This is a genomic window from Bacillus sp. ISL-77, from assembly GCF_018613105.1.
Map to the genome: position 1 here is coordinate 1 of NZ_JAGGQY010000043.1, position 115,343 is coordinate 115,343.

A 115,343-nucleotide genomic window follows, 5' to 3' on the forward strand; every position below is an offset into this window, starting at 1 on the left:
CCCCTCTACGTGACCTGAAGGCTTCTTTTTCTTCGAGTTCGGTCACGTAGAACCTCTTTACGTGACCTGAAGGCTTCTTTTTCTTCGAGTTCGGTCGATTAGAGACTTTATTGGCGACACTTTGATGCTTTTTTAGCCCCTTTTTGTCTCCAATAATCTCTATAACGGGGACTGCCCCCCTCGATATTACTTCAATAAATCGCCAACAAATTTAGGCAGTACGAATGCTGCTTTGTGAAGTTCTTTTGTGTAGTATTTTGTTTCGATTTCGTGGAAGCGGTCTTCGCTTACTTCTAATGGATCGTATTTCTTTGATCCGATCGTGAAGGCCCATAAGCCGCTTGGGTATGTTGGGATATTTGCAACATATAGACGTGTAATTGGGAAGATTTCACGAACATCGCGCTGTACGTTGCGAATTAAATCCGCTTTAAACCACGGATTATCAGACTGAGCCACAAAGATTCCGTCTTCTTTCAACGCCTTCGAAATTCCTGCATAGAATCCTTTTGTAAATAGGTTAACCGCTGGTCCGACTGGTTCGGTTGAGTCAACCATAATAACGTCATACTCATTTTCGCTGTTGGCAATGTGCATGAATCCGTCGTCGACTTGGACATCCACGCGCGGGTCATCAAGCATCCCGGCAATCTCCGGAAGGAATTTCTTTGAGTACTCAATTACTTTGCCATCAATATCAACAAGCGTTGCTTTCTTCACGCTTGGGTGCTTTAACACTTCACGAATCACACCGCCATCACCGCCGCCGACAACAAGAACGTTCTCAGGGTTCGGGTGTGTAAATAAAGGAACGTGTGCCACCATTTCATGGTAAACAAACTCATCGCGGACAGAAGTCATCACCATGTCGTCTAATAACAGCATGTTGCCCCACTCTTCTGTTTCAATCATATCGAGCTTTTGAAATTCCGTTTGTTCTGTATGTAAGGTTTTATTTACTTTCATGGTGATTCCAAAGTTTTCGGTTTGCTTTTCTGTAAACCAAATTGACATGTTCATCTTCCTTTCACTTCATTCTATTTAAACCTCTAGTTAATTACAAAGTAATCACTTCAATTTTATAGTACCCAAACTATTGAATTACAATCACACCAAAAAGTCTAGCAAAATTTAAATAAATCCTACATTAAATGTTTAAAATGACTCTATTTTTTCAATACTATTACTATCTATTTTTTTAAAATCTGGAAATATGGTGGTGAGATATAGTGGAAATCATGACTGATCAAGGGTTTCGGAAGACGATTAAATATTTGCGGGCAGCTATTATCATCAGTTTGATAGGCATGATTTGTATGCTAATTCTCTTCCTTGGGATTCTGGCCTATGCAAAAATCCTCGGTGCACCGCCGCTCGCCGTGCCGCAATCGACACTTTTCTTCGCGGATGACGGGACATTGATTGGTGAAAGTAATAGTGGCCAAAAACGGTATTGGGCCCGGTTAGAGGATATTTCACCGGATATTGTCGCGGCAACGATCTCGATTGAGGATAAAAATTTTTACGAGCACCATGGCTTCGATTTTAAGCGTATTGGGGGTGCTGTCCTAGCCGATATTCAAGCCTTCGCAAAGGTACAGGGGGCAAGCACAATTACCCAGCAATATGCCCGAAATCTATTTCTCGAACACGATAAAACGTGGACACGGAAGCTGCACGAGGCTTTTTATACGATCCGCATTGAGATGAATTATTCAAAAAAGGAAATTCTCGAAGGCTATTTAAATACGATTTATTATGGCAACGGTGCCTATGGTGTACAGGCGGCCAGCCAATATTATTTTGGAAAAGATGCAGCTGACTTAAACCTCGCGGAAGCGAGCATGCTCGCTGGAATTCCAAAGGGGCCGGGAATCTACTCTCCGCTTGCCTCGATGGAACATGCGAAAAAGCGCCAGACGATTATTTTGAAAAGCATGGTGACGAATCATTACATCAAGAAAAAGGAAGCAATAGATGCTGCCATGCAGCCGCTGACAATTGTCGGCGCTCATAACACACAAAAAGTGAAGGTAGCTCCTTATTTTCAGGATGCTGTCAGAAATGCCTTAAAAAATCAATTACATTTAGATGACCGCACGATTGCCCTTGGCGGATTAAAAGTCTATACCACGCTTAATCGCAAACAGCAGGAGGCAGCTGAAAATCAGGTTCATAAAAATGTCGCGAATCTCTCGGAAATTCAAGTGGGACTCGTGGCAATGGATCCAAAAAACGGTTATGTGAAAGCGATGGTCGGCGGCAGGGATTATGAAAAGAGCCCATTTAACCGCGCTGTTCAGGCGATCAGGCAGCCAGGCTCCACGATCAAGCCGCTGCTTTATTACGCAGCCCTTGAGCAGGGGTTCACTCCATCCTCGACGATGCGCAGTGAGTTTACGACCTTCCATTTTGACGATGGCCAGGCTGATTATACCCCGCATAACTTTAACAATAAGTATGCCGACGGAGAAATCACCCTCGCCCAAGCGCTCGCTGTTTCTGATAATATTTTTGCCGTCAAAACGCATTTATTTTTAGGAGAAGAGACCTTAATTGAAACGGCTAGGAAATTTGGCCTTTCATCAAAAATGGCTCGTGTTCCCTCACTCGCATTGGGGACTTCAGGAGTACGGGTTATTGAAATGGCGAATGCCTATAGTCTATTGGCAAACGGTGGGAAAAAGGTGAATCCAACCTTAATTACCAGAGTGGAAGACTACAATGGCAATGTCATTTTTGAAAAAGAAAATGAGACGGAAAAGGTCTTGGACCCAGCAAAGGCCTTTGTAATGACGCAGATGTTGACGGGGATTTTTGATCCGAAGTTAAATGGCTATGCCAAGGTAACCGGCAGCACGGTCATTAAGGATATTTCGCGCCCCTATGCAGGTAAATCAGGCTCAACGGAAACGGATAGCTGGATGATCGGCTACTCGCCGCAGCTGGTTACCGCCGTTTGGGCCGGCTACGATATGGGAAAACCGATTGAGCTGGTCGCAGAAAAAACATACGCCAAGAATATCTGGGCAAATTTTATGGAAGAAGCCTTAAAAGGGAAGCCCGTGAAGGCGTTTAAAGCGCCGAAAGAAGGTGTCAAAGGGGTGTATGCCAATCCAGAAAATGGCAAACTGGCGACAAAGGATTGTCCAGTGCGCCGCTTTACCTATTTTGTCGCTGGAACGGAGCCAACCGAATACTGCACGGAGCATCTCAACCATCATGAATCCGCGCCTGCAAATCATAAGGACTCTAACAAGAAAGTGCCATGGTATAAAAAAATCATGCCATGGAGTTAAACAAATCTAAATATAGAAAAGCTCCGGAAAATTTTTCCGGAGCTTTTCTTGTCCTAGTTTTAAAGCGTTTTTACACTGCTTATAATACTATACCTTTTGAAAAAACTACAAGCATTTATTTTTTATTCGGCCAATAAACCACGTTTTAGCTCATCCGTCGAGTTGTTCCACAAGACCTCATTGTGACTGCGTAAGAAATCGGCTAACACCTTTTTCGAATTCGCATCCATGTCGTCCACAATGATATGGCGTTTCAAAGACTTATCCATGCGGTTCACGTGTTCAGGCAAGGATTTGTAGCCGCGCCGAATCTCCCGGTCAACCGTCATAAAGCAGGCCGTCACACCGGCGTAGTACGGACCTTCTTGCTTGCGGTCAATCGTTACCCACACAAGCCAATACGGTTTCCCGTTCGGAACCTCTTCTTGCGTTTTCAAAAATTTAATTCCCTTTTCCACGACGCTGCGTGCATGCATCGCACCGACATCAATCTCAGCTTCACCTGCATCGACATCAATGATAACCGGCGACACATTATCAAGGCTCAAAGCACCTTTTCCATAGCCTTTATGGCCATCCGTCGGGTCACTTTTTATAATATTAAAACCAAGCTTCTTCTTTTTTTCATCCATTAAAACGCAAGCCTCCTAAAAAAACAACATACTAAAGAAATTACTTAACCCATCCCACACCCAAGGGATGACCACCCCAAAAATAGGCTCAATTGTAAATTTATCAAGGGGTGTAAAAACTAAAATTAAGAAGATCAACGCACCGTACTGTTCATACTGGGTCATTTTTGCCCGAACATGGGTGGGGGCTAAATCCTCAACAATCCGGTAACCATCGAGCGGTGGAAAGGGTAACAGGTTAAAAATAAATAGAACAATATTAAGCCGGATAAATATTTCGAGGAAATCATAGAAACTATCTGGTGCGATGACCCCGGATCGGTTTAATCCAAACGCAACAATGAAGCCTAACGAAGCTAAAATAAGATTGCTGAGCGGCCCTGCAATGGAAACGAGAATTCCTGCCAGGCGAGGCTTTTTAAAGAAAAAGCGATTAACCGGAACCGGACGAGCCCAGCCAAAGCCGGCAATGAAAATTAAAATCGTTCCAATCGGATCCAGGTGCTTGAGTGGATTCAGCGTCAAGCGTCCTTGGTTTTTTGCCGTCATGTCCCCGAATTTATAGGCAACAAACGCGTGAGCAAATTCGTGAAACGTAAAGGCAATCATCAGAGTTATTGCCAAATAGGGAATCATGCTAAGTGGATAGGCAAGAAAATTTTCCAACGCGTATCTCCTTCCATCTCTAACGGATGGCACACTTTGTATGGTGCACAAACTCCGTTTTTCTATCTAAACTATATTCCTTTTAGTATACATGAAACCGTTTATAAAAAGAAAATCAAAAGCGTCATCTATTATTGCACTTTTCGTCGAATTATGGAAAACTAAAATAGAAAAGCGAAAGCGTTATATAGGAGGAAAAAAACATGCCATATGTTACCGTAAAAATGCTTGAAGGACGTACCGATGAACAGAAGCGTGAACTTGTTTCAAGAGTAACTGACGCAGTCAGCGAAACAACAGGCGCACCCAAAGAAGCCATCCACGTAATGATCGATGAAATGAGCAAAAGCAATCTTGGAATTGCCGGCGTCAGAAAAAGCGACCAATAAAGATAGCGGTGTCAGGCACCATGTGAAAATCTCACATGGTGCCTGACACCTTTTTGGTTCGGACCGGTGACGATGGACAAAACCTCAAAAGTGAACAGGTGAAATGTCCTTCGTAAGGTTCTTCCGAAGGACTCAAAAAACACCCCCCGGACCCCCGTGCACGCAGCTGTCCAAGCGTTGTTTAACATAACTTATTGAATTTTACCTTTTAAGGATTCGATATATTGATAGGCCTCATCGATTTCCGCTTCCGTATAGCGCTGACTTGCTTTTAATGTAAACACCTTGTTCGATACTTCTTCTTTTGAAAGATTATCAAAATATAAAATCGTGGAAACTAACTCCAAGAATCTAGCATTCTGCTCATTCATATCCACCAGGCAATCCTGCAAAAACGGCATCTCAACCTCATTCACACTTAAAAATTCTTTTCCCGGCTCCGTCAATGTATAGCGATACTGAAAATAACCGCCCTTTTTCTCCTTCACCTCATTGAGAAATCCCATATTACATAGCTCTTCGACCCGTAACGTCAATTCCTCTGAGTAGGGGCCATAAAAATGAAACTGGAACCGCTCATGAAAAGGGAATGCCACCTTTTTGGCAATATATATCATCTTTTGCAGCTTTTTTCGTCCGATAATTTCACCGGAAACCATAACCGCCTGCATCAGCTTCGCGTGATCATTTAACAACGTTCGTCATCTCCTACTCCATCTCAACAGATCAATATTGGGTGTCAGGCACCAATCGTTCTATAGCTCTAAAAGGGCACGGATTTGCTTTTTGACATTCTTTTTGGACGAGTCATCCTCTAGGAAATCAGCCGGGTAATAGAGCTTGTGATCCGTTCTTCTTTTCCCCGAGATCGCATCAACGATCTCTGACTCTCTAGAAAGCTCCTTCAGTTCCCCATTATGCATCAACAAATGAATCGGCAGCCGTTCCTCTTCCTCTCCAGGACGGTAGAAATCATACGGCAAATCCGACGAGGAATCGACAACTAAATAGTATTCAGGATCAATCCCTGCCTTTTTGAATAAGGAACCTAATTCGGCGAGCTTTTTGTATTCTTTCGCAGGATCAAATTCGGCATACTTAAATAGATTGCGATTCACAAACCGCCGGCAGAGGTCACTTATAATTGGGTCAGTTTCCTCTTGCCAAATTTGAAAATAATATAAAATCACGGATTCATCTAATTTTAAATAGTCTTCTAAGGTTACTTTTTCATTGAAGATCGAAGTAAAGTGGATCGGTTCATATTTAAAAGAATAGTTTTCTTCAAATAATTGCTTGGCGCGGTGGAGAATTTTTGTCAAAATAACCTCCGCACTGCGCGACACCGGATGAAAATAGACCTGCCAATACATCTGGTAGCGGCTCATTATATAATCTTCCACTGCATGCATCCCGCTTTTTTTGATCACCACTTGATCCTCGCGCGGCCTCATCACCCGCAGGATCCGTTCCATATCAAACTGACCATAGCTGACACCCGTAAAATAGGCATCTCGCTGCAAATAATCCATCCGGTCGGCATCAATTTGACTGGAAATAAGGCTGACCACTAGCTTTTTCTCTGAAGTTTTCGCGATCACTTCTGCTACTTTTTCAGGAAAATCTTTACCAATCTTCAACAGTACCTTATTCACTTCGGTATCTCCTAAAATAATCTTCCGGGTGAACTCCTCATGATCGAAATCAAACACTTTTTCAAAGGAATGAGAAAACGGTCCGTGGCCGAGGTCATGGAGCAGGGCCGCGCATAGGGTCAACAGGCGTTCGTCATCGTTCCATTCCGGCCTTCCCGCAAACACATCATCAATGATACGGCGGACAATTTCATAGACACCTAGTGAATGGTTGAAGCGGCTGTGCTCTGCGCCGTGAAAGGTTAAAAAAGTGGTTCCGAGCTGTTTGATGCGCCGCAAGCGCTGAAACTCTTTTGTGCCAATTAAATCCCAGATGGCCAGGTCACGTACATGGACGTAGCGGTGGACGGGGTCTTTAAATACTTTTTCTTCACTTAGCTTTTCCGCCGAATATGCCATAGACTTCCCTCTTCCTCGTATACTAGTTCCTGGCGCGTAGGGCTTCCAGAGCCCTTCGCCTATATATTTCCTATTATATCCCAAAAACCACCCAGTTTTCAGCAAAATTCTACAGGATTTTTCGACATTGATGAGAAAAAAAATCACCTAAGTTTATTTGACAAAGGTGACTATTTTATCTTTTTATTCACTTTTTCCATTAATTCCTCTTCCGTTAATGCGGCAACCGGGCGGTTATTAACGAAGGCAAAGGTCTTTTTCCGGCCTGGTCCGCAATAGGATTGGCAGCCAATTTTCACTTCAGCATCCGGATCCAGTTCTTTCAACCGAGGGATTAATGTCTTCAAATTCACGGCCTGACAATCATCACAAACGCGAAATTCATTGGACATTTGTTACAACCCTTTCTTTTGTCACTCTCTATCTATATTTTATCCAGTATGGATTACTTAAAACAACCGATTAACTCCTATGGTATTTTACATTTTCTTGTTTTCGATTGCAAGTTGCAATCTTTACTAAACTCGCGAAAAAAATCTACTATCCTTGCAACCATTTTGGTATAAAGGCTCATAAACTTGTCCATCCTAAGACTAGAACTTTTAAAAACTCGTCAAGATACATTGGCGGGTTCATCAAAAAAACTATAATAGGGAGTTGAAAATATGAAAGTTCGTCAAGATGCATGGACAGATGAGAATGATTTGCTTTTAGCCGAGACTGTCCTTAGGCATGTAAGAGAAGGAAGTACCCAGCTGAACGCTTTTGAAGAAGTGGGCGATAAACTGAATCGTACTTCTGCCGCGTGTGGGTTCAGATGGAACGCTGTCGTCCGTCACCGCTATGAAAAGGCATTGCAGTTAGCCAAAAAGCAACGGAAACAAAGACAACGAGTTTTAGGAAAAGATCAGGGCGGCAAGAAGAAGCTGCTGTATAGTCCGCCGCTCACGGGAACACCGGAGTTTGAAACGATGCCAATGGAAGTTGAAATGCCGCTCGAAACTTCGTTTGAACTGCCAGATATGACGGCAGAAATGGCAGAAGAAACTTATGTAAAGCCTGCTGCTTCCGTCCAAACACAAGCGCCAGTTCAAGCACAGGCACCCGTTCAACCATCCGTCCAAACGTACCGGCAGGCAAATACCACAGGGCTTTCGCTTGATTCCGTCATTACTTATTTGCAAAACTTTCATCATGCCAATCTGCAAAATGAAGCATTAAAAAGTGAGAATGAAAGATTGAAAAGAGAGCTGGCTGAGGTAAGGCGTCACAATGAAGAAATGTCAGCAAAAATCGCGGGGCTTGAGCAGAATACCGAAACAATTCAGGAAGATTACGAGACCTTAATGAAGATTATGAACCGCGCCCGCAAGCTTGTTTTATTTGAAGAAGAAGAAAGACCAGCGACTAAATTCAAAATGGACCGTAACGGGAATCTTGAAAAAGTAGCAGAATAAATAGAGAATAGGGAGAAGAGCAAACGCGCAACATCTCTTTGAAAAAAAGCCGCAATTCCACTCGGGTGGGATTTGCGGCTTTTTACATGGCGGCGATTTTTTCATTACGATCAATGACCCTTTGATAATAACCGGGAAATAACGCCAGCTCATAGTCATTCAATGGCCCAGCATATAAAAATTCACTATTTTCCTTTAACTGGTTTAATAGACGGAGCATTACATCGCCGATAGTCAAATCGGTCCCGAGCAATTCCGCAAGTGATGCCATGACAGAAGGGACAATTTCCGGATAGGCAAATTTTGTTTCTTCCTCTTGTTTTGCTAGTTTGTAAAATTGCCTGACCAGCTCGGCCCGTTTTTGGCCGCTGCCATTCACACAAAGATAGATCTGAACGGCAACCCCTTTTTTAAGGCGGCGCTGAGAGATACCGGCAAACTTTTTCCCATCGATACTCAGGTCGTAACTTCCTGGGCAATATGAGCCGATAATTTCCCTGGCCTCAATCTGGTGCGGGAAGTCCGCAAACATGTTTTGAATGAGCTGCCACATCGTCTCATAGCCGCGATTAATATCAATCCCTTTTTCCGCCTCTGGAAAAATTAACGAGATATTGAGGACGCCTTCATCCAGGACGACAGCGAGGCCGCCGGAATTTCTAACAATTGATTGATAGCCTTGCTCCTGTATAAATTGAATGCCTGCTTGTAAAAATGGCAATTTGGTATCCTGGATACCGAGGACGATGGTATTGTGGTGGACCCATGTCCGTGCGGTTGCCGGTGCCTGCCCCGATCCGACCGATGCACACAGGGTATCATCCGTTCCAAATGATTGTAATGCTTGAAAATGAATGCCAACAGCGGATTGATCGATGATTCGCCATTGCGGTTGACGTAGTAACCCTTCCATATGAGTAACTCCTTACTGATTTGATAGACTTATTTTAACAAAAAGAAGCAAAATAAAACAGATTGGACCTCGTTCGGTCACTAAAGCGGCTTTTCATTTACCGTTAGAGCTATTTTTTTCTCCTTTCGGTAAATGTAACCCTTTTTCATTTACCGTTAACGCTCTTTTTTTCTCTCTTCGGTAAATGTAACCCTCTTTCATTTACCGTTAACGCTCTTTTTTTCTCTCTTCGGTAAATGTAACCCTTTTTCATTTACCGTTAACGCTCTTTTTCACTCTCTTCGGTAAATGTAACCCTCTTTCATTTACCGTTAACGCTCTTTTTTTCTCTCTTCGGTAAATGTAACCCTTTTTCATTTACCGTTAACGCTCTTTTTCACTCTTTTCGGTAAATGCAGCGCTCTTCTTTTATCAATAAAGTATTTACAATCACTAAAAAAAGCCAGCCCACCACCCGTGGACAAGCCCTTCTCAAACCTCTTATAATCCTTGCGCCGCTGTAATTAACGCCAGTTTGTAGACGTCTTCTTCATTACAACCGCGTGATAGATCGTTTACTGGTGCATTTAAGCCCTGTAAAATCGGTCCGACCGCTTCAAAGCCGCCTAAGCGCTGTGCAATTTTATAGCCAATATTTCCTGCTTCAAGGCTAGGGAAAATGAACACATTCGCATCCCCTTGCAGCGGTGAATTCGGTGCCTTACTTTTTGCAACAGACGGAACAAACGCTGCATCAAACTGAAATTCTCCGTCCAAGACAAGTGATGGGTCACGACGCTTGGCTTCTTCTACTGCCGCTGCCACTCGTTCCGTTTCCGGTGATTTTGCTGAACCCTTCGTCGAAAAACTGAGCATCGCAATGCGCGGTTCGATATCAAACATATTGGCTGTCTTCGAGCTTTCAATCGCAATTTCAGCTAAATCATTGCTGTCTGGTGCAATATTAATTGCACAATCGGCGAACACATACTTTTCATCCTCACGAACCATGATGAACACACCCGACGTTTTCTTGACGCCTTCTTTTGTCTTGATAATCTGTAACGCAGGGCGCACCGTATCCGCTGTGGAGTGGGCCGCACCGCTGACAAGGCCGTGTGCTTTATTTAAATAAACAAGCATCGTGCCGAAATAGTTTCCATCGAGCAAAATTTTCCGGGCATTCTCTTCGGTTACTTTCCCTTTGCGGCGGTCCACAAACGCAGCCACCAACTCGTCCATGCCCGCATAGCTCGCAGGGTCATAAATTTCCGCATCGTCGAGCGATACGCCAACCTCTGCCGCTTTGGCCTGAACCTGTTCGATGTTGCCAATCAAGATCGGTGTCATTAATTTTTCTGAAGCCAAACGACCTGCAGCTCTGACAATCCGTTCGTCTAATCCTTCTGGAAAAACGATTCTCAAATCACGTCCAGAAACTTTTTGCTTTAATCCTTCAAATAAATCACTCACGACTAAAATCCTCCCTTAATAAACCTACCTAATTAGCATACTTAACCTTTTTTAAATTTCAAGGATATCACTCACACCAGCTAAAAGTTTATCTTTTCAAAAAATTACACTCTAGGTTTTAGAATTTACTTTTTCCCATAAAAATATCCATTTGCCTATTTAGAAAGGTTTATTCGCGCGTCACTGGGTCAAACTATGATATAGTAATGAATGTAAATAAGAAGAATGATTATTTAGGAGTGATTATAATGAGTGAAGCAGCAGTAACGCTTGATGGCTGGTATTGCCTCCATGATTTCCGTACCGTTGATTGGACAACTTGGAAAATGCTCCCTAGTGATGAGCGCCAGGCAGCGATCCACGAGTTTTTAAGTCTCGTTGAGAAGTGGAATGCTACACAGGAACGTAAAGAAGGCAGCCATGCTTTATATACAATTGTTGGTCAAAAGGCAGATTTTATGATGATGATTCTGCGTCCAACAATGGAAGAACTAAACCAAATTGAAACCGAATTCAATAAAACAAGATTGGCTGAATTCACGATGCCTGCACATTCTTATGTTTCAGTGGTCGAGTTAAGTAACTATTTACCTGCTGGTGAGGATCCATATCAAAACCCGCAAATTTTAGCCCGTCTGTACCCGACGCTGCCTAAGACCAAATATGTCTGCTTCTATCCAATGGATAAGAAACGCGAGGGCAACGATAACTGGTACATGCTGCCGATGGAAGAGCGCAAAAGTTTAATGCGCAGCCACGGAATGATTGGTCGTACATACGCTGGTAAAGTAAAGCAAATTATCACTGGTTCCGTTGGTTTTGATGATTATGAATGGGGCGTTACTTTGTTTGCGGAGGATGTCCTTCAATTTAAAAAGCTTGTCTATGAAATGCGTTTTGATGAAGTAAGTGCTCGATACGGAGAATTCGGCTCGTTCTTTGTTGGTAACCTGCTAGAAGAAGAACGCGTGGCAAATTTCTTACATGTGTAATATATAAAAGTCCTCAGCTTCGGCTGGGGACCTTTTTGCTGTTTCCCCCTCATTAGCTAGTCATATTTCGCCCTGTGTGCTCATACTATTTAAACAGCGAGTCTAAGAAAGAACACCACTAATCTCAAGGGGAAAAAAGTTTATTTTCCCCCGTTGGCACATATGTGGGATTAAGGGAGTATTAATAGGATGTTGGGCCACTTGTTTTATTCACTTTTTAGGAGGGAAAAAGATGAATCAATACTACAATCCACAGGGATATCAGCCTTTTACTGGAGCTGCAGGGCAACAACAGGGAGCTCAAGGGATGCCGGGGGGCGGGCAAAGCTTTTATCCCGCACCTGGTGCACAAGGATTCCCACAATTTCCACCCGCCGGGGCAGGAGCAGGAGCAGGGGCACCATCTGCACCGCCATCGCAAGCACCAGGCATGCTGCCAATTGAGCAGTCGTACATCGAAAATATTTTACGCTTAAATAAAGGGAAATTGGTAACTGTCTTTGCCACATTCGAGGGGAACAATCAATGGAATGCTAAGGAATTTAAAGGGATTATTGAAGCGGCAGGAAGAGACCATGTTATCTTAAGTGACCCACAAACCGGGGCCCGTTACCTTATCCCAATGGTAGCCGTCGATTACGTCCAATTTTCTGAGGAAATCGAGTATGAATATCCATACGGCAGCGCTCCGCCATTAGCTACTTACCCGCCAAGATAAATCATTTCAAACAAACACCAATTGACCCACAATTGGTGTTTTATTTTTCCAGACAAAAAAAGTCATTGGGAGCGTTGCCCAATGACTTACTTTCTATTACAGATGTTTTACCGCACCGATTACCATGAGGATCCAGGCTGCTAAGAAGCATACTCCTCCAATGGGTGTGATCGCCCCTAGGACGCCAATCTTCGTTAAGCTTAAAACATACAAACTGCCGCTAAAAAAGATAATACCGACCAGCATTAACCATCCTGACCAGGTGAATTGCGGACTGGCGGCAGCTACTTTACCAATCAGCAGCCCGATCATTAATATACCTATCGCGTGGAACATTTGATAGGTGACCCCTGTTTTCCAAATATCTAAATAATGTGCATCCAGTTTGTCTTTTAACCCATGGGCACCAAAGGCACCCAAAGCAACCGCTATAAAGGCGTTGATGGCTCCTACTATAATAAATACTTTCATCTATAAATCTCCCCCTTTGTTAAAAATCAAATAACGAATCCCCGTTTGCTTCGTCTTCCATGTCAAGTTTTTTCGGTTGCTGTAATGTTGGTGCTTGTTGAACGATTGGTTGGTTCATTACAGGCTGTTGGTAAGCCTGGAACGAGATGGCAGGTTGAACTGCAGGCATTGGGGCCGCAGGAATCTCGCTTGTCAGTGACGGTTTTTCGTCTAGCAGCAACTCGCATAATATTTTAATAGAGTAAACTTTTTCCCGCAAGCTTTCTTCCTTCGTGCTGGTTTTCGCCAGCTTCAATTCTGCTTCTATTTTCGTTAATAGTTTTTGGACGGATATATTCACTTATCAAGCACCTCAAATTTCAGTCTCGTTTCTATTCTACATGAGTATGACCTTTTTTTCGAAAAATTAGCCCGCTGAATTGGCAGAAACTTCGACATGATCTCCATTGTTTCACGTGAAACACCTCGAATGTTGACAAAGAAAAACCCGTACCACTAAAGGTACAGGTCATAGCTTATCCTAAGATCCGCTGGTAAATCGATTTGGCATGGGTCAAATCCTTTGTCCCGTGAATAAGGGCACGGCAATCTTGAAAAATAACCATCCGTTCTTCGCCCATTTCAACCGACACCAAATAGGGGTTTCCCTTCACCACATAACCAAGTGTACTAAGTTGTCCAGCAAGGCGCTCCAACGATATCTCCCCTTTGGTCGAAGGGCGGATTTGCACCGTATCACGGCCGCACAGTACCGTAGTTTTCGTCATATTTTCACGATCAAGATATGGATACGTCCGTTCCTCGCCGCACGACAAGCAGCCGGCAAACTTTGCCTTAGACATCTTTAAGCTTGTATATTGATTTCTCCATAAATCAAAGCTGACAAACGAAGTCCGCACCGCATCCCAATCATCGACTAGCATCTTCAGCGCTTCCGCTGTCTGATGGGCGATTACCATTTGCACGGCAGGAGAAATAATCCCGCCCGTATCGCAGGTCATCCCCTGAAGCGGAACCTGGCGCAACAGACAATTTAAGCACGGCGTTTTTCCTGGGATCATTGAAAACGTCATTCCAAAGCTGCCGACGCAGGCCCCATAGATCCACGGGACCTTGTATTTTTGTGAGACATCATTCATCGCCATCCGGGTTTCGAAATTATCCGTCGCATCGATCATCACATCGACACCAAGGATAAGTTCCTCCAGCAATTCAGGGGTGGCATCACCGATGATCGAAACCACTTCCACATCGGAGTTAATCGCCCGCAAGCGTTTTTCCGCCGCTGCAGCTTTCGGAAGTTTCTCGGCGACATCTTCTTCGGTATAGAGCTGCTGGCGCTGCAGATTGCTGGCCTCAACATAATCTCGGTCAATTATCGTAATCTTGCCAACGCCGGCCCGGGTCAACACCTCAGCACTTCCTGACCCTAAGGCCCCTGCGCCGATGATCAGTATATGCTTGCGGCTAATCTTAGCTTGTCCTTCTTTACCAATCCCAGGAAAGAGGAACTGCCGTGAATACCGTTCGTTCATGATTTTCCCCTTTCTAAAAGAAAACCCGCCAATCAGCGAGCTATTTACGAATTTCCCCTTTTTATTTGCGCATTGAAAGGTTTTATTTGCGGATTGAGGAGCTTTATTTGCGGATTGAAAGGTTTTATTTGCGCATCAAAGGGTTTTATTTGCGCATTCAAAAATCAACCCTCAAATTGATGCTCATCCCCCGCTTACTGGCGGAATAAAGGCAATTTCATCACCATCTCTAATGACTTCATCGTTCGAGGCAAATTCTTCATTGACCGCAGTCATCACGGTGTCCATTTTCGGCAGGTTATATTTAGCCGATAACTCCGCTTTTAATTCTGCCACCGTTTTTCCACTGGCATCGACGGAAAGAAACTCTTCGCCGACTGCGTCACGTAAATGGGCAAAAAATAGTACCTTATTCATTTAAGTCACTCTCCTCAGGCTTGCCGCTTGGGTAGGCGACGGTTTCCAGCTGATTGCCCATCCATGCTTCGCCTTCTTCCCAATGCTCTTTCTTCCAGATCGGGACGATTTCCTTGATCCGTTCAATTGCATAGCGGTTGGCTTCATAGGCATCAGCACGGTGCGGCGTCGAGACGGCAATGACCACCGCTACATCGGTTATATCTAAACGGCCGACCCGGTGGGTGATTGCAACGCATGAACCTTCCCAGCGCTGTTCAATTTCCTGGCCAATCTGCTCGAGCTTCTTCACAGCCATCGCTTCGTACGCTTCATAGATTAAAAACAACGTTTTTTTACCCTTCGTTAATTCCCGAACGGTACCGATAAACGTCGTAATCGCACCAGCTTCGCGCTGGACCACCTTATCAATTACTGCTTGAATATCGATTGGTTCCTTTGATATTTGATACATCATCCTGATTACACCTCTACACCCAAGCACTTAAGCTCTGCATTTTCGACCACTTGGTAACCGCCAATTTTTTCGACTTGTTCTTTAAACGCATTCGATTGGATTATTGCCATTAGCAGCTTGCCGCTTTCGCTCTCATAAAAGCCTCTCGTCATCAGCAAATCATATTCTTCATCAGCAACAGGCACAAAATCTAGGTCCATAGCTTTTGCAGCAGGATAAATCCCGAGACCTGCCCCGTGCGCATCACCGTTCACTTCCGCTGCTACCGCTAAATGAGAAAACATTTCCCGGTCATAACCGGTAATATCTTCTGGTGTCAGGCACCCTTCCTCGAGTAAAAGATCAAAGAGGATTCGGGTTCCCGCTCCTTTTTGACGGTTGACGTAATTCGCATTCACACGGGCTAAGTCAGCCGCTGATTCAATGCCAAGCGGATTGCCCTTTGGAAGGATCCAGCCTTGCTTTCTTTTTAAAAATGGATACAGAACGACGTCTTGACCGGCTAATAGTTTGTTTATATAGGAGATATTATATTCTTTTGTACTTGGGTCAAGCAAATGAATACCGGCTACATGGGCCTCTCCTTTTCGAATCGCCATGATGCCTGCCATACTGCCGACATGGGAAGAGACAATTTTCATGTCGGTCCGCACCTGTTTTAAGCGTGACGACAACAGGTCAATCGTCAAATCATGGCTGCCGCAAAACACAATCGCCTGTTTGATTTCCTCAAGCGGACGCATAAGTTCTACTTCGGCTAGATCCCCTTGTTCGTAACCAATAATGTTAGCTGGGACGATTAACAGGCCATCTGCCCTGACATACGACATGGCCACTCCTGCCGCTCTTGTCAGCGGATTGGCAACGAACTGTCCATTCACATAGCCGATATTCATTCGTACGAAGTCCTCCGCACCCATGGACGAAACGATGCGGCGCCCTAGCTTGACGGTCACGGTCTGCCTTTTGGGTTCAGGGATTTGCAGGTACTTGCAGATAAGCGGTCTGACAAACCACTCGAGCGCCAAATAAGCCGAGACTGGATAGCCCGGAACTCCGACAACGATCTTCCCATTTATTTTTCCTAAAATGACAGGTTTGCCTGGCCGTGCGGCGACCCCATGGGTAAAGACTTCGCCGATTTCGCCAATAATGTGGACCGTGTAGTCCTTCGAGCCTGCTGATGAACCCGCATTAATGACGATGATATCAGAGGTCTCAGCTGCTTCTAAAAGTACTTCTTTAATTTTTTCCGGTTCGTCCTTCACAATCGGAAGGAGGTTCGGTTCTCCGCCCCAATCCTTAATGAAGCCAGCAAATACAGAGCCATTAAATTCAATGATCTGTCCAGGTGCTAACTCTGCATTGGCTTCAACCAGTTCATTCCCGGTCGGAATAATCGTCACGACAGGCTTTTTTGCAACAGGAATGACGGTTTGCTGTCCTGCTAATAGGACACCTAAATCAGCTGGCCTGATGATATGCCCTTGTGGAAAAAGCATTTCCTCTTGAACCACGTCTTCGCCAATCGGACGAATATGCTGCCAAGGGGTTGCTGGCTCGATAATTTCAATCGTTTCCTCATCAAGACAATCGACATGCTCAATCATAATGACGGCGTTAAACGGTGAAGGGATCGCGTTCCCCGTATCAACATAACAAAATTCTTCGCCCCGTTTCAGACGAAGTGGATTTTGCTCATGGGCTGTATAGGTATTTTCAGCCATGACCGCAATTCCATCCATTGCGCTGGCATGGTAATGCGGCATCGAGACCCGTGCAAAAATGGGTTCAGCTGTCACACGGCCCAACGCGTTAATCGTTGAGATTTCTTCCTTTTCAGGGGTCAGGACATGAGCTGCGAGAATTTCCTCTCTAGCTTGTGCTCGGGGTTTATCTTCTAAATATATTTTTCGTTTAAAGTTTTTATAATTCACTGCTTAGCCCCCCTTATCGTGAGACAAACACAGGTACGTATTCCCCCTGTGAAATTCCCTCTTTTTCTGAACTAATCTCAACAATTCCATCGCTTTTGACCAAGGTTGTAATTAAACCGGACTTGCCAATAATCGGCTCAGCCCACCATTCCCCTTCTTTTTCAAATAAACGGACCCGAATATAATCAGACCGTCCTGGTGAGGAAGGAATATTTTTTGTGATTCTAGCAAAAATACGCTCCGGTTTCCGCCGCGAGTCCTCGCCCTTTAATTTTCGTAAAATTTGCTCGCCAAACAGCTTAAAGATAATCATCGCAGAGGCCGGATGACCTGGCAGTCCTATCACTGGTTTCCCATTAGCCATTGCCAGAATCGTCGGTTTCCCCGGCTTAATCGAAATACCGTGGACAAAAACTCCCGGGTCGCCTAAAGACTGGATGACATCCGTGGTATAATCCTTTGCGCCGACCGAGCTTCCGCCGGAAAGGATTAAACAATCTACCTGATGATAGAGTTCACGGGCCTTTTGTTTAAACTCCTCAAAATCATCACGGACAATGCCTCCATATAAGACATCCACATTCCATTCGCTCGAAGATCCTGAAATCGTCAAATAGTTGATATCGCGAATTTGCCCTTCTACTAGTTTTTTTGTTTGATAGGGAACAATTTCATCACCCGACGAAAGGTAACCGACTTTTACTTTGCGGTAGACCGTTACAGTCGTAACCCCTAAAGAAGCGAGTGCCCCTAGCTCCTGCGGACGAAGTTTCGTGCCTGCCGTAAGAAGCGTTTCGCCTTCTTTAATATCTTCCCCAGCCCGAATCACGTTTTCTCCGGGTGCAATCTGCTTGTATGTATTTAATAGTGTATCGACCTCTTCACAATGCTCAATCATGATAACGCTGTCACTTCCGATCGGAAGCATCCCGCCCGTTGGCACATAGACCGCTTTACCTGGGCCGGCTTGTGCAGTTGGAACCTCACCCATTTTCACTTCCCCTGTAACCGTAAGGAAGCCTGGCATGGATTCGGAAGAACCATACGTATCCTTGGCACGAACAGCATATCCATCCACCGTTGAACGATCAAAACTCGGCACATTTTCCTGTGCAATCACTGGTTCAGCGAGGATATAGTGAAGCGCCTCTTCGAGCACCCGTACTTCGGTTTGCTTGGTTGCCGGTATTTTTTCCTCGATTAAGGCAAATGTTTCTTCCACTGTTTTTACTTTGAAAAATTGCATGGTTCCCTTTTTCCCCCTTATACTTCCTTGTTCTGCCCGTTAAAGCGGGGAAAATCCGCTTCAGCCCACTTTTTGGCGTCTTCATACTCGTTTGGGTGATTCATATTAAAAAAGACTCGTTCTAAGTCAATACTGTTTGAGTGAAGGTCTTTTTCTGTTACATATAAAACGTTTAAGTGATCGAGCAAATGCTTCATCCGGAGACGGTCCGCTTCGATCCTATCTGCAACCTCATCTGCCACCCTCTTTTGGAAGACGGCAAATAAAGGGTGCTGGATTCCATTAATAACGGGGATAACCGCATCATAATCGCCGCATTTTTGAACGAGCACCTCTGCAAGTTCTCCTGAAACAAATGGCATATCACAAGCTACAATAAAATTCGTATCATAATTGGAAGACAGCAAGCCGGCATGAACCCCTGCAAGCGGTCCTTTATCTGGATAATAATCCGAGACCATCTTCAATCCTAAAAATTGATAGTCTTCAGGATGATTGGTTACAAGAATTATATCATTAAAGGACAACTTTAGCGTATCGGCAATTCTCTCAATGCTGGTTTTTTCGTTTATTTTTAAAAGCGCTTTATTGGTGCCCATCCTGCTTGATTTTCCACCTGATAAAATAATAGCCGCTGCCTTCATCATTCGAGCACCCTCTTAATTCAAATCTTTCTTCTCGCCCACCGCATGATAGCCATTTTCCTGTGCAACATAATCCAAGTGGATCGAGTTTAAATCTAGTAAGGCTGCTGATGGTTTTTCAATATATTGTCGTATATCAATAATTTTAATATAGCCATTACATTTTTCGCAAACTTGAATTTGCGATACCGCATCGCCTTCAGAAAACAAATATCCATAGGTCCAATCGTCTAGGTTGTATTTTGTCAGTTGAAAAACAGCGATTTCGTAGACGTTAATAAGCAAGGAAATAGGATATTCATCGGGACAACCTTTATGGTTCATTGTTTTCTCTCCTCTTCAGGAAATACTTCATAAAATGACATTGACATAACGTTTATTCCTATCGTACTTCTGACCTAGTTTTTCAGAAGTAACAATTGTCACTCTAAATCCGTGTAAATAGTACAAAGGAGGCACTTGTCATTTTATTGTCAACTATTGCTTCCAAATCGATTTACCTAGTCTTGTCCTCGCGTGAATTCTGTTAAATTTATAAAATTGTTCTATACTAAGTAAGAGGTTTTAGTTAAGAAGGAGGACTACATATGACGATCAAAAAAGTAATGACGATTGCGGGCTCTGATACCAGCGGCGGCGCAGGAATTCAAGCAGACTTAAAAACATTTCAGGAGCTTGGCGTCTATGGAATGACGGCGCTGACATCGATTGTAACGATGGATCCGAAAAACAATTGGCACCATAACGTGTTTCCGATTGCGGTTGATACCCTTGAGACTCAACTAGAAACGATTCTTTCGGTTGGCATTGATGCAATGAAAACGGGCATGCTTGGTACGGTTGAAATTATCGAATTAGCGGCGCGAAAAATGGATGAAAATAAACTGGAGCGTGTCGTCATTGATCCGGTTATGGTTTGCAAAGGGGAAGATGAGGTCTTAAATCCAGAAACGACTGATGCGATGCGCGAGTTTCTCTTACCACGCGCGCTAGTGGTTACTCCCAATTTGTTTGAAGCCGGACAGCTTGCAGGAATGAAGACTCCGCGTACTGTTGCGGAAATGAAGGAAGCAGCGGTAAAAATCCACGAGCAAGGGGCAAAATTCGTGTTGATTAAGGGCGGCGGTAAACTCCAATCAGAAGAAAAAGCAATTGACCTGCTTTATGATGGAAAGGACTTTATGCTGTATGAGTCTGAAAAGTTTGCAACTACCTACACGCACGGAGCAGGCTGTACCTACTCATCAGCGATTACTGCTGAATTAGCCAAAGGGAAATCCGTTTATGATGCTGTCGATGTCGCGAAAGAGTTTATTACAGCCGCCATCCAGCAAGGCTTCAAGCTAAACCAATATGTCGGTCCAACCTGGCATGGTGCCTACCGCAGTGGACTTTCAAAAACAGAGTACTGTGAAGATTGTGTTGAATAACCATAGAGAAAAGAGCCGGTCGATTGATCGGCTCTTTCTTTTGATGTCATCTTTTGGTGTCAGGCACCGAGCATTGATTTCGCATTTTTTTCCTGATTCTAGTATGATAGTTACATTATTAACTAAAATAGACATTAGACTTAATCATTCTATTTATGAAGGGAAAGGAGGTTGCACTTTGGAACCTATTGATATGAAAGGCGTACAGGCTGCGATTACGAGCTTTGCCAATAAAGATGTCTACATTCACCTTGAAACGACAAACGGTGCCTATGCATCACATAACGACCAATCATTTTTTTCCGCTGGTGCATTCATCCGCAATGCGCTTGTCCGTTATGAATTAGGAAAAATAACAGGGAATGGCCCGTTTCGGGTTGGTTTGAAGATCAACCTTGGCTGGATTTATGCAGAAGGGATTACACATTACGAAATAGACGAAGACAATCACCTCCTGTTAGCCGGTCATGATAATGCAGGAAAACTGGCGGTTGCCTTGGAGATTTCCAGCACCCCCTTTGAATAATGAGGCAAGGCCCGAAAGGAGAATGATTTATGGAAAAAGAACGTCACCTCTTGGTCGTTTTTCCGCACCCTGATGATGAGGCATTTGGTGTGTCCGGGACGATTGCGACCCATGTACAGAATGGCACTCCTGTCACCTATGCGTGTTTAACCTTAGGAGAAATGGGACGAAACATGGGGAATCCCCCGTTTACCAATCGTGAAAACCTGCCGAAAATTAGGAAAGAGGAATTGAAGGAAGCGGCTCGGGTGTTGGGCATTCAAGACCTGCGCATGCTTGGATTCCGTGATAAAACGATTGAATTCGAAGACGAAGAGAAACTCGCCAACAAAATGTTAGCTTTGATTGAGGAAGTCAACCCTTCCCTTATTATTACCTTTTATCCAGGCTATTCCGTTCATCCTGACCACGATGCCACCGGTGCGGCGGTTGTTCGGGCAGTTGGGAAGATGCCTGCTGCCGTGCGGCCAACCTTACACTGTGTCGCCTTTTCGAATAATTGTGTAGACGAAATTGGGGAACCAGACATCGTCAATGATATTAGCCCCGTCGCAGAAACAAAACTGGCTGCCATCCAAGCTCACCGGTCGCAAACCGAGCAGATGTTTATTGGTATGGAAGAGAAGTTGAAAAATCAAGACCCGCAAATGATGAAGTGGATCAACAACGAACGATTCTGGACGTACAAATTTGATTAGCAAATGAAAAGCCCTTCATAGCGAAGGGCTTTTTTCAATGTTAATATTCCCGGTGCAGCAGTGTACAAAGCGTGCACCAATCCCGGATAATAATCTTCCTAGACTTCATATCAATAATCCCATCTTTTTTTAGCTTGGAAAAAACACGGCTTACGCTTTCTCTCGTCGTGCCAACGACGGTTGCAAACTCTTGAATCGTCAAGGGAATATCAATATCCCATCTGTTTAGACCATTATTAAATTTATTTCCCAGGCGCTCTAATGTCTTCACTGTCTTCGCATAAACATCGAGCAAGGCAACATCTCGTAATTGTGAGGTCATTTCCCGTAAGGCATCGCTCATATAACTGATCATTTGCATCGACAGCTCTGGGTGATTGAATAAATCCCGTTCTAATTCCAACTTATCCAAAAAGAAGATCTTTCCATCCTGGAGCATAGTCGCTGTCGCTGGATAAAACTCTGTCCGCTTTGTAAACAAACAGGCCTCTGCAAACACATCCCCTTTTTGCTTCACACAGACAATAATTTCATTGCCATTCTCATCCTGTTTTGTCAGCTTAACAGCACCTGAATGAACAAAATACACCCCCTTGGCCACCTCCGCCTCAGAAATGATCTGTTCCCCTTTTTTCAACTCCAGCGTTTGAATCCTCTTTTCAATAATCGAAAGCGACTTTTGTGATAGATCCTTAAAAATAACAATTTTTCGAAGTAAATCCGTTTGTATTACTTCTTGATAGACTCCTAGATGCGGATCTTTTAAACAATCGACTCGATTCATCCTTCTCACCACCCCTTTATAGAACTCTACTTTTGATAAATACTTACCATCTATTGTAAACAACTCCATCCGCTGATGTAGTGACGAAATTCACAAAATGTTCATTGTTATAAACCCAATTGAAACAATCGGTTTCACATAACGTTCAAAATCTACTAAAAAGGTGTGAGGTAGGTCACATTTTTCTCCCTCTTGAGCGATTAGGATGAAGGTGTTCATTTTATATAAAAAGGGAGGGAAAAAAGTGAATAAAGCCATTATTAGTTTTGTAGTCTGTGCATTACTTGGCTTTGGACTTGGCTACTTAGTGTTTGGCGTGATCATGGGGGATTCCGAAAAACAACCTCAGGTGGCACAAACAGAAACTACAGAAACTGCTGCTGCCAAAGAAGAAAGTACGGATGCAAAGGAAGCAACAACCGTTTCAGCTAATGAGGATAACATCCTTAACAAGAAGGGCTGTCTTGGCTGTCACAGTGTTGAAGCATTAAATATTAAGGGCGGTGCCGTAGGACCCGACCTTTCCCAAGCGTTTGCTAACGTGGAAGGGAAACATGGAAAGCCGATTGAAGAATTCCTGAAGGAGCCTACTTCTGCCGTTATGTCAGGCGTTATTGGCAAAAATCCATTATCAGATGAAGAACGCAAGCAAGTGTTAGAACTACTTAAACAAGCTTCTGAAAAATAATAAGGTGGTGTAATTAGATGAAAAAATGGATTCCGATTGCATCGGGTCTCTTAGCCGGGTTTGTAGCAGCAACGATCTCTTTTGCCGATTTCTCAGCAAAGACGAATACTGAAGCTTCTTCAAGCACTAAGAGCGATGCAGAAAAGGTGTATGTGCCATTCGGTCAAAAGGATGATTATTACCTATTTGCCTCTGGCGGTCACTCCGGCCAAATGTTTATTTATGGGGTTCCGTCGATGCGAAAAATTAGAACGATTCCTGTATTCTCCCAAGATTCCGCAACAGGTTACGGTTTCGATGAGCATTCCAAAAAAATGATGGGCGACTATACATGGGGCGACCTTCACCATCCAGCCTTTTCAGAAACAAAGGGCGACTATGATGGAAAATATATGTTTGCTACTGATGTAGGAAACAGCCGTGCCGCTGTTGTAGACCTTAAAACATTTACGACGAAAGATATCATTCAAGTTCCGAACACTGCCGGCCCACACTGTGCAGCATTCGTGACAGAAAATACAGAGTACATGTTCCTGCCAACACGTTTCGCCGTTCCGCTTGGCCAGAAGTATGAATCTCTAGATGACTTCAGCACACAATACCGCGGTGTTATGTCTGCTGTAACCTTTAATGAAAAGAATCAAAAACTAGGTATTGCTTATCAAGTGGCTCTTCCGCCATGGTCCTATGACCTATCTGATGCTGGTAAAAAAGAATCAGCAGATTGGGCGGTAATGACAACTTATAATACCGAAGAAGCGACTACTAATCTTGAAATTAATGCATCACAAGCTGACCGTGACTATATTGTTCTTTTTAACTGGAAAGAGCTTGCTAAAATGGTCAAGGAAGGCAAGTACGAAAATGTTGGCGGTCAAAAAATGATTTTCCCTGAAAAACAAAAAGGCGGAATTTATTTAATTCCTGTCGCTAAATCACCACATGGTGTCGACGTCACACCAGATGGAAAGCAGTTCATCGCTTCAGGAAAATTAGCACCGACAATGACTGTCTTCTCGTTTGAAAAAGCGTTTAAAGCGGTCGAAAACAAAGACTTCGCTGGTGAACGGAACGGGATTCCAGTTCTTAATTACAAATCAGTAATGGAAAGAGAAGTAAACCCTGAAAATGCTTTAGGACCGCTTCACACTCAATTTGATGACAAAGGCATGGCCTATACAACGATGTTCATTTCTTCTGAAATCGTGAAATGGGATCCAAATACAGGTGAAACATTAGACCGTGTGCCTGTTCAATATTCCCCGGGACACTCTGTTGCCGCAGAGGGTGATACCGTTGCACCAGATGGAAAATGGATTATTGCTTTAAACAAGATTGCTAAAGACAGCTACTTGTCTGTTGGACCTTCCCATCCTGAGTCGATGCAATTGATTGATATCAGCGGTAAGATGAAGGTCATCCAATCTTCACCAGTAGACCCTGAACCGCACTATGCCCAAATGATTAAAGCAGATAAGATTAAAACGATTAATGTATATCCTAAGGATGTCAAGAATAAGGAAGCCGTTTACAAGCAGAGTGATACGAAAATCGTCCGCAATGGCAACAAAGTTGACGTATACGGTATTGCGATGCGTTCGAAATTCATCTTTGATGCAAAAGCAAAACGACCAGACGTCATTGAAGTGAATGAAGGAGATCACGTCACCATCCATCTGACGAATATTGATTTCGATGAGGATATTACACACGGATTTGCCATCAACAGCTATAACTTAAACATGGAAGTTCAGCCTGGACAAACCAACACAATGGAATTTGTCGCGAATAAAGCGGGAACCTACCCACTTTATTGTACAAACTTCTGTTCTGCGCTCCACCAAGAAATGAACGGTTACTTCCTTGTAAAACCTAAGAAATAATATATTGGAGATGGGTATCAATTAAAGAGATTGATACCCATCCCTGTTTACAAATCTTATTATCGATAAAATCTAGTTGCAGCGCCTAGCCCCTCGAGGTCATAAGTCAATCCCTTAAGAAGGCAAAAAACGCCTTCTTGAAGGGCTTGCCTTATGCTTGTCGGGGCTGAGCAAGGCGCTTCCACTTTATAATAAAGGCGATGTTAACATGAAGGGTGAAACTAAGAAATTATCAGTAGTTTCTTCATTATTAATAACTGCTTCAACTATTTTAATTATCCTCTCATTGTTTTTCCCATGGTGGAAAATGGTCTTTGTTGCACCGCAATATCCCGAAGGGTTGAATATCATTGTTTACCCAAATAAGCTTGAGGGCGAAATCGATATTGTCAATGGTCTTAACCACTATATCGGTATGGCGAACTTCAGCGAAAAAAACTTCCCTGAATTATCGTATTTACCCTATTTGGTAGGAGGATTGGCTGCACTAACACTAATAACAGCCCTTCTACGAAAAAAATCTGTTCTATATGGCTTAATCAGCCTATTTGTGATTGGCGGCGGGTTAGGAGTCTATGACCTTCAACATGCGCTGAAAAAGTTTGGCACCAATTTAAGTCCTGATGCACCAATAAAAATGGATCCATTTGTACCGCCTATATTAGGGCATAATACAGTGGCGAATTTTCAAACCAACAGCCTGCTTGGCCTTGGAACATATTTGGTGATAGCAGCGTTTATCCTATTATTAATTCCGTTATGGAAGGAACGAAGGTAAATGAAAAAACTTGCGCTCTTATCTTTCATTTTTTCTCTATTTCTACTGATGAGCCCTGAGAAAAAGCTGGCCGCCGAAAATTTACAAGCAACCATCGACAGCCTGAAAGATGGGGCGGTATTACAGCTTGAAAACAAAACATATCAGGGCAATATTGTCATCAACAAAGCAATGACGATTATTGGCTCACCTAAAACCGTCATTAAGGGCGACGGAACGGGAAATGTCATTTCTATTAAAGCTCCCCATGTGAAGCTGAGCCATCTAACAGTAATGCACGGAAGTATGAACCGGAACTCTGCTGAAGAATACGCCGCCATCAAGATTTATACAAACAGCAACGTTGTCGAACATATCAACATCCGCGACTCCTTTCACGGCATATATTTAAGCCAGGCTCACGATAATACGATTCGTGCAAACCATATTAAGGGAATGGGCAAGGGCAAAGTCGCCGAGCAGGGAAATGGAATTCACGTTTATTATGCAAATAATAATCTGCTTGAAAAGAATACGATTGAAGGCACCCGGGACGGGATGTTCTTTGAATATGCCAACAACAATCACAGCTATGAAAATAATATTAGCCACACAAGATATGGACTGCATTACATGTATTCCGACGAAAACATTTTTAAGAAAAATACCTTCACGATGAATACCGGCGGCGCAGCCATTATGAACTCCAATCATTTGAAGCTCGAGGATAATCAATTTATCGTTAACTACGGCAACCAATCATTTGGCCTATTACTCCTCCAAGCCAATGATAATTTTATCGCCAATAATACCTTTTACATGAACCAGCGTGGTTTGTATATCGATCAAGCGACAAGAAACGAATTTCGTCACAATAAAATTGTTCAAAACCAAATCGGGATTGAACTATGGGCGAGTTCAAATGATCAAGTATTTACATTAAACCAAATTTCCGAAAATACGATTCCTGCGGTAACTCTTGGCGGCAATAGTGAGAATAATTCCTGGAGCAAGGATGGCAAAGGGAATGACTGGGGCAGCGCGTTCCCGATCACTGATTTAAACCAAGACCGCATTGGGGATTTTCCAATAACCTATCGTTCCTCTTTATATCAATTAATGGAGGACCAAGAATTATCCTATTTATTTTTAAAAAGTCCGGCCCTGAAGATATATGAAAAAATGAATGCCGCACTTACAAACGAAGCCATTATGTTTAATGACCCACACCCATTAACAGCGTCAAATGGAACACATACGAAAGTTATTTTCCTTATTGTCGGCTTACTAATTGTGGGGATTTTAATAAAGGGGAGACACCTACTATGCATTACACTTGGAAGGAATGGAAGGAAAATATAAGAGGAAAAGGACTTTGGCTAAGTCTAAGCATTATTGTTCTCATTTCAATTGCGATTTTATTTCGTTCCTCAGCCCTTTCATTTGATAAAGGCTTTTATGTGCTCTTAATCAACTTGTTTGATACGATTATCTATTTTATTCCGATTCTATGCCTATTTATCGGGGCCTTCTCGATTTTTCAAGAAAAGGAACAAAAAACATTGATCATGCTGCTGACAAAGACAGACTCTTTCGGAAGCTTCCTAATTAAAAAAGCCTTGGGCTTTATGCAATCGTCCTTGTCCCGCTGATTACGTGGTTTTTCATCTATTTGTTCCTATTAAAATTTAATTTCCAACTCGATATAAAGGGCTATTTTATCTTTGTGGCAGCAATCGTTTGTATGAGTCTCGTCTTCCTACAAATAGGTGCGGCCATCGGTAGTTTTAGCCGCTCGCGGATGCAGATTTTAGGGTTTACGATCTTCGTCTGGTTTTACTTTTTCTTCTTACATGATTTTATTTTGCTGTCGTTCTTACCTGATGTCACCCATGAAAATGTGAAACTATTTTCTTCCGTCTACTTTTTAAATCCGCTTCAAGCGATTCGAATGTTTCTAGAAACAGGCACGGGGGTATATTCCTTTGGCCATATGTCAAGGCTCTTACAAGCATTTATGTGGACAAAACCTGCATTCTTCCTGCTCGGAAATCTGTTGTTCTGGCTTATCACTTCGTTTTTAACAGCGATTGTTTTCAACCGTAAGGAGGGGTACGAATGATCAAAGTAACGAATTTAAACCAATCGTTTGGAAAAAAAAATGTCTTAGATTCCATCAATCTAGACATTAACCCAAACGAAATATGTGCCCTTGTTGGCCGAAATGGGGCCGGAAAATCAACGTTCATCAATAGTCTGCTTGGGTTACTGCCAGTGAAGCAAGGGGAAATTTTGATTAACGGGACTGCTGTTAACAAGAAAAATGATGAATGGAAAAAGACGATTGCTTATTTGCCGGAAAAATTCATGCTATATCCGATGCTGACCGGTCTTGAAAATATCACCTTCTTTGCAGAAGCTGTGACAAAGACGGCCAACCAGGAACGGATCGAGCAGGTGCTTCGCTCGGTCAGCTTGTGGGATGACCGTGATGTTCAAGTGAAGAAATATTCCAAAGGGATGCTGCAGCGCCTTGGTTTAGCAATCACCCTTTATCAGGATTCAAGCCTGCTCATTCTGGATGAACCGACGAGCGGCATCGACCCGCTCGGAAGAAAAGAAATTTTGGAGGTCCTTGGTTCCCTTCATGATAAAACGATTCTGCTGTCCTCCCACCATCTCGATGAAATCAAGCAGATTTGCACCTCTGTCGCCTATTTGGACAATGGAAAAATGGAAAAGTTTACAGTAGATGAATTTTTACAAACTCATAATTTAGGAGGAATCAGTTCATGAAGACACGGATCATCTTTGGCTTCCTTCTGCTGATTGCCTTAATCACGGGATGCAGTTCCGCCCCTGACTATAAGGTAACTGTCACGAAGGACCTTTATTTCGTCAAGGACACAGCGATGCCATTTGAAATAAAAGTAACCGAAAACAACAAGGCCGTGAAAGGGCTGGAGGTCGCCGCACAATTATCGATGACCAATATGGACCATGGCAGCTATGATGTTAAGCTTGTGGAAGGCAAAAGTGGGACCTACTCCGGCAAAGTGAATCTGCCGATGGGCGGTAAATATGAGGCCGCGTTTACATTAGAAAAAGACGGCAAAAAGGCAGAGAAAGTCATCGATCTACATGTGACCAAGCCAAAAGGTGTCGCCATCATCAACGGCGAATGGATTACCAATGAAGATGTCAGCTTCTATAAGTTGATTAACCAGTTACAGCTGGAAATCAACCGTGAGAGCGCGCAGAAAGAATACACGGGTAAACAGTTAGAGGAAGAATTGGCTTATTTAGATACTCAGGAAAAAACACTTGAGGATCAAAATCAATTATTAACGCAAATTATTCGCCTCCGTGCGATGGCCTTACTGGCGGATGAAAAGGGCCATAAAGCAGCTGAGACGGAAGTGGATGCAGCCCTCCTCAAAGCGCGCGAACAATATAATCAGTTCGAATCCGCTGAAAAGCTAATCAATGAGTACGGCGCAGATAAATTTTGGGCGACGGAAAAACAGCAATATCGAATGATTGTCATGTCGCAGAAGGTACAAAAGGACTTAATTGATAAAGTCAAAAAAGAAAACCCAAAAGCCGGCGAACAAGAAATCTACTACCAAGCCCAAAAAGAATACGAAGAACTCCTCGTTTCTCAGGTGAATTCACTAAAGATTGAGATACTCTAGAAAAAGAAGGGTGTCAGGCACCATGTGAATTCTTCACATGGTGCCTGACACCCTTTTCCTTTTCGGTTTATAAATCTCGTAATAGCACACGATATAGTTTATCGTCTTTTTCGTCCGGATTTCCTCTGCCGTCGGTGTTGTTGCTGACAAAGTATAGGTAGTCGCCGTCGACATACAGGTCACGAATTCGCCCCAGACTTGTAATGACGGGTTTGGTAATCTTCTGACGCAATCCAAATTCGCGGACGGCATTGCCTCTTAATGTTGCTGCAAAAAGCTTCCCATTCGCCGCAGCCAGCCCGGACGGTGCCCACGTTTCATCACCGGACTGATACAATGGGGTTACCATCCCCGCTTGCTGTTCCGCGCCTTGAATTACCGGCCAGCCATAATTCTCCCCTGGGGTAATCCGATTGATTTCATCATGAGCGGATGGCCCATGCTCACTAGCATATAAAGTCCCGCCAACCCACACTAATCCCTGCGGATTGCGATGGCCATAACTGTAGACATATGAGTTTGGAAAAGGATTGCCCGCTGGAATCGTTCCATCTAACTTCATTCGTAAAATTTTCCCATTTAACGTTTTCAAGTTCTGAGCCGTTTCCGGAGTGGTCGCATCACCTGTGGTGATGTACAGCATCCCATCCGGACCGATTTTCAGCCTGCCGCCGTGATGATAGGCAGCACTCGGAATCCGATCAAGCAGGATTTTCTCCTCGGACCACACAGAACCGTTCGTCCTTAGGACAATCATCCGATTAAATTGCCCCTTGCCATCATCACTATAGGTATAATAGGCGTAAGCCTTGTGATTATCTAGAAACTGAGGATCAAGAACAAAGCCTAGCAGCCCCGCTTCAGCCGCCTTGGCAAGCGGCTTTTCTAAACGAACTGGCTGGCGTTCTATTTTACCATTTTCAATCTTAACGATATTTCCGGTTCGTTCACTGATGTATAAAGATTGATTCACCCGATCAATTGACCAAGGCACTTGCAATTTTTCAGCCAAAACTTCTATATTTGGCTGATTCACAACGACCTCTTCCTCTTGGATCCTGTCGTCCTTTTTTTCAAAAAGAGAACAGCCCGAAAACATGACAACCATCATTAGTAAAATAGAACACGCTTTATTCATTTACTCCTACCTTTCTTAAATTACCTCAAGAATTGCCTTCCCTACGCCACTTTCTTCATTCGTAACCGTAATCACATCACAAAGAGACTTTATGTAATAATCGGCATTCCCCATTGCGACCGATCTTCCTGCTTTTTCAAGCATGGAAACATCATTATAATTATCGCCAATCGCCATGGTTTCCGCTAAATCAATCCCTTTTAATTTCACAAACGACTCCAGGGCAATCCCCTTTTGAGCCTGTGTATTGGTAATTTCTAAATTATCATGGCCAGACGTTGAAACGACGATTCCTTCTAGCTCTGAAATGGACTCGTTTGCTGACTCCAGTCGGTCTGCATCAAAGGAGAAGGCAAGTAATTTATAGATTTGGTAGTTTTCATCGGCAAATAAAAGTTCATAATCTTCGATCTTATGTATTAGGCCATCACGCAATCTAGCCCCAGCAGCCTCTGTAATCTCTTCTCGATTTACTTCGGGATTGGCACTCATAATGATGTCAACGAGAATGGATATCGCCTTGTCGGCATCCATCGTGAAGGCACCTTTGTTTGTGTATACTTCGAAATAAACATCCTTTTCCCTTAGCCTTGCCGCTACCTCTCTTGCCATTTGTTTGCTAATTGGTGTGGCTGAAAGAACGACTCCTTCCTTGGAGCGTACCTCTGCGCCATTCGCACATATAACCGGGCAAGTTATGCCAGCTTGAGCTAGGACGTAAGTTGCTTCTTGATACGATCTTCCCGTTGCGACCACAAATTCAATTCCTTGCGCTTGTGCTTTTACGATCGCTTCCTTATTTTCCTCGCTGATTAATTGACTCGAATTCAATAATGTTCCATCCATGTCTGATGCAATACATTTAATCATGTTGTCCACCCTCTATCCATTTTCATTATTGCCATTTTAACATGATTACCAAAACATTATCTCCCTTATGCTCATGCTAAATACTTACTTCCTTCGCGAACACTTAACGGTGCTAACTTTGTTCCTTCAATAAATCCCTTTACAGAGGCGGGATTTGTCTTCGAATATTCCCGTAACACCCAGCCAATTGCCTTTTGGATAAAAAATTCCTTACTGTCCGCATTTTGCTGTATGTATTGATAAAGCAATTCTTCATTCGTTTTTCCCTTATATTTTAATTGAAAAAGCAGTGCCGCTCTTCGCAGCCATAGATTATCATCAATGGCCCAGCCATTAATTGTTTCAGCCACCACTTCAGGGAATTTCTCGGCAATTTTTCCAACCGGCTTGGGAGCAATCGTATCAACCGTATCCCACCAAGACTTGGTTGTAATCAGTTCCTCCATAAATGGCAAATCCGTTTTCTCGAGCTTATTCAACGACTTTTCCATATAAACCAATGCTGTATATTGGTATTCTCGTTCTTCCTTCTCCCAAAGTTCTCGAATCAAATCTTGGTTAAACGGCTCTTTTAAGATCCCTGTCTCTTGAAAAAATTGCTTTTCCTGCACACTGCGCTGTGGTTTCTTGATGCCCAAGAAGGGGAAATGATCTTTCATATATTTCTTCATCGGTTCGGCATTTGCTTCATTGCGATTTTCTTCAAATAGTTGTGTTAACACCGCAATATTTGGCGACATCCAATTCCACCCTTTCAAAAAAAATACCCATTAAATCAATAGTAATTCTCTTACCTCCCAATATTTCCTTTATTTTTTTCGAATAAACCACTTTCCTGAAACCAAACTAAACCATAGTAGAAAAGGAGGGATATTACCATGACCAAGAAATACAACAAGGGCAGCAACAATCAAAACTCCCCGCAAGCAGGGAATGCGGAGGCTGAATTTGCCAGCGAGTTTGTGAGCGGTGATAACAGTAAGGGCAATAAACGTAACAAGGGGCAAAAAAGCAAAACGAATCCAAACCCATAAAAAAATAAATGCACCCGAAACATCTTCAGAAGACCGTTCATTTGAATGGCACCAAAAGAAAGAACTGCCCCATTTCAGGACAGTTCTTTCTTACTTAGTGACAACTAAATGAACGGATTCTGTTTAAATCCATTCCGTAATATTCCCAGTGGTATCCGCGCCAGCGATACCCGGCGATCGAGGTTCTGCCTACATAGGTTGGATAATACCAGAAGCTTCTTCCATTATTCAACCAAACATAGGTATAACGGTACAGACAGTGCCTAATTCCACCTGGGTCAACCGCATATAATCCAGCTGTTTCATGAGGGATGTAGGTTGGCGGCGGTGCAGTCGGGGCACCTCCATAATGCGGGCCACCTCCAAATGGTGGATGATGTCCTCCCCCGTGCGGCGGCGGGTGGTGCCCTCCACCGTGCGGCGGTGGATGATGTCCTCCTCCATGCGGCGGTGGTTGATGCCCTCCACCGTGCGACGGTGGATGATGTCCTCCTCCATGCGGCGGTGGTTGATGCCCTCCACCGTGCGGCGGTGGTTGATGCCCTCCACCGTGCGACGGTGGTTGATGCCCTCCACCATGCGACGGCGGTTGATGTCCTCCACCATGCGACGGCGGTTGATATCCTCCACCATGCGACGGCGGTTGATGTCCTCCACCATGCGGCGGTGATTGCCGCAGGTTGTTTTCATAAGAAAAATTAGGCATAATACCGTGACCCTGAGGGTAATTGAAGTGATCCAAGGCTTTAGTCCCCTTCTATTTATATTCCCTCTAATGTATGCGCCCCGCCTAATTTGGTGAAAAGCTATTAATATATATTAGTGATATTCGAACGTTTGGTTATTCTACCTTGCTCGCTGCTAACTCCCTGATTTCCTCCGCAATTTTACCCTGGATCCGTTCGACGACTGAAAAATCCATGGCGGCAATATAAATTTCCTCTAACTCATCATGAAGTTCCTTTGCCTTGGCCAAATAAGAAGTAGCCTCAAGCATTTTATTTTTGTAATTGGTCGAGATTTTAGTGATGATATCTGCAAAAATTTCATCAGTCCCGGATGCAATCAGTAATTCATACATATCAATGATTTCATCCCCATCTCTGCTTGGGAAATATTCATGTGGTGCGGTACTATCAAAGATAGCAATGCCCAGTTCCCTGAAAATCACCATATCAAGGCTGTGCGGGTCAAATCCGCAATGATAGACTTCTACATCGACCCCTCTTACTTCGGCCGCTGCGGCAAGCTTCTTCAGCATCGTTGATTTCCCAGAACCCGGACGCCCTTTAATGAAATAACGTTTTGGAATTTCTTCGGTTAGATTCGGGACATAGTCTACCGGCCCTTTTGGCGTAGCAGCACCTAAAAAGCGGTGGCGGATATCAGATTTTTTACTGAGCTTCATTTTTCCAAAAAAGGTGTCAATTAATTTATTGGTTAATTGATCGGCTTTCTTAAAATCCATGCTGTTGATATAAATATTTTCCCAATCATCGTGGATATCCAGCGCTTCTTTATAGGTATCATACGCCTTATGAAAGGACTGACTAATCTGATTGGTTAACTTCAGGATCGTATTTTTATGGATGGCCAGCGCACGGGCATCCCAGGCTTCACCAAGGTTAATGTATTCGTCAACCGCTCCAGGTGCTTTCGGTTCAATCACATGCGGAGCGGTACCATCGACAATTCCCACCTTTAACGCTGGGATCAACACTCCATCAATGGAATTGTTATCAGAAGAACAATGTAAAAATTCAATATCATAGCCCTTTTCAAACCACTCATTACCGATTTTTTTCATTAATGAGGATTTACCTGTTCCTGGACCGCCTTTTAAAATAAATAACCGGTCGAGACCTTGAAGATTGGAGTCATATAAATTATGAAAGCCTCTCGCTGTATTCCCGCCTGCAAAGTAATTTTTGATTTTCCCTGCCACTCATCAACACTCCCTTTTATAGTGACAATCGTAAGATAAATTCAATTTCACCCTATCTTATGCGATTGTCTTTTATAGGTGAGTGCCTAGGGAAAAAATCTTACTTAATGATGGGGACAATGTCAGCTTTTGTGACCTCTTGCAATAGAACAGGGTCTAATACGATTTGAACCCCAATTTTCCCGCCACTTACAATGATTGAATCGATCGACCTACAGCTTTCATCCATAAAGGTCTTATATTCTTTTTTCATGCCAATCGGTGAGCAGCCGCCGCGGATATAACCAGTCCATTTCTGAATATCCTTTACCGGAAGCATTTCAATATTCTTTTCACCAGCGGCTTTGGCAGCCTTTTTTAAATCCAATTCCTCAGCCACGGGAATGACGAAAACATATACGTTCTTACTCGCGCCCTGTGAAACCAGCGTCTTATAGACTTCCTTTGGGTCCTTGCCTATTTTCTCAGCAACAGACACACCATCGATTTTCCCGTCTTTATTATCGTATGTATGCATTTCATAGCGAACTTTTTTTGCATCAAGAATGCGCATTGCATTGGTTTTTACTTGTGCCATTATAACCATCCTTTAAAACAATTTTTATAAAGGCATTATATCAAAAAACTAGGTCTAAACGGATTAGCAAATAAACTAGCAAAAGTAAGAAGGAGAGCCTGTTAAAAGGCTCTCCCTACTAATAAAAAATTACTGAAACCATGCCTGGTAGTATCGGGTGGTCGCAACAGCATAATCACCTCTAGTTACTTTCTTATTTGGCTCAAAACTAGCTTCAACAGTTGGTACTAGATCATATGGTCCTTGTTTTACTGCAAAATTAGCATTAAGAATATTGAGGTCAAGTGCTAATTGGACATATCCTTTAAGCGAAGCCGGAATAGAGCCACTATCCTTAACTGAAATCCGCTCATCTTTATACTGAACGGTTACATCTTCAGTAATCTCCTGTACCTGCTTCTCTAGACCAAGCGCTTGAATTAGCGAGTAGGCTAGCTCCGCGCGGCTCACCTCACCGTTTGGATTAAAATTACCGGAGGAATTGAGCTGCATAACGCCGCTGTAAGTCTGGAACCCATCGCGGATAGCAGCACCTTTTGATAACACTGCTTTGGCAAATGGCAGGTCTACTGCCTGAACATCCTTCACCGTAGGGGCCTGACTTTGGCGAATTCCTGCCCCCATGACTAAATAGTGGGCTAATTCTTTACGTAATAAATATTGATTAGGCTTAAAATTACCATCAGAATAGCCGTCAACAAGCTTTTCACCTACAGCCATTTGAATAGCTGATGCTGCTGGATTTCCTGCAATATCATTTAGGCCTGAAAAACCGCTAACCTTTGAAAAGGAGAGAGTCCCATCAATCGTTTCAGGTAATCCAATACCGACTGGATTTGCTTTATTATAGTGAAGGCCATCGATTTTAACCTGCCATGTCCCAGCCTTAGGTGAATTGACGGTTGCAGTTCGATCAGGGTAAAGTGTGAACAATAAACTAATCCCTGAACTGTATTCCGTGCCGTCTGGAGCAACTAATATAAGGTTTAATGGATTTCCTGTTTGACTCAGTAAGCCATAAGCATTAATTCTCGCTGACAATTGGGATACTCCATCTGGTACTTTAAAAGAGTAACTGTTTGAAGATGAAAGCAATGGATTATAGTCTACATGAAAGGAGGAACGTTCGACTGTTGAATTGACATTGCTATTAAATTTTTGATTAGCGTTTACTGTCTTTCCGTATGTGTTTCCAAACAGGACAGCATCTAATGCATCATAGGCATTAACATAGCCTGTTCCAACTTCCCATGTCTCGTAACCAGGCATATTTGTAGCCGTATCCTGTAAAACCTTCTTGATTTCATCAGGTGTTAGCGTTGGCTTGGCTTCAAGTAGAAGAGCCACAATCCCGGCAACATGCGGTGTTGCCATTGATGTACCGCTCATCGTTGTATAAAACGGCAGGTAGGCCGGTTCAATCAGTTCAGCATCACTAGTTGCACCGAGGCTAGAAACTGGCGCAAGTACGCGTGTTGAGATAATATCGACACCTGGAGCCGTAACGCTTGGTTCATCCTTCCATGTCCACGTCGTACCATCTATTTCAAATGTGCCGCCGACCCCTTTTGTTCCTCTTGAAGAGAAATCTGCCAGCGAGCCATTCTTTTCACCGGCAGCGACTGAGATGACCCAAGGAGCTTTGGCGTATGGATTGTGGGTGTTTTCGCCAGGGCCTTCATTTCCAGCAGCAAATAGAACCGTGATACCGCGGTCATAGGCTGCTTTACTTGCTAGATTAATAGGATCGTTCGGGTCAAAATCACCTGAAGAACCCCAGGAGTTTGTAATGACACGAATATTATATTGAGCTTGGTGGGTAATCGCATAATCAAAGCCGCCAATTCCGTCGAGAACAAACAGGGCCGCACCGGAACCATAGCCGATTAGGTCAGCACCAGGAGCAACTCCTTCATATTTTCCGTTTGACATTGCGCCTGTGCCGCCAACAATACCGGCGACATGGGTGCCGTGTCCGGAATTAGAATCGGTATTAGGAACGTTTTCCATGTAAGTAACCGGCAGTAGGCTTGGCTCCAGTGCGTTTAAATTTAAACTCGCTGAGACATTTTGAACGAGGTGGGTGCCATACTGGATGTCCTTATGCGTTCCGTCAACCCCGCTATCATTAATAACGACACCAACCCCTTTGCCTGTTATCGGCAAGCCGCCATTTGCCTTTTGCATTTCTGCATCGGTGCGCGCCTTGTCCACGCCCGTTACATTAGTAGCATCCGCATTATAATATTCCAGCTTCTGATTTAAATAAATCGATTTGACTCCGGGAGAGGCGGCAAGCTTATTAATTTGCTCCTTTGTTGCGAGAACGCCTGCAATCGGTAATGCTTTCATCGTAATTCCTTTGGAAATTCCTAAGCCCTTTAACAAATTCAAATTGTCTTTTGTAGGAGCGCCTTGACCATCAAAGCTTACGATGATCTGTAATGGCTCAACAGATTTCTCTAGTGCTTTGACCAATTGACTATCAAGGACAGCAGATGTGACCTCTGCGTTTGCTTTTGATAGACCTGGTATAACGAGCGAATATATTAAAACTAGTGCAAGAAAGCCTGATAACCACCTTTTCACATTCCATTCCCCTTTTCTATTAGCATTTGAACTACTTGTGATCGACTTTTAACACCAAGCTTCTTAAATAAATTACTAACATGGATTTTTACTGTTTTGTCACTTATAAACAGGCTTTGAGCAATTTCTTTGTTATCCCTTTTCCATAGAATCCAAGCATCGACATCAATAAATTCTGGTAGATTATTAGCAAGAAAGGTTAACCAATCTGGCGAAGCAATTCTTTTATTTAATTCCGAAGATATGCTAAAAAGGGCCTTTAATTTGGACTTCTCCTTCTTTAGATTTGCAATGATTGAACTCAATAATGGCAAAACAGGAAACACTGCTTTGTTAATTAAATTTGCCATAAAGAAGCTGACAATTAGCAGTGCAGGGTTAAAAAATACAATACGGAGAGGACGTCTTTTAAAAAGATTAATAGCAGCAACAAGCAGTAATATCCATCGGTTCTTCCCAACATACCAATATTATAATTTTCTGTTAATTATTATTAGTTTAATGGATATTAATTAACTGCACAACCGAGAGAGTTATTCCTGATAACGTAAAACTATAAAATTTTCCCAATCTTATCTACAGCAAAAATTAAAAACCCAGACCGGTCCAATGAGCTACACTGACCGATTCTGGGGCAAACCGTATTCGGTTTGTAATAATATTATTTCATAAACACCTAATTTTCCTATTTGCTAAAAGGATTATTCTGCTTTACTACCTTTGTATTAAAAGCAATTACACAAAATCACCCAAATTCTGTCACCCGTTTGTCACTCTATTAAACCATTATTATAGTACACTAAAATTAACAAGATTAAATTACATACATTCCCAAAATAGATAATATCTTCATTATTACTATTCAGAAATTGCTTATGTGAAATTCCTCACAAATATTGTATTGAAATAAGTATCATACATAGAGAGAGAAGTTGCTCATCCAAACTAATCTACTTGAGGTGGAATCAATGAAATACGATTTAGTGCTTTTGCATGCACCAAGTGTTTATGAATTTCGAAAAAACTCCCTGCTAGCCGGCCCCATCAGTGATGTTGTGCCATCATCACCTGTTTTTGAAATGTACCCCATCGGAATCACTAGTATTGCAGAATACCTTGAAAGGTACGGTCTTCGGGTCAAGATCATTAATATCGCTAATCGGATGCTGATGAGTAATAAGTTTGATGTGGAAGCAAAGTTAAGGAATATTAACACCAAGGCTTTCGGCATTGATCTTCATTGGCTTCCGCATGCACACGGCAGTATCGAGCTGGCGAAAATTATAAAAAATCTTCATCCCGATATTCCAGTGATTTTTGGCGGACTATCTGCCACTTATTATCATAAGGAGTTAATTGAATATCCTTGCATTGACTTTGTTATGCGCGGCGATTCAACCGAAAAGCTGATGCTGATATTGATGAATAAAATTGAACAAGGGAATACCCACTATGCGGACATTCCCAATTTAACCTGGAAAAAAGGGAGCGACATTGGCTGCAATCCGCTTACTTATGTACCAAAGGATTTGGATGACCTTGACGTTCCAGGTTATCGTTATGCGATCCGTTCTGTTTTTAAATATCGGAATTTCCTTGACCCGCTTCCGTACAATGGCTGGCTGCAATATCCAAATACCGCTTTACTGACAGCGAGAGGCTGCTCACAAAACTGTCTCATCTGCGGCGGTTCTAAGGATGCCTATGATCAAAACTGTAACCGAAGCTCCCTTGCCTTACGGTCGCCCGAAAAACTAGTTGAGGACATTAAATTCATTTCACGCTTTAGCCGGGCACCAATTTTTATCCTTCATGACCTGCGCCAGGGTGGACGTGAATACGTGAAGGAATTTTTTAGCCGGCTGAAGGAACTTCATCTTAAAAATGAGGTCGTCTTTGAGTTATTCCAGTATGCAGACGAAGAGTTCTTTCAACAGATGAATGATAGCGTTCCGAAATATAGTATTGAAATTACCCTGGAAACACACGATGAAAAAATCAGACGCTACAACGGGAAATTTAACTGTACGAACCCTAAAGTAATCGATACGCTTAATTTTGCCTTAAAGCATAGCTGTAAAAAAATCGATTTATTCTTCATGGTTGGGATTCCAGGACAGACCTATGACAGCGTGTTAGAAAACATTGATTTCTGTGAAAAAATCCATCTTGCCTGCAATCAAGACAAACGGATATTCTACTTCGTCGCACCACTTGCACCGTTCCTAGATCCTGCAAGCCCAGCGTTTGAAAATCCAGAACTCCATGGCTATAAAAAGTTCTGCCACACACTTGAGGACCACCGCAAGGCGATTACCCAGCCTTCGTGGAAACATATGCTTAGCTATGAAACAAAGGATATGACACGAGATGACATTGTAAATTCAACCTATGAATCGGCACAACTACTAAATGATTTCAAATTAAAATACGGCCTGATTGATGAAGAAGGTTATCTAGAAATCAAATGGAAAATAGAGAAATCGATGGATTATATTGAAAAAATTGATTATGTTCTCTCTCTTCCAGCAGAGCAGCAACTTGGTGAACTAGCAAAGATTCGTGAAGAAATTGAAGAGTTAAATAAATATAGTATTTGTGGAAAGAACGAGTTAAAGTGGGAAGTTCAAAAGAATTACGCTAACTTCTTTTCACTCACATTAGTCGGACTCGAACAGCTCTATGAAGATTATGCGAACAAAATTAGACATCTATTAAGTCCGAAAAGACGACAGCAATTCCAGCTAGATACCGAACAGAGAAAAGTGAAATATTAAAAGGAGTTGGGGGATTCCCAACTCCTCTTTTATAGCCAAGGCTTAGTGACCGCCTAAATAAGCATTTCTAATTTGATCGCTTTGATTTAGCTCTTCAGCTGTACCTGAAGCAACAATTTTTCCGGTCTCAATGACATAGGCACGATCGGCAATCGATAACGCCATATTAGCATTTTGCTCTACCAATAAAATGGTTGTCCCAGTTTTATTGATTTCCTCAATAATCTTGAAAATAGTTTTTACTAATATCGGCGCAAGACCCATGGAAGGCTCATCTAATAGTAATAGGCGCGGTCTAGCCATTAATGCGCGGCCCATGGCGAGCATTTGCTGCTCTCCCCCTGAAAGGGTACCAGATAACTGCTTTCGGCGCTCCAGCAAGCGAGGGAATAGCTGATAGATCTTTTCAAAATCTTCTTGAATGCCTTTTTTATCTTTCCGTAAATACGCACCTAATTCTAGATTTTCCTCAACCGACATGTTTGAGAAAACACGGCGGCCTTCTGGTACTTGTGAAATCCCTCGTTTAACAATTAATTGAGGAACCTTGCCCTCCACATGTTCATCTTCAAACAATACTTCACCATTTTTCGGTTTTAGTAAACCAGATATGGTTTGTAAAAGTGTACTTTTCCCAGCACCATTGGCGCCAATCAGTGTGACAATTTCTCCTTGATTGATCTCGAGAGAAACTCCCTTCAATGCATGGATATTTCCATAATAAACATTAATATCATTTACTTTTAGCATTAGGAGACCTCCTCTCCAAGATAAGCTTCGATGACTTTTGGATTATTTCTAATTTGTTCAGGTGTACCATTGGCAATTAATTGACCATGGTCAAGCACATAAATTCGCTCACAGACCCCCATAACGAGAAGCATGTCGTGTTCAATTAATAGGATCGTTAACGAAAATCTCTCACGAATTAACGCGATTAAATTCATCAGTTCTTCTGTTTCCTGTGGATTCATGCCGGCAGCCGGTTCATCCAGAAGCAATAATTTAGGATTAGCAGCTAATGCCCGGGCAATTTCAAGGCGACGCTGCTGACCATATGGTAAGTTTTTTGCTTTTTCATGCATCACATTTTCGAGCTTAAAGATTTTTAAGAATTCAATCGCCTTTTCTTCCATTTCCTTCTCACCGGAAAAGTGGGAAGGGAGGCGTAAAATAGAGCTCAGCATCGAATGCTTGGCCAGCGAATGATAGGCTACCTTTACATTATCGAGAACCGACAGTTCACTAAACAAACGAATGTTTTGAAATGTCCGGCTGATTCCTTTTTTGGTAATTTTATACGGCGCTAAGCCATTTAGTTTTTCGCCATCTAGCGAAATGCTTCCCTCGGTTGGAACGTAGACACCTGTAAGCAAGTTAAAAAACGTCGTTTTCCCGGCACCATTTGGGCCAATTAAACCGACAAGTTCACCCTGATTTAATTCCAGGTTTACATCCGAAACAGCCTTTAAGCCGCCAAAACGGATCCCGGTATTTTCTACTTTAAGCAACTTTGTTTTTTCGTTCATTTTTGCACTCCTCCTTTAGCGGCTTTACCAGCTTTAAAGAATGAGGTAATCTCTCTCGTTCCTAGCAATCCTTGTGGTCGGAAAAGCATCATTGCAATTAAGACAAGACTGTAAACAACCATCCGAACCTCTGGATAACTGGAAAGGTAGGTCGAAATAATTGTTAATAGGACCGCTGCAATAACCGCTCCAGACATACTTCCAAGCCCGCCTAATACAACAAAAATTAAAATATCAAATGATTTCAAAAAGCCAAAGTTAGTCGGCTGAATGATATAAAAGTTATGCGCATATAAGGCACCGGCAATTCCGGCAAAAAAGGCACCGATGGCAAAAGCTGTAACCTTATAAAAGGTTGTATTGATCCCCATTGCATCTGCAGCTATTTCATTTTCTCTAATTGAAACACAAGCTCGTCCATGTGTCGAGTTGGTAAAGTTCACAATCACAATGATGGTTAGCAATACACAAGCAACCAGCCATGGCCACGTTGTTAAGTGGGAGACTGTCATCCCGCTTGCCCCACCGACATATTCAATATTTAAAAAGACTATTCTTACAATCTCTCCAAAGCCAAGCGTGGCAATGGCAAGATAATCTCCTTTTAATCTTAGTGTCGGAATCCCTATAATGAGCCCCGCCACTGCGGCTGCCAATCCGCCAACAAGGATGGCCACTGGAAAGGGCAGGCCCAATTTCATGGTCATGATCGCTGAAGCGTAAGCTCCAACGGCTAGGAAACCAGCATGTCCAATTGAAAATTGCCCTGTAATCCCAATAATTAAATGGAGACTTGCGGCAAGGATAATATTAATTCCGATAAAAAATAGTGTGTTTACATAAAACTGGTTCAATGACCCGCCAGTTATTAAAAATTGCATGACGATTGAAAATATAACGGCTAGAACGATTGAGGTCCAGAAAAACTTCGCTTGTTTTAAAATTGCCATCGCTAAAAGACCCCCTTAAACCTTTTCCCTGATATTTTTACCAAATAAACCTGCTGGACGGAAGATTAAGATTAAGATAAGAACGACAAATGCTACGGCGTCACGCCATAGGGAGTAGCCTGCTGCACTAACAAGTGACTCGATTACACCCAAAACTAAACCGCCAGTCATCGCCCCAGGAATACTCCCGATTCCGCCTAAAACTGCGGCAACAAACGCTTTAAGTCCTGGGATAATTCCCATCAAAGGCTCAATTTTTGTATAGTAGACACCAAAAATAACTCCGGCTGCACCAGCAAGGGCAGAACCAATCGCAAAAGTTGCTGAAATCGTGTTATTCACATTGATTCCCATTAATCTTGCGGCATCCATATCGTGTGATACGGCTCGCATGGCTTTACCAATTTTTGTTTTATGAACGATAAATTGTAGTAAAATCATTAAAATTAACGAAGTTCCTAAGATAAGTAAGGACTGACCGCTAATTTTTACCCCAAAAAGCTCTAAGCTCTTTATTGGAACGATTCCATCCGGATAGGCTTCCGGCTGGGCACCACGAATATAAATGGTACCATACTCAATAAACAACGAAACCCCAATTGCGGTAATAAGGGCCGCAATTCTAGTTGCATTTCTAAGAGGCTTATAAGCAATCCTCTCGATTAAAACACCAAAGATGGCACAGGCCACCATGGAAATAAGTAATGCTGGGAAAAATCCTAAATCTAAAATAGTAATGGAATAAAACCCTATAAATGCACCAACCATGAATACATCTCCATGGGCGAAGTTAATCAGTTTTACAATACCATAAACCATTGTATACCCTAGAGCAATTAATGCATAAATACTGCCCAAGGATATTCCATTTACAAGCTGCTGTATTAATTCCATCTGTCTTACACTCCTTTGGACCGACTTCACGTATCTTTTTTTAAATACAATTAAACAAAGTTTGCATGTTGGGAAACTTGCATTTCTTTTATAAAGTGGAATAGGGAGACATCACGCTCCCTATCCCTCTGGCAAACTATAAAATTTTGCTAGCTAAAGTGCCTAGACAAGGCGCTTCCGCTTTTCTTTAAGGATTGATCTTTGTCTTAAATTGTTGTTCTCCGTTTTTGTACTCAAGGATAACAGCGGCTTTGATTGGATCATGGTTTTTATCAAGCTTCACTTTTCCAGAAACAAGTTCTAATCCATCTGTTTCAGCGAGTGCCTTCTGAATTTTGTTAGAATCACTGCTTCCAGCACGTTTAATCGCATCCGCAAGGAAGTATACTGTGTCATAACCTAGAGCTGTAAAGGCATCCGGAGATTTACCGTCGTATTTTGCTTTGAACGCTGCAACAAAGTCTTGAACCTTCTTTTCACTATCACCTGATGAATAGTGGTTTGTAATAAATGTGTTATTCAGTGTATTTGCTCCAGCGATTTCTACTAGTTTAGGAGAGTCCCAACCGTCACCACCCATGATTGGCACATTTAAGCCAAGCTCACGAGCTTGTTTGATAATTAAACCTACTTCTTCATAAAAGCCAGGAACGAATATATATTCTGGTTTTGCTGATTTTATATTTGTTAAGGTTGCACGGAAATCTGTATCCTTCGCCACATAGGCTTCTTCTTTAACAATTTTTCCGCCATTTGCCTCAAAATTCTTTTTAAAAGACGCAGCAAGACCTTTAGAGTAATCGCTTGAACTATCAATCAGAACAGCCGCACTCTTAACCTTTAAATCATTGGAAGCGAAATTTGCTGCAACTGTACCTTGGAATGGGTCAATGAAGCATGTACGGAAGACAAAATCATTTACCTTTCCATCTTTATTTGTGATCGTTGCGTTTGTTGCCGTTGGTGTAATTAATGGAATTTTATTATCTTGAGCAATCTGCACTTGTGCTAATGTGTTTGTACTTGTTGCCGCACCGATCATCGCAACAACTTTATCCTGAGTGGCAAGTTTTAGAGCACCATTTGTAGCCTCTGCTGCATCTGACTTATTGTCAACTGTCACTAATTCTAATTTTTTGCCATTAATACCTTTTTTGTTGATTTCTTCGATTGCTAACTCAATACCTTCTTTGGCAGATTGGCCATAAGAAGCTACTCCACCCGATAGTTCTAGGTTCGCACCAATCTTAATTGTGCCTCCTTTTTCCCCATCGCTACTAGCACTTGAATTACATCCTGCCAACACACCTGCCGCAACCATAAACGACATAAAGATACCAGCCAATTTCTTTTTCCTCATGATTTACCCCCTGTTTTTTGAAAAAATTTTCCCAATCGCCTTTGTCTAACTGTTTTAAAAAAAGATAATATTCTGAAAACATTGTACAAAATATTTGGGGGTTCGTCTAGTGGTATTATACATTATTTTAAGATAATTTGCAATATAGCAAATATATGGATTTTACCCACTCAAAAGACTTTATTGCACTAAAGTTAAAAAGGATTTATATGAAAAGGGAAAATAAATTTTTTTTTAAAAATATTTTGGTTAAATATGATTCAATGTTCTATATATAAAAAAAGAGACTCCGCTATAAAGAATCTCTTTAGACTATTTATTATGCTAGTTCTGTATTTTTTGTTTCTTTTCCCAATACGAAAACGGCGATTGCTCCAATTAAGACAGAAATACAGAAGATCATAAAGATGGTTGAAATCGATACTTGCTGTGCGACAAGATTACCGACTAATAAGGGTCCTAACACGCCGCCAACTCTTCCAATCGCTGCTGCCATACCAGAGCCTGTACCACGCATGATGGTTGGATATTGTTCAGGGGTATAAGCGTAAAGACCTCCCCAAGCACCTAGGTTAAAAAATGATAATAGAATTCCTGAAGTCATCAACAGAGCAGTCGATTCTGCTGCCCCAAAGAAATAGGCACTCACTGCTGTACCAATTAAATAGACAACTAAAACGAACTTACGGCCGAATTTTTCAATAAACCAGGCAGCTGTAAAATAACCGGGGAGCTGCGCTAACGTCATAATTAGCACATATTCAAAGCTTTTAATTAAGCTGAATCCTTTCATAATCATTACACTTGGAAGCCATAAAAACATTCCATAATAGGAGAAAACTACACAAAACCATAAGATCCAAAGCATCGTTGTTTGGCGCCTGTAATCCTTTGAAAATAAATTCCTCATGCTTTGGAAGACTGAAATTTTTTCCTTGTCCTTTACTGCCGTAAAACGGGGTGAATCCGGCAGCCCCATGCGTAGGTATAATGCATATAAAGCTGGAATGGCACTAATAAGTAATGCCACTTGCCAGCCAAACTTTGGAATAATGAAATAAGAGATAACTGCAGCAACTAGCCAGCCTCCTGCCCAAAAGCTCTCAAGCAGAACCACAATCCTGCCGCGCTTTTCGGCGGGGACACTTTCTGATACGAGTGTGGAGGCAACAGGAAGCTCTCCTCCTAAACCAGCGCCGATGAAGAATCTAAACACTAAAAAGGCGGTTAATGTGGTGGTCATTGCGGAAAGCCCGCTCCCAATGGAAAATAATAATAACGTGATGATAAATACATTTTTGCGTCCAACTTTATCTGCCATTAAGCCAAAAATAAGTGCACCAACGGCCATCCCAATGGAATTGACACTTCCAATCCAACCCATCTGCCCAGGAGTCAGCTCCCATTCTACTTTTAAGGCTGCAATGATAAAAGAAAGCATGCCGACATCCATGGCATCAAACATCCAGCCCATCCCGGCAATGCCAAGCAATCTTCGGCCTGAAATTTCCTTTTTGTTTTTCATGTGGATCCCCCTAAGTTGTAGCTATTTTTTTACATTATTCCCTAATTTTCTTTACTTTAGGTATGAGAATAATCGATTAACCATAAGTATTCTAGCAGGTGTCTTTACAGTTGTCATTAATAATTTACTTTATTTTGGTAGAGGGGGGCGTCCTTTGCTAGAAGAGTACATTGAGGTCGTTAGATAACGTTATAGCAAGTTTCCATTTACCCTAAAGCATAAAAAGGCGCTCCCTCGGTAAATGAATGAACGCCCATCAACCATATGTATTGACTAAAAGAAGAGACTGAACCTCCCCAGTCTCTCCTTCAATACCTAGCCATCCAAACCCGTTTCCACATTTTTGAACTGATTAAAAAACATATTGTAATATTTGCCTTGCTGCCTCATTAATGTATCGTGGTTTCCAGTCTCGATAATTTCCCCATGGTCAATGACCATGATGGTGTCAGCATCGCGAATTGTATTGAGGCGGTGGGCAATGATAAAGCTGGTTCGGTTCTCCATCAATGTGAGCAGGGCTTCTTGAATATGGAGCTCAGTCCTGGTGTCAATGCTGCTCGTCGCTTCATCTAGGATCAGCAGGGCGGGCTTAGCTAAAATGACTCTCGCAATCGCCAGCAGCTGCCGCTGTCCTTGGCTTAGATTGCCGCCATTTTCAGACAAGACCGTTTCATATTGGTTAGGAAGCCGTTTGATAAAACTATCGGCATTGGCCATCTTCGCCGCGCGTTCCACCTCATTGTCCGTTGCCTTCGTATTTCCATACTTAATATTTTCCTTGATCGTCCCTGAGAATAAATAGGTATCCTGGAGGACAAATCCAAAGCATCTTCTTAAGCTGTCCCTTGTGTATTCCCGAATATCATGGCCATCAAGGAGAATTCTTCCGTCTGTCACGTCATAAAATCTTGTCAGGAGATTTACAATCGTCGTTTTTCCAGCGCCGGTTGGTCCGACGAAGGCCGTACTGCTGCCGATATCCGCTTCAAAGCTGACATTTTTTAGAATCGGCACTTCCGGACGGTAACCAAAACTTACATTCTCAAATATGACATGTCCTTTTGGGTTTTCTAAGGCGATTGCCTCTGGCAGATCTTCTGGCTCCTCTTGTTCATCGATGATTTCAAAGACACGTTCGGCCCCAGCAACGCCAGACTGAAGAATATTGAAAATATTCGCCAGGTCATTAAGCGGCCTGACAAATTGCCTGGAGTAGGTGATGAAGCTGGCAATTGCCCCAATCGTGATGATGCTTTTGACCGCAAGGATTCCTCCAACCACCGCGACCACTGCAAAGCCAAGGTTATTAATGACGTTCATGATCGGCATCAAAAATCCGGACCAAATTTGCGCCTTGAGGCCGACCTCACGCAGCCTCGTATTGACCACTTCAAATTCTTCGATGACCTTTTCCTCGTGATTAAAGGCTTTGACAATTTCAATTCCAGAGATTGTTTCCTCAATATGGCCATTTAATATTCCCAGCTCCACTTGCTGGTTTTTAAACAGGACACTCGTCCGTTTGGCAATCGTTTTTGTGAGTAAAAAGACAAGCGGTACGGTTATTAAGCTTGCTAATGTCAAGATAGGGCTCAATAGTAACATCATCATTAATGACCCGGTAATGATGACCACCCCGGACATTAATTGCGTCGTTGATTGCGAGATTGTATTACTAATATTATCGACATCGTTTGATAGCCTGCTCATTAACTCACCGTGTGAACGAGAATCAAAAAAGGATACGGGCAGCTTTTGTAATTTTTTAAAAAGGGCATCCCTTAAGCTTTTGACAATTCGCTGGGAAACGCCGGCCATCAGCCATCCTTGTAAAAAGGTTAACAGGCTGTCAGTCAGATACGCTGCGACCAAGATCCAGATCATCATCTCAAGAAATCCAAAATCTACTTTTCCACCATTCATTCGCATCGCATCTATCGCTTTTCCAATCAGTAAGGGGGCAAGCAGCATCAGGGCTGCGTCCATTACAATAAAAATAAAAATAACCGTGAGCATTTTTCGTTCTTTGCCGAAATATTGCCAAAGTCTTTGCAATGTCCCTTTAAAGTTCTTAGGCTTGACAACAGGCCCACGGCGTTGGGCTCCGCCAAAACCGCCTGGTCTCATCGGCGGCGGGGCAGGGGGAGTATTCCCAGTCTGTACGTTTCCCTTTGACACTACGGATGCACCTCCTTGCCGACTTGAGATTGGTAGATTTCCTGATAAACACGGCAATCCTTCAATAGTCCCTGATGTGTACCAACCCCAACAACTTCGCCGCGGTCGAGGACGACGATTTTATCGGCATCGATAATCGAGGTGATCCGCTGGGCAATCAATAAACAGGTAAGCCCTTTAGCATATTTCTTCAAGGCCTCCTTGATTTTCGCCTCGGTTGCGACGTCAACGGCACTTGTACTATCATCTAATATCAAAATTTCTGGTTTCTTTACTAAGGCTCTAGCAATGGAAATCCGTTGCTTTTGTCCGCCGGAAAAATTGACGCCCCCTTGGCCAATCCTTGTTTGGTAGGCTTCCGGTGACCTCTCAATAAAATCATGTGCCCCGGCCATTGTCGCGGCCGTAACCACTTCTGCATCGGTTGCCTCTTCATTACCCCAGCGAATATTTTCCGCGACACTCCCCGTAAACAAAATATTCTTCTGGGGCACGATCGCAATTTTCTCACGTAATTTCTTCGGACTGACCTGTTTACTATCAACACCGTCTACTTTAATCGTACCGCCCACCGTATCGTAGAAACGGGGGATGAGTCCGACAAGCGTGCTTTTCCCTGATCCTGTTGAGCCGACGATTCCTACTGTCTCTCCAGGCAGGATGGTAAGATTAATATTTTTTAAGATTGGCTCGCCTGTTGCTTGTTCATAGGAAAAAGAAACATTTTCAAAGTCGATTCGGCCTTTTTCAATAGAATTTAACCTAAGTTCCTCATTCCAAGAAACGTTATCCGCTTGAGAAAATACCTCATCGATTCTCCCTGCCGAGGCCTTTGCTCTGACAAACATCGTAAAAACCATCGAGATCATCATCAATGAAAATAGTATTTGCGTCATATAGTTGATAAAGGCAATAATATGGCCGACCTGAATACCGCCCGTATTCACACCATTGCCGCCGATCCAAAGGACAACAACAATCCCAAGATTAACGGTGAGCATAATGGCTGGACTGAAAGAGGACATCAGTCGATTTGCTGAAATGGCTTGATTTTTATATTGGTCATTTACCTTCGTAAACTTACCAACCTCGACATCAAAGCGATTAAACGCTTTCACAACTCGGACCCCGGATAGGTACTCCCGCATGACACTATTCACCCGGTCCAATCCATTTTGAACACGGGAAAAGAGGGGAAAGCCCAATCTCATATTAAAGATGATTAATAGCGCAACAATTGGAACCACAACCGCCAGGACCACGGAAAGCTGCAGGTTTAACCGTGTGGCCATAATCAAACCGCCAATGGCTAGCAACGGGGCTTTGACAAAAACCCGCATCAATCCATTAACAAACACCTGAACTTGGGTCACATCATTCGTCAATCTGGTAACAAGGGAGGCGCGGTCAAATTTATCGATGTTTTTAAACGAAAGTGTTTGAATTTTTTTGAATAAGTCCGACCTTAACTCCGTCCCGAAGTTTTGTGAAACAATACTAGCGACTACACTTCTGGTGGAAGCAGCGATTGCTCCACAGGCCGTAATCAGCAGCATCAATCCGCCCATTTTCAAAACATAACCTATATCCTTGTTGGCCACACCTTCATCAATAATTTTCGCCATTATGGTTGGCTGCATCAAATCACTAATCGCCTCAATGGTAAGGAATAAAACCGCTATGCTAAAAGATTTCCAGTACTTCTTTATGTATTTTGATAAAAACTTCATTCGCTCACCCCAGCCTCTCGGAAATCCTCTCTAGGAATATTATAATTTTTTTACTTCGATTAACCAACTAATTGACCTGCAAACGTAAAGGGTTATTTCGAAGGCTTTTTTGGGATTAGCATCGATTATTCCATAAAAAAAGGGCCCACTTTTGAAATGGGCCTCGAGCATTTATAGACTATTTTTGAACCGGGCTAAACTCATGAACCCACACGCGCATTTGCGGCAACCATGGCATTCCAGGATGAATACTTAGAATCGATTGTTTATAGGCTTCCACATTTTCGAAGCCCTCACGGCGTGCATCTTCATCCGTTAATTCACCTAATGACTGGGAATAGACACGGTCTACCACAAAGTCACGGCCTTCCAATGTCATGATTTCTCCAGGATCCGCATAGCGGCCATTCCGGCGCGTCGCTGTTTTTTCACCTGAAAGTACCTTCTTTACATCTCCTTCAAGTGTGACTAAGCGTTCCACAGAACAAGTCTTTGGCGGCAAGGTATTGTTTTCATTTTGTGTTGTCATTCGCTTCTCCTCCTATTTCTAATTCATTTACCTATATTATCACTATCGTTATCATTAAATCCATTTTCAAGGAGAATTAAACAACCTGTCCGCCTTTATCATGGTATTTAATAATTCCTTCAGCCGCACGGTAGGCTAAGGCACCAACGGTATCTGTCGGATTATAGCCAGAGTTATGCGGAAATGCGGATGCTCCCACCACGAACAAATTATCGACGTCCCACATTTGCAAATAATTATTGACGGCCGAGGTCGTCGGATCATTCCCCATAATCACACCGCCCGTGTTGTGGGTGGATTGATAGGTGGTGATATCATATGGACCTAAATCTTTCATCGCATCGATATGGTCTGCTCCCATTTCTTTAAGAATCCCTTCACATTTGGAGGCAAGGAACTTGGCCAGCTGCCGATCTTGATTTTCGAAATCAAACGTAATCCGTATTAAAGGGTCCCCATAAGCATCTTTATAACTTGGATCAAGGTCTAGATAGTGATGTTTAAAAGGCATCGAAGAACCTTGGGCACCTACTGATAGATAGCGGTTGGCATATTTGACTGACTTTTCCTTGAACTCTTTCCCCCATGTAGGCTTGCCTCCAGGAACTGGGTTATTTTGAATCGGTCTTAAACCTGTTTGACTGAGAGAAACCATCCCGCCATGAATAAAGCCAACCTTGGAGTGATCAAAATTATCACCATTATAATCATCCAATACCATTCCGAGCGAACCGGCCCCTGCAAACGTATTAAATTCTTTATCATCAAAAAAGCCAATGGCATTCCCTTTGATTACTTGATAGGCATAATTTTTTCCAATCACGCCTTTTCCTGTGCCTGGATCGTAAGGATTGCCCACATTCGACATTAATAACAGGCGAATATTATTGAATACATAGCTTGTTAAGACGACAATATCAGCTGGCTGTTCAATTTCCTCGCCTGTGGTCACATCTGTGTACATAACGCCGGTGACCTTATTCCCTGTTTTTAAAATTCTTCTAACATTGGAATGGGTTCTAATTTCAAAATTCCCCGTTTTGTTCGCGACAGGAATAACGGTTACGACCGGATCGGCCTTTGCTCCATATTCACAGCCAAAGCGCTCACAGTATCCGCAATATTGACAGGCTGATCTTGCAATTCCATCTGGATTTGTATAGGATTCAGAAAGGTTAGCAGACGGCATCATATAGGGATGGAGTTTCAATTTTTTCGCAGCCTCCTCAAACATTTGCAATGGAGGCGACTTTTTCATCGGTGGAGTTGGATACTTACTTGATCGTTTTCCAGCAAGCGGATTTTCCTCCCCTGAAATACCAGTAAGTTTTTCAAATTTATCATAATAGGGCTCGATTTGATCATAGGTAATTCCCCAATCTTGAATCGTCATTCCTGCAGGAATTTTATTTTTGCCATACCTCTCAACCGTCTTACTATAGATTTCAAAATCATACGGCAAAAAACGAAAGGTCTGCCCGTTCCAATGGACACCTGAACCCCCTAATCCATCTCCAAGCAGAAACGAGCCATATTGTCGCATCGGAAGGGCGCGGATTTTTTCATTTCCTCGGAAAGTAATCGTTTCTTTAGACAGATCTTGCATCATTCCATAGCGCAATGCATACCGTAGTTCATCATGGACCATAAAGTAATCTTCCGTTCTTCTTTCCTTACCTCTTTCCAAACCGACCACTTTCAGTCCTTTTTTGGTCAGTTCAGACGCAATGATTCCGCCTGCCCACCCCACGCCAATAATAACTACATCTACCTTTGGTAATTTCCTCACCATCGTTTCCACCTACTTTCTTAGTGATTCATATGGGATTTTAGACTTTGCGGTTTAACTTCCTTAAAATCCTTGTCAATAATGTCTGTATATGCCATTTGACTGCCAGGATATTTCTTCATTTTCCAGCCGTCCATATTTTTATTTCCACCGTATAATGGATCACTATAAGCGCCTTCTAGTGTGGCGCCCCTAAGCATTTGAAAAAATCCACTCGGAGAAATTGTTGTTAAGTTTACTTTATCCTCCTCAAAATCTTTCAGAATAGCATCCTGTTCTTCTTCTTTTAACTCAGTGAAGTTTTTCTTATAGACGGTCATACTGTGATTTTGAAGTTCCCTCAGCCCAATATCAAAAATATCTCTGCGCCTTAACCGTCCCTGGTAGCCTTGAACCTTTTCACCTTTGAAAAAGGGTGCCTGCATATATTCCCTTGCATTAAAGCCCCAATCACCTGCCAACTGATGGTCTATAAAAAAGGCCACGCCAAGCGCCTTTGCTCCCGGTCCATGGTCATCCTCTGGAAAAATCCGTTCTGTTGCTGCTTCGGTCAATTGGAATTGTTCAGGTGTAAAATACATCAACGCCTGATTAAAGTTTTCTGCTTTTGTCTGTGTTACTTTTTCCTCTTTTTTACGATTTAAAGGGAGTAGACTGCCCAAGACACCACCAACAGCTAGACCACCCACGGTGAAACCGGTATTACGAATGAATTTCCTTCTAGATAACGATTCTGGATTTTCCTTGTTTTCTTCAGCCATCTTTTATACCTCCAGTATTTTCGACATTATTCTCTTTTAATAAATACTTTTCTCAATATGTTCCGAAATATTCCATTCATAATTAGAAAATTCATGGGGAAAATACATTTTAAAAAAGGAGGCTATTTTTTATGTTTAAACAAAAATGGAAAATCTGGGGGTTACCGTTTGCTGCCTTATTATTGTTGTCGGGATGTTCAGCCCAAAACGGAGTGAACGGAAATGAGGTCGGGGCTGCAGAAAATCTTGACTATCATGATCCGGCTGTTAATAAAAATGGGAATGTCCATGAACATCAGAATAGTCCAAATGTCATTCCAAGTGTGGACAGAACTAAGAAAGAAACCACAAACAAAAATGGTCAAACAACAGGAGGGGTTGGAACGAATGTCTATAGCTTGATTGGCAGTTCCAGCCTCCATGACGGCGGGATTTCCTCCCATTTGGAATCCCGATTATCTGGTGAGGGGATTCCAGGTATTAAGGTATTTGTCTTAGATGACACCATTATTCTGGCAAGAGCACAACCGGAAGTGACCTCGACTCGCTATGATGAATTACAAAGCAAGGTGTTAAAAAACACCGCTGGAGAATCTGGAACCGGTAATCTCGATGGGGTTGACCCTTCGAAGTTGAATAACGATGACAATTTAGATCGAGCCAAAGAATTGATGGATAAAGCCTTTAATGGCCATGTTCAAATTTTAACAATTACAAACCCAAAAGCATTGCCGCTCATTGATGGAATAAAGGCAAATATTAAGTTAGATACTCCTTCCTATAGCAAGCTTTCAAGCGATATCAATACCCTTGTTAAAATGACGCGGGAAAAATAGTCTCAAAAGGAAAGGCCTGACAAAAGTCAGGCCTCTCATTATGCATTTAAATCTTTCTTTTTATAAAAGCTGAAAGTTACCAATAGCAGGACAGCAATTAATATCGCGGATATGACGATGAAAATCGCCTCGAGTCCACCGCCAAACATCACATTTTTTGCATCAAAATATTTAAAGGGGGTGAAGTATTTCATGCCTTCAATGTTCTCATTCAAATCAATCGCAATCGATAACATGTACGTAAGTAGAAGGATACCAGTTGCTAGAGATGGAGCCGTTTTAGGTTTCTTTTTTACAGCCGCAAGCGCGCTCCCGATGACCAGAAACAAGACCTGTAAAATAAACATGCCTGCCATGGTAAGGGCGATATCACCATTAACCGCTTCACCTGTACGGTTGTATTTCCCTACCAAAATAATCAACGAACCCCAGGTGACAAGATTGAAGATGGCAATATTCGTGAAGGCAGCCAATAATTTTGCGCTAATAATGGTATTTCTGGAAACTGGTTTGACAAAGAGAAACTCCGCTGTTTTGTCCCGTTCTTCTTTGGCAATAATTGAAGCTCCGAGCATTGCTGCATGGATCGTCGCCATTAATAATAAATAAATATACAGCAAGGAATAATAACCGCTAATCTTCGATAAATCGACGACACCGAAACCCATGACTGCCTTCATCGATTTAGGCAGATCTGCAATCAGATCATTGATCGATTGGCCCGATGAGGAATAGGCCTCATATTTAGCCATGCCTGATGCCACCATGAGGAAGACACCAATGCTCCAAAATATCAGCGACTTTCGATAAGATTTCAGTTCTTTTAAAAATATATTCATAACCAAACCCCTCCATTTCGCAGCTATACAGCGTGGATATCCTTTTTGAGATAAACAAAATAACTCGCCGCGATGGCCAGAATGATAATAACGGCGCCAGCCACTAAAAAGGATGGTTCATAGCTTTCATGTTTGATGATATAGGCGGTGTCAAAATACTTAAACGGCGAAATATAGCGTTTTGCTTCCTCACCTGTTGTGATGCTAAACATCCCCAGAAAATAGAACGCAAAGACGGTTGTAAGGGAGACGGTCAATACCGACTTAATCTTAGGGACAATCACCGACATAATCACCCCTAAGGCTAGGAAAATCAGCTGGATAAAAAACATCGTGAGTGAAAGCATAATAAGTACCTTCAGGCTAAAGTCATCTGTCTTGACTTGAAATGCCAGGATGATGGTTACAGCTAGGTAGATAATATTAGTAATGATGATCGAGACAAAGGCTGCCATCAGTTTCGCTGTTAGAACAGTCGTCCGGGTAACAGGCTTCGTTAATAAAAAATCGGCTGTCTTTTCGCGGACTTCCTTACTGACAATGCTCGTGCCAAGATTCATCCCCTGAATTGCCCCACATAACGTAATGAATGACAACGGGAAGCAATAGAAACCTAGAATGGTAAAGAAATTCCCAAGGTTAAACCCGATCGCATTCCTGATAGCTTCCGGATAACCCTCCATGATTTTTTGGAAATCTTCTGCATCCTTAGCAAAGGCAGGATAGAAGGACATAAATAGAGCGATGATCAACACTAACGATACAGACCAAATAATCGTCGACTTCCGATAAGCCTTCAATTCATGAAAAAAGATATTCATAGTCTTAGGCCTCCTTTTCGTAGTAATGCATAAAGATCTCCTCAAGGTCTGGCTCTTCAATCCACAGATTCACAAGTTCAATGTCAGCAATCTTTTTCAAGATGGCATTGATGTTTCCTCTAAATAAAAAGCTAGTCGTCGTGTCCTTAACTTCTAAATTATTGACGCCGCTGATGTTGAAGCAGCTTGGATCGAGCGGTGCTTTCGTTTCAATTTTGAACTTTTTATAGTTGTTTTCTTGTAAGGTACTAATCTTTTCAACCGTGACGATTTTACCTTCTTTAATGATCGCAACACGGTTACATAAGCGTTGAACCTCGCTAAGGATGTGAGAGGAAAAGAGGATCGTCACCCCTTTTTTGTTCTCTTCCTCTAAGAGTTCAAAGAATTTTTGCTGCATGAGCGGGTCGAGTCCGCTCGTTGGTTCGTCAAGGATAATCAGCTTTGGTTCATGGAGAAGTCCCTGAACAATGCCAACCTTCTTTTTATTTCCCAGGGAGAGATCATTAATTTTTTTATTGAGATCCAAATCCATAATTTCCGCCAATTCCTTGATTCGCTTACTGCAATCCTTTTTATAAAAACTAGCTGAATATTTTAATAGGTCCTTTACTTTCATATTGTCATAGTAAAAAACTTCAGAAGGCAAATAACCGATTTCTTTTTTAATTTCAGGTGCAAATTGAACACAATCTTTGCCAAAAATAGTCGCGCTGCCGCTGGTTGGGTAAATGAGAGACAAAAGGGTCCGGATCGTGGTTGATTTACCGGCGCCGTTTGGCCCAATGAAACCAAAAATCTCGCCTTCTTCGACATGAAAGCTAATGTCCGTGATCCCCCTTGACTTGCCATACGTCTTTGTCAGATTGTTTATTTCAATTACATTCATCGTGACAGCCTCCTATTTGTAGAAACATTTAATCAAAACCTCAAAATACTCCTCTGCTTCGGCTTGGATCGCTTGATAATTAATCTCGTGGGTTGGCGACAACTTGGCTTTTTCAATCGCTTCATCACTCATCTTTTCAAACGTCCAGTTGATGATTTTTATGATTTTTGTCAGATCGACATCATCTCTAAATTTGGAAAAATCAATCCCCTCATACGCTTTTTCCATATTGATATGTGTCAGTTCTGATTTTTTTTTATCAAATTCAACCTTTATTTCAGCAGATTCCTCCAAAAATACCTCTTGGATAAACTTAAAGATATCTGGATACGTCCCAAGCATTTCCGCTTTGATCATGATGGCATGCCGCATACGCCTAAAAAAGTCAGTCTCTTGGAAATTAATTTTTTTGTAAAATTCGTCGGTAATGAGTTCGTAACAATAATCAAATAAAAATAAGAACAACTGCTTTTTGTTCTGAAAATAATGAAACAGCAATCCCTTTGAAATACCCGCCTCTTTGACGATTTCATTGGTCGATGCTCGGTCATATCCTTTCTCAGCAAATTCCTTTATGGCAGCATTTATGATTCGGTCTTGTTTTTCTTTATCTAAGTTGAGAAATTTTGAAAACATTGTCGCGGCCCTCCTTTTTCAGCTATTGACCACATCAGTCAACCACATTGTACTCCCGTTGACTCATTCGGTCAATAGCGGTCAAGCCCTATTTTTTTACAAAATTATGAAATAGTTGTTTGAATTATAGTATGACCTTTGGGGACGTGCTACGATGCAAGATGACGGGTAGATTTTAAGGAGGTGATCGAAGATTATTATTAAAGACAGAGATGGATCATTGACGTTAGAAGGTTTGCTTGCAGCTCAGCAGCGGTTATCAGCTGGCCATTCGCTCCAGCCAGTACTGGCAGCTAAACGAGCATCCGTTGAGGCGGGTATTGGCGGGGAGGAAAGGGTAGCTGACGTCTTCCGGAAGCCCCCATTTTCAGCTGAACACCACATTTTCCACGACTTATCTCCCGCATGGTCCGAAAATTTTCAAATGGATACGTTTGGGCTGACTCCTTGGGGTGGGGTGGTTTTAGAGGTAAAAAATATTGGCGGAAGCCTGGAGTTCAAGGACAATCCTCCTCAATTAATCCGAACACGGGAGGATGGACACAAGGATGGTTTTGAGAATCCTGTTGTCCAATTGGAAAGAAATCGTGGGTTAATTAGTGATTGGTTTCTGAATCGAAACATCTTGCTCCCAATCTACGGGGCAGTCGTTTTAGCTTACCCGAAACAAATGGTTACCGTTCCTCCTGCAAAGACTAAAATCTTGTTCCCCAGCTTAATCCCCTCATTTATGAAAAGCACCCCACAACAAGCAAATAAGTTGGACCAAGAAACCTTTCATTGGCTGTCTGCCGAACTCCTAAAAAGTCATCAACCGTTTATCCCAAAACCGATATGCGCAGCCTACGGTATTCCTTTCGGGGATTTTCGCTCTGGGGTGAGGTGCTTGCCATGCGGCAGGTTTGGCATGGTGAAGCTTCCCCGGACATGGTGCTGCCCATATTGTGGAGCGAATGATCATCTTGCCCACCTTAGGACTTTACGAGAGTGGTTTTTGATTTGTAATAGGACCATCACGAATAAGGAATGCCGGGAGTTTTTGGGGGTTGATGATATTTACACAGCCAATCGTATATTGAAGGGTATGAATCTGATGAACACAGGAGGATTTCGGTACCGTTCCTATGAAATGGATTTTAGTAAAAATAGGTAAATGATACTCAAAAGGGCTTGGGGACCCTATCTGCAAGTTAGAGCACTCTATCCGCAAGTTGGGACCCCATCCGCAAGTTGGAGCACTCCATCCACAAGTTGGGACCCCATCCGCAAGTTGGAGCACTCCATCCGCAAGTTGGCTCACTTGCGCCTTCGATCTAATTTGAAAAACGTGTAACCGCTCTCTCATAGTGTTATGATAATCATGAATTCATCCAAAAAGGGGAGTGTAGTGCAATTGAAAAACGAACTCATTGAAAGATTTACTTCCTATGTAAAAGTGGACACACAATCCAATGAAAACAACGAAACTTTTCCATCAACAGAGGGGCAGTGGACATTAGCCCGCATGCTTGTCGAGGAATTACAAACAATCGGGATGCAAGAAGTTACCATCGACGAGAACGCCTACGTGATGGCGACCTTACCGTCAAACACAGAAAAAGAAGTGCCCACCATCGGCTTCCTGGCCCATGTCGACACTGCCACGGACTTTACCGGAAAAGGAGTTAACCCGCAGATCGTCGAAAATTATGATGGCAACGAAATCGTCTTAAACGAGGCGCTAAAAGTTGTGATGTCTCCGAAGGATTTCCCAAGCCTACCCGACTATAAAGGCCACACCCTAATCACAACAGACGGAACCACATTGCTTGGAGCGGACAACAAAGCTGGCATCACTGAAATCATGACAGCAATGGCTTACCTGATTAACCATCCGGAAATTAAGCACGGTAAGGTCCGCGTTGCGTTCACCCCAGATGAGGAAATTGGCAGAGGTCCACATAAGTTTGACGTTGCGTCCTTCCATGCGAAGCATGCTTATACCGTCGATGGCGGTCCGCTAGGGGAGTTAGAATACGAGAGCTTCAACGCGGCAGCGGCGAAAATCACGATAAAAGGCAACAATATTCACCCCGGTTCCGCAAAAGACAAAATGGTCAACTCCATGAAAATTGCGATGGAATTACATAGCCAACTCCCAGCACAGGAAGCACCAGAACATACTGAAGGATACGAAGGCTTCTTCCATCTGCTATCATTCAATGGAGATGTTGAACTAACAAAACTCCACTATATTATCAGAGATCATGACATGGAAACTTTCAAGTCGAGAAAAGTGTTGATCGAAAACATCGTCAATGGACTCAAGGCCAAATATGGCACAGACACCATCAACCTCGAACTGAACGATCAATATTACAACATGGGTGAAAAAATCAAGCCGGTCATGGAAATTGTCGACATTGCCCATGAGGCGATGGTGAACTTGGACATTAAGCCAATTGTCAAACCAATCCGCGGGGGCACCGATGGCTCCCAGCTTTCTTACATGGGACTGCCAACACCAAATATCTTTACAGGCGGCGAAAATTTCCACGGCAAATTTGAGTTTATCTCCGTGGATAATATGATCAAAGCAACCAACACCGTCATTGAAATCATCAAATTGACAGAACAAAAAGCGTAAATCACACAATAAAGCTAACCTTACATGAACCATGCTTAATTTACACAAAAAAGCTAACCTTGCATGAACCAAGGTTAGCTTTTTCATAAAAGAAGAGCTGCTGCGCACTGTTGAAGACTAGAAACGGTTTCTTCAAGCTGGGTATTCAACTGCACAACAGACCATTTCCCGCCGTTCTCCACTAGGTCCTTCTGAATCAGCAGGATCATCCACATCGAAAACACGGTCGCAAATAAATAATACTCTTTGAAAAAATAATCCCGATTGATCTCAAACTTAACCAGATTTAGATAGGACTCCAAGATTCGATCCCGAAGTGGACTCGTTATTTTTTTCGGGAAGAGGGGATGTGACATATCAATGAGATGGTACAAATCCCAGTACGGTGAATTAAGATGGGTATGCTCCCAGTCCAAAATCTTCAACTCATCGCCGACGATTGCAAAATTCCCCGTATGTAAATCGCCATGGGTTAACACCTTTTTCTCTAAAAAATCCAGGCGATTAAGTTGTGGAAAAATGGCCTCGATTAGCTTTTCCTCGATTTTTAACGATGGCAATAAGCGATAAAACTCATCCTTCTTATCACAAACATCTGATACTATTTCCTCTATTTTTGGCTTCAATCCTGTTACCGGGACATTTCCCAATTCCTCAATGGGGAGCGAATGCCACCACGCCACCCATTTGATCACACCCATTACACTTTCTTCATTAAATTCGTGGGAGAGTGGGCCAAGATCCTCAAGAATCATCCAGTTTAAATCAGTCTGTTCACTTATGGAATAGGAGATAATTTTTGGATAAATCGTTGGAAATATGGGGAGAATATGTTCATGGACCCAGACCTCTTTACCTAATTGGCCATCGTTTGTTAGTGGTTTAAAAATATAGCTAGTTGATGGAGTTAGGTAAAATCTCTCCACAAATCTCCCATTCATCCCCTTATAGAGGATTTCCTTTTTAAAGATGATCTCCTCATTTAAATTTCCATCGGCCCGGACAATATTGTTAAGCAGTTCCATGGGCTCACCACCGCATCTATTAATAGTTTCATAGATTTATTTATTTTCAACTATGACTATAATGTTTATTCTTATTCACAACAAATGAAATGCATTACAGAATATTTCCAACCTGTTTGGTCAAAATAACATTGGTTCGATTTTTCAAGGAGGTTAAGCAGAATGGATAACAAAAGTACACACGAATTTGTAGAACAGCTTCATGAAAAACAGGAAAAAGATAAGAAAAATAAAGAACGTCAAGCAACAGGCCAAAAAAGTCAAAGGATGCCTAATAAACAGCATTAATTACGAAAAAGGGCCAAACCTCTCAGCCGCGCATAGGCGGTGTGTGAGGTCTGGCCCTTTTAAATTACTTATTCATGTTTGCAAGAAATCCGCCAAGTAAGTCGTCAATATCCGGCTCGACTTCGTTTTCCTCTTCTTCAATTAACGGCTGCTTTTCTTTTGCACTTTCCCAATCAAACTCACTGAGGTCATCTTCCATGTCACTTAAATCAATAGGGGAGGGCGGGACCTCCTTAGCTACAGCGACCTGCAGATAACTTTCATCTTTTTGAAGTTCCTCGGGAAATACTTCTTCCTGAAGGTATAAAGCTTCATCGATATCGATCGAATGACTATTCAATGAGGCAAGCAGAGAAGTCGAGCGAACCGGGTCAGATATCAGCTGAAAGAGAATACTTCCAAGTAATGCTTCAGAATGTTCATGCTTTAACCAATTCCGCTGGGCTTTCGTTAACTTCTGGGGGAGGGGGATTGTAATTGTCTCCTTTTCCCTCGAAACAGAACTACTCACACCTTGCATCACAAACTCGGCAATTTTACTGGAAAAATTCCTTCTTTCTGTATCCTTCAACTTTTGTAAATGCTTTAAGATATGGTCAGGTGTATCAGAGGGGATACGAAAGGATATTGCTTGACCCCTCTGAACCTCATTTGAGGCTGCTTTTTTCATATAATCACCTTATTTAGCTTTTTACAGGTTCAACTCTAACTGGCTTTTGTTTCTCTGCTTTACGAACAAAGTCGTTGATGAGTTTATAATATGCATTGGCCATCATCCAAATACTCTCTTTCTCATCTTCAAAGAAATCAATATTATAACCGTCTAAATTGTTATTTAACGTTTTAAGATATTCCTTTAAGACATTGGCTCCGCCACCCACAAAGTAGCAAATTTCCGTTTGCGAGTTTCTCTGCCAAACATTACGTAATAAACGATATTGTTTTTTAGCTAAATCAAGCAGGATTCGGTCGGTAATATCATGGACGCTTGTCCGGCTTCCTTTAACCATAATATGATTACGATCGCTTTTCTTAGTGATAATTTCAACCACATCACGGCGGCTATCGAGCTCCACGCCATGCTTTGTTCTAATCTCTTCACGAATGGCTTCTAATGATTCTGAAACCCCTAGATTAAACCCTTGAGCTTTATCATCATCCACATTACGATTTTTGATGACGGCAATATCAGTTGATAATCCGCCGATATCTTGAATTAAGATCCGCTTATCTATAAGTTCCTTGTTGATTATTTTCCCGCTGTTGTCCAAAACAAGGTTAATAAATGCAGCGAATCCTTCAGGATATACTTTTACTTCTTCAAATTTAATATTTACTTTCAATCCTTGGTACTTTGGTGTGACAAGGAATTCAACTTGATGAACGGAACCAACTAATTTCGAGCGATAGCCAGCATCCTTGCCTTCTTTTACTTCACGAAGGGGAAGACCTGTTCCCAATGTATAGTTAGCATCAATCACATTTTTTGTTCGTGGGAAAGCATGTGAATTATTTTCCTTTACTGCGTCTAAAGCTAATGTTGCAAAAAGCATAATTAACGTTTGATCTTCCTCTGACTTGCTGCTGCCAGGGTCTAGTTCAGTGGCATTAATACTTTTAGTAGCTAAATTACCGATACGATAAATTCCATTGTTCTCTTTTAAAGCAGGGGAGTGGACTTTGATGTGAATTCCATCCAATGGATTTTTATTATCAAGTTCTTCAATCCCAATAACAGGTCGATCTTCTGTATCCCTAGCAATAATGTTAGGAATATTCAATTCATAGTCTAGTTCTCCGAAAATGGCCTTAATGGAGTCATTCCCAACATCTATAGCTGCAACTCTGGATTTAGTCATAAACTTCATTCCTTTTCATTTAATAGATTTATTTTTTAAAAGTAGTTATGTAATTCTAGTTACCTCTTAAGGGTATAGAAGATTGATAGATTCTTCAATGATTTATAAGTAAAAAAAATATAACTGTAAAAATGTAAACAACATGTAAACTTCAGAAAGATGTAAACATTATTGTATACAACGATAACAAATTTGTAAACATCGCACAATCCCAAAATGTATACAGTTTTGTATACACGTAAACGCTTCTGTAAACACAAAGTATACAAATTGTAAACAAGTACACATAAACTGCAAACATGTATACTAAAATGTACACAAGTAACCAAATAACGTAAACATGTATTCAAAATTGTATACTTGCCAATGCCCCACTTTCCGATCCACCTTATTTTGATCAATACTTTTCTCAGCAAAAAAGCACACCCTCTAAGGTATGCTTTAACTATTAATTTATCATGAGGGAGGAAGAAGGGCACAGGTCCCCAACTCTTCAAACATCGAACTGGCAACCATATCTTTTCCTACATATAAGCACTACCATTTCTCCTTGTAATTTTACCAGCCCGTCACTACTTCATTTTTACTATTAAGTTTGTATTCCTCTAAAAATTGGAACTATTTGAATCAACAGCCTCATCTATGTCGAGATAATCCCACTGAATGTTGCTGGCAAAAGCTTGAGGATTATTATTCATGTTATATCATCGAGAACGCATCATCTGCCTTCAGAGCTTATCTAGCCAGTCTTCATGAAACGAGAAGTATCCAGACAACAACATTCCCCACCGTCCGCTAGCTAGCCTGTTTTCAGGTATCGCTGTTATCAAGTTTTTGTAAACAACGATATCAAACTTGTATACACTGCGCCATTACGCGATGTGTACGAGTTCGTATACATGTTTACGCCTTTGTAAACACAAAGTATACAAAACGTAAACATGTATACGAAAATGTATGCTTTTCGATATTCCTCCACAGTCCGCTCTCACATAGATTTACGTGCCCCTCCCCTCTTCTAAAATCGTTAACTAAGAAACTATTAAACCAGCCTTCTTGTAAAACATTAATCTATGAATATGTTACCAATTAGCGAAGAATAGTGGATTGTCACTAAGCTTCTGAGGGTAGGTTTTTGCTTGTTTATATCCCTTCAAATACTCACGGCTTCACAGCAAAAAAGCGCCTTCTAGAGGCACTTTAAGCTATCTATTAATCTATGAGGCATTATATCCTGCCAACCTATTTACCCTTCACTCATTGCGCTAGCAACCATGTCAGCACCTACATACAGGTAATACCATTTCTCCTTATAATTCAACCAACCAGTCACTACCGACTCTTGACTGTTAAGTTTGTATTTTTCCTCTAATAAATTGGACCGGTCTGCCGTTACATCCTCATTTTTGTCGAGATAATCCCACTGACTATTGTTGGCAAGAGCCTGAGTATTTTTCAAGACACCAGTATCATTGAGATAGTACCAGAGGCCTTCAGAATTGATCCAGCCCGTTTTCATCAATCCTGTATTATCGAGATAATACAATTCTCCAGCATCCGCTAACCAGCCGGTTTTCATAGCTCCGCTGCTATCAAAATAGTACCGATTTTCGGCGATAGATAACCAACCGGTTTTCATCACACCTTTGTTATCAAGATAATATTCCTTCCCACCGTCTGCGATCCAGCCCGTTCTCATCGTACCTGTATGATCGAAATAATACCTATTTCCACCATCGTCCAGCCAGCCCGTTTTCATTTCACCTTTGTAATCGAGATAATATTTCTTATCACCCTGGGTTATCCATCCGGTTTTCATCACACCAGCGTCATCAAAGAAATACCTTTTTCCTTCTATCGACTGCCAGCCCGTTTTTACTTGGCCATCCACGTAATAATACTTGTTGCCGCTAAGTTCCACCCAACCACTGCCATAACCGTTGGCCTTTGCTATCGAATCAAAGCTGCTGTTTGAATGGGTGATGATTACCAATGTGTAATTATTGACATGGCTATAAAGCCAACGTACTTCCGAATTGTGCATCCGTACACAACCTGAACTTGCATAAGTACCAATCGAATTTTCATTTGCATTCCCATGAATAGCATAGGTGGTACCATAGGTGCCCCGTGCTTCTAATCCCAGCCAACGACTACCAAGCGGGTTGCGAGGATCTCCGCCCGGAATTTTCAATTTATAATAGGGGCGATTAACGATCTTAGTTACAATTCTAAAAGTCCCTTCTGGTGTAAGTGACCTCGATCTTCCAGTAGCAACGCTGAATGTTCTAACTAATTTACCACTATCATAGAATGCAAGGGTATTTGTCTTTTTGTTAATAATAATTAACTGGGACCCACCACTTGCATCTGCTTGGCTCGTAAATAAGAATACACTGAACAGCAAAACAAAAATAATAGATAGTTTTTTCATCGTAATCTCCCCAATTATGTAGTTATTACTAAAAGTAACATATGTAATCAGAATATTTTGTCAAAAATCGGAGATAAAATGGTGATAATTTCCTGCCATTTTAGAAATTTAGTTTGTAAATCTTTCCCTTTTCGACAATTTTCTACTGCAGTTTTTCTAAAAACAATCTATGTCCTTGGCTATTGGTTTACTCGGGTTTGTAGCAGTTCAGTGATATTTAATGCCGTTTCACAAATATTCTCTTTTTCCGCCATTACTTGTTCCTTAATAATGCCTCAGGTTCGTAAACTACATGGCCTATTGAGTAGCTTTTGTAATATTTTAGTGTCAGGCACCGAATACTTGAAAAAAAGGCAGCAGTTGGGTATGGTAAACTTACAATTCTCCACTTAAGGGTGTGTATCATGCGTATTAATAAATTTATTAGCGAGTCTGGCAAGGCATCTAGAAGAGGAGCAGATAAGTTAATTAGTGAAGGAAGAGTTACGATTAATGGAAAAGTTGCGGTGATCGGGAGCCAAGTTGAGCCCGGGGATGATGTCCGTATTAGCGGCAGCCCGATTAAAGTGGCTAAAAACTATGTCTATATCGCTTTAAATAAACCCGTTGGGATTACCAGCACAACGGAAAGACATATAAAGGGAAATATCATTGATTTGGTCAATCATCCCTTACGGATTTTCCATATTGGCCGCTTAGATAAAGAATCAGATGGGTTAATTCTCTTAACGAATGATGGAGATATCGTTAACGAGATTTTGCGTGCCGAAAATAAGCACGAAAAAGAATATATCGTGACAGTCGACAAACCGATCACACCTGAATTTTTAAAGAGGATGGCAGCGGGTGTGGAAATTCTAGATACAAAGACATTACCATGTAAAGTAACGCAATTGTCTAAATATGTATTTCAAATCATCTTAACACAGGGTCTAAATCGGCAAATCCGCCGAATGTGTTCTGCCCTTGGCTATGGAGTTGTCAGGTTGCAGCGGACGCGAATCATGAATATTCATTTAGGCAATCTACCGATCGGACAGTGGCGCGACCTATCTAAGAAAGAACGCAATCAATTGTTTGCAGACTTAAACTATCAGCCGAAAGAATGGTAAAATAGAATTATGTTTTTTATTTGGAAACCTTTGAGGTGGATCATTTGGATATTGGATCGAAAATCCGTGCAATACGAAATAGAAAAAAAATCACCATTGCGCAAATGTGTGAGGGGACTGGACTCTCAAAGGGATTTATCTCAAATGTCGAGAACAATAACACCTCACCATCGATTAGTACTTTGCAAACCATTGCAACCTTTCTTGATATCCCTTTACCTTATTTATTATTAGAAAAGAAGCAGCATATGCGCGTCGTTCGAAAGGCTGAAAGGACTCACTCCTCCTTTAACAATTTGAAGGTTGAGCATCTAACCTCCAAAGGTGGATTAAGAATGATGCTGGTCGAATTCCCTGCTGGTGCTTCCATGGGTGAATTAAATGCCCATGAAGGAGAAGAATGTCATTTGGTTTTGGAGGGAAAAGTCTTGGCCGAACAAGGCGAAGACTCGATGATCATTGACGAAGGCGATTCCTTCAGTTGGAACGCAAGTGTCCCGCATTTCGTAAAAAATATTGGTGATGGTAAAGCAGTTGTGTTAATTTCCATCTATTCTGATAGCGAACTAAATGACATTTTCTAAACACTGTTAGCTTTCCCTTAGAAATTCACAATAAAAAAATGCTGACAAAAAGGAACAACAGATTCCAAATTTGTCAGCATTTTTTTCCTAATCTACTTTTATATCATTGATTACTTCATGTGCTGCCCTCTCACCAGTCTCGACCGCCCCATTTAAATAACCAGGAAACTTAATCGAAGTGTGCTCACCGGCAAAGAGGATATTGCCTTCCCGCTCTCCCAAAATTCCAGCAAATTTCGTATATTGGCCAACTTTCCAATAGGAATAAGCGCCTTTAGTCCATTGGTTACTTAGCCAATGGTCTACGGTTGCTAAACCATTCCATTTATTATTACTTCCAGGCAATGCAGGTTCAAGCTTGTCCAAAAATTCTTTCGTCTTCTCTACTAATTCTCGATCTGTGTAAGCAAGCAGTTGCGCCGCTGTTTCACCTCCTAGGAAGTTAACAAGAATTCCTGAATTACCTGGTTGAGATCGAGAGGATTCAAAGGTCTGTTGATAGCCTGTATCCGCAAATGTTTCACCATTATTTCCGAGCACATTCCAGAACCGATTAACAAATTGTACATGGAGTTTTGTGTTTACCCCCATTCCGAGCTCTTCAATTGCTGTTTCTTTTAACGGACGAAATCTTGCATTCTCATAATCTATCGTTCTTAAAATACTAAAAGGGAGAGCAAGAATAACTTTATCGGCTAAGACCTTCCATTCCTTTTCTTTATTTCGAAAAACGAGCGTTATTTTATTTTGAACGGACTGTTCAATCTTAATCAATTGGGCATTAAATACGATTTGCTCCTTAAGTTTTTTTGCTAATAAAGCAGGGAGCTGGTCATTCCCGCCCCTTATATGAAAGCATTCATCTGAATCACCGTACATTCGAAAGGGCTCATTTTGTGCAAACCCCAACATATAAAGTAGATTTAAGGCACTTTGCTGGTGAGCATCAGCTCCATTTTCAATGGAATAGGCAAGTGCAAGTAATTTACCAAATCTTGAATGGATGCCTTCTTGTACGGTTTCATTGATATAATCGACTATAGACATATGATCAAGCTCAAATCCTCGCTCAGTATAACTATTATAAAGGGTCGTTTCACCCACTGCTTTCAGATCCTTTTGTAGTTTAGGGAGGATTTTTATAAAATCATTAGTTACTTCATCAAAGGAATAAGGGCGTTGATCAAAAAAATAAAATGGTTTGGTGTGAACGGGTTCTGCCATGATTAAATTATCTAATTCTAATCCCAACTCTTTGGCGAGTTCTTGAATTTCGATATGGCAGGTATCTATTAATTCTCCGCCACGCTCGACAATTTGCTCGTCGTTGAAGTACCCTCTTCTTGTCCAACAACGTCCCCCAACCCGATCGGTCGCTTCATAAATAGTTGATGTGATCCCAGCCTGTTTAAGTCGATAAGCACTTGTGAGACCTGCCAATCCCGCTCCTACAATGACGATCTTAGGAGCAGCCTTTCCACCCTCATTCGTATACTTTTGTGGCGTGAGTAGAGCATTCTGTAAATTATTATTATCTAGTGTAATAGCTTGTCCAGTACTTAATGGTTTCTTCAGTTCAGTACCTGCCAACAAAAATGATTTCTGCAGTATACTTGCCAATGGCGTTCGTGCCAAGCAAAACCAGCCCCTTTATGCAAAAATAAAACCATGCTAAATGATCGATTAACTATCGTGTAATAGTAATTACCAATAAAATATGCATGGTCTGTTGATTTGCTTGAGGCAAGAAGCCTGTTTCCAGATTTATTTTTTATCGCTACTTCGATATGGATGTAGCGGCTGCTGTTTAAAAATTGCCTATTACTAAACCCATGTGTCAAAATAGGGAAGAATAGGGAAAAATAGTTTCACTCATTCTGGTAATGTGGTTGGAAGAAATAGTCGAATATCCGCATTACCAATTGACATCGTTCGCCAAGTATAACAAATTGGAGGAAACAAATGATGAGAACCATTAAATTAGGAAGCAGTTCATTAGAGGTGCCTGTCGTAGCAGTTGGCTGTATGCGTATTAACTCGCTAGAAAAAACAGAGGCTGAACGCTTTGTCCAAACTGCTTTAGAAGAAGGGGCTAACTTCTTCGACCATGCGGACATCTATGGCGGCGGAACATGTGAAGAAATTTTTGCAGATGCCATCCACATGAACTCGGAAATTCGTGAAAAAATCATCTTGCAATCCAAATGCGGCATTCGCAAGGGAATGTTTGATTTTTCGAAAGAATATATTTTAGAATCAGTCGACGGAATATTGAAACGGCTGAACACCGAATATCTTGACGTTCTCCTTCTGCATCGCCCGGATGCACTGGTCGAACCTGAAGAGGTGGCAGAGGCCTTTGATAGCCTTGAGAAATCGGGGAAAGTGCGCCATTTTGGTGTCTCCAATCAGAATCCGATGCAGATCCAACTGCTCCAGAAATTTGTGAAGCAGCCACTTGTGGCTAACCAATTGCAATTAAGTATTACCAACGCCAACATGATTTCTAATGGAATCAATGTAAACATGGAAAATGATTCTGCAATTAACCGAGACGGCAGCATCCTCGATTTTTGCAGACTAAATGATATTACCATTCAACCTTGGTCTCCATTCCAATATGGATTCTTTGAAGGAGTATTCCTTGGAAACAACAAATTCCCAGAATTGAATCAGCAGATCGATGAAATTGCCGCCAAATATGAAGTGAGCAACACGACCATCGCTACCGCCTGGCTTTTACGTCATCCTGCCCACATGCAGCCTGTGATCGGAACGATGAATATCGACAGGTTAAAGGACTGCTGTAAGGCAAGCGAAGTTCAGTTAACACGTGAAGAATGGTACCGAATCTATCGTGCAGCAGGCAATATTCTACCGTAAATAAACACATCAAAAAACAAGGCACAGCGAATGTTGTGCCTTGTTTAGATGGGAAATTAGTTTTTAAATCGAAAAATAAATGGTATTTAAGGAAAATAATAGGATAATATAAACTTCAAATTCATTTTATGTAACACTATTGTAAAAATAGAAGTAACGCGCCCAGATAGGACTACTACTGGGTCTTTTTCATTTTAGGAGCCTTGAGGGGTTCTATTTTCAAATTATTAGATGAATTTAGAAATATTATCGCAATAATATTGCCATGGATGTAAACGATTTAACATCTCCCTGTTCTTTGTGTCAGAAAATTCTATGTTACGATGATGAAAACTTAGCAACCAAAGAACATGGAGGGTAAAAGAATGCTTAAAAGAATTATATCAATAATAGCAGTTGCTGTACTCTCAGTAACTGTAAGTGCTAATGTACAAGCCGCAACAGTAACAGTACAAAAAGGGGATACCCTTTGGGATCTATCACGCGCAAATAATACATCTTTAGAAAATATACAAAAGTTGAATCATCTTACTACGGACCTTATTCACCCTGGAGATGTACTAACCATTGCACCGGAAAAACATTATGCTGTTAAACAAGGTGACACTTTATGGGACATATCCACGAATTATCAGGTAACTGTTTCGCAACTTAAAGAATGGAACAAATTAACTACCGATCTCATCCATCCTGGATTAAATCTATTAATCTATGAAGGTTTAAATACGACTAATACTACTGTAGCAGAAAAACAAACGAAGCCTGCTGCACATACAACATCAGCAAAGCCTGCAGCGCAAGCACCAAAGGAAAGTGAACCAGCGGTTGAAGCTGCATCAACTACTAATATAAGTTCAAGGGAAATTACAGTGAAAGCTACAGCCTATACAGCTTCGTGTGAGGGTTGTTCCGGCACTACGGCTACTGGAATTAACCTTATTGATAACCCAAATAAAAAGGTCATCGCCGTTGACCCATCTGTTATACCGCTTGGCAGTAAAGTTTATGTAGAAGGCTATGGTGAAGCAATCGCTGGGGATACAGGTGGAGCCATTAAAGGGAATCGAATTGATGTCTTTATTCCTGCTGAACAAGATGCCATCAATTTTGGGGTAAAACAATTAAAGGTAACCATTTTAAACTAACATACCCGTATGTTAGCCAGAAGATTCAAAGGACCCGAAATATCATTTCGCGGTCCTTTTTCATTTTAGTCATAACGAAGATCAATGATGTCCATTCTTCAATATTAGTTATTAAAGTGCTGGTTAATTGTTTGACATGTATGAAGGAGGGCAGCCGCTAGCTTCTCTTCATTGCCATAAAAACGAATGGAGGGGAGCGGAATCGAGATAGCGCTTAAATTTCCCATTCGATCAAAAATAACTGCGCCCACTGCACAAATTCCTTGAATGTGCTCTTCCCTGGCAAAAGCTACTCCCTGTTTACGAACCACTTCTAATTCCTTTAACAGTTCATACCGGCTTGTAATTGTCTGATCATTGAACGGTTGCATGTCCAACGGTATCAATTTCTCAACCTCAGCTATAGGTAAGGAGGCCAGTATCGCCTTTCCGTTTGCCGTGCAATGTAATGGAAAAGACGCACCAGGTTGTGAAGTTGCTTGCAATGGATGCGGTGCGATTATTTGATCCACAAAAAGCACCTTACTGTTATCTAAAACGGACAGGTCTACCGTTTCATTAACTTGACGTGATAGTTCTATTAAAAATGGCCTGACTTCTTCTCTTAAATCACTCTGGACCGCAGCCGCTAGCAATGAAATCTCTGGCCCAAGACAGAAACCTTCATTAGCGGAAGCTGCTGCAACTAACCTCTCCTGTTCAAGAGCAGTCACAATTCTTTGAACCGTCGATCTGGCCAGACCTACTTCTTTAGCAATTTTCGATAGGCTTAATCCTTTTGGATGGTCTCTAAGAGCCCTTAGTATTTTAGCCGCACGAGAGATCACTTGAATATTGGATGTTTTCGTTTGATCCTGTTTATCGTTGTTCAAAAATATGAACTCCTTCCTCCAATCTATTCATTCTATTATAACTGAAATTGGTCAAATGACATCCAGTTTCTACAAAGGTGGTACTAATATTGTGTCACTGTCCATACAAAAAAACCTATCACATACTGAATCTAATGGCGGATGTGATAGGTTTTTTTAAATTTTTTAATCTAATTGATAATAACTGCAAACCACTTGTCCAACAGCTTTAGCAGCTACTAGGAGTGCATCTTCATCGATATCAAATTTTGGATGATGATTGAAGTAAGGATTTTCTACTCCTTTTGGTGTGCATGCGATGTAAAAGAAGCAGGCAAGGAATTTTTCAGCATAATAAGCAAAGTCTTCGGATGGAGACATAGCCGGAAATTCTTTTACTTCTTTTATATCTTTATCATTCATGCTTCGTAAACTTTCTGCAACCATTGCCGTAAGCTCAGGGTTGTTGTATAAAGGTGGATAATCTGGAGCATAAGTAAGCTCACATGTTACGCCAAATTCTTCTTCAATTCCTTTTACAATCCGTTTAACTTCTTTCTCAATCGTTTCTTTTGTTTCTACTGTCATATACCGAATATCACCTTCAAGTTCGACGCTGTCCTTGATCACGTTGAATGTACCTTTTCCATCAAAAGATCCGATTGTGATCACACCGACATCGAATGGACTTAATCTGCGGCTAACAATGGTTTGAGCAGCTGTAACAAAATGTGCAGCAGCAACAATGGCATCGTTAGCTAAATGAGGAGAGGAACCATGTCCACCTCTTCCTTGAACTTTCAATTTCATGTAAGCTCGTCCATTGAAGGAATACCCCGCATGAAATCCTACTGTTCCCGCAGGTCCCATCGGTAACAAATGAATGCCATAAATGGCATCTAAGTCATCAATCAAGCCAGATTCTACAATACTTTTTGCTCCTCCTGGCGGAACTTCTTCTGCATGTTGGTGAATGATTTTGATGGTACCTGGGATGGAGTCTTTTAATTAAATTAAGCAATCAGCCAAAACTAACAGGTAAGCCGTATGTCCGTCATGTCCGCACGCATGCATGACACCTTCATTCTTTGACTTAAACGGCACATCCGCTTCTTCTGCAATAGGAAGTGCATCAAAATCAGCACGAAGACCAATGGTTTTTCCAGGTTTTCCACCTTTAATCGTTACGATCATACCATAACCATTTCCAACATTCGTTTGAATGTCCACATCTTTCCCTTTATAAAAATCTGCAATGTACTGAGCCGTTTTCACCTCTTTAAAAGAGATCTCAGGATTTTCATGTAAATGGCGGCGGATTTCAATTATTTCTTCCTTACGTGATTCTAACATGCTTATTAATTCACTTTTCATCCTGTTCGTCTCCTTTATAAATCCTATATGCAATAATCTAGAGAACAAACTTACGAGGAGGGAAAAATCTATGTAGATTCAATTAATACGCCAAACACTTGCACTGGTTCCTAATTCTCCTAACCATCATTTAAATAATCCTTTATCTTCATTGCCGGTCAAACTGGCGAACTTGAGTCCTCCCAAACAATAAAAATGTGAACCGTCTTACCGGACATTCCAATCGGCAAGTTTTCATTTATACAACCAGCATGATTAATTCATCTTTTGCCTGGACTTTCCCATCTATGGCTGGGACAACATCAACATATTGATTGGTATTAGTGATGACTACAGGAGTTTTTACATCAAAGCCTGCAGCTTTAATTTTTTCAATGTCAAATTGAATTAGCAAGTCGCCCTTTCTCACTTTATCCCATTGTTTTACTTGAGAAGTGAAAAATTGACCTTTTAAATTAATAGTATCAACCCCAATACAAATTAAGATTTCAGCCCCATCTTCTGATGTAATGCCAATGGCATGCTCGGTTGGAAATAGAGTGGTAACCGTTCCATCAACGGGCGAGATCACTTCGCCGTTTGTGGGTTCAATCGCAATTCCTTTACCTACCGTCTCTGTTGAAAAAAGCGGATCGCTAATTTCACTTAATGGAACAATTCCCCCGCTTAATGGACTTAAAATGGTTTCTCTCTTTACATTCGCTAGTCGAAATTCTTTCACCGTTTTGGCAGGGACTGCGTCGCTTTTCCCTTCATATCCAAATACAAGTGTCAGAACCAATGCGATAACTAAAGCCGTTAAAGTCCCCATTAAATATAGTCCGATTGGTGTAAATACAGGAATCGACAAGAAACTTGGGAGAGCAAATGCCGTCCCTTTTACTTCAAATGCCCCATTTATCGCTCCGCCAATAGCTCCGGCTATTGCAACAAAAAGCATCGTTCGTTTGTAACGTACTAGGATACCGTATGTGATGATTTCTGTTGTACCTGCCAAGGCACTAGGGATAAGCCCTGATCCAGCTAGCGTTTTCAAATTTTTATCTCTCGTTTTAAAGAACACCCCAAGACCCATCCCGATTTGAGCGAAAGGAGCTGCTGATATCATCGCACTAAGCGGATCACCGCCAGTCGCAAGATTTGCAATAAATATTGGAATTATGGCCCAGTGGAGGCCTAATATAGTCAGGAATGACCATGCAGCTCCCATCACCGCTCCAGTTAACATTCCACTTTTTGAACTTAAAAATTTGATAACCACTGCTAAGGCCCCGCCCACATATGTACCAAAAGGACCAAATACGAGTACGGTTAAAGGAACAATCACCATTAATGAGATAAGTGGATTTAGAAACATTTGTAAGTCTTTATAAATTACTTTTTTCAAAAACTTATCTAATACGGAATATATGGAAACAGCCATTAATATTGGAAAAACGGTTGAAGAATAATTTGCTAATATAACCGGAATCCCCAAGAAATCTACGTTTTGAGCATTTGCTTCAACTAAACCCGTATAATGCGGTTCCAAAAGTGCTGCACCGATCGCACCACCAACATAGCCGTTGGCTCCCAGTTTTAAGGCTAATGTAATCCCTAGAAAAACTGGGAAGAAATAAAAAACAGCATGTCCAGCTGCAGAAAGAATGGCATAGGTTCCGCTTTTAGCAGATAACCATCCTAATGTCGATAAGATGGATAATAAGGCTGAAATTAATCCGGATCCAGCAAGTACCCCTAAAATAGGCGCGAAGCTTCCACTGATTGCTCCTAAAATTTTATTCATGACCGTTTCTTTTTTTTCTATAGAAGCATCATTCGTATTAATCGCATTCATTTTTTTGATCTCCTTGTTTGAAATTTCACCTTAGATAAAACGATTTTTTATAAGCAGAAACCTTATCTTATGATTTCCGAAAAGGTAGAATTCAAACGAAGATAATCCTTTTTTGAAAATTTTTTAAATATATAAAAGAACCTCTCTTTACCAAACGAGAGGCTCAAATTTTCGCAGTTATTTATCGCTGGGTGTGCATCTTACGAAGAAAATTCTAAGCACATTATTGTTCCATTATGGGTAGCGATAGAGACTTTTGATTTAGGTACGCTTCAAAGAATTTGTCATTATGCTAGTAGAAAAATAAAAGTATGAGAGAAAGTAAAGTTCCCCTTGCTTCTCACTCAGGTAACATTCTCCTTAGAAGGATCAGTCAACTTCAATTGTAGCATTCATTTTAGTAACCTCTTTAATAGCTTCTTTCATCCCATCATTTTCAATTTTAATGAGATAATTCGTCACAGCCTCTGTTAACATTGGCACATTATTTAGGTCCATACCCCAAACTTTTTCATATGCAAGTACAGATGTAACAATTTGTTTTATACCACTCTCTGTATTGTCATAGTTTTCCCATAAGGATTTATATAAATCTAAAATATCTTGATCATCCTGCAGTTGTATTTCTTCTTCCCCTCTTTTTCCTTTGTAGAAACTAATTAAGGCGCTAAGGGAGAATGTTAATTTTTTTGGAAGTTCCTTCTTCTTGTCCAGATATTCGAGCAAAGACGGTAAATCCCTTGTTTTAAACTTAGACATTGAGTTTAAGGCAATACTAGTTAAATAGTGATTTACAAATGGATTCATAAACCTTTCAAGCACAGCTTCTGCAAAAAGCTTCAATTCTTGTTCCGGTAAATCTAAAACAGGAATAATTTCTTCATAAATTAACTCTTCCACAAACTTCTTTGTTATTTCATTTGTAACGGCTTCACCCACTGTGTCTAATCCGTATAAATAAGCGACAGGAGTCATGGCAGAATGAGCACCATTTAGAATCCTGACTTTTCTTGATCGATATGGAGTCATATCGCTGACGAATTTAACATCAAGACCTGCTTTATCAGTTGGAAACTCCTCTTTAATCCAATCTGGACCTTCAATGACCCATAAGTGGAATTGTTCTCCTACGACAACAAGATCATCTTTATATCCTAATTCTTCCGTGATTTCATTAATGGTATCTCTTGGATAACCGGTAACAATTCGATCGACAAGGCTGCAGCAGAATGCATTGGCTTCATGAACCCAATTAACAAATTCTTCTCCCAAATTCCATAGTGCCGCATGTTGAAGGACGATTTTCTTCAGTTTTTCGCCATTTCGATCAATTAACTCACAAGGAATAATGATAAATCCTTTGTTTGTATCGCCATCGAATGCTTTAAATCGGTGGTATAAAAGAGCAGTTAATCTACCCGGATAACTTTTCTGCGGTTGATCTTCCAATTTATCATTTTCCTCAAAATAAATTCCAGCCTCGGTTGTGTTGGAAATGATAAATCTTAATTCAGGGTTTTCTGCCAGCTCTAAATACTGGGAGTAATCCGTATAAGTGTTAATTCCCCTGCTGATACAATTGATCACGCTATGCTCTCTAACAGCCTGCTTATTCTTGATTCCTTGCAGGTAAAGTGTGTATAACCCGTCTTGTTCATTTAATTTATGAACCGTTCCATGTTCTCTTGGTTGAACGACTACTACACTGCCATTAAAATTTGCTTCTTTATTCATTTTGTCTATTTTCCAATCAACAAAGGCCCTTAAAAAATTTCCCTCACCAAACTGTATTACCTTTTCTGGATATTCCCTGTAATCAGCCCATGTTTCCTTTGTTAATTTTTGCATGTTATAAAGCCTCCTCTTAAATCTCTATGAAAACGTTAACATGTTTACAAAAACATTGTATCATCAATAAACGGAATAAAAATCACAGTTTTTGCTATATTTATACCTTATTTTGATACTAAAACACCACAGGATATTTTGATCCTGTGGTGTTTTGCTTTTTAAATGTTAGGAGTGTGGAACATTTTATTTTCTTTTCGATAATTAGCAGGAGTCATATCCATATATTTTTTAAAGATTCTATGAAAATGAGTCATGCTTTCAAATCCACATTCTTCGGCAATAAAGGAAACTGTATGATTCGTTTCCAATAAAAGTTCTTTGGCTTTAATGACTCTTTTATTATTTATATACACGGTCAATCCCATTCCGGTTATTTGTTTAAATACTCTACTAAAATGAGAGGTACTGACAAGGGCCTCTTTAGCAAGTTCGGTCAGGGCTAATTGATGACTTAAATTTTGATTAATATAGACTAAAATTTCTTTGACCCAATCTGGTCCATAGGTATTCGTTTCGATTAAGTGCTGTTTATTATCCGTGTGGGCACGATATAAGTCAAGTATGATCTGATGAACGAATAGCAATGAGGCATGTCTAGATCCCAGTTCATTTTTTACCGTTTCTTGAAAAATATTTAAGAGTTGTTCTTCCATCTTCTTTTGATTCTCTAGTTCCAGGGATATTTTATAAGTTTTCATTTTTTTTGCCATATCAAACAAATTTAAATAAGAGAAAGAATCATCAAGTAAGACATTATAAATTAATGTTGGGCTGAAAAAAATAATGGTCGATGTTATAGGTTCATCCTTGTCAGGCATGGCACGATGAATGATATTGTTCGGGATAAGGAATACATCACCTTGTTTCATGTCATAAAAAATATCATCGATGAAAAAAGTCCCTTTTCCACTATATACATAAACAATTTCATAATAATCGTGAATATGGTCAGCCAGTTCTTTTTGTGGACTTTTGGTATCTTGATAAATAAAAGAAAAAGGAAACAGTAAGTTACTGTTTGAAATTTTTGTTATCGTTTTCATATAGCTCATCACCCAATTGTATCTTATATCAAAAAAAGGTATAAATGAAGCAAAAAATGTAATTTTCATTTCAAATATTGATGGTAAGATTAAGGAAATTGAAATTGTAAGGGTTTTCTTTTGTTATATGTTCGTTAATATGACGAACGATTGTTAATACATTGTACTAACAATTAAAAAGGTTGGAGGAAATGAAATGAATAATGTAGTTCAATTGAATGCAAAAGATGACGTTGTTATTTCATTGCAAGAAATCCGTAAAGGGGAAAACATTCAGATTCAAACGGAAGAAAATGAAATACTAAATATCAATGTTTTAGAGGATATTCCAAAAGGGCATAAAATTTTAATCCGCCCTGTAAATAAAGGGGAGGATGTTCTCAAGTTTGGTTATTCAATTGGTAAGGCAAAGAGGAACATTTCTGTTGGGGAATGGGTACATACCCACAATCTGGAGACTGGTTTAAAGGGAATCTTGGATTATACCTATCAACCTATCAGCCAACAGGAAGTCAAAAAAGAATCGGAGCATACATTCCAGGGATATCTTCGTGAAAACGGGGAAGCTGGAATCCGCAATGAAATCTGGATTATCAATACGGTAGGCTGCATCAATAAAACATGTGAATTACTCGCCAAAATGGCTAGTGAAAAGTTTAAGGATCGCGGAGTGGATGGAATCTATCATTTCTCCCATCCATTCGGATGTTCCCAATTAGGGGATGATTTGTCTAATACACAAAAGCTGTTAGCTGCTTTGGCCCAACATCCAAATGCAGCCAGTGTCTTGATTGTTGGGCTGGGATGCGAAAATAACCAAATTGAATCTTTTAAAGAGGTTATTGGTGAATATCCTCCAAATCGCATGAAGTTCATGAAGTCCCAGGAAGTGGAAGATGAATTAGAGACTGGTTTAAGTTTAATTGAAGAATTAGTGGAGTATGCAGAACAATTTAAACGCCAGCCAGTACCCGTTTCAAAGCTAAAAGTAGGACTGAAATGCGGCGGTTCTGATGGCTTTTCTGGTATTACAGCCAATCCTTTAGTTGGGGCAGTATCTGATTTAATTGTTGCAGATGGTGGAACAACAATTTTGACAGAAGTCCCTGAGATGTTTGGGGCGGAAACAATATTGATGAACCGAGCGGAAAATGAGGAAATCTTCAATAAGATTGTTCACTTAGTAAATGATTTTAAAGAATATTTTATTCGTCATGATCAGGTCATTTATGAAAATCCATCACCTGGAAATAAAGCAGGCGGGATTAGTACACTCGAGGAAAAATCGCTTGGTTGTACTCAAAAAGGGGGACACGCTGTCGTTGTCGATGTAAATCCTTATGGTGAACGAGTAGCAAAACCTGGATTGAATTTAATCAACGCGCCCGGAAATGATCTTGTCTCTGTTACAGCATTGGCTGCAGCTGGGGCTCATATAGTATTATTCACGACGGGTAGGGGAACACCATTTGGTGGACCGGTACCAACAGTAAAATTAGCGACAAATTCTGATTTAGCCAAACGCAAAAAGAATTGGATTGACTATAATGCTGGACAGTTGATCGAGGGAAAAACTATGGATGAACTGAAAGTTGATTTATTCCGATATATTCTGGATCTCGCATCAGGAGAGAAGAAGACCAATAATGAGAGGTTTGGATTTAGAGAAATTAGTATTTTCAAAGACGGTGTAATTCTATAAATAATAGATTGGAAAAAATTTAAGATTTTTATAGTTAAAATAATTAGATAAATTGAAGGAGTGAAAGTCCAATGAAAAGTATTGTCTGTGAACAACCAAATCAATTTAACATGGTTGAAGTTGAACGGCCTGGGCTTAAAACGGGAGAAGCTTTAGTCCGCATCCGCCGCATTGGTATTTGCGGGACTGATTACCATGCGTACAGAGGAAACCAGCCTTTTTTCAGCTATCCTCGTACACTCGGTCATGAACTTTCTGGTGAAATTGAATCGATCGGTGAGAACCCTGCTTGCTTAAAGGCAGGGGATCAAGTATCAGTCATTCCGTACATGGAATGTGGTGAATGTATTGCATGCAGAAATGGAAAAACGAATTGCTGTACAGATATGAAAGTCTTGGGTGTTCACATTGAAGGCGGAATGAGTGAATGGATTTCGGTTCCTTACAATCATTTAGTTAAAACAAATGGGCTTACACTAGACCAATCTGCTATGATAGAACCTTTAAGTATAGGAGCACATGCAATTAGACGTGCTGCACTTAAACAGGGGGAATATGTTCTTGTAATCGGTGCAGGTCCAATTGGTTTAGGTGTCATGGCTTTTGCCAAGCAAGAGGGAGCAAATGTAATTGCAATGGATGTAAACGAAGAACGTTTGGAGTATTGTCGTAAATGGGCCAAAGTGGATTATACTGTAAACGCCTTGGAAAACCCGATTGAGAATTTAAAGGAAATTACCAATAGAGAAATGCCAACAGTTGTATTTGATGCAACAGGTAATGCTAAATCTATGTCTGATGCGTTTAACTATCCAGCTCACGGCGGAAAATTAATCTATGTTGGTTTAACCAAGGGTAATATTTTGTTCGATGACCCTGATTTCCATAAAAAAGAACTTACATTAATGGGAAGCCGCAATGCTACTCGGGAAGATTTTGAATATGTGGTGAAGACAATACAAACTGGCGGTGTAGATATTGATACGTACATTACACACCGTGCTAGCTTTGATAAGATGATCAATCAATTTGAAGAGTGGTTAACCCCAGAGGCCAAAGTAATTAAAGCTATTGTTGAAGTGTAAAAGGTGATCTGGGGGTGCAAATGATTCCCATAAGGAATGATTTGCACATGATCAAGTAAATTAGGTAATCATTTAAAAGAATAAGTGGAAATTAATTAGATATTACGAGAAAGCGTTAACAAAATTTTAGGGGGTAAATCAATGTTATCAAAAATGTTCACAAAAGATAAATTACCTGTAATGATTTTATTATTCATAGCTGGCGTAATCAATTATTTAGACCGTTCTGCATTGTCCATTGGTGCTCCATTTATTAAGGAAGATTTATCATTATCAGCAACACAAATGGGAATCATTTTTAGTAGTTTTTCTGTTGGATATGCCATTTTCAACTTTATTGGGGGAATGGCTTCTGATAAATACGGTGCGAAACTTACTTTGTTTGTTGCCATGATCGTTTGGTCATTATTTAGTGGTGCTATTGCATTAGCCGTTGGATTTACAAGTTTAATTGTCATTCGTGTTTTATTTGGAATGGGTGAGGGCCCGCTTTCGGCAACCATCAGTAAAATGGTCAATAACTGGTTCCCAGCTGACCAACGTGCGTCTGCTGTTGGTTTAACGAATAGTGGCACACCTCTTGGTGGAGCCATTTCAGGACCAATTGTAGGCTTTATCGCCATTACATTCAGCTGGAAGATATCCTTCCTTTTTATTATGGTTTTAGGTCTTGTTTGGGCAATATTTTGGTGGAAATTTGTTAAAGAAAAACCTGCTGCTTCTGCGGAAAAGTCAACTGTTGTAAAAAACAACAAGGTTCCACAACAAAAACGTCCATTAACCTTTTATTTGAAACAAAAAACAGTATTATTCACAGCATTTGCATTCTTTTCCTATAACTACATTTTATTCTTCTTCTTAACTTGGTTTCCAAGTTATTTGATAGATGCTCGTCACATGGATGTTAAGGAAATGAGTGTTATAACCATGATTCCATGGGTTGTCGGATTTATTGGACTAGCCTCTGGCGGATTTGTTTCAGATTTTGTTTTCAAAAAATTTACAAATAAAGGTGTATTGTTCTCAAGAAAAGTTGTGCTTGTAACTTGTCTATTTACTTCAGCTGTTTGTATCGGAGGGGCTGGTCTTGTAACAACAACAGTCAGTGCGGTAACATTGGTTGCGTTTTCAGTATTTTTCCTATATTTGACAGGGGCAATATACTGGGCAATCGTCCAGGATGTTGTTGAGCAAAGCAGTGTTGGATCTGTAGGTGGATTTATGCACTTTTTAGCGAACACAGCTGGAATTATAGGACCGGCTTTAACTGGATACCTTGTTGATAGATCCGGTTCATTTACATCTGCGTTTTTATTGGCAGGCGGATTGGCAATCTTTGCTTCCTTATCTGTAATCCGTTTTGTTCGTCCCATTAAGTATCCCAGCACTAACACGAAATCCGTAAAAATGACTGTTTAAATTTTATAGTTTTAGTTTCTATCTTTTTGAAATTAAGCGCTTTAATGTTTTAGAGGATGACTCAACCGGTTAATAAAACGGCCTGAGTCATCTCTTTTTGTTTGTAGTTTAATCTATCTTACTCACCTAGTTAAGAAGTAAAATAATCTGAATACAGTTCAATTAATTTTGGTAAATCGTCTTTTTTATGAAAATGGTGTCGCAATAATTCCTCTGTTTTCACTTCATTATTGGAGGAAATGGCGTCAAAAATGTTTTGATGTTGACTTACCACATTTTCCATATGGTTAGGTGTCGTAGACTCTAAATAGCGCACCCGGTTCAAATGACCTCTCATTTGTGTAACAACAGAAATTAATGTTTGGTTTTCCATTAGTTCCAAAAAAACGGAATGAAATAAATCGTCTAACTGCAAGAATTGAATATATTCTCCCTTTGTAGCTGCTATATGTTGTTTTTCTAATAATTCAATAGCTTTTTTTTGACTTTCTTTATAACGTAAATCATCGGAATTCCAGTTTCTGGCTACAGATTTCAAGGCACTTATTTCTAAACTTTCCCTTACAAACCTGTTTTCTTCAAATTTCTTTACTGATATTAATGCAACTCGTGCACCTCGCTGTGGAATTATATCAAGTAATTCATCATGCAGAAGCATTAAAAAAGCTTCACGAATAGGTGTACGACTTACTCCTAAAGTAGCAGCCAGTTCACTTTCAGACAACATTTGTCCTGGCTTAAAGTTTAACGTAATAATTTCTCCCCGGATTTTAGTATAGGCTTTTTTTCCAAGTGTTTTTCTGTCATTTGTAGTGATACTATTAAGACTCAATATAAAACCCCTTTATTCTTTTGTTATTTAGTATACTTATATACAAAATTTTACTTCTGTAAGTTACTGAAGTCAACAGGACTCTTATCCAATAAACGATTATTCATTTTATGTCGATAGTAAACTATTTAATTATCGATTTGATAAAATAAATTAAATAACCTACTTCACCCCAAGAAGTGAAATAGGCATTTTGATAATCCTTCGATAAATTGATTTCAACTTTTAGCGGACAATTTTCCCTGGACCATTGTTTGCAAAAGCAGCAACCTCATCTACTGAAAACTCATTACAATCACCATGTATTGTATGTTTTAAGACAGATGCTGCTGTCGCAAATGTGATTAGTTCCTGGGAGGGCTTATTTTCTAAGATTCCATGTAAAATACCTGCCGCAAATGCATCACCGCCGCCTACCCGATCAACGATGTGATCAATCTGGAAAATCTCTGATTGGTATAACTCCCCGCCAGTGAAATAGTTTCCTTGCAGCGTATTGGTTGAAGCAGAAATAATAGTTCGGAACGTTGAACTGATCGACCGAATGTTTGGATACAATTCAATCATTTTTGAATAATAATATTTCAACTTATCCTCTTTGGACAAGGAATGATCAGCTTGATCTAGGCCGAGAATATAAACGGCATCCAATTCACCGAAGGAGCATATATCAACAAATGGAAGTAATGTTTTAAACGTATCTGCTGCTTCTTGCTGGCTCCAAAGTTTTGCCCGGTAATTAAAATCAAAGCTGGTAAGTACCCCTTTTTCCTTCGCTTTTTTAAGCGCAAGCAACGTAAGTTCCTTTAAGCTTGGGGATAGTGCCGGGGTAATTCCGGTAACATGAAAGAGTACAGCCCCTGAAAAAACTTCATCAAAATCGATTTCATCTGGTCTAAGCATCGAAAAACTGGAGTACTTCCTGTCATACGTCACTTGGGAATTTCTTTGTCCTACTCCAGTTTCCAGATAGTAGGAACCTAACCGTTCCCCGCCTTTAATCAGATAGTCAGTATGGACATCGTAAGATTTCAATTGTCTCTCAACAGCTATTCCCAATGGATTTTTCGGTACTTTACTAACAAAATAGACGTCATGTCCAAAGTTTGAAAGTGAAACGGCTACATTTGCTTCTGCACCGCCATAATGCATCCTAAGCTGATCAGCTTGAAAAAGCCGTTCACCGTTATCTACGGAAAGGCGAAGCATAATTTCTCCAAGTGTAACTATTTTTTTCATCAGTAGTTCCCTCTTGCTTCTTGTACCTTTTGGACATATTGCTTTGCATATTCAGTAATTTTGTCATAATTCCCTTGTTTGGCTGGTGCAACTAAATTTCCACCCACACCGACAGCCACACAGCCATTTTTTATCCATCTATCCACATTATCTAGGTTGACTCCGCCAGTCGGCATAATGTTCACTTGTGGAAGAGGAGCTTTTACCGCCGTTACAAACTCAGGACCGAATGCATTACCAGGAAATAGTTTAACAATATCGACCCCGGCTTCTAACGCATGCTTCATTTCAGTGATAGTCATGCATCCCGGCATATATGGAATTTGATAGAGATTACATAGTTTGGCCGTATCTCCATCAAATCCCGGACTAACGACAAATTGTGCACCGGCAAGAATAGCGATCCTTGCTGTCGTTGCATCAAGAACCGTTCCGGCTCCAATGACGACATTTGAATTCTCTCCGTAAATAGAAGCTAATTCCTTGATGACTTCATCTGCACCTTTTACAGTGAAAGTAACCTCAATCCCTTGAATGCCGCCTTCTACACATGCTTCTGATATCTTAATGGCTTCTTCCTTGGAATCTGCTCTTACAACAGCTACTACCCCACATTCGGATATTTTCGTCAATACGTCTAGTTTTTTCATTATTTTCTCCTCCTTTAATTTATTCCTTTTCCAATGGTAATAGGAAATGGGCATGAGAAACTTCTCATAGCCCATCCGCTCCTAACCAACCGTGATTTTTTTCTTATCTGAAAGACAATACTTCTCCAAAGTACGGCGGACGGCACCGGTACCTGCAAGCATGTCATAAAACATGGACTCAATCTTTTCGCCCAACCCTATCTCATACAAATTGACTCCAAAGATAGCTTGATTGGACAGGATTAATTTTATGTTAGATGTTCGGTCACCCAAAGCAACACCCTCAAGAGCCGCTTTCAGAGTCTCAAGCTGTGGATCAGGACTTAGAGTAAAGGGCTTTCCTTCATCATCAATGCCCAGGAGATAGCGGCACCACGTTGCAATGGCAAGCGGGATAGCTTTCAAATCAGCCGGATTCAGGTCCTCTCTTTTTACATAGGACTTCAAAGTTTCACCGAAGCGGATTCCTACTTTTAGGGATGTGTCGCACGCGATGCGCTGCGGCGTATCCGGGATATAAGGGTTGGAAAAGCGTTCGTTCAAAACTTCATCCAGGAAGGCTTTCGGGCTGATAATTTCAGGGTTGACCACTACCTTCAATCCTTCTTGATAACCGATCATTTCTACAAATTTTCTCAGTGTTTCGTCTTTCATTTCATCTGCAATCAAAGTATAGCCAAGCAGGCAGCCGGAAACAGCCAATGCTGTATGAAGCGGATTCAGGCAAGTGGTAACCTTCATCGTTTCAATTTTGTTCACTGTTTCCCTGTCCGTAAAAATAATTCCCGCCTGCTCCAAGGCCGGACGGCCATTCGTGAATTTGTCTTCTATGACAAGATATTCACTTACTTCTGCATTGACGAAAGGCGCCGTATACGTATTTTTGGGTGTGACAATGATGTCCATGCCGATAATCCCTTGGTCAAGAAGCGCTTCTTTCACCTTTTCAGATGGCCTTGGCGTAATTTTATCAATCATGGTGAAAGGGAAGGTGATCTTGCCTTCATCCTCGAGATAAGCAATGAAGCCTTCCTCCACATGTCCCCTCTTGAGCCATTCCTTTGCTATCGTTAAGACGGCAGCTTTGAGCTTGTCGCCATTATGGGAACAGTTATCCATGCTGACGAAAGTCATGGGATATTGTCCTTTCATATATCTGTGGTAGACAAGTGCTGTTACAATGCTCATGGCATGGACCGGGCTATCCAATCCAGTTTCAAATTCTTTCTCAACCATACCTATAAATTGCCCGGATGGATTCGTCAAGGTATAGCCTTTTTCCGTAATCGTAAAGCTGGCCATCTGAAGACTTGGATTTTCGAAAATCCCGACAAGCCGGTTGAATTCATCTTTCCTGTTGTAATCAGCTGCAATAGTGTCGACAATGCTGTTAATGACGGTCTTCTCAAAAGAGCCGTTTGCTTTCATGGTCACAAGCAGGGTCAGGTTATCATACGGCTTATTTAACCGGTCGATCATTTCAAAATCATACGTTTTCGCTGCGATAATTCCGGTCTCCGCTTGTCCTTGGTTTAACAGTTTTTGATGAGCATTGGCAACAAAGCCCCTGAAAATATTTCCGGCACCAAAGTGTACCCACTGCGGCTTTTCGATCGTACTTTTGGCAACCTGGTTAAAATCAAATTGCGGAAGTTCGACTCCGATTCTTTTCCATGCTTCAGCTTCATTTACTATACTGCTTCTCTTTAACTGTAGCACTTAGCTCTCTTCCTTTCTCTTTTTCCAGGCTGTCCCAAACACCTAGCATATACATGATTCCAAGCGCTCTGTCATACAGCCCATAACCAGGTCTGCAATGTTTCTCTTCGCCCCAAAGGTGACGACCGTGATCCGGGCGGACATAACCCGTAAATCCATTTTCATGGTACGCTTTGATGACTTCGGCTACATCGACGCTTCCATCCTGGCCGCGGTGAGAGACTTCAATAAAATCGCCATTTTCAAAAACCTTTACATTACGGATATGTGCAAAATGGATTCGATCATGAAATTCGCGAATCATTGCCGGTAAATCGTTTTCAGGATTGGTTCCTAATGATCCTGTGCAGAAGGTTAAACCGTTGTATGGACTATCTACAAGATTAAGGAATCTTCTGATATAATTCCGATTGCGAATAATACGTGGCAATCCGAAAATCGGCCAAGCGGGATCATCCGGGTGGATCGCCATTTTCACATCATATTCTTCACATACAGGGATCACTCGTTCAAGGAAGTATTTCAAGTTGTCGAAAAGAATGTCTTCGGTCACTCCCTCATACGCTTTAAACAATTCGTCCAACTTAGCCATACGTTCCGGTTCCCAGCCCGGCATGGTAAATTCACCGACGCCGCCCAGGATTTTTTCAACCATATCTTTTGGATCATCGGTAACCGCAGCTTTTTCATAAAACAGGGCATTGGAACCGTCAGGTAACTCCTTATATAGGTCCGTTCTTGTCCAGTCAAAAACCGGCATAAAATTGTAGCAAATCACTTTCACTCCGACTTTAGAAAGCTTCTTAATTGTATCGATATAAATATCGATATACTTATCCCTAGTAGGCAATCCGATTTTGATATCATCATGAATGTTTACGCTTTCTACTACAGCCGGACTGAATCCTTTGCTTCGAATTTGGTCCGCAACCTCCTGGATTCTTTCCATTTCCCATTCTTCCCCTGCAACCTTATCATGCAGAGACCAAACGGCTCCCATTACACCCGGAATTTGCCGAATATGGTCAAGTGTAATCGAGTCGTTCCCTTCACCATACCATCTCCATGTCATTTGCATCGATATCCACTCCTTCTTTTTTTATCGTGAAAAATCTAAATGAACTTTTCTTACTGCATCTGGATTTGTTTCGATTAATTGGATCGCTTCTTTCACTTGCTCGAAAGGAAACGTATGCGTTACAAAGCTATTTATATCTATTTTTCTATGATTAAAAAGATCGATTACTTCTGGAAACTGGTTCGTTTGCAATCTGGATCCACTGACTGTCAGTTCTTTTTTCGTAATCTCCAGCTGCGGAATCCCTGACTTTTCTTCACTAAATCCTAAAACAACAATTCTTCCAGCAACCGATGCTAGTTGGACAGCTTGTTCGAATGTTTTTGTTGTACACACGGCATCGATGACAACATTCGCTCCCATTCCCTCGGTTAATTCATTTATTTTTTTGAAAGTATCTTCTTTCAACGGGTTAATTGTAAAATCGGCACCAAGGCTCTCGGCATAGGACAGCTTTTCTTCACTTAAATCTGAAATAATACATGTTGCCCCTCTATACTTGGCAACCTGCAAGGCACAAATCCCAATCGGGCCGGCGCCCATGATAAACACAACATCTCCCTGCCTGACATCCCCACGCCAATTGGCTTGTGCCCCAATTGTAAAGGGTTCCACTAAAACCGATTCTTTCCAATCTAGTGTTGGGTCAACTTTGTGAGCCATTTTTTCAGGGACAACTACATACTCTTGGTAACCACCATCAATGTGAACCCCAAAAACCTTTAAATTCTGACAGACATTTTGCCGTCCAGATCGGCACGCATAGCATTCTCCACAAGTGAGAATCGGTTCGATGACAACATGATCATCTACCTTAAGGGAGGTAACGTCTGCGCCAGTCTTTACTACTTGGCCAGTGACTTCATGTCCGATTACTCGCGGATAGGTAGCGACTGGTGAGGTTCCATGATAGATATGGACATCTGAACCACAGATACCAGCCATCTTCACTTGAATCAGAACCTCATTTTCATGTTTGATTTGAGGCATTTCTTTCTCAATTATTTCAAGCTGCCCTGGTTTAACCACTTGTATCGCTTTCATTAATTCATACTCCTCAATACCCTTTTTCTTTTAAATACTAGTATACAAGGATAGGGATAAAAAAATACAGGATACTAGTATACAAGATAGGGCGTAAAATTTGATTCATTTGGTATAGCTTGATTATATTATACTTGTATACTAGCATACAAGTTATCTCACACGCTATTACATCGCTTTCTCTGTCAACTCAGCCTTATATTTTTTAGTAATAGGTTTAACAAACTTAATTACTGACAATGAAGCAAAAACCGCTAACCCTCCGGCCAATAAAAATGCGGCGGTGTAGGTGCCGGATTTCTCCACAAGAAAACCAGTTAATGTAGGACCAATGATTCCAGCGGTATTAGCCAAAAAGTGCATGAATCCTCCAACAGATCCTACGTTCTTTTGGTCGACAACGTCTTGGACGATCGCCCAGTAAATCGCACCTGTCAAATATAAGAAGAAAACTGATAATGCTACCAAACTTACAGCAGCCACTGTGGTCGTAACGAGACCGGCAATCCCAATACAAACTGCAGATGTAAACAGACAAGATACCAATACTACTTTACGAGCAAATAATGCTTTTCCTACTTTTTTATACACAAAATCAGAAACCATACCGCCTGAAGCTAAACCAATGAAACCCAACACCCAAGGAATAACGGTTACGACACTCATTTCTTTAATACTTAGGCCGCGTGCATCGGTTAGGTAACTTGGGAACCAAGTTAAGAAGAAAAATAGAATATAGTTATACGCGAAGAACGCAAAAGCAGTAAATAACACCGTTTTTTGTTTTAAATAGTAAGTCAAAGGTATTTTTTCACCTGACTGATTTTGACCTGGCTTTGCAGAGCCATTACTTTGGTTACTTTCCCCAGCAGGTTTATCTTTAATAAAAATCCACCAGCATACTGCCCACACTAATCCAATTAACATAATGAGGACGAAAGAGATTTTCCAGCCATAATTCAAGGCAATTATCCCAACGATAGGACCGGCAATTGCTCCACCCAACGGTGTGCCACTATTGGCTAACCCTATCGCAGTGGCCCGTTTATCTGAAGGGAACCAGTTATTGACCATTTTATTGATTGTTGCCGACAACGGACCTTCGCCCATTCCAAAAAGTACCCGAATAACAATCAAGCTGGCAAGGCTGAATACTAGCGCAATCGCACCGCTGAATAGAGACCAAACAACCATGGCTACGAACAAAGTAAGTTTTGCCCCGTATTTATCAGACGCCATTCCGCCAATAAAGTTGAAAATGGCATACCCAACAGAGAAGCTACTAAAGACGATTCCCAATTGTGTCGGTGATAAATGTAAATCTTCGGTAATAAAAGGTGCCGCTATAGAGAGAGCAGATCTGTCTAGGTAGTTCACCACGCCTGCCAAGAAAAGCATTACTAATACAACAGTTTTTCCCTTTGAAAACATATTTTTACCCCCTTGTTATGTTTTGGATCGAATGCAACCGTTTACTTTTAATGATAAAAAAATATTAATTTCTTATATTTTAGTTTATCACTCCTTTTAGCAATAGAATGTAAGCCCATACAAAAAGTCTACATAGAGATATTAACACATTCATATACTAGTATACTAGTATCTTTTGAATTTTATTTTTGCCTTTTTTTGACATAAGCACTTTAACGGAAAATTAACAGTCAAATGCTAACCAATATAAAATAAAAAAGAGATCCATTCATAAAAAAATATAAAAACTGGTATTAAATATTAATACCAGTCTCTTGGAAAATTACAACAAATATATCAGGTTAGTATTCTAACTTCCACATGTATCTTCTTTTTGTAAGTGGATGATTTCTAACTATAGCTAATTGTTCTGCATACACACGTAATACACCTGAGATTAACATTGGGTTAAAGTAATCAACTACTTCTTTTGCAATGGCAGAACCTAAGCCAAAGTCTTTTGCATCTACGACAGTTGTTTTAGCATCGAATCTATTTAGGAACTCAAGTGCGCGTGAATCCATATCCCTTGTTCTGCCATCATTCATCAATAGTAGGAATGGTACATCTTTGTCTACGATTTCGAATGGACCGTGGAAGAATTCACCACCGTGGAATGTTCCTGAGTTGATCCATTGCATTTCCATTAGTAAGCAGATCGAGAAAGAGTATGCTACTTCATGAGTTGCACCGCTGCTCATTACATAAATGGTTTGATCATCTTTGTAAGCATCTGCAAATGCCTTTGCTTGTGGAAGCACAGAGGATACGGCATTTTCGATTAAGTCATAGATTTTAGAAAATCCATCTTGCATTTTGCTGTAGTGCTCATAGCCTTCAAATTGATTCAGGATTTCAGCTGCTAAACCTAATACCTTGGTCATCTTCTCCATTTTCGCTGCATAATTAGCTGCCCAGCCATGGTAAACAACATAATCCGCATCTTTTGTAATCGCAGAACCTTCTTCATATGTAACAGCAATTACATGTGCGCCTAATTCTTTTGCTTTTGTCGTAGCAGCAACAGTTTCTGGAGTAGATCCACCTAGAGAACAAGTAATAACAATGCTGGTGTCATCCACAGATACTGGAGTAGCATAATTGAATTCATTTGCTGTGAATAAGCTGACACGAAGTTGTTTCGCATTAGCCTCTAGGAAATACTTTGCAGGATATAATTCTGCTTTAGAAGCACCGCAGCCTACAAAATGAACACTCTTTATTTCCGGTTGTTTTTCCTTAATTTCTGAGATGATATAATTTAATTCCATTTTTCTCCTCCATTAAGTTATATTATAGGATATAACGTTATATAACATTATAATAAGACCAAACTGTAGAAATGTCAACTATAATTCTGAAAATTACTAATTTAAAATTCAAAGGGTTATAAAAGTTAATATATTTTAAGAATATTAAATCAATATATACATTAAAATCATTTTTGTTATATAATATTATATAACGACTTATTGTTTGAAAGGAACATATACAATGAAATTAAACAATTCTATTTCAACACCTTTATATGACCAATTAAAACAAATCATTAAGGATTCGATTTTGCAAGGAATTTATAAACAAGGTGAGAGGCTCCCTAACGAAGCAGAATTATGTGAGATCTATGGTGTCAGCCGAATAACAGTTAGAAGAGCCATTCAGGAATTGACCGAGGAAGGTCTTCTAGAGCGCAAACAAGGAAAAGGTACATTTGTCATGCGGACTAAACTCGCAAGGGAATTAGTTTCAGTTGATGGTTTTACTGACTTTAACAAACAATTAAGAAAAAGTCCTTCAAAGCGGATTCTTGTTTGCGAGGAAATTAAAGCTTCTCCTGAAATAGCGGAATCTCTTCGAATTGCCATTAACGCACCTGTATTAAGGCTCGTCCGACTAATGTTTATGGATGACTACCCTTTTACCCTTGATGAAACTCATTACTCCTTAGAGCGCTTCCCAGATTTAGCCGGTCACTTCCTTGAAAATATTTCAACCTATGATGTATTAAAAAATATATATAACGTTAACATGAGTTCCGCTTCTACCCATAAAATCATTACGGTTGTCCCGGCTACAGGTCATGAGGCCGAATATTTAGATTGTGAAATTGGTGATACATTATTTAATAACGATAAAATCGTTTACGATGAAAACAAAGTCCCGATTCATACTTCTAACTTTAAAACACGGACTGAATTAATTGCTTTAACCATCACAACTTAAATGGATCTGTAAACTTCTCTGTCAATGGCGGAGAAGTTTCCTTATTCCCATAGAAAAAATTAGCTTCTGTTCACTTATTCCATTCAACAAAACAGGTATCGTTTATAACGATACCTGTTTTGTTGAAGATTTATAGATTAATATTCCAGTTTCCACATATATCTTCTTTTTGATAGCGGATGGTTACGGGCAATTGCCAATTGTTCTGCGTATACACGGATCACACCAGTGATCAGCATTGGGTTAAAGTAATCGACTACTTCTTTTGCAATCACAGAGCCTAAGCCGAAGTCTTTCGCATCAACAACAGTTGTTTTTGCATCAAAGCGATTTAGGAACTCAAGTGCTCTTGAATCCATTGCTCTTGTACGGCCGTCATTCATCAATAATAGGAATGGTACGCCTTTGTCAACGATTTCGAATGGTCCGTGGAAGAATTCACCGTCATGGAAGCTTCCAGAGTTGATCCATTGCATTTCCATTAGCAAGCAGATAGAGAAGGCGTAAGCTACTTCGTGAGTCGCCCCGCTGCTCATTGCATAAATGACTGGCTCATCTTTGTATGCATCAGCAAAAGCCTTTGCCTGTGGAAGAACAGTCGCTACGGATGATTCAATTAGATCGTAAATATTTGTGAAGCCGTCCTGCATTTTGTTGTAATGCTCATAGCCTTCAAATTGGTTAAGAATTTCAACCGCAAGCCCTAAAACTTTTGTCATTTTTTCCATTTTTGCTGCATAGTTTGCTTCCCAGCCATGGTAAACAACATAGTCAGCATCTTTCGTGAGGGCAGAATCTTCAACATGTGTAACTGAGATCACGTGTGCGCCTAATTCTTTTGCTTTTGAAGTGGCTGTTACGGTTTCTGGAGTTGTTCCTCCTAAAGAACATGTGATAACAATACTAGTTTCATCAACAGAAACTGGAGTTGCATAGTTAAATTCGTTTGCTGTATATAGGCTTGTACGAAGTTGTTTCGCATTTCCTTCTAAGAAATACTTGGCAGGGTATAAATCTGACTTTGATGCACCGCATCCTACAAAAAATACACTCTTGATATCTGGTTGTTTTTCCTTAATTTGTCCCACGATATAATTTAGTTCCACTTGTTTCTCCTCCAATAATCTTTTTTTTTATAAAACCTTTACATTAATGGGTCCTTACTCATACACCTTTCCGTAACCAAAGGAGCCGTCAACCAGGCATTGCTGGGATGAGAAATCAGCTGCTTTCTCCAGGCTCTCTGTAATGATTTGGTCTTGATCTAAAATGCCTTCTTTGATTTTGCCTATGTAGTTCACCATAAAGCAAGTGATGAAAGAATCGCCTGCTCCCATTGTGTCGATTGCTTTAACAAGCTTTGGTTCCTGCACGTAGAATTTAGCGCCATCGAATAATAGAGCTCCTTTTTCCCCCATGGTGCATAGCACCAATTTACAGCCCATTTTTGTCACCTTTAACATCAGATTAAGCATCTCATCTATACTTAAATGACTGCAGGAAAAATAAGCATAATCTACAAATGGAACAATTTCATTCACTTGATTTTCTGTAAAATCGGATGAAAAGTCGAAGCCGATGGGGACACCCAATTGTTTAAGCTTCGGCAATTCCGGTTCTGTAAATCCATAAAGGCCTGTGTGGACTAAATCAAATTCTTTGATATAGTTCAAATCAGCAGCGGTTAAATTTAATCCATGTTCCCGTAATACACCGCAGCGGTTGCTTCCTAAAAACACCCGGTCTCCGTCTTTTAAGGTAACTCTTGCACAGCCATTCTCTCCGTCATAAACCTTACAATGAATGATATCCAATCCAATTTGCTGGATACTTTCCTGTACGTGTACTGCTTCTCGGTCTGTTCCAAATGCACCTAGAAAGGCCGCCTCCACTCCATGCCTTTTGGCATAGACGGCAAAGTTCAGTGCATTTCCTCCTGGATACATGGTACGAATATGTTCATATTTATCTACGACATTGTCACCTAAACCAATTACTTTCATCATTAAAACCTCACTTATAACACCTTAGATAAGAAATCAATAGTCCTAGGGTGCGTTGGATTTTCGAAAAATTCCTTCGGGTTATTTTCTTCCATAATCTTACCTTGATCAATGAACAGAATTCGATCACCCACTTCTTTTGCAAATCCCATTTCATGTGTGACAACGACCATGGTCATTCCTTCTTTGGCAAGGTCTTTCATTACAGCCAAAACCTCTCCAACCATTTCAGGATCCAAAGCAGATGTAGGTTCATCGAATAACATGACCTCAGGCTTCATCGCAAGCGCTCTTGCGATGGCAATTCGCTGCTGCTGGCCGCCGGACAAGGAAGATGGATAAGCGTCTATCTTTTCCAATAAACCTACCTTTTTTAGTAGTTCTACCGCTAATTCCTTTGCTTCGGCTGACTTCATCTTTTTTACTTTAATGGGAGCGTGGCAGATATTTTGACAAACGGTTTTGTGAGGAAATAAATTAAACTGCTGGAATACCATTCCCATTTTTTCCCTCACCTTGTCAATACTGACATTCTTAGTTGTAATATCTTGTCCATTCACCACAATACTTCCGCCTGTTGGAGTCTCCAATAGGTTGAGACATCTTAGGAACGTACTTTTACCTGAGCCTGAAGGACCAATGACAACCACTACTTCACCCTTTTTGATCGTGACATCGATTCCTCTTAAAACTTCATTTTTTCCAAAACTCTTATGTAAATCCTTAACGGTTATCACTAGTCTTCAACCTCCTTTCAACAATCCCCAGTAATCTCGACAAAGTAAATGTCAGTACTAGGTAGCCAAGAGAGGCTACGAGGATTGGTTCCAATCCTAATGCCGTATTTCCTCTAACGATGGTTGTTTTATACATCAGCTCAGCCACACCGATAACAGAGACGATAGAAGAATCCTTGATGCTTCCGATAAACTGATTACCCAGGGCTGGTAAAATGTTTTTAAATGCTTGAGGCATAATAATATCGAACATCGCTTGTCTTTGATTCATCCCCAAACTTCTGGCCGCTTCCATTTGACCCTTGCTAACCGCTTCAATACCGGAGCGAATTGTTTCAGAAATATAGGCAGCAGCATTAAGCGATAAGGCGATTGCACCTACCGCCAAATCCGGAATATCACTTCCATTAAAAAGAGCAGGTACTCCAACATAAATAATATAAATTTGAGCAAGAAGCGGTGTACCTCTTACAAATTCAACATAAATGTCCCCAATTAACTTAACGATTTTATATCTGGAACGTCTTAAAAGGGTTAAGGCAACACCAAGGATACTTCCTAATACCACCGCAATTACAGCTAGGATGATGGTTATATAGATCCCTGTTAAAAAAAATTGATAATAGGTTCCAAGAAATGAAAAATTCAATTGACTCCCCCCTTTTAAAATGGTTTTTACGATCCACCAAACCGATATAATACAAAGGTAAGAAATAAACTTTCTTTTGTATCATATCGTGGCAGCTATTTAGAACACCATTAATTTTGTTTTACTTTTGACATTGCGTCTGTTAACCACTTTTCATATTCAGGTTTTGTTCTTTCAATCGTCTTATTAATCTGATCCATAACCTCTTTATCTGTACCATTAGGCATGGCAATAGCCGCCCCTGCTGTATCGTCATCAAATAGTAGTTCAGTTAACGCTAAGCTAGGGTTGCTTTTAATAAGAAGTTTAGCAGTTGGGCGATCCACCAGGACTGCGTCTACTTTGTTAGCTGCCAAATCCATAGCTAATTCAGTAGATTTTCCTAATAATTTTAACTTCGCATTTGGAAATTCTTTTTCTACTATTTGTTCTTGTACAGAAGATTTAATCGCAGCAATTCTTGCTTTCCTCAAATCATCATTTGATGTAAACTTGTCCAATTCTTTTTTACGGACTACCATTACGTGTCTATCTTTATAGTACACATTCGTGAAGTCTGCATTTTTTTCTCTTTCCTCTGTTGGACTGATAGCCGAAACAATCATGTCAATTTTCCCGGCTTGAAGAGCTACTAATAAACCATCGAAATCCATATCTTTAATTTCATATTTAACACCTAAATCTTTTGTTACTTCATCGATTAACTTAATATCAGAACCAATAATTTTATCTTTTCCACCGTCAACGGCGTGAAACTCATATGGAGGTGTAGCGGCCATCATACCAACAACAATTTTCCCTTTTTCCTTTATTCCTTCCTTTGCTTCAGCCTTTTCAGATGTTCCACAACCTGCTAATGAAATAGTGAGAAGAGCACTTAATGCGATCCCAGTTACTGATTTTAAAATTCCCTTTTTCATTTTTTCCATCCTCCTTAGTATTTCTCTTCAATTTTTTTACTATTATAGAATATTAATATAATTCATAAAAATTAATAACGTTATATAACATTATATTAATAACTTAGTCGAACAATGTCAATAATTATTCTGAAAATTATTAATTAAAAGTCTTGTAAGCGTTTTGTTTTTAGGTATTATCTCCTAAAAAATACCACAATGACCAAAAAAACTTTCAATTTTGTGGGATCATCTTATATTTTTCCGATATATAGAATAAATTAGTAAATATATTAATTCTCACTCAATGATATAATCTCCCGTTATCTATGTTTCTATTTTTGAAAAAACCTCATGTTCTTATGGTTATAATTATTATTAAAATAACAAACGAATTAAAGCAAAATTAAAAGGCATGAGCCTGGTTCAATACCATACTCATGCCTTGACAGCTGCTTAATACATCCTGTCTGACTTTTCGATTCAGATCCACTTGGGGGCGTCTATTTTATAATTACACATCTATCCGGTATAAATCATCAAGGGTTTCCTCTAACTACTTTCAAACATCCTTTTACGACTATCTTTTCTCCACATTTTCCTTCTACTCTTATTTTATGCTCCGCTTGTTTGATAGTCAGTGTTACTAGATCTCCCACATAAACAGGGGAGATAAAGGTAAATTCATACTGACTCAACAACTCTTGAGGAATGAGAGATTCATTCGAAAGTACACTTAACACTTTGGCCGCTGTTAACATTCCATGGGCAATTTTATTAGTGAATCCTTGTTGTTTCGCTGCCTCCATATCTAAATGAATTGGATTGTAATCACCGGAAATGACAGCATATTGTTCAACGTCCTTTTCGGTAATTTGAAAGGTAATCATATTCATGACAAACCACCCAAAATCAAATCAGATATTCCTTCAAAACAAAGTTTTCCATCCCTATTATATAAATATAGAGTTTGTTTAATAAAAGTAAGGTTTTGACGTTGAAATTGATCTGTAACTTCAACTATCGCTCTATAGACCTCATCAATATACATTCTCTGATGCTGGATACATTTCTGTTTTCGATGAATAATAGGATGATGCAGCTCCCAAGGGAGGGCAAGCCATTTATAAGCCATCATTGGCATTGTTGGAGGAAGAGGAATCGTTTCGAAACCATAGTCTTTTGCCCTCTCCGAACTCTGATAGATAGGATTTCGATTTCCAATCAATTGGACAAGTTGTTGCACATCTTCTTTATTAAAAATAATCTCATGTTCCTTAGTTTTCATGTTACCACCTCGAATAGGACTGCTACTCCAACTCCTCCACCACTCCCAATCGCGGCCAGTACATATTTGATATCCTTTCGTCTTTGTACTTCGTAGAAAAGCCTCGTGATCATGATACTTCCCGAAGCTCCATAAGGATGTCCTAGCGTTAAAGCTCCTCCGCCAACATTTAACTTGTCATAAGAAATGGAAAGTTCTTTTGTACAGGCAACAATCTTAGAGGCGAAAGCTTCGTTTATTTCAATTAGGTCAATGTCCTCAATGGTTAACTGGTTTCTTTTTATTAAGGCTTGAATAGCCGGAATAGGGGCTTCTCCTGGATAATTCGGAAGTACACCTGAGACTTCACTATCCAAAAATCGTAAAATAGGCTGGAATCCATTATTTAATGCCATGCTTTCTTCCATGACAAGTACAGCTGAAGCCCCGTCATGTATCCCACAACTGTTCGCTGCAGTAACCGTACCGTTCTTTTTAAATATAGGCTTCATCCTATTTAAAAGTACTTCCATCTTTCTTTTCTTAAAAAATTCTTCATCTTGGTGGAGATCCCCAATTTGAATGATCTCTTGATTAAAATATCCTTTATCGTAAGCTTCCCAGCTACGTTTATAACTTAATAGCGCATATTCATCCTGCATTTCCTTTGAAATAGCATATTTTTCAGCCACATATTCTGCTGCAACGCCCATATCTGGATCGCCAATTTTTTCAGGAGAAAATCTTGCTCTAGATGGAAACGGAGAGGTACTCGTACTTTCTACACCACCAGCAATATAACAACGGCCAGCTCCGCCTTGGACAAAGTAACATGCCATTCGAATCGCTTCTAACCCTGCACTACATTGACGGTCGATTGTGATTCCCGTTACAGAAAGAGGAAGTCCTGCTTCTAATGCAGCAACTCGAGCTACGTTTCCACCTGGTCCAACTACATTTCCCAAAATAATGTCTTCTATTTTTTCTTCCAATCCATTCGCTAAATGTTGGAGGAGAGGAGCTGCAAGCTCATGTGGCTGAATATTTCGTAAGATTCCACCCATTTTTCCAATTGGTGTTCGTTTCGCTTGGGCAATTACCGCTCTTTTAATCACTGACCACCTTGCTTTCCATTCGTTTTATTAGCTCAGCACGAGCTATCTTGCCACTCGTTGTATACGGCATTTCAGATAGAAAAAACCACTTACGTGGAATTTTATAAGAAGATAAATGCGTCTTACAAAATCTTTTTAACTCTAATTGGCTACCCTTTCCTTTCACTACCGCAGCAACAACCTGACCCCAATACGAATCTGATAGGCCTATTACAGCAACTTCTTCGACATCTGGATGTAAGGAAATCACTTTTTCTATTTCTTCAGGAAAAATATTTATTCCTCCATATAAAATCATACTTTGTTCACGACCTACAATATATAAAAAGCCATCTTCGTCAACATAGCCCATATCATGGACCGTGGTCCACCCCTCTTCATCATGAATAGTATGAATGGTACTTCCCTCATAATCAAAGTACCCATTTATCACAAATTTGCTTCTTACATATATTTTTCCGGTCTCATTTAGCTTTGCTAATTTCTGATCTGGACGCCGTATTTGTACCTCAACTCCATAGCAAGGCTTTCCGACAGATGTTGCTTTCTGAATACCTTCTCTATCAGAAAGTACAGTAATAAAGCTCAATTCACTAGCTCCATAAAACTCGTACATGGTCATATTAGGAAACATATGACGGATTTCTAGTTTTGATCTTTCAGACCATTTTGCACCAGATGAAAGAATTTTTATAGTCTTATCGATTTGGATTCCTACTTTCAGGAATGCTTCTACCATAGTCGGAACTACATATATGGTTGTAATAGGTAAGGACTGTATCCATGTAAGTGCTTCAATAGGAGAAAACTTTTCTAAAAGAAAAACAGTTCCACCTAAATACAAGGTGCTAATAGCTCCATACAGAAAATGAGAATGAATTAAGGCACCTGGAATAAGAACGTGATCGGATTCATCTAATCCGAAATCAAAACGATTGCAATCAAAGCTAGCCACCCATGAATCTTGAGAGCGAACAAAAGCTTTTGGGATACCTGTCGTACCAGAAGTAAATCCAATGTAAAAAGGCATATTTTCTTCCGTTTTTCTTACAGTTGAAGAATCAAATTGAGAGATTTCCTGTAAACAATCATCCAAGATCGTTACATTAGGAATGATTTGTTTGATTTGAGAGTAAATTTCTCTAGTTGTGATAATGATAGAAGGGTGGGAAAGGATGACCCTTTTTTTCAATTCGGATATATTCCATTTCAAATCATATGGAACAGCAATCCAACCAGCCTTAGATGCTCCTGCAAAGAATTGTAGGAAAGGGATACCGTTTGGCAAAAGGATTCCTATTGTTTTATTTTCTGAATAAAGAGAGTGAAGCCAGTGCGCTGTTTGATTAATTAATTTATACCAATATTGATAACTAATTTGCTGATGATTTGTATGGATCGCTATTTGGTTGGGGGATAATTTTGCGAAAGTCTTATATGAATCTGTAATATTTCCCATGATATATCACCTTTTAAAAAAAGACACATCAAGGTGTCTCTTAAGATTTAGATATTTTTAGTTAAGTTATTGGAATAACTTGTTGCTAATGAGCGTGAAAAAAACGGGTGCTTTCTTAGTCTGTAAACTAAAATAGAGGCTAAAATAGCTTTTAACATATCCCCTGGTATATAAACTAAACTTAATTTTGCAGCTTCTAAAACAGGAATGTCCATCATAAATGCTTGAGCAGGAATTCCAATTAAATAGATTAATAGAATTCCAACTGTCAAATTAATCATTAATACATGTTGTAATTTTAAATTTTGAAAACGTGATAGTAAATACCCAATACAAAAAGCCGTAATAGGCCATGAAATTAAATAACCAACACTTGGTCCGACAAATACACTTAGTCCACCTCGTCCTCCAGATAGAAGAGGCATTCCAGCAGCGACAAGTAATAAAAAGATGGTTTGGCTCATCGCCCCTAATCTTGCTCCTAATACTCCTCCCGCAAGAAGGACACCCAGAGTTTGTAATGTAATGGGAACTGGTGTAAAAGACAGCATAATAGGCGGAACTACTCCTAGAGCACCCATGACAGAGGCAAACACTGCCACAAAGGTAATTTCTTTAATTTTCATTCTTATCTCTCCTAATAATCAATATGTACTATTTACAACTATGATAATAATGAATCTCAAATTAATTGTCAACCTGGTTTTAAATATGGTTTACATTTAAAACGTTATTATTCAAAATAATATGGATTTTTTATTGATAGTAAATTTACAAGGAAGGTAATTCAGTATTCATGTAAAAAATCATACAAGATAACATACAAACTTATAGTGATTCACTAATTAGTTTTCTTCTATTTCTCTAATTTTTTTCTTGAAATTACAGTATAGCGAGACTTTTGAATGTGCTGCTTACGTTGAATAAAGCATAAAAAAATGGCTTGGAAAGCTTACCAAGCCATGAGTTCATCCTATTGGTAAACCTCACCTACTTATCACACGGTTCAATAATGTTAAAATAATAAACCGCCTCTATTTATGTACGGTTCACCTTAAACACCTCCATAGGCTCATATAATGTAATATGAAGAGAATTCTAAAAAATGGAAACTAACGCAAAAAAAGCCACTTGCAAAAAATAAAGCAAGTGGCATTATTATTATCCAAGCTGATTATAAGAAATTAACCTGTGTATATGCACGGCAAGATAGGCCAGTTCATCATTCGGAATGGTTTTTCCATGAACTTGTTTAATATATTCCTTAACTTTAAAAGCACCATCCATCGCCTGTGGATACAAGCTGGCGATTTGCTCAAACAGTACATTGTCTTTTTCCTCAATCATCTTATCGGTATAGAAACGTTCTACAAAAAATTTAACATGGGTGATAAACCGAGTATAATGAATGTTTTCCGTATCCATGTTGATATTCAACGTATACCGGACCAAGTTGACAATGCTTCCAATCATTTTGGCAAACTTCATGCCATTTTTTGATTCTTTCTTTTCCCCTTGAGCGTTTATTAAATGGAAAGCGATATTGGCCGCTTCCTCAATGGGTAATTCTATATTGAGCTTTTCATTCATTCGCTTTAGGGCATATATTCCAATATCAAATTCCTCTGAATAATAATTTTTAATCTCCCAATATACGCGGTTAGTGATGTTGATATTTTTTTTATATCTTTCTACGGCGAAATTTAAATGATCCATTAACGTAAAATAGATACCCGTATTGAGCTTCGTGTTCAGCTTTTCTTCCGCAAAATTGACAATTTGCTGAGTCAGCTCAATAAATACAGGTGGAATGGTATCCAATAAACCAAGAAACTCTTTCACTTTGATATTTTCAACTGGTAGGAACATTTGATCAGCTTTGTGTTCCTCAATAATATTACCAGCTGTCTGTCCATAACCAATTCCTTTACCAAAAAGAATGTATTCTTTCTTTTGTTCATTTTCTACCAATACTACGCTAGAATTTAGGACTTTTTTAATTTTAATCACCGTCATCACCTTCCCATGCGAAAAGTTGGAGTACTATTCCAAATCTTCTCCATTGCTTTCAATTACTTTTTTATACCAGTAAAAGGAATCTTTGCGGCTGCGATTTAACGTGCCATTTCCTTCATCATCCTGGTCTACATAAATAAAACCGTATCGTTTGGACATCTGGGATGTTCCTGCGCTGATCAGGTCGATTGGTCCCCAGCTTGTATAACCAAAGAGGTCGACGCCTTCTTCAATTGCTGCTTTCATTTGTTTAAAGTGTTCTCTAAAGTAATTCATTCGATAGTCATCATGGATGGATCCATCACTTTCAACCTTATCAAATGCACCCATACCATTTTCTACAATGATAAGTGGCTTTTTATAACGATCATACAATTCAATTAAGGATATCTTTAAGCCGACAGGATCAATTTGCCATCCCCAGTCCGTTGAAGGCAAATATGGATTCTTAACGCCCATTATAGTATTTCCAGCTGTCTTTTCCAATCCATCTTTAGCAGACTCTGTTAGTGACATATAATAACTAAACGAGATAAAGTCAACCGTATGTTTGCGGAGAATTTCTCGATCATTAGGTTCCATTTTAATCTGGATATTTTTCCGTTCAAACATTTTCTCAATCATGACTGGATATTCCCCGAAAACCTGAACATCCGAGTAAAAATAGTTATGAAGATTTCTTTTAAGGGTAACTTCTACGTCTTCTGGGCTGCACGTATTAGGGTAAGTCGTAAGCTTTGTCAGCATACAGCCTACCTGGCTGCCCGGAATGATGCGATGGCAATCTGCCGTAACTAGAGCAGATGCCACGAATTGGTGGTGCAATGCCTGGTAAACGAGTTCTTCTTCCTTGCCTTCCGGACAGCGGTCCGGAATGATTCCGGCTGTTGTGAACGGATGGCGGTTGATACTGTCAATTTCATTAAATGTCAGCCAGTATTTTACTAGGTCCTTATAACGGTTAAAACAAACATTCGAGAACCTTACGAAATGGTCGATTACTTTTCTTTCCACCCAGCCATTATATTTCACACTTAAAGCGAGAGGCATTTCATAATGGGAGAGGGTAACAATCGGTTCAATTCCCAGTCTTCTCATTTCAGTAAATAAGCGATCATAGAATTGTAATCCCAACTCATTTGGCTCTTCCTCTTCTCCAGTAGGGAAAATTCGGCTCCACGCAATCGAGACACGCAAGGTTTTGAACCCCATTTCCGCAAATAGCGCCAAATCCTCTTCATAACGATGATAAAAATCAATCCCTCTCCGTTTTGGATACAGTTTATCATCTTGATCAGCCATTGCTTTTTCAATCACTTCAGATGAAATGGAAACATGGCCCTCATAATCATCTAATTTTAAGTTAGACTTATAGGTAGCCACATCGGCTACCGACAGTCCTTTTCCATCTACATTCCATGCGCCTTCTACCTGATTGGCGGCTAAAGCGCCGCCCCATAAAAAATTCTCTGGAAATCCTTTAGTCATATCAATTCTCTCCTCTATTCTAGTTTCCTAATGCCGTTACAAACATCAATGTATCTTTATGATCAACATTCTTTAAATCAGCCACTTTTACCGAGTACTTGTCTTTATTCGTCACGACAGCCATTGTGACTGGATCATATCCTTCTGCCACAATCTTATCAATATTAAACTTTAACAATAAATCTCCAGCTTTTACTTCATCACCAACCTTCACTTGCGGTTCAAAGTGTTTTCCACCTAGTCGGACAGTATCAATCCCTACATGGAATAAAAGCTGCGCTCCATTTGCCGTTGTCATTCCCAATGCGTGGTTTGTATCAAAAATCATTTCTATTTTGCCGTCAACAGGTGCGTATAGTTCTCCTTTTGATGGAATAACAGCGATTCCTTCACCCATGATCTTTGATGAGAAGACTTCATCCTTTACTTCTGATAGTGGAATCATTTGCCCAATAACAGGACTTTTGAACTCTTTTTCAGCCGTTAAATTCGAAATTAAATCTTGCTGTTCTTCTTTTACCTTTTGGTCTTTTCCTAAGATAAATGCTGCTAGAAATGAAATTGCAAATGAGATAACCAGCCCGATGACGGCATTGATGATATTTTTTGGCAAATCTTCAGAAATAAACATCGATAAGCTCGCTAACCCCGGTCCAACAAGTACGAACGCCTGCAAGCCAACGATTCCGATAAATGTACCGCCAACAAAAGAACCGATCATAACGCTGCCTAACACCTTTTTATTTTGGAGAGTGACCCCGTATAATGCTGGCTCGGTAATACCAAATAGGGCGGAAATACCTGCAGAAATGGCTGTGGATCTTAATCTTTTATCCTTTGTTCTTAAAGCAATGGCAAAACAAGCACCACTTTCCGCAATATTATGTGCGAGTGAAGCAGGTAAGTAAAGGACTTCTTTACCGGCACCCATTGCGGTCACTGCATAAGGGACCATCGCTTTATGCATTCCTGTAGCTACCATAAACGGTAATACGGTTGCTAAAATAGCTACGGCAATCCAACCAACTTTTGCGAATACTGCTAAAATGACTGCTGCGAAGCCTTGGCCAAGTGTAAATCCAAGTGGTCCTAAAATCAGTAAAGAAATCGGAACGGTAATTAAAAGTGACATCATTGGCACAAAGAAGATCCGAATCGCTTTTGGTGAGATTCGAGTAAACAATTTTTCTACCTGTGCAAATAGAAGAACTGTTAAGATAGCCGGGAATACCTGATAGGCGTAAGGAATATTCTTCACTGTGAAGCCAAACAAATGAGCGCCTTCTCCCAACATGGCTGTCATATTTGGTAATATTAAAGCACCAACAGAAGCAAGAGCGACCAGTGTATTTACCTTCAGTTTATTTGCTGTCGTTACTGCTACCAAGATTGGAAGAAAATATAAAGGAGCATCTCCAATTTGGTTTAAAATCTTATACGTTTGACCATTTGTATCAAGTAAACCTATTAATGAAAAGAGCAATAAAATCGATTTTAAAACTCCTCCACCGGCAATGGCAGGTACTAGCGGCTGGAATACACCCACGATGAAGTCCAATATAACGCTTCCAATTTTTTGCTTCTCTTTTGGTTTATTTGCGGATCCAGTGTTTGCTGCAGGGGATCCAATCATATCAATGACTTCATCATAGACTTCGACTACTTCATTTCCGATGACGACTTGGCATTGGCCAGTCATTTTTACTGCTATAACACCGGGAACGCTTGTTAACTTTTCAACATTGGCTTTGCTGGTATCAATTAAGGAAAATCTTAATCTTGTCGAACAATGTTCAAAATGGGAAATATTTTCTTTGCCGCCTACATACTTCAAGACTTCAGCTGCAGTGTGTTTGTAGTTCATCTTGATTCTCTCCTTTTTTAGATTGGTGAAAGGGCAGCAGATTTTGGGCGAAAAAAAAACAGGACCTAAAACGACAAATAATATTATTTGCCAATTTTAGATCCTGCCTGCATTACCAGTCACATGTCTATGTTTGTGTATTTGATTTGTTTTGATTATATAACCTGTTTATGAAAGCGTCAACAACTTTTTGATATTTTTCAACTTCCCAATTTTATACAAGAAAGAGGGAGGACCTTGTTCTCGCGTGACATAAATATTCTACTATGGGTAAAGTAATACTTTCATTGCTTCACCGGTTGAGGCAACACGGAATCCTTCTGAAAAGTCTTCAAATTGAAAGCGATGAGTGACAGCGGGTGCATCGTTTAGTTTGGTTTGAAGGATTAAGGTCTCCATCAAATTCCACGTATCCCACATCTTTCGCCCATGTATACCTTTGAAAGTGGCTTCTTTAAATACCAGGTCGCGTGAGAGATTAACAGAAACTTCTTCACGGAAAAGACCAGCCATCGTCACATTTCCACCCTTACGCAAATAGGGAAGAGCATCTATAAGTGAACGCTCACTTCCAGTCGTTTCAATAATCACATCCGGCGCATTGGATCCTAATACAGTTGATGCCGGTGTTTCCAAAGGATTCCAAGTAGTCATATCTCCACATGAGTAAGCAAGTTCTACCCTAGATTGTTTTAAGTCGCTAATACTAACAGTACGGGCTCCTAATGCTAAACTGGCACAGGCTGAGAATAAGACAATAGGACCTGCGCCAAGAACGGCTACATGTTTCCCATGGACATCTGATACTTGAGCAGCGTGTACGCAAACTTCAATCGGTTCCAACATCGTAGCGATTTCGTCGGGAATTGCGTCCGGATCTTCACTCGAACTAGTACTTCCCCTTTTCCCGGTACAGGAATATCCCAGGTGTTTTTTAAAGTTAAACCTGGGGCGGCGGTCTCTTTTATTAATGCCTTCATTGTCATTAGATTGAATCTCCTAAACTCCTATTTTTTTATTAATAGACTTTCCAATTGTTTAATCGCCTCGATTATGCCCCTATCACTATAGGACCCCAGTAACTGCAAGGATTCTTCTGGTTTGATTGCATGGGCAGCAATGAGTTTCATGGCTTGCTCTTGATGATGGGTAATACCCAAATCTTCAAAGTTGGTCGGGAAGCCCAGGTCTTTGTAAAAAGGAAGGAGATCCTGGACTTCCTCTGTTCGGTTTTCAAGGATTAGCTGTACTAAAATCCCATATGCCACCTTTTGACCATGGAGAATGCTGTGCGTTTCCTCAATAAAGCTTAGTCCATTATGAATCGCATGGGCTCCAGCCATTCTGCCATAGCGTCCGCCATACCCACCTACCGTTCCTGCTAAGGTAATGACCGCCTCTAAAATTTTTGTAAAGGAAGGAGAGATGGTCTTTGTTACTAGGCTTTGAATCGCATTTTTCCCCTCTTCTAATAGAATGGCTTTTATGAAAGAGGAGTTGTTTAATCCCGTTTGCACCATAATAGAAAATAGGTCGTTGTTTATATTGTTGCGAATGATGGCCTCGGCTTCATACCATTTAGCCAAGGTATCACCAATGCCGCTTTTAAAATAATCTGCAGGGGAGGAAAGTAAGAATTCAGGATCTACTAGTGTTAGATAACTTGAGCGTTTATGGTAGTCGACTCTAATAAATGACCCATTGTCATCATAAATCACACTTAGAGGGGTGGAGGCAGCGCATGTGCCTACAACTGTTGGGATTGTTATGACTTCAATATTTAAACGGTCTGCTACTGATTTGGCCGTATCAAGGATTACGCCCCCGCCAATCCCAATAATCACATCTGCCTGACTAGCACCTGCTGCTATACTATTTACCGCGGTATCTGAGCTGTATCTATCAGACTGAATGACCCGAACATGAGGAGGTAGGTTAGTATAATTTAAGAATGCTTGATATGATTTGTGTCCTGTAACTACTACTGGTGAATGAAATCCATCTAAGTAATAAGCGATGTCTTTCAGAATTCCTTCTTTGCAAATGTATTGATTTGGTCCACTTCTAACGATATCCTCTGGTCTCATAAGATCTATCTCCTTTTTATTATGATGAAATAAAAAAGACCTAAATTGAGCAGCATAAAACACACTACTCAATTTAGGTCCTGCCTGCATTACCAGTCACATGCCTGAAAATTATTAAAATATATTATTATTTTAGCAATATTCTGTTTATATTAAAAGTTTTTTTAAAAATATATTTAAGGAAGAACAAAATCTTTTGGAAAGATTGCCAAAATTACAAAGTGCATTAGAAATGATGAAATTTTATATTGGGAAAAACCAGCTAATAACTGGGGATGTAAAAAAGCGGAGAACCTTTTTAAAATAACAGAAATGTTACATAAGTTAATCACCACCACCTTTATCAATAAAAATTTAAGTGTTTTCCAAAATTATTTGGATGAATTATCAGAACTTAAAAGCCCTTTCCAGCAATAATGGTTTTGAAAGAAAGGTTGAACCCTTGCATACCAATGGCTTTCAACCTTTTATTTCCGGCAAATTTCGGACATGGCTGTCACCACTTGCAAAGAAATGGGAGGGATTAACTTGAAAACTTGTTCAATAACAACTCGTAACATAAACACGTTACTTATACATTTACAAATTATTCAAAAAAACCGCCTTTATTTATGGTAAGGTTCACCGTAACAGTTCTAACGGCGAAAACAATTATAGTGAGAGTACCCTTCATTCTTCAAACTGAACAAAAAACAATGTTCTACCCTTTATTATTCCTGCAGTCGGAATCGAACAAGAAATATCGTTCCTTGCCGGCTAGTTTTCACCTTGATTTCTGCATTATGCCTGGCAGCGACACTATGGGATACGGATAAACCCAGCCCCGTACCATGTACCTTCGTACTAAAGAAAGGAGTACCGATTTTTTCAAGCAGCTCTTCCTTGATTCCGCATCCTCGATCCTGTATCTCCAGTACAACCGCACACTCTTCGCGGTATGTTTTTATGGTCAGTCTTCCGCCGGCAGACATCGCCTCTATTCCGTTTAACGAAAGATTCAAGATCAACTGGCGAATCTCTTTCTCATCCAATTTTAATGGGGGGCATTCACCCAATTCAAGACTGATATCGTTATTAGAGCACATGGCCTTCGCCTGGATGAGAGGAAATAATATTTCGATTATAGAATTAAGATCCTTCAATTTTCGTTTAGTTGGATTAGATTTAGAAACCGAAAGGAACTCCGTAATGATGTTATGGGCCCGATCCAATTCCTCAATCATGATATCAATATATTCGGGTAAGGGGGAATCTTTCGACATTTGTAAAAAGCCGCGAACTGTCGTCATCGGATTACGGATCTCATGCACAATACCCGCAGCCATTTCTCCCATTATGTTCAGACGATCAAAACGGACCATTTCCTTCTCCAAGGACACTCTATCCGTAATATCCGTAATCACGCTGAGAAGGCATTCCTCCCCATGTATTTTAACGATTTCAGTCGATAATAGTCCTTCCCGCAGGTCTCCGAACTTGGTCAAAAAGCTTATCTCCGCATTTTGAACCAGATTTTTCATTCCAATTTGCCCGGAATCCATTTCCCACATTTCATCTGAATCGATAATATACTGCAGTACGTCTGATGTTTGATTAATCACTTCATCATAATGATATCCGGTATTATTAAGCCAGCTTTCATTCACATTTATGTATCTCTGATCCCTTAGCGACCTTAAGGCCACCAAACATGGAGTGGCATCAAATATTTTACGAAAACGTTTTTCCTCCGTCAGTTTCCGTTCGGTAACATCACGAATAGAACAAACGTAGATGTGTCTGCCTTCAATCCTTGCCTCTCCGATTTGAATGTCAACTGGTAAACTGCTAGTATCTTTTCGTAAAGCAAACGTTTCAATGGTCTTTGCTAACCCTAATTCATCTAAGTCATTCATAAACAGCCCAGGAACAATTATGTCGATATGATTCCCAATTATTTCCTCTGCCTTATAACCAAACATATCTGCCATTGCAGGATTGACAGTTAATAGCCATCCTTTTTCATCAAGAGTAGCTATCGTATCTATCGAGGTTTCCCCAATCACTTTCAGCAATTCATTTTGGAGCTTAATTTGCTCCTGGTATTGATGCATCATCACGAAAGCTTTAACCTTCATTTTCAGCGTTTCCGAATGAAACGGCTTAAAAATATAGTCAATGGCACCTGCTGAATACCCTTGTTTAACACGCTCTATGGCCTGACTAATTGCTGTAATAAAAATAATCGGAATATGTTTTGACTTTTTCCGTGATTTGATTAACCTAGCTGTTTCAAAACCGTCCATTCCCGGCATTTGTACGTCGAGCAAAATAACGGCAAAATTTGTAGTCAGCACATGCTTCAACGCTTCCTCACCGGAATAGGCAGTGATTAAATTATAACGGGGGGTGGATAGTAAACTTTCGAGTACAAGCAGATTTTCAGGACGATCATCGACGAGTAATATATTGACTTTTTGTGTAGCGCTACTTAATTTTTCGGTATAGTTTTTCATTGGAATCTATCTCCTCATAACACTTTTTCTTGCAAGTAAAGACAATATCTTCTTTTTGTCCTATTCCTAGAATTCCGGATACAATCAAACTTTCATAGAATAAGTCATGGACACGATTTTGGAGCTCCGCATTAAAATAAATCATCACATTCCGGCAAATAATCACGTGAAATTCATTAAAGGAGTGATCGACCGCTAAATTATGTTGAGCAAATACAACATTTTCGCACAAAAATGAGTGGAAAGACGCCTGTTCGTCTTTAACAGTGTAATATTCGCTGAATGCTCTCGTACCCCCAGCCTTTAGATAATTCTTTGTATAGATTTGCATTTTCTTTAATGGAAAAGCCCCCTGTTTAGCTTTTTTTAAAACAGACTCATTCATATCTGTCGCATAAATTCCCGTTTTTTCATGCAAGCCTTCCTCATATAACAAAATAGACATCGATACACCTCTTCGCCTGAAGGACAGCCTGCATGCCAAATGCGAATAGAAGGGTATTCCCTCAATACCGGTATTACTTTTTGACGAAAGGTCAGAAAAAAACTTGGATCGCGAAATATCTCCGTTATATTAATGGAGAAATCCTCCAATAATTTCTTCATGGTTCGGGGATCATGAAGAACTTTCTCCTGTAGACCGGATACGCTGGTCAGATTTTCAGCTTGAATTCGATGCCAAATTCTTCGCCGAATGGAGGAGAATACATAGTTTCGGAAGTCAAATCCATAATGCCGGTATATCCCTTCGAGCAAAAGCTTGATTTCGATTTGCTCCAGCTCGTCAACAACTTCTGTTTCACACATTAGGGTTCTGTCTAAGGATTCGCGCAACATTGATTCCACCTATCTGTACAACCAAACCTGCATGAGCGAGAAAAGCTGCTCCAAATGAACAGGTTTGCTTATGTAATCGGACGCACCAGCCTCAATGCATTTTTCCCGGTCATTTTTCATCGCTTTAGCCGTAAGCGTAATAATCGGTAAATCTTCATATTGAGGTATTTGTCGAATGGCGCTAATCGCCTCATATCCATCCATATCGGGCATCATTATATCCATAAGGATGAGATCGATGTCCGGATTCTCTTGTAAAACCATAATACCCTGTCGCCCATTTTCTGCAAAAACCACTTTCATTTTCCGGTTCTCTAGAGCCGTAGTTAGTGCAAATATATTACGCATATCATCATCAACGATCAATATTTTCTTGCCATTCCAAAAAGGTTCACTATTTTGTAATAAAGGGGTCTCTTGCTCCATTGTTGAGGATTCGGCAAGCGCCGCAGCAGCCTCTAGCTTGAAGATTCCGGTTGCTGAAATAATATCCACTACATCAATGGGCAAAAACAGTGTAAAAGTGCTTCCTATCCCTTCGATGCTTTCAAAATGAATAACCCCGCCTAATAATTGGGCGATTTCCCTGCTAATCGAAAGTCCTAATCCTGTACCTCCGTATTTTCGGCTGGTCGTCCCGTCCCCTTGATGAAACGCTTGAAAGATAAGGCTTTGTTGCTCTTTGGGAATCCCTATGCCTGTATCTGTTATAGAAAAGGCCAAGGCTGTATCTATATTTTTCAGTTCAGAATGCTTGGATAAAATTTCTTTGCCCGCTTTGAAAATATGCATCAGGACGCTGCCTTGTTTGGTAAATTTAAAGGCATTGGATAGCAAATTTTTTAATATTTGAAGTAAACGGTATTCATCCGTAAAGATGGCATCCGACAGTCCTGACTCCAGCTGTACAGTAAGTTTAAGACCTTTCTGACGGGCCACCGGGAGGAATTGACCCTCCAAAGAAGTACAAATACTCATTAAGTTCACTGCATCAGGAATGATATCAATTTTTCCCGACTCCACTTTCGATAAGTCCAAAATGTCATTGATTAACTGAAACAGGTCATTGCCGGATGAATAGATCGTACGTGCAAATTCCACTTGTTTCTCCTTTAAATTTCCATCCTCATTGTCAGCAAGCAGGCGGGCCAATATCAGCAAGCTATTGAGAGGAGTCCGCAGCTCATGTGACATATTAGCGAGAAATTCCGATTTGTATTTCGAACTGAGAACAAGTTGCTCTGCATTTTCTTCCAGTTCTATTTTTGTCTTTTCTAATTCTTTTGACTTTTGTTCGGCGTTTTTATATTGTTCCTCAAGCTTTTCGTTAATGCTTTGTAGTTCTTCCTGCTGGAGCCGCAACTCTTCAGACTGACTCTGAAGTTCTTCCGTTAATACCTTCGATTCTCTTAGCAGATTTTCTATCTGCATGCGGCCAACCACACTGTTTATCGTAATCCCAATATGATTCAGTATCTGTTTCAGCAGCGTTTGCTGAATTGGGCTGAATGGATTGAATGATGCCAATTCAATGGCAGCAGTGACTTGCCCTTCAAATTCTACCGGTATGATGATAATGCTTGACGGTTGGGCCGCCCCTGTTCCTGAGGAGATTTGAATATATTGTTCCGGAATATCGGTAAGCAAAATCATTCTCTTTTCCAATGAGGCCTGTCCGACTAGCCCTTCTCCGAAGCAAAAAACCGGCGAGCCAATGTCCTGACCATTATAAGCATATGCTGCGAGCCTATGGAGGCGTTTTCCATCCCCAGAGCCCTTTTTGATATAGAAAACACCGTAACTTGCTCCCATCATCGGCGTAATCTTCGTGATGAATTGCTCCGCCAAGTTCTGTAAATCATGAATTCCTTGGTACATGGTAGCCATTTCTGTAATTTTCGTCTCTAACCAGCTTTGTTCCTGAAGGGCTTTAGCCATTTCATTAAAAGCTTGGGCGATATCGCCGATTTCATCTTGGGAAGAAACCTCAATTCGCGGCAATGGTGTCGCTGCTTTAAAATCGGAGGTAACGCCAGCGATCACATTCGTTATTTTAAATAGATTACCGATAATATTCCGTGACAAAAGCAGCCCAATCAAAATGGTAGAAATAATAGATAAAACACTTAAAAGGATGGTCGTTGCCTTTACCTTTTGGACCAGCTCTGTATTCCTTTTTATCCCTTCATCCATTAATAGTTGATTGCGATCTGTAATGAATTTCGCTAGTGGCTGCAACTGTACGCCTATGGGTAAAATTTCTGTAACAAAATAATCCAAAGCCTCTTTTTGGTCCTTGTGATTTTGATAGTTTGTAAGTAATTGTTCATATTTTTTCTGGAATTCTTTATTGAGCCCTTCTAACTTTGTTACGGCATCTTTCGTTTCAGGTTGAGTGACCAAATATTTGGTTTCATTTATAAGGTCATTCGAGCGTGTATTCGCTGTTCGCAAGTCAATTAAGAAATCCGGGCTTTGAGTCAGAAGATAGCCGCGTAAACTACTGGTTTGTTGTAATGAAACCACTTGAATATCTTTTGCGTTCGATAAAATCTGCACCCGCCGATTCATTAAATTTGAATAGGAGTCGTTTACTTTTGTTATGTAATAGTAAAAAATCAGACTTATGCTACCAAAAAAAATAGCTACTGCCAGAAAACCAATGATCAATTTTTTGCCGATTGTAAACCTCACTCATACCCCCGCCCATATCCATTTATTTCTTATATTTTTCGAAATAATCCGTCTTTTTGTTTTATATCACATTATGTGTCACAAAATATTACATATCTATTTACATGTCATTTATCATAACACTTTGTTTAAAATTTGAAAAGTTCACAAATTTGTCACAAATTTGTCACAAATTCAGGAGCTATTTCGACAAAACGCGGTTTATAGGTGTCATATAATAATCCGTGTTCATGTTAGGAAACATAACATTTAACAATTAGTAAAATAGTTGAATTTTAAGGGGTTGCTCTAATGTCTATACCTTTATTAAAAACTGTACAAACACATTCATTTTCCAATTACACAAAATCTTCTTATTATGATGAGATGTTTGATCAATTTGGTACAGTTCGAACACCTTATGAATCTGTCTTTCAACGAT

105 protein-coding genes and 3 pseudogenes (1 of these 108 running past the window's edge) are annotated in these 115,343 nt (G+C 40.6%); 31 read left to right on the forward strand and 77 right to left on the reverse strand.

Annotated elements, in window-relative coordinates; all coding sequences use genetic code 11:
- Positions 1–186: 186 nt before the first annotated feature.
- Positions 187–1,014 carry a spermidine synthase gene (gene speE / locus J7E77_RS17625; protein ID WP_098260207.1) on the reverse strand — a complete coding sequence of 276 codons (828 nt, stop codon included), beginning with the start codon at positions 1,012–1,014 and terminating at the stop codon, positions 187–189.
- Between the two features lie 215 nt (positions 1,015–1,229).
- On the opposite strand from speE, the gene J7E77_RS17630 reads away from it, so the two are divergent.
- Entirely contained in the window at positions 1,230–3,299 is a 2,070-nt protein-coding gene (locus tag J7E77_RS17630; protein ID WP_214716055.1) for a transglycosylase domain-containing protein, read from the forward strand.
- Positions 3,300–3,421: 122 nt separating this feature from the next.
- Here the strand turns inward: J7E77_RS17630 and J7E77_RS17635 are convergent, their stop codons facing one another.
- On the reverse strand, positions 3,422–3,931 hold the full coding sequence (locus J7E77_RS17635; protein WP_214716057.1) for a YwhD family protein: 510 nt from the start codon (positions 3,929–3,931) through the stop codon (positions 3,422–3,424).
- 15 nt (positions 3,932–3,946) lie between these two features.
- A complete protein-coding gene (locus tag J7E77_RS17640) occupies positions 3,947–4,597 on the reverse strand; it encodes a site-2 protease family protein (RefSeq protein WP_214716059.1) in 651 nt (216 codons plus the stop codon).
- 203 nt (positions 4,598–4,800) lie between these two features.
- Here J7E77_RS17640 and J7E77_RS17645 point away from each other — a divergent pair, with 203 nt between their 5' ends.
- Positions 4,801–4,986: a 2-hydroxymuconate tautomerase gene (locus J7E77_RS17645; RefSeq protein ID WP_214716061.1), complete on the forward strand. Its 186-nt coding sequence runs from the start codon at positions 4,801–4,803 to the stop codon at positions 4,984–4,986.
- Between the two features lie 191 nt (positions 4,987–5,177).
- On the opposite strand, the gene J7E77_RS17650 is transcribed toward J7E77_RS17645, so the two are convergent.
- The 3 genes from J7E77_RS17650 to J7E77_RS17660 all read right to left on the reverse strand — a co-directional run bounded on the left by J7E77_RS17650 (position 5,178) and on the right by J7E77_RS17660 (position 7,432).
- Positions 5,178–5,681: a YwgA family protein gene (locus J7E77_RS17650; RefSeq protein ID WP_214716064.1), complete on the reverse strand. Its 504-nt coding sequence runs from the start codon at positions 5,679–5,681 to the stop codon at positions 5,178–5,180.
- Between the two features lie 60 nt (positions 5,682–5,741).
- Positions 5,742–7,040, reverse strand: a complete 1,299-nt coding sequence (locus J7E77_RS17655; protein ID WP_214716066.1) for an HD domain-containing protein — start codon at positions 7,038–7,040, stop codon at positions 5,742–5,744.
- Positions 7,041–7,210: 170 nt separating this feature from the next.
- Positions 7,211–7,432, reverse strand: coding sequence for a YuzB family protein (locus J7E77_RS17660; protein WP_066248771.1), 222 nt, complete (start codon positions 7,430–7,432; stop codon positions 7,211–7,213).
- A 273-nt stretch (positions 7,433–7,705) separates the two neighbouring features.
- Between J7E77_RS17660 and J7E77_RS17665 the strand changes: the two genes are divergently transcribed.
- The gene (locus J7E77_RS17665; protein WP_214716068.1) at positions 7,706–8,497 is read left to right on the forward strand and encodes an RsfA family transcriptional regulator; all 792 of its coding nucleotides are present in this window, start codon (positions 7,706–7,708) and stop codon (positions 8,495–8,497) included.
- 82 nt (positions 8,498–8,579) lie between these two features.
- Here the strand turns inward: J7E77_RS17665 and lipL are convergent, their stop codons facing one another.
- A complete protein-coding gene (lipL, locus tag J7E77_RS17670; protein ID WP_214716069.1) occupies positions 8,580–9,410 on the reverse strand; it encodes an octanoyl-[GcvH]:protein N-octanoyltransferase in 831 nt (276 codons plus the stop codon).
- A 480-nt stretch (positions 9,411–9,890) separates the two neighbouring features.
- Complete coding sequence (gene pta, locus J7E77_RS17675; protein WP_214716070.1) at positions 9,891–10,862, reverse strand: phosphate acetyltransferase; 972 nt, start codon at positions 10,860–10,862, stop codon at positions 9,891–9,893.
- 248 nt (positions 10,863–11,110) lie between these two features.
- On the opposite strand from pta, the gene hemQ reads away from it, so the two are divergent.
- A complete protein-coding gene (gene hemQ / locus J7E77_RS17680) occupies positions 11,111–11,854 on the forward strand; it encodes a hydrogen peroxide-dependent heme synthase (protein ID WP_168241325.1) in 744 nt (247 codons plus the stop codon).
- Between the two features lie 232 nt (positions 11,855–12,086).
- A complete protein-coding gene (gerQ, locus tag J7E77_RS17685) occupies positions 12,087–12,572 on the forward strand; it encodes a spore coat protein GerQ (RefSeq protein ID WP_251026500.1) in 486 nt (161 codons plus the stop codon).
- A 96-nt stretch (positions 12,573–12,668) separates the two neighbouring features.
- On the opposite strand, the gene J7E77_RS17690 is transcribed toward gerQ, so the two are convergent.
- The 9 genes from J7E77_RS17690 to J7E77_RS30680 form a co-directional block, all read right to left on the reverse strand.
- The gene (locus J7E77_RS17690) at positions 12,669–13,043 is read right to left on the reverse strand and encodes a DUF423 domain-containing protein (RefSeq protein WP_214716071.1); all 375 of its coding nucleotides are present in this window, start codon (positions 13,041–13,043) and stop codon (positions 12,669–12,671) included.
- A gap of 19 nt (positions 13,044–13,062) precedes the next feature.
- Complete coding sequence (locus J7E77_RS17695) at positions 13,063–13,383, reverse strand: YwdI family protein (RefSeq protein WP_214716072.1); 321 nt, start codon at positions 13,381–13,383, stop codon at positions 13,063–13,065.
- A 175-nt stretch (positions 13,384–13,558) separates the two neighbouring features.
- Entirely contained in the window at positions 13,559–14,578 is a 1,020-nt protein-coding gene (locus J7E77_RS17700) for a thiazole biosynthesis adenylyltransferase ThiF (RefSeq protein ID WP_214716073.1), read from the reverse strand.
- Between the two features lie 183 nt (positions 14,579–14,761).
- Positions 14,762–14,995 carry a molybdopterin converting factor subunit 1 gene (gene moaD, locus J7E77_RS17705; protein WP_214716074.1) on the reverse strand — a complete coding sequence of 78 codons (234 nt, stop codon included), beginning with the start codon at positions 14,993–14,995 and terminating at the stop codon, positions 14,762–14,764.
- Positions 14,988–15,452: a molybdenum cofactor biosynthesis protein MoaE gene (locus tag J7E77_RS17710; RefSeq protein ID WP_088084792.1), complete on the reverse strand. Its 465-nt coding sequence runs from the start codon at positions 15,450–15,452 to the stop codon at positions 14,988–14,990. The genes moaD and J7E77_RS17710 overlap by 8 nt, the downstream gene beginning before the upstream one ends.
- 5 nt (positions 15,453–15,457) lie before the next feature.
- The gene (locus J7E77_RS17715) at positions 15,458–17,389 is read right to left on the reverse strand and encodes a molybdopterin biosynthesis protein (RefSeq protein WP_214716076.1); all 1,932 of its coding nucleotides are present in this window, start codon (positions 17,387–17,389) and stop codon (positions 15,458–15,460) included.
- Positions 17,390–17,402: 13 nt separating this feature from the next.
- Positions 17,403–18,635: a molybdopterin molybdotransferase MoeA gene (locus J7E77_RS17720; RefSeq protein ID WP_214716077.1), complete on the reverse strand. Its 1,233-nt coding sequence runs from the start codon at positions 18,633–18,635 to the stop codon at positions 17,403–17,405.
- 17 nt (positions 18,636–18,652) lie between these two features.
- On the reverse strand, positions 18,653–19,282 hold the full coding sequence (gene mobA, locus J7E77_RS17725; protein ID WP_251026501.1) for a molybdenum cofactor guanylyltransferase: 630 nt from the start codon (positions 19,280–19,282) through the stop codon (positions 18,653–18,655).
- A gap of 12 nt (positions 19,283–19,294) precedes the next feature.
- The gene (locus tag J7E77_RS30680; protein WP_251028102.1) at positions 19,295–19,603 is read right to left on the reverse strand and encodes a hypothetical protein; all 309 of its coding nucleotides are present in this window, start codon (positions 19,601–19,603) and stop codon (positions 19,295–19,297) included.
- A 263-nt stretch (positions 19,604–19,866) separates the two neighbouring features.
- Between J7E77_RS30680 and pdxK the strand changes: the two genes are divergently transcribed.
- The 3 genes from pdxK (at position 19,867) to bshB2 (ending at position 21,933) form a co-directional block, all read left to right on the forward strand.
- On the forward strand, positions 19,867–20,709 hold the full coding sequence (gene pdxK, locus J7E77_RS17735; RefSeq protein WP_214716078.1) for a pyridoxine/pyridoxal/pyridoxamine kinase: 843 nt from the start codon (positions 19,867–19,869) through the stop codon (positions 20,707–20,709).
- Positions 20,710–20,902: 193 nt separating this feature from the next.
- A complete protein-coding gene (locus J7E77_RS17740) occupies positions 20,903–21,235 on the forward strand; it encodes a YojF family protein (RefSeq protein ID WP_374102987.1) in 333 nt (110 codons plus the stop codon).
- A 29-nt stretch (positions 21,236–21,264) separates the two neighbouring features.
- Positions 21,265–21,933: a bacillithiol biosynthesis deacetylase BshB2 gene (gene bshB2 / locus J7E77_RS17745; RefSeq protein ID WP_214716080.1), complete on the forward strand. Its 669-nt coding sequence runs from the start codon at positions 21,265–21,267 to the stop codon at positions 21,931–21,933.
- Between the two features lie 40 nt (positions 21,934–21,973).
- On the opposite strand, the gene J7E77_RS17750 is transcribed toward bshB2, so the two are convergent.
- On the reverse strand, positions 21,974–22,717 hold the full coding sequence (locus J7E77_RS17750) for a Crp/Fnr family transcriptional regulator (RefSeq protein ID WP_214716081.1): 744 nt from the start codon (positions 22,715–22,717) through the stop codon (positions 21,974–21,976).
- A 244-nt stretch (positions 22,718–22,961) separates the two neighbouring features.
- Between J7E77_RS17750 and J7E77_RS17755 the strand changes: the two genes are divergently transcribed.
- The 8 genes from J7E77_RS17755 to J7E77_RS17790 all read left to right on the forward strand — a co-directional run bounded on the left by J7E77_RS17755 (position 22,962) and on the right by J7E77_RS17790 (position 29,740).
- The gene (locus tag J7E77_RS17755; protein ID WP_214716097.1) at positions 22,962–23,405 is read left to right on the forward strand and encodes a c-type cytochrome; all 444 of its coding nucleotides are present in this window, start codon (positions 22,962–22,964) and stop codon (positions 23,403–23,405) included.
- A 17-nt stretch (positions 23,406–23,422) separates the two neighbouring features.
- Entirely contained in the window at positions 23,423–25,288 is a 1,866-nt protein-coding gene (nosZ, locus tag J7E77_RS17760; protein ID WP_214716099.1) for a Sec-dependent nitrous-oxide reductase, read from the forward strand.
- 208 nt (positions 25,289–25,496) lie between these two features.
- Positions 25,497–26,066, forward strand: coding sequence for a hypothetical protein (locus tag J7E77_RS17765; protein WP_214716101.1), 570 nt, complete (start codon positions 25,497–25,499; stop codon positions 26,064–26,066).
- Entirely contained in the window at positions 26,067–27,407 is a 1,341-nt protein-coding gene (gene nosD, locus J7E77_RS17770) for a nitrous oxide reductase family maturation protein NosD (RefSeq protein WP_214716103.1), read from the forward strand.
- Positions 27,371–27,697 carry an ABC-2 transporter permease gene (locus J7E77_RS17775; protein ID WP_214716105.1) on the forward strand — a complete coding sequence of 109 codons (327 nt, stop codon included), beginning with the start codon at positions 27,371–27,373 and terminating at the stop codon, positions 27,695–27,697. Before nosD ends, J7E77_RS17775 begins: the two co-directional genes overlap by 37 nt.
- 20 nt (positions 27,698–27,717) lie before the next feature.
- On the forward strand, positions 27,718–28,167 hold the full coding sequence (locus J7E77_RS17780; RefSeq protein WP_215020809.1) for a hypothetical protein: 450 nt from the start codon (positions 27,718–27,720) through the stop codon (positions 28,165–28,167).
- The gene (locus J7E77_RS17785) at positions 28,164–28,841 is read left to right on the forward strand and encodes an ABC transporter ATP-binding protein (RefSeq protein WP_214716109.1); all 678 of its coding nucleotides are present in this window, start codon (positions 28,164–28,166) and stop codon (positions 28,839–28,841) included. Before J7E77_RS17780 ends, J7E77_RS17785 begins: the two co-directional genes overlap by 4 nt.
- A complete protein-coding gene (locus J7E77_RS17790) occupies positions 28,838–29,740 on the forward strand; it encodes a FixH family protein (RefSeq protein WP_214716111.1) in 903 nt (300 codons plus the stop codon). The genes J7E77_RS17785 and J7E77_RS17790 overlap by 4 nt, the downstream gene beginning before the upstream one ends.
- A gap of 67 nt (positions 29,741–29,807) precedes the next feature.
- Here the strand turns inward: J7E77_RS17790 and J7E77_RS17795 are convergent, their stop codons facing one another.
- The 3 genes from J7E77_RS17795 to J7E77_RS17805 all read right to left on the reverse strand — a co-directional run bounded on the left by J7E77_RS17795 (position 29,808) and on the right by J7E77_RS17805 (position 32,488).
- Positions 29,808–30,878, reverse strand: coding sequence for a PQQ-dependent sugar dehydrogenase (locus tag J7E77_RS17795; RefSeq protein ID WP_214716113.1), 1,071 nt, complete (start codon positions 30,876–30,878; stop codon positions 29,808–29,810).
- A gap of 15 nt (positions 30,879–30,893) precedes the next feature.
- Entirely contained in the window at positions 30,894–31,748 is an 855-nt protein-coding gene (locus J7E77_RS17800) for a Cof-type HAD-IIB family hydrolase (RefSeq protein WP_214716115.1), read from the reverse strand.
- 71 nt (positions 31,749–31,819) lie between these two features.
- Positions 31,820–32,488, reverse strand: coding sequence for a DNA alkylation repair protein (locus J7E77_RS17805; protein WP_214716117.1), 669 nt, complete (start codon positions 32,486–32,488; stop codon positions 31,820–31,822).
- Between the two features lie 138 nt (positions 32,489–32,626).
- Here J7E77_RS17805 and J7E77_RS17810 point away from each other — a divergent pair, with 138 nt between their 5' ends.
- On the forward strand, positions 32,627–32,782 hold the full coding sequence (locus J7E77_RS17810) for a hypothetical protein (RefSeq protein ID WP_214716119.1): 156 nt from the start codon (positions 32,627–32,629) through the stop codon (positions 32,780–32,782).
- A gap of 94 nt (positions 32,783–32,876) precedes the next feature.
- On the opposite strand, the gene J7E77_RS17815 is transcribed toward J7E77_RS17810, so the two are convergent.
- The 5 genes and pseudogenes from J7E77_RS17815 to J7E77_RS17835 form a co-directional block, all read right to left on the reverse strand.
- Positions 32,877–33,524, reverse strand: coding sequence for a hypothetical protein (locus J7E77_RS17815; RefSeq protein WP_214716121.1), 648 nt, complete (start codon positions 33,522–33,524; stop codon positions 32,877–32,879).
- Positions 33,525–33,623: 99 nt separating this feature from the next.
- Positions 33,624–34,727, reverse strand: a complete 1,104-nt coding sequence (locus tag J7E77_RS17820; RefSeq protein WP_214716123.1) for a PRK06851 family protein — start codon at positions 34,725–34,727, stop codon at positions 33,624–33,626.
- A 100-nt stretch (positions 34,728–34,827) separates the two neighbouring features.
- Positions 34,828–35,304, reverse strand: coding sequence for a Cys-tRNA(Pro) deacylase (gene ybaK, locus J7E77_RS17825; protein WP_214716125.1), 477 nt, complete (start codon positions 35,302–35,304; stop codon positions 34,828–34,830).
- A gap of 129 nt (positions 35,305–35,433) precedes the next feature.
- Positions 35,434–37,893 carry a S8 family serine peptidase gene (locus tag J7E77_RS17830; RefSeq protein ID WP_214716127.1) on the reverse strand — a complete coding sequence of 820 codons (2,460 nt, stop codon included), beginning with the start codon at positions 37,891–37,893 and terminating at the stop codon, positions 35,434–35,436.
- Positions 37,890–38,027 (reverse strand): annotated as a pseudogene (locus J7E77_RS17835) (response regulator transcription factor); the annotation flags it as partial. The gene J7E77_RS17830 and the pseudogene J7E77_RS17835, both read right to left, overlap by 4 nt.
- An 834-nt stretch (positions 38,028–38,861) precedes the next feature.
- On the opposite strand from J7E77_RS17835, the gene J7E77_RS17840 reads away from it, so the two are divergent.
- Positions 38,862–40,670 (forward strand): TIGR04190 family B12-binding domain/radical SAM domain protein, encoded by a 1,809-nt coding sequence (locus tag J7E77_RS17840; RefSeq protein ID WP_214716129.1) that lies wholly within the window; start codon positions 38,862–38,864, stop codon positions 40,668–40,670.
- Between the two features lie 42 nt (positions 40,671–40,712).
- Here J7E77_RS17840 and J7E77_RS17845 read toward each other — a convergent pair whose 3' ends face one another.
- From J7E77_RS17845 to J7E77_RS17895, 11 genes are all read right to left on the reverse strand, one after another.
- Positions 40,713–41,420 carry an ABC transporter ATP-binding protein gene (locus J7E77_RS17845; protein ID WP_214716131.1) on the reverse strand — a complete coding sequence of 236 codons (708 nt, stop codon included), beginning with the start codon at positions 41,418–41,420 and terminating at the stop codon, positions 40,713–40,715.
- Entirely contained in the window at positions 41,420–42,199 is a 780-nt protein-coding gene (locus J7E77_RS17850; protein WP_214716133.1) for an ABC transporter ATP-binding protein, read from the reverse strand. Before J7E77_RS17850 ends, J7E77_RS17845 begins: the two co-directional genes overlap by 1 nt.
- The gene (locus tag J7E77_RS17855) at positions 42,196–43,149 is read right to left on the reverse strand and encodes a branched-chain amino acid ABC transporter permease (RefSeq protein ID WP_214716135.1); all 954 of its coding nucleotides are present in this window, start codon (positions 43,147–43,149) and stop codon (positions 42,196–42,198) included. Before J7E77_RS17855 ends, J7E77_RS17850 begins: the two co-directional genes overlap by 4 nt.
- Positions 43,150–43,164: 15 nt before the next feature.
- Positions 43,165–44,043: a branched-chain amino acid ABC transporter permease gene (locus J7E77_RS17860; protein WP_214716137.1), complete on the reverse strand. Its 879-nt coding sequence runs from the start codon at positions 44,041–44,043 to the stop codon at positions 43,165–43,167.
- A gap of 187 nt (positions 44,044–44,230) precedes the next feature.
- Positions 44,231–45,403 (reverse strand): ABC transporter substrate-binding protein, encoded by a 1,173-nt coding sequence (locus tag J7E77_RS17865; protein WP_214716139.1) that lies wholly within the window; start codon positions 45,401–45,403, stop codon positions 44,231–44,233.
- A gap of 319 nt (positions 45,404–45,722) precedes the next feature.
- Positions 45,723–46,928, reverse strand: coding sequence for an MFS transporter (locus J7E77_RS17870; protein WP_214716141.1), 1,206 nt, complete (start codon positions 46,926–46,928; stop codon positions 45,723–45,725).
- Positions 46,929–47,243: 315 nt separating this feature from the next.
- A complete protein-coding gene (locus tag J7E77_RS17875) occupies positions 47,244–49,058 on the reverse strand; it encodes an ABC transporter ATP-binding protein (protein WP_214716275.1) in 1,815 nt (604 codons plus the stop codon).
- Positions 49,059–49,108: 50 nt separating this feature from the next.
- A complete protein-coding gene (locus tag J7E77_RS17880) occupies positions 49,109–50,839 on the reverse strand; it encodes an ABC transporter ATP-binding protein (RefSeq protein WP_214716143.1) in 1,731 nt (576 codons plus the stop codon).
- A gap of 178 nt (positions 50,840–51,017) precedes the next feature.
- Positions 51,018–51,368, reverse strand: coding sequence for an ASCH domain-containing protein (locus J7E77_RS17885; RefSeq protein WP_214716145.1), 351 nt, complete (start codon positions 51,366–51,368; stop codon positions 51,018–51,020).
- A gap of 76 nt (positions 51,369–51,444) precedes the next feature.
- Positions 51,445–53,160, reverse strand: coding sequence for a GMC family oxidoreductase (locus tag J7E77_RS17890; protein ID WP_214716147.1), 1,716 nt, complete (start codon positions 53,158–53,160; stop codon positions 51,445–51,447).
- Between the two features lie 17 nt (positions 53,161–53,177).
- Positions 53,178–53,918 carry a gluconate 2-dehydrogenase subunit 3 family protein gene (locus J7E77_RS17895; protein ID WP_214716149.1) on the reverse strand — a complete coding sequence of 247 codons (741 nt, stop codon included), beginning with the start codon at positions 53,916–53,918 and terminating at the stop codon, positions 53,178–53,180.
- 131 nt (positions 53,919–54,049) lie between these two features.
- Here J7E77_RS17895 and J7E77_RS17900 point away from each other — a divergent pair, with 131 nt between their 5' ends.
- Positions 54,050–54,754 carry a hypothetical protein gene (locus J7E77_RS17900; protein WP_214716151.1) on the forward strand — a complete coding sequence of 235 codons (705 nt, stop codon included), beginning with the start codon at positions 54,050–54,052 and terminating at the stop codon, positions 54,752–54,754.
- Positions 54,755–54,792: 38 nt separating this feature from the next.
- On the opposite strand, the gene J7E77_RS17905 is transcribed toward J7E77_RS17900, so the two are convergent.
- The 4 genes from J7E77_RS17905 to J7E77_RS17920 are packed head-to-tail and all read right to left on the reverse strand — an operon-like array spanning position 54,793 to position 57,939.
- A complete protein-coding gene (locus J7E77_RS17905) occupies positions 54,793–55,593 on the reverse strand; it encodes an ABC transporter permease subunit (RefSeq protein WP_214716153.1) in 801 nt (266 codons plus the stop codon).
- Positions 55,594–55,616: 23 nt separating this feature from the next.
- Positions 55,617–56,414, reverse strand: coding sequence for an ABC transporter permease subunit (locus tag J7E77_RS17910; protein ID WP_214716156.1), 798 nt, complete (start codon positions 56,412–56,414; stop codon positions 55,617–55,619).
- A gap of 4 nt (positions 56,415–56,418) precedes the next feature.
- Positions 56,419–57,303 carry an ABC transporter ATP-binding protein gene (locus J7E77_RS17915; RefSeq protein ID WP_214716159.1) on the reverse strand — a complete coding sequence of 295 codons (885 nt, stop codon included), beginning with the start codon at positions 57,301–57,303 and terminating at the stop codon, positions 56,419–56,421.
- A gap of 12 nt (positions 57,304–57,315) precedes the next feature.
- Entirely contained in the window at positions 57,316–57,939 is a 624-nt protein-coding gene (locus J7E77_RS17920) for a TetR/AcrR family transcriptional regulator (protein WP_214716161.1), read from the reverse strand.
- Between the two features lie 220 nt (positions 57,940–58,159).
- Here J7E77_RS17920 and J7E77_RS17925 point away from each other — a divergent pair, with 220 nt between their 5' ends.
- Both J7E77_RS17925 and pepT read left to right on the forward strand, forming a co-directional pair.
- Positions 58,160–59,092: a nuclease-related domain-containing protein gene (locus tag J7E77_RS17925; RefSeq protein ID WP_251028104.1), complete on the forward strand. Its 933-nt coding sequence runs from the start codon at positions 58,160–58,162 to the stop codon at positions 59,090–59,092.
- Positions 59,093–59,332: 240 nt separating this feature from the next.
- Positions 59,333–60,565 (forward strand): peptidase T, encoded by a 1,233-nt coding sequence (gene pepT, locus J7E77_RS17930; protein ID WP_214716162.1) that lies wholly within the window; start codon positions 59,333–59,335, stop codon positions 60,563–60,565.
- Positions 60,566–60,648: 83 nt separating this feature from the next.
- On the opposite strand, the gene J7E77_RS17935 is transcribed toward pepT, so the two are convergent.
- The gene (locus tag J7E77_RS17935; protein ID WP_214716163.1) at positions 60,649–61,590 is read right to left on the reverse strand and encodes a phosphotransferase; all 942 of its coding nucleotides are present in this window, start codon (positions 61,588–61,590) and stop codon (positions 60,649–60,651) included.
- 162 nt (positions 61,591–61,752) lie between these two features.
- Here J7E77_RS17935 and J7E77_RS17940 point away from each other — a divergent pair, with 162 nt between their 5' ends.
- Positions 61,753–61,878, forward strand: a complete 126-nt coding sequence (locus J7E77_RS17940) for a DUF4023 domain-containing protein (protein WP_214716164.1) — start codon at positions 61,753–61,755, stop codon at positions 61,876–61,878.
- 64 nt (positions 61,879–61,942) lie between these two features.
- Here J7E77_RS17940 and J7E77_RS17945 read toward each other — a convergent pair whose 3' ends face one another.
- The 3 genes from J7E77_RS17945 to J7E77_RS17955 form a co-directional block, all read right to left on the reverse strand.
- A complete protein-coding gene (locus tag J7E77_RS17945) occupies positions 61,943–62,548 on the reverse strand; it encodes a hypothetical protein (RefSeq protein WP_214716165.1) in 606 nt (201 codons plus the stop codon).
- Positions 62,549–62,561: 13 nt separating this feature from the next.
- Positions 62,562–63,737 carry a ParM/StbA family protein gene (locus J7E77_RS17950; protein ID WP_214716166.1) on the reverse strand — a complete coding sequence of 392 codons (1,176 nt, stop codon included), beginning with the start codon at positions 63,735–63,737 and terminating at the stop codon, positions 62,562–62,564.
- A gap of 1,246 nt (positions 63,738–64,983) precedes the next feature.
- Positions 64,984–66,171, reverse strand: a complete 1,188-nt coding sequence (locus J7E77_RS17955) for a L,D-transpeptidase family protein (protein ID WP_214716167.1) — start codon at positions 66,169–66,171, stop codon at positions 64,984–64,986.
- Positions 66,172–66,575: 404 nt separating this feature from the next.
- Here J7E77_RS17955 and rluF point away from each other — a divergent pair, with 404 nt between their 5' ends.
- Positions 66,576–67,283 (forward strand): 23S rRNA pseudouridine(2604) synthase RluF, encoded by a 708-nt coding sequence (gene rluF / locus J7E77_RS17960; RefSeq protein WP_168241370.1) that lies wholly within the window; start codon positions 66,576–66,578, stop codon positions 67,281–67,283.
- Positions 67,284–67,327: 44 nt separating this feature from the next.
- The gene (locus J7E77_RS17965; protein ID WP_214716169.1) at positions 67,328–67,867 is read left to right on the forward strand and encodes a helix-turn-helix domain-containing protein; all 540 of its coding nucleotides are present in this window, start codon (positions 67,328–67,330) and stop codon (positions 67,865–67,867) included.
- A gap of 87 nt (positions 67,868–67,954) precedes the next feature.
- Here J7E77_RS17965 and J7E77_RS17970 read toward each other — a convergent pair whose 3' ends face one another.
- Positions 67,955–69,502 (reverse strand): flavin monoamine oxidase family protein, encoded by a 1,548-nt coding sequence (locus J7E77_RS17970; RefSeq protein WP_214716171.1) that lies wholly within the window; start codon positions 69,500–69,502, stop codon positions 67,955–67,957.
- A 330-nt stretch (positions 69,503–69,832) separates the two neighbouring features.
- Here J7E77_RS17970 and J7E77_RS17975 point away from each other — a divergent pair, with 330 nt between their 5' ends.
- Both J7E77_RS17975 and J7E77_RS17980 read left to right on the forward strand, forming a co-directional pair.
- Positions 69,833–70,750, forward strand: a complete 918-nt coding sequence (locus tag J7E77_RS17975; protein ID WP_214716279.1) for an aldo/keto reductase — start codon at positions 69,833–69,835, stop codon at positions 70,748–70,750.
- A gap of 365 nt (positions 70,751–71,115) precedes the next feature.
- Positions 71,116–71,895 (forward strand): LysM peptidoglycan-binding and 3D domain-containing protein, encoded by a 780-nt coding sequence (locus J7E77_RS17980; RefSeq protein WP_214716173.1) that lies wholly within the window; start codon positions 71,116–71,118, stop codon positions 71,893–71,895.
- Between the two features lie 104 nt (positions 71,896–71,999).
- Here the strand turns inward: J7E77_RS17980 and J7E77_RS17985 are convergent, their stop codons facing one another.
- The 5 genes and pseudogenes from J7E77_RS17985 to J7E77_RS18005 form a co-directional block, all read right to left on the reverse strand.
- On the reverse strand, positions 72,000–72,767 hold the full coding sequence (locus J7E77_RS17985; RefSeq protein WP_214716175.1) for an IclR family transcriptional regulator: 768 nt from the start codon (positions 72,765–72,767) through the stop codon (positions 72,000–72,002).
- Between the two features lie 165 nt (positions 72,768–72,932).
- Positions 72,933–74,120, reverse strand: a pseudogene (locus J7E77_RS17990) (amidohydrolase).
- A gap of 238 nt (positions 74,121–74,358) precedes the next feature.
- The gene (locus tag J7E77_RS17995; RefSeq protein ID WP_214716177.1) at positions 74,359–75,957 is read right to left on the reverse strand and encodes a glucose PTS transporter subunit IIA; all 1,599 of its coding nucleotides are present in this window, start codon (positions 75,955–75,957) and stop codon (positions 74,359–74,361) included.
- 369 nt (positions 75,958–76,326) lie between these two features.
- The gene (locus J7E77_RS18000; RefSeq protein ID WP_214716179.1) at positions 76,327–77,805 is read right to left on the reverse strand and encodes a tagaturonate reductase; all 1,479 of its coding nucleotides are present in this window, start codon (positions 77,803–77,805) and stop codon (positions 76,327–76,329) included.
- 161 nt (positions 77,806–77,966) lie between these two features.
- Entirely contained in the window at positions 77,967–78,851 is an 885-nt protein-coding gene (locus tag J7E77_RS18005; protein WP_214716181.1) for an AraC family transcriptional regulator, read from the reverse strand.
- 196 nt (positions 78,852–79,047) lie between these two features.
- Between J7E77_RS18005 and J7E77_RS18010 the strand changes: the two genes are divergently transcribed.
- The 3 genes from J7E77_RS18010 to J7E77_RS18020 all read left to right on the forward strand — a co-directional run bounded on the left by J7E77_RS18010 (position 79,048) and on the right by J7E77_RS18020 (position 83,057).
- Positions 79,048–80,553, forward strand: a complete 1,506-nt coding sequence (locus J7E77_RS18010) for a UxaA family hydrolase (protein ID WP_214716183.1) — start codon at positions 79,048–79,050, stop codon at positions 80,551–80,553.
- 71 nt (positions 80,554–80,624) lie between these two features.
- Complete coding sequence (locus J7E77_RS18015) at positions 80,625–81,638, forward strand: zinc-binding alcohol dehydrogenase family protein (RefSeq protein ID WP_214716184.1); 1,014 nt, start codon at positions 80,625–80,627, stop codon at positions 81,636–81,638.
- 153 nt (positions 81,639–81,791) lie between these two features.
- Positions 81,792–83,057 carry an MFS transporter gene (locus tag J7E77_RS18020; RefSeq protein WP_214716281.1) on the forward strand — a complete coding sequence of 422 codons (1,266 nt, stop codon included), beginning with the start codon at positions 81,792–81,794 and terminating at the stop codon, positions 83,055–83,057.
- A gap of 130 nt (positions 83,058–83,187) precedes the next feature.
- On the opposite strand, the gene J7E77_RS18025 is transcribed toward J7E77_RS18020, so the two are convergent.
- The 8 genes from J7E77_RS18025 to J7E77_RS18060 form a co-directional block, all read right to left on the reverse strand.
- Positions 83,188–83,889 carry a GntR family transcriptional regulator gene (locus tag J7E77_RS18025; RefSeq protein ID WP_214716185.1) on the reverse strand — a complete coding sequence of 234 codons (702 nt, stop codon included), beginning with the start codon at positions 83,887–83,889 and terminating at the stop codon, positions 83,188–83,190.
- 225 nt (positions 83,890–84,114) lie between these two features.
- Positions 84,115–85,128 carry a sugar kinase gene (locus tag J7E77_RS18030; protein WP_214716186.1) on the reverse strand — a complete coding sequence of 338 codons (1,014 nt, stop codon included), beginning with the start codon at positions 85,126–85,128 and terminating at the stop codon, positions 84,115–84,117.
- Positions 85,128–85,778: a bifunctional 4-hydroxy-2-oxoglutarate aldolase/2-dehydro-3-deoxy-phosphogluconate aldolase gene (locus J7E77_RS18035; protein WP_214716187.1), complete on the reverse strand. Its 651-nt coding sequence runs from the start codon at positions 85,776–85,778 to the stop codon at positions 85,128–85,130. Before J7E77_RS18035 ends, J7E77_RS18030 begins: the two co-directional genes overlap by 1 nt.
- 81 nt (positions 85,779–85,859) lie before the next feature.
- Positions 85,860–87,497: a mannitol dehydrogenase family protein gene (locus tag J7E77_RS18040; protein ID WP_214716188.1), complete on the reverse strand. Its 1,638-nt coding sequence runs from the start codon at positions 87,495–87,497 to the stop codon at positions 85,860–85,862.
- A complete protein-coding gene (gene uxuA / locus J7E77_RS18045) occupies positions 87,463–88,575 on the reverse strand; it encodes a mannonate dehydratase (RefSeq protein ID WP_214716190.1) in 1,113 nt (370 codons plus the stop codon). The genes J7E77_RS18040 and uxuA overlap by 35 nt, the downstream gene beginning before the upstream one ends.
- Before the next feature lie 21 nt (positions 88,576–88,596).
- Complete coding sequence (locus tag J7E77_RS18050; RefSeq protein ID WP_214716192.1) at positions 88,597–89,619, reverse strand: zinc-binding alcohol dehydrogenase family protein; 1,023 nt, start codon at positions 89,617–89,619, stop codon at positions 88,597–88,599.
- Between the two features lie 168 nt (positions 89,620–89,787).
- A complete protein-coding gene (locus J7E77_RS18055; protein ID WP_214716193.1) occupies positions 89,788–91,050 on the reverse strand; it encodes an MFS transporter in 1,263 nt (420 codons plus the stop codon).
- Positions 91,051–91,391: 341 nt separating this feature from the next.
- A complete protein-coding gene (locus J7E77_RS18060) occupies positions 91,392–92,360 on the reverse strand; it encodes an SIS domain-containing protein (protein ID WP_214716195.1) in 969 nt (322 codons plus the stop codon).
- A gap of 223 nt (positions 92,361–92,583) precedes the next feature.
- On the opposite strand from J7E77_RS18060, the gene J7E77_RS18065 reads away from it, so the two are divergent.
- The gene (locus tag J7E77_RS18065) at positions 92,584–93,312 is read left to right on the forward strand and encodes a UTRA domain-containing protein (RefSeq protein ID WP_214716196.1); all 729 of its coding nucleotides are present in this window, start codon (positions 92,584–92,586) and stop codon (positions 93,310–93,312) included.
- 137 nt (positions 93,313–93,449) lie between these two features.
- Here the strand turns inward: J7E77_RS18065 and J7E77_RS18070 are convergent, their stop codons facing one another.
- The 18 genes and pseudogenes from J7E77_RS18070 to J7E77_RS18155 all read right to left on the reverse strand — a co-directional run bounded on the left by J7E77_RS18070 (position 93,450) and on the right by J7E77_RS18155 (position 114,922).
- A complete protein-coding gene (locus tag J7E77_RS18070; RefSeq protein WP_214716197.1) occupies positions 93,450–94,418 on the reverse strand; it encodes an SIS domain-containing protein in 969 nt (322 codons plus the stop codon).
- Between the two features lie 54 nt (positions 94,419–94,472).
- Complete coding sequence (locus tag J7E77_RS18075; protein ID WP_251026508.1) at positions 94,473–95,318, reverse strand: fructoselysine 6-kinase; 846 nt, start codon at positions 95,316–95,318, stop codon at positions 94,473–94,475.
- An 11-nt stretch (positions 95,319–95,329) separates the two neighbouring features.
- A complete protein-coding gene (locus J7E77_RS18080) occupies positions 95,330–96,052 on the reverse strand; it encodes an amino acid ABC transporter ATP-binding protein (protein WP_214716198.1) in 723 nt (240 codons plus the stop codon).
- Entirely contained in the window at positions 96,039–96,701 is a 663-nt protein-coding gene (locus tag J7E77_RS18085; protein ID WP_168241379.1) for an amino acid ABC transporter permease, read from the reverse strand. Before J7E77_RS18085 ends, J7E77_RS18080 begins: the two co-directional genes overlap by 14 nt.
- 110 nt (positions 96,702–96,811) lie before the next feature.
- A complete protein-coding gene (locus J7E77_RS18090) occupies positions 96,812–97,621 on the reverse strand; it encodes a transporter substrate-binding domain-containing protein (protein ID WP_214716199.1) in 810 nt (269 codons plus the stop codon).
- A gap of 518 nt (positions 97,622–98,139) precedes the next feature.
- Entirely contained in the window at positions 98,140–98,496 is a 357-nt protein-coding gene (locus J7E77_RS18095; RefSeq protein WP_214716200.1) for a MaoC/PaaZ C-terminal domain-containing protein, read from the reverse strand.
- On the reverse strand, positions 98,493–98,888 hold the full coding sequence (locus J7E77_RS18100) for an FAS1-like dehydratase domain-containing protein (RefSeq protein WP_214716201.1): 396 nt from the start codon (positions 98,886–98,888) through the stop codon (positions 98,493–98,495). Before J7E77_RS18100 ends, J7E77_RS18095 begins: the two co-directional genes overlap by 4 nt.
- Complete coding sequence (locus J7E77_RS18105; protein WP_214716284.1) at positions 98,885–99,979, reverse strand: acetyl-CoA C-acyltransferase; 1,095 nt, start codon at positions 99,977–99,979, stop codon at positions 98,885–98,887. Before J7E77_RS18105 ends, J7E77_RS18100 begins: the two co-directional genes overlap by 4 nt.
- Entirely contained in the window at positions 99,975–101,441 is a 1,467-nt protein-coding gene (locus J7E77_RS18110) for an AMP-binding protein (RefSeq protein WP_214716203.1), read from the reverse strand. The genes J7E77_RS18105 and J7E77_RS18110 overlap by 5 nt, the downstream gene beginning before the upstream one ends.
- 47 nt (positions 101,442–101,488) lie before the next feature.
- On the reverse strand, positions 101,489–102,067 hold the full coding sequence (locus J7E77_RS18115; RefSeq protein WP_214716205.1) for a biotin transporter BioY: 579 nt from the start codon (positions 102,065–102,067) through the stop codon (positions 101,489–101,491).
- A gap of 535 nt (positions 102,068–102,602) precedes the next feature.
- Positions 102,603–103,451, reverse strand: coding sequence for a BglG family transcription antiterminator (locus tag J7E77_RS18120; protein WP_214716208.1), 849 nt, complete (start codon positions 103,449–103,451; stop codon positions 102,603–102,605).
- Positions 103,452–103,484: 33 nt separating this feature from the next.
- Positions 103,485–104,945 (reverse strand): glycoside hydrolase family 1 protein, encoded by a 1,461-nt coding sequence (locus J7E77_RS18125; RefSeq protein WP_214716210.1) that lies wholly within the window; start codon positions 104,943–104,945, stop codon positions 103,485–103,487.
- A gap of 19 nt (positions 104,946–104,964) precedes the next feature.
- Positions 104,965–106,809, reverse strand: coding sequence for a beta-glucoside-specific PTS transporter subunit IIABC (locus J7E77_RS18130; RefSeq protein ID WP_214716212.1), 1,845 nt, complete (start codon positions 106,807–106,809; stop codon positions 104,965–104,967).
- A gap of 264 nt (positions 106,810–107,073) precedes the next feature.
- Positions 107,074–107,655, reverse strand: coding sequence for a zinc-binding dehydrogenase (locus J7E77_RS18135; RefSeq protein WP_214716213.1), 582 nt, complete (start codon positions 107,653–107,655; stop codon positions 107,074–107,076).
- A gap of 161 nt (positions 107,656–107,816) precedes the next feature.
- Complete coding sequence (locus tag J7E77_RS18140) at positions 107,817–108,896, reverse strand: iron-containing alcohol dehydrogenase family protein (RefSeq protein ID WP_214716214.1); 1,080 nt, start codon at positions 108,894–108,896, stop codon at positions 107,817–107,819.
- Positions 108,897–109,606: 710 nt separating this feature from the next.
- Positions 109,607–111,391, reverse strand: a complete 1,785-nt coding sequence (locus tag J7E77_RS18145; RefSeq protein ID WP_214716215.1) for a PAS domain S-box protein — start codon at positions 111,389–111,391, stop codon at positions 109,607–109,609.
- Positions 111,363–112,228, reverse strand: a pseudogene (locus J7E77_RS18150) (CheR family methyltransferase). The gene J7E77_RS18145 and the pseudogene J7E77_RS18150 overlap by 29 nt, the downstream one beginning before the upstream one ends.
- Positions 112,229–112,237: 9 nt before the next feature.
- Complete coding sequence (locus J7E77_RS18155; RefSeq protein WP_214716216.1) at positions 112,238–114,922, reverse strand: response regulator; 2,685 nt, start codon at positions 114,920–114,922, stop codon at positions 112,238–112,240.
- Positions 114,923–115,213: 291 nt separating this feature from the next.
- On the opposite strand from J7E77_RS18155, the gene J7E77_RS18160 reads away from it, so the two are divergent.
- Positions 115,214–115,343, forward strand: the 5' portion of a protein-coding gene (locus J7E77_RS18160; RefSeq protein WP_214716217.1) for a circularly permuted type 2 ATP-grasp protein. 1,385 nt of this gene lie beyond the right edge of the window; only the first 130 of its 1,515 coding nucleotides appear in the window; the start codon lies at positions 115,214–115,216; its stop codon lies off the right edge, out of view.

Excerpts from the sequence above, each read along its gene's own strand:
- speE (WP_098260207.1), bottom strand. The coding sequence starts at position 1,014 with ATGTCAATTTGGTTTACAGAAAAGCAAACCGAAAACTTTGGAATCACC.
- J7E77_RS17635 (WP_214716057.1), bottom strand. The coding sequence starts at position 3,931 with ATGGATGAAAAAAAGAAGAAGCTTGGTTTTAATATTATAAAAAGTGAC.
- J7E77_RS17645 (WP_214716061.1), top strand. The coding sequence starts at position 4,801 with ATGCCATATGTTACCGTAAAAATGCTTGAAGGACGTACCGATGAACAG.
- J7E77_RS17655 (WP_214716066.1), bottom strand. The coding sequence starts at position 7,040 with ATGGCATATTCGGCGGAAAAGCTAAGTGAAGAAAAAGTATTTAAAGAC.
- J7E77_RS17660 (WP_066248771.1), bottom strand. The coding sequence starts at position 7,432 with ATGTCCAATGAATTTCGCGTTTGTGATGATTGTCAGGCCGTGAATTTG.
- J7E77_RS17665 (WP_214716068.1), top strand. The coding sequence starts at position 7,706 with ATGAAAGTTCGTCAAGATGCATGGACAGATGAGAATGATTTGCTTTTA.
- lipL (WP_214716069.1), bottom strand. The coding sequence starts at position 9,410 with ATGGAAGGGTTACTACGTCAACCGCAATGGCGAATCATCGATCAATCC.
- hemQ (WP_168241325.1), top strand. The coding sequence starts at position 11,111 with ATGAGTGAAGCAGCAGTAACGCTTGATGGCTGGTATTGCCTCCATGAT.
- gerQ (WP_251026500.1), top strand. The coding sequence starts at position 12,087 with ATGAATCAATACTACAATCCACAGGGATATCAGCCTTTTACTGGAGCT.
- J7E77_RS17690 (WP_214716071.1), bottom strand. The coding sequence starts at position 13,043 with ATGAAAGTATTTATTATAGTAGGAGCCATCAACGCCTTTATAGCGGTT.
- J7E77_RS17700 (WP_214716073.1), bottom strand. The coding sequence starts at position 14,578 with ATGAACGAACGGTATTCACGGCAGTTCCTCTTTCCTGGGATTGGTAAA.
- moaD (WP_214716074.1), bottom strand. The coding sequence starts at position 14,995 with ATGAATAAGGTACTATTTTTTGCCCATTTACGTGACGCAGTCGGCGAA.
- J7E77_RS17710 (WP_088084792.1), bottom strand. The coding sequence starts at position 15,452 with ATGATGTATCAAATATCAAAGGAACCAATCGATATTCAAGCAGTAATT.
- J7E77_RS17720 (WP_214716077.1), bottom strand. The coding sequence starts at position 18,635 with ATGCAATTTTTCAAAGTAAAAACAGTGGAAGAAACATTTGCCTTAATC.
- mobA (WP_251026501.1), bottom strand. The coding sequence starts at position 19,282 with ATGATGAAGGCAGCGGCTATTATTTTATCAGGTGGAAAATCAAGCAGG.
- J7E77_RS30680 (WP_251028102.1), bottom strand. The coding sequence starts at position 19,603 with ATGAACCATAAAGGTTGTCCCGATGAATATCCTATTTCCTTGCTTATT.
- pdxK (WP_214716078.1), top strand. The coding sequence starts at position 19,867 with ATGACGATCAAAAAAGTAATGACGATTGCGGGCTCTGATACCAGCGGC.
- J7E77_RS17740 (WP_374102987.1), top strand. The coding sequence starts at position 20,903 with ATGAAAGGCGTACAGGCTGCGATTACGAGCTTTGCCAATAAAGATGTC.
- bshB2 (WP_214716080.1), top strand. The coding sequence starts at position 21,265 with ATGGAAAAAGAACGTCACCTCTTGGTCGTTTTTCCGCACCCTGATGAT.
- J7E77_RS17750 (WP_214716081.1), bottom strand. The coding sequence starts at position 22,717 with ATGAATCGAGTCGATTGTTTAAAAGATCCGCATCTAGGAGTCTATCAA.
- nosZ (WP_214716099.1), top strand. The coding sequence starts at position 23,423 with ATGAAAAAATGGATTCCGATTGCATCGGGTCTCTTAGCCGGGTTTGTA.
- J7E77_RS17765 (WP_214716101.1), top strand. The coding sequence starts at position 25,497 with ATGAAGGGTGAAACTAAGAAATTATCAGTAGTTTCTTCATTATTAATA.
- nosD (WP_214716103.1), top strand. The coding sequence starts at position 26,067 with ATGAAAAAACTTGCGCTCTTATCTTTCATTTTTTCTCTATTTCTACTG.
- J7E77_RS17775 (WP_214716105.1), top strand. The coding sequence starts at position 27,371 with ATGCATTACACTTGGAAGGAATGGAAGGAAAATATAAGAGGAAAAGGA.
- J7E77_RS17785 (WP_214716109.1), top strand. The coding sequence starts at position 28,164 with ATGATCAAAGTAACGAATTTAAACCAATCGTTTGGAAAAAAAAATGTC.
- J7E77_RS17790 (WP_214716111.1), top strand. The coding sequence starts at position 28,838 with ATGAAGACACGGATCATCTTTGGCTTCCTTCTGCTGATTGCCTTAATC.
- J7E77_RS17795 (WP_214716113.1), bottom strand. The coding sequence starts at position 30,878 with ATGAATAAAGCGTGTTCTATTTTACTAATGATGGTTGTCATGTTTTCG.
- J7E77_RS17800 (WP_214716115.1), bottom strand. The coding sequence starts at position 31,748 with ATGATTAAATGTATTGCATCAGACATGGATGGAACATTATTGAATTCG.
- J7E77_RS17805 (WP_214716117.1), bottom strand. The coding sequence starts at position 32,488 with ATGTCGCCAAATATTGCGGTGTTAACACAACTATTTGAAGAAAATCGC.
- J7E77_RS17810 (WP_214716119.1), top strand. The coding sequence starts at position 32,627 with ATGACCAAGAAATACAACAAGGGCAGCAACAATCAAAACTCCCCGCAA.
- ybaK (WP_214716125.1), bottom strand. The coding sequence starts at position 35,304 with ATGGCACAAGTAAAAACCAATGCAATGCGCATTCTTGATGCAAAAAAA.
- J7E77_RS17840 (WP_214716129.1), top strand. The coding sequence starts at position 38,862 with ATGAAATACGATTTAGTGCTTTTGCATGCACCAAGTGTTTATGAATTT.
- J7E77_RS17845 (WP_214716131.1), bottom strand. The coding sequence starts at position 41,420 with ATGCTAAAAGTAAATGATATTAATGTTTATTATGGAAATATCCATGCA.
- J7E77_RS17850 (WP_214716133.1), bottom strand. The coding sequence starts at position 42,199 with ATGAACGAAAAAACAAAGTTGCTTAAAGTAGAAAATACCGGGATCCGT.
- J7E77_RS17855 (WP_214716135.1), bottom strand. The coding sequence starts at position 43,149 with ATGGCAATTTTAAAACAAGCGAAGTTTTTCTGGACCTCAATCGTTCTA.
- J7E77_RS17860 (WP_214716137.1), bottom strand. The coding sequence starts at position 44,043 with ATGGAATTAATACAGCAGCTTGTAAATGGAATATCCTTGGGCAGTATT.
- J7E77_RS17865 (WP_214716139.1), bottom strand. The coding sequence starts at position 45,403 with ATGAGGAAAAAGAAATTGGCTGGTATCTTTATGTCGTTTATGGTTGCG.
- J7E77_RS17870 (WP_214716141.1), bottom strand. The coding sequence starts at position 46,928 with ATGAAAAACAAAAAGGAAATTTCAGGCCGAAGATTGCTTGGCATTGCC.
- J7E77_RS17875 (WP_214716275.1), bottom strand. The coding sequence starts at position 49,058 with ATGAGACCAGGCGGTTTTGGCGGAGCCCAACGCCGTGGGCCTGTTGTC.
- J7E77_RS17880 (WP_214716143.1), bottom strand. The coding sequence starts at position 50,839 with ATGAAGTTTTTATCAAAATACATAAAGAAGTACTGGAAATCTTTTAGC.
- J7E77_RS17885 (WP_214716145.1), bottom strand. The coding sequence starts at position 51,368 with ATGACAACACAAAATGAAAACAATACCTTGCCGCCAAAGACTTGTTCT.
- J7E77_RS17890 (WP_214716147.1), bottom strand. The coding sequence starts at position 53,160 with ATGGTGAGGAAATTACCAAAGGTAGATGTAGTTATTATTGGCGTGGGG.
- J7E77_RS17895 (WP_214716149.1), bottom strand. The coding sequence starts at position 53,918 with ATGGCTGAAGAAAACAAGGAAAATCCAGAATCGTTATCTAGAAGGAAA.
- J7E77_RS17900 (WP_214716151.1), top strand. The coding sequence starts at position 54,050 with ATGTTTAAACAAAAATGGAAAATCTGGGGGTTACCGTTTGCTGCCTTA.
- J7E77_RS17905 (WP_214716153.1), bottom strand. The coding sequence starts at position 55,593 with ATGAATATATTTTTAAAAGAACTGAAATCTTATCGAAAGTCGCTGATA.
- J7E77_RS17910 (WP_214716156.1), bottom strand. The coding sequence starts at position 56,414 with ATGAATATCTTTTTTCATGAATTGAAGGCTTATCGGAAGTCGACGATT.
- J7E77_RS17915 (WP_214716159.1), bottom strand. The coding sequence starts at position 57,303 with ATGAATGTAATTGAAATAAACAATCTGACAAAGACGTATGGCAAGTCA.
- J7E77_RS17920 (WP_214716161.1), bottom strand. The coding sequence starts at position 57,939 with ATGTTTTCAAAATTTCTCAACTTAGATAAAGAAAAACAAGACCGAATC.
- J7E77_RS17935 (WP_214716163.1), bottom strand. The coding sequence starts at position 61,590 with ATGGAACTGCTTAACAATATTGTCCGGGCCGATGGAAATTTAAATGAG.
- J7E77_RS17940 (WP_214716164.1), top strand. The coding sequence starts at position 61,753 with ATGGATAACAAAAGTACACACGAATTTGTAGAACAGCTTCATGAAAAA.
- J7E77_RS17945 (WP_214716165.1), bottom strand. The coding sequence starts at position 62,548 with ATGAAAAAAGCAGCCTCAAATGAGGTTCAGAGGGGTCAAGCAATATCC.
- J7E77_RS17950 (WP_214716166.1), bottom strand. The coding sequence starts at position 63,737 with ATGACTAAATCCAGAGTTGCAGCTATAGATGTTGGGAATGACTCCATT.
- J7E77_RS17955 (WP_214716167.1), bottom strand. The coding sequence starts at position 66,171 with ATGAAAAAACTATCTATTATTTTTGTTTTGCTGTTCAGTGTATTCTTA.
- rluF (WP_168241370.1), top strand. The coding sequence starts at position 66,576 with ATGCGTATTAATAAATTTATTAGCGAGTCTGGCAAGGCATCTAGAAGA.
- J7E77_RS17975 (WP_214716279.1), top strand. The coding sequence starts at position 69,833 with ATGAGAACCATTAAATTAGGAAGCAGTTCATTAGAGGTGCCTGTCGTA.
- J7E77_RS17980 (WP_214716173.1), top strand. The coding sequence starts at position 71,116 with ATGCTTAAAAGAATTATATCAATAATAGCAGTTGCTGTACTCTCAGTA.
- J7E77_RS17995 (WP_214716177.1), bottom strand. The coding sequence starts at position 75,957 with ATGAATGCGATTAATACGAATGATGCTTCTATAGAAAAAAAAGAAACG.
- J7E77_RS18000 (WP_214716179.1), bottom strand. The coding sequence starts at position 77,805 with ATGCAAAAATTAACAAAGGAAACATGGGCTGATTACAGGGAATATCCA.
- J7E77_RS18005 (WP_214716181.1), bottom strand. The coding sequence starts at position 78,851 with ATGAAAACGATAACAAAAATTTCAAACAGTAACTTACTGTTTCCTTTT.
- J7E77_RS18010 (WP_214716183.1), top strand. The coding sequence starts at position 79,048 with ATGAATAATGTAGTTCAATTGAATGCAAAAGATGACGTTGTTATTTCA.
- J7E77_RS18015 (WP_214716184.1), top strand. The coding sequence starts at position 80,625 with ATGAAAAGTATTGTCTGTGAACAACCAAATCAATTTAACATGGTTGAA.
- J7E77_RS18020 (WP_214716281.1), top strand. The coding sequence starts at position 81,792 with ATGTTCACAAAAGATAAATTACCTGTAATGATTTTATTATTCATAGCT.
- J7E77_RS18030 (WP_214716186.1), bottom strand. The coding sequence starts at position 85,128 with ATGAAAAAAATAGTTACACTTGGAGAAATTATGCTTCGCCTTTCCGTA.
- J7E77_RS18035 (WP_214716187.1), bottom strand. The coding sequence starts at position 85,778 with ATGAAAAAACTAGACGTATTGACGAAAATATCCGAATGTGGGGTAGTA.
- uxuA (WP_214716190.1), bottom strand. The coding sequence starts at position 88,575 with ATGCAAATGACATGGAGATGGTATGGTGAAGGGAACGACTCGATTACA.
- J7E77_RS18050 (WP_214716192.1), bottom strand. The coding sequence starts at position 89,619 with ATGAAAGCGATACAAGTGGTTAAACCAGGGCAGCTTGAAATAATTGAG.
- J7E77_RS18055 (WP_214716193.1), bottom strand. The coding sequence starts at position 91,050 with ATGTTTTCAAAGGGAAAAACTGTTGTATTAGTAATGCTTTTCTTGGCA.
- J7E77_RS18060 (WP_214716195.1), bottom strand. The coding sequence starts at position 92,360 with ATGGAATTAAATTATATCATCTCAGAAATTAAGGAAAAACAACCGGAA.
- J7E77_RS18065 (WP_214716196.1), top strand. The coding sequence starts at position 92,584 with ATGAAATTAAACAATTCTATTTCAACACCTTTATATGACCAATTAAAA.
- J7E77_RS18075 (WP_251026508.1), bottom strand. The coding sequence starts at position 95,318 with ATGATGAAAGTAATTGGTTTAGGTGACAATGTCGTAGATAAATATGAA.
- J7E77_RS18090 (WP_214716199.1), bottom strand. The coding sequence starts at position 97,621 with ATGAAAAAGGGAATTTTAAAATCAGTAACTGGGATCGCATTAAGTGCT.
- J7E77_RS18095 (WP_214716200.1), bottom strand. The coding sequence starts at position 98,496 with ATGAATATGATTACCTTTCAAATTACCGAAAAGGACGTTGAACAATAT.
- J7E77_RS18100 (WP_214716201.1), bottom strand. The coding sequence starts at position 98,888 with ATGAAAACTAAGGAACATGAGATTATTTTTAATAAAGAAGATGTGCAA.
- J7E77_RS18110 (WP_214716203.1), bottom strand. The coding sequence starts at position 101,441 with ATGGGAAATATTACAGATTCATATAAGACTTTCGCAAAATTATCCCCC.
- J7E77_RS18115 (WP_214716205.1), bottom strand. The coding sequence starts at position 102,067 with ATGAAAATTAAAGAAATTACCTTTGTGGCAGTGTTTGCCTCTGTCATG.
- J7E77_RS18125 (WP_214716210.1), bottom strand. The coding sequence starts at position 104,945 with ATGACTAAAGGATTTCCAGAGAATTTTTTATGGGGCGGCGCTTTAGCC.
- J7E77_RS18130 (WP_214716212.1), bottom strand. The coding sequence starts at position 106,809 with ATGAACTACAAACACACTGCAGCTGAAGTCTTGAAGTATGTAGGCGGC.
- J7E77_RS18135 (WP_214716213.1), bottom strand. The coding sequence starts at position 107,655 with ATGTTGGAACCGATTGAAGTTTGCGTACACGCTGCTCAAGTATCAGAT.
- J7E77_RS18140 (WP_214716214.1), bottom strand. The coding sequence starts at position 108,896 with ATGAGACCAGAGGATATCGTTAGAAGTGGACCAAATCAATACATTTGC.
- J7E77_RS18145 (WP_214716215.1), bottom strand. The coding sequence starts at position 111,391 with ATGAAAAACTATACCGAAAAATTAAGTAGCGCTACACAAAAAGTCAAT.